The sequence below is a fragment of the uncultured Bacteroides sp. genome (assembly GCF_905207245.1).
Classification (GTDB): domain Bacteria; phylum Bacteroidota; class Bacteroidia; order Bacteroidales; family Bacteroidaceae; genus Bacteroides.
Window position 1 is genome coordinate 1 of the sequence record NZ_CAJLKP010000002.1, and the last position, 115343, is coordinate 115343.

Here is a 115343-nt window from a genome sequence, read left to right on the forward strand (position 1 = left end):
GCACATAAGAAGGAGAACAAAGAAAATATCAAGGAGAGACTTTTTAGTCAGCCCCTACCCGTAGGGGGAGGTGGTAGGTAAAACAATAAAATACCTATTAATAAGAATATTAAGGAATTTCTTTCTCACCTACCACCCCGCCCTTTGGGCACCCCTCCTCCCGGGAGGAGGGGAATAGAGATAGTCCGTTTGATTCATAACCGCTACAAACACGAACGGAGCTACTTTATGAAAATATAGAACGGTGTGCATTCATCTTCTCATAAGGCAATGTGAACCAGAAAGTAGAGCCTTTACCCAACTCCGACTCCACCCCTATCTCACCTTTCAGTTCTTTGACTATATTCTGCGAGATAGCCAGTCCTAAGCCCGTTCCTTGCTTAAACGAATCGAGTTTCACGAAGCGGTTGAATATAGCTTCTATATTCTCAGGCGGTATACCCGCGCCCGTATCGGCCACGAAGAAGCGTATATAACCCTCTTTCGGCAAATCATACCCTATAGTAATGCTTCCGGCAGTGGTGAACTTCATAGCATTACTGATAAAGTTATTCATGACCTGGGTAATCCTGCGCTGGTCAGTATACAATAACAATTCGGACATCGGAGTAACAGTGACCAGCTCAACATGCTTATTGGTTAACCTAATTCGGGTCGCCTGTTCTATTTCAGACAACATCTTGTTGATGTCGATATTGGCATAAACATATTCCAATGTGCCCGCCTCAATTTTAGACAAGTCCAGAATATCATTGATGAGCTGCAATAAAAGTTCGTTATTCTGTTCAATGATACTGAGATATTCCACCCTTTCTTCTTCCGAAACATCTGTAGCCAATATACTCGAAAAACCGACTATAGCATTAAGCGGAGTCCGTATCTCATGACTCATATTGGCCAGAAAAGCAGATTTTATACGGTTCGACTCTTCAGCCTCTTCTTTTGCCAGACGCAGTTTACGTTCCATGACTTTCAAATCAGTAATCTCCCAGGCTGTATAAACAATCCACTTGCGACCGTCAGAGAAGGTGATAAGATTATTATTCTGAAAAGTGAAGCACTCTTCGTTCTTATTGGTAAAAAAGCGTCTTATGCCCGACTGGGAATTATTCGTCCTCACCAGTTCTTCATCCTCTTTCCTGATCAGCTTTGCGGCTTCGGGCATGACCTCAAAATCTGTTTTTCCGATTGCCTCCTTAGCCGGATATTCGAATAGTTCTTCCGCCTTCTTATTCCAGAAAGTATAACGCATATCGTTATCCACGTCTTTCACCTTGGCAGCAATAGGGAGGTTGTCGAGAATGTTCTCCAACAAATGCAAATGCTTTTCACGCTCTCTTTCGCTCAGAGTTTTTATGCGCCTGTTCATAAAGAAGAATAAGAAGAAAACAACTGCTCCCCCCAGAACAATCACAACATAAGTCATATTTCTCTGAATGAAGCTGGGCGGAACATCATGAAAAATAGCATCTTGTGGAATGTTTTTCAAAGAACCCCCTTTATCAAGCAACGTCTGATAATTGAGATGCGTATCGGGTGTACCGGCAATAATTGTCTTCGCCTGATAGGCACCATTATTCTTTAGCACACTCTTTATCTCGCCGACAACCGCATTTTCTATTTCAGGACTACTGATATAATGTCCGCCTACGAATAGCGAACGACTCTCTGTGTACTGATCGGACAAAGTAAAAACCGGATTTTTAGCAGCATCGGAAATATAAGAGTGCATCCTCTCGTCGGGATAGTACCGTTCTGACAAGCTTTGACTGGAGATATTTATCCAGGAACAGTAAATAATGCCGGTCTCTTTGCCATACGTACTAAGCTCATGAAGCATTTCTTCCGAATTAGTATAAGGATAGGTAATAAAGCCTAATTCCAGTTCCGGGAAGTATTGTTGATGAAGTTCCTCAAATTCCTTACGAATCAGGGAACAGACAAACCTGTCATCCGACAATAAAACAATCTTTTTCATTTCGGGAGTGATTTGCTTCATCAAGTGTACGGTCTCCCGAATATAAACCGGTTTATTTATTGCAGTGATATTATAGCGTTCCTGCATTTCAGGCGTAGTTATAATCTGGTCGGCAGTGATGTCCTTGCCACCATAATACTTATTTATATCTTCCGGCAGATATGGGGACGAATGACAAATAATGGTAGGCACCCCTTTCCAAATAGTATCAAAAAGCGGTTGGCACACATACCATCCCGGAATACCTATTATTACAACAGCTTTAGGAGGAATCGGATATTTATTCTTCAGATAACCAGTCTTCCGTTCTATCTCTTCCTGATTATGAAGATTCCAAACGGTAAGGGCTTCCGAATATACCTTGAATGAGTCTTCCTGATTGAATGTTTTTTCTACAGCCTCAAGCAAGTCATAGGTCCATTTCTCGCGGAAAGTAGAGGAACTAATAAAAATTATATAGTCCTGATTTTTTATATCGGCCATCACTCTGGGAGCAAACGAAAGACAAGCGAGAATAGTCATCGCAAGTATCCGGAATGTCAAAGGAGGATACAGAAGTATATTCTGATTTGGCATAGAGATAAAGATTTAAATATAAAACAGCAAAAGCCTCTCAACTAATTGCTGCAAAGTTAGAAAAAAATAAATGCATAAGAAGTTTCAGGTAACAAATTTGCTTTTTACGTTCATCTTTTTGCAATTTATATCCTCTTACGATGCAAAAGCTGTATTATTTATTCGTTAACCATGCGTATATTTGCACAATACATTTTCCTTTATTGCTCATTCTGCAGGGTTTACATCACCTGATTGCAATAACTCCCGCTCCTTCTTCGTCAGACTCTTGACCACAATGTCATAGGATTTTCGTACCAACTCCTTGATCCAAATATTCGGCACATCTTGATTGAAATAAACACTAATCCAATATTTCTTATTCATGTGCCAGCCTGGTTTTATGCCAACATACCTGCTTTGCAATTCACCCGATTCTTCTGGATTGCATTTGATACAACAAAAATCAAAGACTTCGATATTTACAAAACAGAACCATTTATCCAACACGTAAAAACACAAAACATCACGACTGTATCTATCAGCCACATTGGGAAATGGCATTTTTTCATGAACACCTTCAAATGAAAGGCAGTATTCTCTGAAATCCTCAATATTCATATTTCTCAAGCATTAATTCATAAAATCGAATATACCAGCAAATCCACAAATTACGAGTAATAAAAAAGAAAAGCGGAGAGAGTTTTTCAACTTTCTCCGCTTCAGTACCCAGACCCGGGGTCGAACCGGGATGGAAGTGAATCCACTGGTGTTTGAGACCAGCGCGTCTACCGATTCCGCCATCTGGGCATGCTTGATTTCTCAATTGCGGTGCAAAGATACGGCTTTTTTCTAAACCTGCAATACTTTTCCTAAAAAAAGGAGAAAAAAGTCATAAAACTCTCTACAAAGATTCCGTGTTTCCAAAATATAGTGTACTTTAGCAGAAACTTTTAAAACAAACGATATGACAACAAATAAGAATAACTTCTGCGTTATCATGGGTGGAGGTATCGGTAGCCGATTCTGGCCATTCAGCCGAAAAACGCTCCCAAAACAGTTTCTGGACTTCTTTGGTACAGGCAGATCACTGCTCCAACAAACCTTCGACCGCTTCAACAAAGTTATTCCTACAGAGAACATACTTATCGTTACAAACGACCTGTACGCTGATCTTGTAAAGGAACAGCTCCCTGAATTGAATCCTGAACAAATACTGCTGGAACCTACACGCAGAAATACTGCTCCGTGTATCGCATGGGCAGCCTACCATATCCGCGCATTGAACCCGAATGCAAATATTGTGGTAGCTCCGTCCGACCATTTGATTCTGAAAGAAGGCGAATTCCTTGATGCCATCGAAAAAGGCCTGACGTTTGTATCCCAATCGGAAAAGCTGCTCACCCTCGGAATTAAGCCCAACCGACCCGAAACAGGTTATGGTTATATACAGATAGCCGAACAAACCGGAGACAACTTCTATAAAGTGAAAACTTTTACCGAAAAACCGGAACTGGAATTAGCCAAAGTATTCGTAGAAAGCGGAGAGTTTTATTGGAACTCCGGGCTCTTTATGTGGAACGTGAACTCAGTCATCAAGGCTGTGGAAGCATTGCTTCCCGAACTAGCATCCAAATTAGCCCCGGGCAAGGATATATACGGCACATCCTCCGAAAAGGCATTCATTGATGAAAACTTCCCCGCCTGCCCCAATGTTTCCGTTGACTTCGGCATTATGGAAAAAGCAGACAATGTATATGTTTCATTGGGAGACTTTGGCTGGTCGGACTTAGGCACATGGGGTTCCTTATATGATCTGTCCCCGAAAGACGAAGGAGGAAATGTCACCTTGAAATGCCAGTCATTGCTATACGAAAGCAAAGATAATATCGTGGTACTCCCACAGAACAAACTCGCTGTCATCGACGGCCTGGAAGGTTATCTCATTGCCGAATCAGACAATGTGCTACTGATCTGCAAAAAGGACGAAGAGCACTCTATCCGCAAATACGTAAACGATGCCCAGATAAAACTGGGCGAAGATTATATTTAACTAAGAAGTGAAAATTGAAAGCACACGCTTTCAAACAACGATAAAGAAAACGGGAACTGAATCCACTTCAGTCCCCGTTCTTTTTATATAAAAGGAAGGAATATTATTATCAAAGCGCCGTCCGAATCGCTTCAGCAACCGCCTTGAATTCTTCATCAGAAAGTTTCAGCTTCGGATTAGAGAACAACATATCCGATTCTTTCTGCATAGGGATAAGATGAATGTGCGCATGAGGCACTTCCAGGCCAATCACCGCTTCACCTACTTTTTTGCAAGGAAAAGCTTTCTCAATGGCGCGCGCCACCTTCTTGGCAAAAACGTGCATTGCCGCCAAATCTTCGTCATTCAGGTCGAAGATATAATCCACTTCCTGCTTGGGAACGACCAACGTGTGACCTTTCACCAACGGATTGATGTCCAGAAATGCAAAGAACTTATCATCCTCTACCACCTTATAGCTTGGTATTTCACCTGCGATAATTCTGCTGAAAATTGTTGCCATAGCTTTTATTGTATATAAAATAAGGCAAGCCCGCACGCGGACCTGCCTTAAGATTAAATTGATATGTTCATTACTTCAAGGTGAATCATGCCCTGTGGCACTTTGATTTCTGTTACGTCGCCTACCTTCTTGCCAAGTAAACCTTGTGCAATCGGGGTGTTAACCGAAATTTTACCTTCTTTCAGGTTGGCTTCGCTTTCCGAAACAATGGTATAAGTCATCTTCATTCCATTCTTTACGTTCTTCAGTTCCACTTTATTCAATATCTGCACGGAGTCTGTTTTCAGCTTGGACTCATCAATAATCTTGGCATCTCCGATAACCATTTTCAATTTATTGATTTTCATCTCAAGCATACCCTGAGCTTCTTTGGCAGCATCATACTCTGCATTCTCCGACAAGTCACCTTTATCACGTGCTTCGGCTATTGCAGCCGAAATCTTAGGACGTTCTACCGTCTCCAATTCTTTCAGTTCGGCCATCAATTTCTTGTAGCCTTCTTCTGACATATAAGCCATACTTTTTTCCTCCTTTTTAGTTTCTAAATGGTATTATATAACAAAAAAGAATTCCAACATGGTCAGCATGCTGGAACCCTCTTCTATTTTTCTTCTGCAAAGATAGCCTTTTAATTAATGCGTGTCAAGCAAAAATTGCTGCTATGTAACATATTTAAATAAAAACTTCTAATTTATAACAAGTTACAACAGTGCTTTCACCGCAGCATCCAGGTCTTTTATAGTCTCTCCGCGAGCACTCAACTCACTATTCCGGTTAATCAGGAACAACGATGGCACTTCTTTAACGTTGTACATGGCAGCCACATTAGAGTAAATTCCATTTGCATCCCGCACACAAATCCAAGGCAAATTATCAGCCGTTGTTTTCCAGAAATGTTCGTCTGCATCCAGTGAAACCTGATAAATCACCAAGCCCTGATCCTTATATTTGGTATACAGGTCGTTCAATAAAAAATTATGAGGGGCGGAAGCTGCACTCTGATAAATGGTAAAATCCAGCAATACCACTTTACCTTTCAGTTCGCTCAACTTATGGGTATTCCCTTTCATGTCGCGAAGGTTGATGTCAATGATACCCGTTTCTGTAATCGCTTCTTCCGGCAACTCCAGTACTTTTTGCTGTGGCGTACGGGTATTTTTCATTCCTTTAATCACAATATTATAGAGATTCTTTGAGCGGTCTGCATGCGGATAGTAGTTATTCAGGCTGGTTGCCACCGCTGCAAAACATTTGATGTCTTCCTTGCTGTTCAAGGGGTCGAAAATAAGATAGTTATTCAACTTCTGGAACAGGGCAAAATAAGCTGCGGCAGTGTTGGGAGCCGCAAAAATATACTTTGTTTTCACATCATCTTTATACTCTTTCATCAAGGCAGCCAGTTGTTCTTCAAAAACATCGGCACCTATCTGATGGGACTGCATTTTCTTAATCAGTTCATTCACCTGGTTCTGCAACTGCACCTGCTTCAATGTCAGTTCCTTGATTTTAGTACTGTTTGCCGAGCCTTCCACCGTATAAGCAGTTGCAAAATCAGCATACGGGGCTTTCACCCCTACAGTTTCCGTAGAATCCACTGAGAAGTTGATAACCTTGTCGTCCACGCGCAGGCGATAAAACTCCGGAGACTCCGGGCGTGTTTGTTTGAAACTGAAAAAACCGTCAGCCTTCAATTTAACAGAATCCAAAGGCACAACACCTTCCAAAGCAGCAGCTTCCAGATACAACATCTTGCCGTCGGCACCTGAAACTTCGCCTTCAACTTTGAATTTCGGTTCAGAATTACATGCACTCAATGCCAAAGCGGCAAGCGCAACAAAACAGATCTTTTTCATATTTAGCTTCTTAATTTCTATGTTAGAACGAACGTGCAAATATAGCTCTTTTCAAGTTTAGTCAAAGCATTTTCATAGCTTCTTCCACCCGGAAACTTAAAAAAATAGTCAATTAGGAACTTTTTCATCTCATTCCCACTTGATTACATGAATTAATATGTATCTTTGCACGAATTTTGAAAGAAAAAATAGATAAAACATTTTTTATGATTAACCCAATTGTTAAGACGATCGAGCTTCCTGATGGCAGAACCATCACACTCGAAACGGGAAAGCTGGCAAAACAGGCAGACGGTTCTGTAATGCTTCGTATGGGTAACACCATGCTTCTTGCTACTGTTTGTGCCGCTAAGGACGCAGTTCCCGGAACAGATTTCATGCCGTTACAGGTAGAGTACAAAGAGAAATTTTCCGCATTCGGACGTTTCCCCGGCGGTTTCACCAAGCGTGAAGGACGTGCTTCGGACTACGAAATCCTCACCTGCCGCCTCGTGGACCGTGCTCTCCGCCCTCTATTCCCCGATAATTACCACGCAGAGGTATATGTAAATATCATCCTCTATTCTGCCGATGGCGTTGATATGCCGGACGCACTGGCAGGGCTTGCCGCTTCTGCCGCCCTCGCAGTTTCAGATATTCCTTTCAACGGACCGATTTCCGAAGTACGTGTAGCACGTATCGACGGACAATTCGTTATCAACCCTACTTTTGACCAGTTGGAAAAAGCTGACATGGACCTTATGGTTGGTGCCACTTATGAAAACATCATGATGGTGGAAGGTGAAATGGACGAAGTATCCGAATTGGACTTGCTGAACGCCATGAAAGCTGCCCACGAAGCTATCAAAGTGCAGTGTCAGGCACAGAAAGAATTGGCTGAAGCAGTTGGTTCTACCGTAAAACGCGAATATTGCCACGAAGTAAATGACGAAGAACTGCGCAAGGCAGTTCGCGAAGCTTGCTACGATAAGGCTTATGCCATCGCAGCTTCCGGCAACAACAATAAGCACCAGCGCATGGAGGCTTTCGATGCTATCCGCGAAGAATTCAAAGCACAGTTCAGCGAAGAAGAATTGGCTGAAAAAGCTGCTTTAATCGACCGCTACTACCACGATGTGGAAAAAGAAGCTATGCGTCGCAGCATTCTGGACGAAGGCAAGCGCCTCGACGGACGTAAGACTAACGAAATCCGCCCCATCTGGAGTGAAATCAGCTATCTGCCCGGACCTCATGGTTCCGCTGTCTTCACCCGTGGCGAAACCCAATCTTTGTCTACCGTAACTCTCGGTACCAAATTGGACGAAAAGATTATCGACGATGTACTGGAACATGGCAAGGTACGCTTCTTGCTGCACTATAACTTCCCTCCGTTCTCTACCGGAGAAGCTAAAGCACAACGTGGTGTAGGTCGTCGTGAAATCGGTCACGGCCACTTGGCATGGCGTGCGCTGAAAGGTCAGATTCCTGCCGACTATCCATACGTAGTACGCGTAGTATCCGATATTCTCGAATCTAACGGTTCTTCTTCTATGGCTACCGTTTGTGCCGGAACTCTGGCATTGATGGATGCAGGTGTGAAGATTAAGGAACCGGTATCAGGTATCGCTATGGGATTGATTAAGAATGCAGGTGAAGAAAAATACGCCGTATTGTCCGACATCCTCGGTGACGAAGACCACCTGGGCGATATGGACTTCAAAGTAACAGGTACAAAGAACGGTATCACTGCTACCCAGATGGACATCAAGGTAGACGGTCTTTCCTATGAAATCCTGGAACGCGCTCTGAACCAAGCCAAAGAAGGACGTATGCACATCCTCGGCAAGATTCTGGAAACCATTCAGGAACCTCGCGAAGAACTGAAACCTCATGCTCCACGCATCGAGACGATGACTATTCCTAAAGAATTTATCGGTGCCGTAATCGGCCCGGGCGGAAAAATCATCCAGGGCATGCAGGAAGAAACCGGTGCTACCATCACTATCGAAGAGGTGGACAACATCGGAAGAATCGAAATCTCCGGAACCAACAAAAAAAGCATTGACGGCGCTATGCGCTTGATTAAGGGTATCGTTGCCGTACCGGAAGTTGGCGAAGTATACAAAGGCAAGGTACGCTCAGTAATGCCTTACGGTGCTTTCGTTGAATTCCTGCCGGGTAAAGACGGTTTGCTGCACATTTCGGAAATCGACTGGAAACGTCTGGAAACAGTAGAAGAAGCCGGCATCAAGGAAGGCGACGAAATTGAAGTGAAGTTGCTCGATGTAGATCCGAAGACCGGTAAATTCAAACTTTCGCGTAAGGTATTGCTGCCAAGACCAGAAAGACAAGAAAGACCTGAAAGAAAATAAGATTTTCCTTATTCCTTATAGTATTAAGCCCGACGGAAACCCGCCGGGCTTTCTTTTTGTAAAAAAAGATAAGACTAAATCCGAAAAACTCTTTCATTATTTTGCGTATTCCGAAAAGATTATGTTACTTTACCCTATAAACCTTAAATAAGAGAGAAAATATTTAAGAATGCTTGTCTCTGAGAACCTACATACTATGGATTTATTTTCGCGTTTCTTTCGTGAGAATCAAGAAAAATTCCTTGCCTTTGCCTATTCCTATATCAGAAGTTGGGCAGAAGCGGAAGATATTCTTATGGAATCCATGATTTCTTTGTGGGAATGCCGCGACCGCTGGGAAGAAGATAAAGGTCTGCACGCCCTGCTCCTTACCATTATCAAAAATAAGGCCCTTAATTATCTGGAACGTGAGCAAACACGCTTACGCATTGAAGAAGACTTGAATTCGCACCGTCAGCGCGAACTGGATTTGCGTATCGCAACTTTAAAAGATTGCGAACCCGACAAGATTTTCAGCACAGAGATACAGCACATCGTGAACAAGGCATTGGGAAAGATGCCGTCACAAAGCCGGGAAATATTCATGCTCAGCCGCTACAACAACCTGCCGAACAAAAAAATAGCCGAACAACTGAATGTCTCCCTCAAAACAGTAGAATTTCATATCACCAAGGCATTGCGTATCCTGCGCGTTGAATTGAAGGACTATCTGGCCTCCATCCTCCTCTGACAAAACCTGTTTTTTTCTTTGAAAATATAAATAAAAGACATATGTTTGCATCATCAGTAATATTGCTGGCGATTAAACATAGCATATATGAGATATATTGTAATAATATACTACGTGCTTATCGAAGGGGATCAAGAATTTGAAACCCTCAATGTCAACAAAAATATTGAGGCAAACTCACCGGAAGAAGCCATAGGCATTGCTTACAATCTCTTCAAAGCCGAAGCCCCGGAAGAGTGTTATATTGTATCCATAATCCCCAATGCAGTGCCTTGACACATTACAGATAAAACATTTTCTTCCTTAACCGAAAAACAGAACAAAAAGGCCCGGTTCATACCTGGTCCGTATCCTCTTTGTACCCTCCTCGTATCCGCTTCGCTCTTTTCATCCCCCTATAGAAGCGAAGGAAACACAAAACTGATGCAAACCGGAAGAGTTTCCGACCAAAACCCAACTTTAAATTCAGGCTATATCCGAGTGATAAAATCGCGATAAATCCCTCTTTTTTCCCTTTTTCAAAGAAAAAACAAAAAAAGTTTCATTTTCCGTTAGGGTAGTGGCGAACTCACCTGTATTAATTACAGAAGGGGAGGAAAAACCTCTCTTATTCAACTAACAATTTGAGTACATATGAACCAAGAACTATTATATAAGTATTTTAAAGGAGCCGCAACCATTGAAGAAGAAAAGCGCATTCTCGATTGGGTGGACGCTTCGGAAGAAAATCGGGAGGCTTTCTTAAAAGAACGCATGATGTTTGACGTCGCCCTGTTCTCCAACCGGCAGGATGCAAAGAAAAAGACAGCACGCCTGACTCCGATACTCAAATGGGGAATGCGTGCAGCAGCCGTCATCATAGTAGGCATATGCGGTTACTTCATGACGAATGATTATCTATATAATAAATTGGCCCAACCGCAAACCGTGACCGTCCCTGCCGGACAACGTGCACAAATCACCCTTGCCGACGGTACACGTGTATGGTTAAACGCACAATCCACATTGACTTATACCTCCAACTTCGGACGCGATGAAAGAAACGTGAAACTGGACGGCGAAGCTTACTTTGAAGTAGCCAAAAATAAAGATATTCCGTTCTACATACATACAGAAATGAACAATGTGAGAGTAGTCGGCACCAGTTTCAACGTCTGCGCCTACAAAGGAAGCAAAGAATTTGAAACTACGCTCATAGAAGGTATCGTAGACATCTACCCTGCCAACAGCGGTAAGGTTATCACCCGCTTGCAGAAAGACGAATTCTTCGCAAACTACGATGGAAAGTATAAGAAAACCATACTCCCGTCCTACGAGTATCTGCGTTGGAAAGAAGGATTATATTGCTTTGACGATGTGCCTTTCAGTTGCATACTTGACAAGCTTGAGAAATACTATAATGTGAAAATAACAGTGGCAGACCCCGAGTTACTGAATTATGACAGTTGCACCGGGAAGTTCCGCGAACAAGATGGGATAGAGCATATTCTGCGTACAATTTCAAAAGACCATCCTTTTGAGTTTAGCATCAACGAAGACAAAGACTCCATCACCATCTACAAAAAGTAATTTGATATCAAAGATAAAACCTTAAAATTTAGTACTAACCTCTTAAACAGAAAAGCATTATGAAATAGAAGAAACAGTCAACCAATCCCCCCCTAAAAAAAGATCGGAAAGTACCCCCATACTTTCCGATCCGAAACAGTCAAAAATCGACCTTAATCAATTTATTAACTTAACACATTACAAAGATATGAGAAAAATTTCTTTGAATGGGCTTTTTTGCCCAAAAAGTTTAGTATTTAAGCAAATATTACGAACTATGAAGATCACACTATTCCTTCTCTTGTTTGTAACGTTCCAAGCGTACAGTAGTAGTAGCTACTCTCAGAATGCCAAAATCAGCATCCCCCGCTCTGAGTTGCGAGTAAGCGAAATCCTCGATAAAATCGAGGCCCAGACAGAGTATTTGTTTGTCTACAATAAGAAGAGTGTGGACGTGCGCCGCACCGTAAATGTAGATGCAGACAACCAGCCTGTGTCCGAAGTTTTGGACGAAATCTTCAATGGCACCGACATCAGATATGTAATGGAAGGCAAGAACATCGTGCTGACCAAACAATATGAAACTGCAACCGAAATCATCGCTGCCGTACAGCAGGAAAACAAACCCGTGAAAGGTATTGTGACCGACATGCAAGGTGAACCGATTATCGGCGCCAATGTGGTAGAGAAAGGTACGACAAACGGTGTCATCACCAATATTGACGGTGAATTTACACTGAATACACCTGCCGATGCTACGCTGGTTATCAGCTATATCGGGTACCAGCCGGTAAGCGTTGCCCTGAATGGTCAGGAAACAATCAATGTGCAGATGCAGGAAGAAGCGCTGTCACTGGAAACGGTGGTGGTAACGGCCATGGGTATCAAGAAAAAAGCCGCTTCACTGACTTACTCTACCCAGCAGGTAGGTGGCGACGAACTGACACGCGCCAAAGACCCGAATATGATTAATGCATTGGCCGGAAAAACCGCCGGTGTATCCATTACACGCAACTCTTCCGGTTTAGGTGGTTCTGCCAAGGTTTCTATCCGTGGTATTCGTTCTGCCAACGCTGACGGTAACAACCAGCCATTATATGTCATTGACGGTGTGCCTATGCTGAATAATACATCCGAACAAGCCTTTTCCGCCATGGGTGGCAATAATGATACTGGTAACCGCGACTCCGGTGACGGTATCTCCAACCTCAATCCGGACGACATTGAAAGCATGAGCATCCTGAAAGGTGCTTCCGCCGCCGCTCTTTACGGTTCGCAAGCCGCCAATGGTGTAATCCTTATCACAACCAAGAAAGGAAAAGCCGGTATGCAACGCATCACGTTCTCTTCCAACCTGACTGTAGACCATGCCATCAGCCTGCCCGAATTCCAAAACAGATACGGCGCCAGTGGCGAAACCAGTTGGGGCGCAGAAAATGCAAGCATGAAAGCTTATGACAATGTGGGCGACTATTTCAGTAACGGAGTGACAGCCACAAACTCCTTATCCGTCACAGCAGGAAAAGAGAAGATGCAAACTTACTTCTCTTATGCCAACACCACAGCCAGCGGCATTGTTGATGTAAATAAACTTCAGAAGCACAACATCACTTTCCGCGAAACAGCCTCCCTTTTCAACGAACGCTTGACGCTGGATGCCAACGTGAACCTGATGACCCAGAAAATCAAGAACCGCCCTACCTCCGGTGGTTACTATATGAACCCATTGGTAGGTTTATATTCCTTCCCACGTGGCGAAGACATGAGTGTTTACCGCGACAACAACGGCTTCGAAAGATATGATGCCAACAGAGCTATGCCTTTGCAAAACTGGTATACAGACATCAGTGGTTTCACTCAGAACCCTTACTGGCTAAACAATAGAGTTACCAGCAACGACAAGCGTTTCCGCACAATGGCTTCATTGAGTGCTAACCTGAAGGTAAACGACTGGTTCACCATCCAAGCACGTGGCAATGTAGATTATATCAACGATAATTACGACCAGAAGATGTACGCCGGCACAGCAGCCGATGTGGCTCACGAAAACGGACGTTATATCAAGCTGAACCGGCAGGAATTCATGATGTACGGCGACGTGATGGCAATGTTCAACAAAACCTGGAACGACTGGTCACTGAATGCAGCCCTTGGTAGCAGCATCAACACTACGAAAGTGAACTCACTAAGCCTTGATTCCGGAAAATCCGGCTTATACAAAGCAAACGTATTTACAGTTGCCAATATGAATCTGGGCGGTGCCGGTACTTCTTTCATCGACGAACTGAACGACCAAAGACGCACCATCCAATCCCTCTTTGCAACAGCACAAATCGGTTGGAAAGAAAGCCTTTACTTAGACCTGACCGCCCGTAATGACTGGTCGTCTACACTGGCCAACACGAAGAGCGAAGGTTCCGGTTTCTTCTACCCCTCAGTAGGTGTATCCTGGATTTTGAACCAGACACTCAACCTCCCGTCATGGATCAGTTTCGGTAAAGTCCGCGCATCTTGGGCACAAGTAGGTAACGACCTTCCCATCGGCATTACCAGCCCGGCACAGACTATTACAGCCGGTGGCGTAGTCAATCCCATCGACTATTACTTTGCCGAAGACCTGAAACCGGAAATCAGTACTTCTATCGAATTTGGTACCGAATGGAGATTCTTCAACAGTCGTTTGGATTTCGACTTCACGTTCTATCGCACCGATACCAAGAACCAGTTAATCCGGGTAAACACTACTGCCGAAAAGCGCCGTTTCCGTTGGATTAACGCAGGTAAGATTCGCAACACCGGTATTGAAGTCACCGTAGGAGCCACTCCGCTAATGAACGACAATTTCCGTTGGAAAACTCAGTTTAACTTCGCTACCAATAAGAATGAGATTGTATCTCTGGGTGGAACACCCAGCTTCCAGTATGCTTCCGGCAACGTAAGTATGCCTTATAAGATGATGGTTGTAGAAGGCGGTTCATTGGGCGACATCTATGGAAACGTATTTGTACGTGATGAAAGCGGTAAGATTCTTTTGGAACCGGCAACGGACAAAGATGGCAACGAGAACAAAAATGCCGGTCTGCCGCAGGTAACCACTGACAAGGCAGCCAAGATTGGTAACTTCAATCCCGACTGGACTCTCGGCTGGAGCAATACTTTGACTTACAAAGGTTTCTCACTTTACTTCCTGATTGATACCCGCATGGGTGGCGACGTTATCTCACTGACGCAAGCCGGTCTGGATTATGCAGGTGTAAGCAAAGCAACCGGTGATGCACGCGCAGCAAAGCGTTACATGCTGGAAGGTCAGGAAATCAAGAACGTACAAGGTTTCTATCAAATGGTAGGCGACCGTGGTAACGGTACTACCGAATTCTACAGATACGATGGAACTAACATCCGCTTGCGCGAGTTGTCACTTGGCTACTCCTTCCCACAGCAGATGCTCGAAAAGACAGGATTCATCAAAGGTGTTGATCTCTCACTGGTGGCGCGCAATCTGTTCTTCATCTACAAAGATGCCCCGTTCGACCCGGACGCAACGATGTCCGTAGGTAATGATAACCAAGGTTTGGATACCTATGGTATGCCTTCAACGAGAAACATTGGATTCAATATTAAACTCACTTTCTAATACCTGAACGATATGAATAAGATAAAATATACAGCCGTACTACTCTTGGGTGGACTTTTAAGTCTTTCATCCTGTACCGATAATTTCGCCGAATTCAACGATACAAAAGGAGCGTATACAGATGACTTGCAAAAATATGACAACCAGACCAACCTGGTACCCTTCTCTACCATCCAAAAAGGTATCATCTACCAGACGGGTGTAGAAGGAACGGACTGGCAATATCAAGTGATACAAAATCTGGTAGCCGATATGTATGGCGGATTCTTCCATGACATGAATGGTTCGTTTAATCAGAACAACTCTACTTATAACCTGAACAATGGTTGGACAAGCGCCATGTGGACCTATTCTTACGGCAATGTCATGCCTTCCATCGCTGATTCCGAAGAGTTGAACACAGCCGAAGAGTGGCCCTTGTATCACGCTCTTACCAAAGTGCTGAAAGTAACCCTTCTGCATCGTGTAAGCGACTATTATGGTCCTATCCTTTATGATGGTTTCGGCACTGCCGCACAAACTCCCCAGTCTCAGCAGGAAGTTTACAAACGCTTCTTCGAAGACCTGGCAACAGCCATCAATATTCTGAAGGATTATAAAGGCGGCGTATCTTTTGAAAGCGCCGACTTCATGATGCCGGAAGGCAAACGCACACCTGCACAATGGTTGAAGTTTGCCAACTCTCTCCGTTTGCGTCTGGCAATGCGTGTATCCAATGTGGACCCCGATTTAGCCAAAGAACAAGCTCAGGCCGCATTAGATGCACAGAATGGCGGTGTATTGGAAACATCTAACGAAACTGTAGGCCAATATGGAATCCGTAACCCGCTGGGTGGTGTTTCCGGTTGGGGCGAAGTATTTATGAATGCCAGTCTGGAATCTTTCCTGAAAGGATATGACGACCCGCGTTTGAAGTCTTACTTTAATGCCGCGCAAGATGGTAGAGACAATGATGGCAACATCACGCAAACTGTGGCGGGTGTGAAACAACTGACCAGCATCGAAGGCAAGTTCAAAGGTGTGCGCCAGGGAACAGGTGTAGGAGACAACCGTTACTCCACCCACTCACGTACCACCATCACCACCAGTAGCAAGATTATAGTAATGGCTGCTGCCGAAGTATGGTTCCTCCGTGCAGAAGCCGCCTTGAGAGGCTTCACCTCTGAAGATGTGGAGAGTTGCTATAAGCAAGGTGTCACTACTTCTTTTGCACAATGGGATGCCAGTGGCGTAAGCGAATATTTGGAAAGTGAAAACACTCCGGCTGATTATGTAGATACATTCGATAAGAGTTTTGATGCCAAAGCAACTACCAGTATCACTCCCAAATGGGATAATGCAGCCGATAATGAAACGAAACTGGAAAGAATAATCACCCAAAAGTGGCTGGCCATCTATCCCGAAGGCTGCGAAGCTTGGGCAGAACAACGCCGTACCGGCTATCCGAAACTCTTCAAAGTAGTAGTGAATAACAGCAGTAACACCATCAGTACAGATGAGATGATTCGCCGCGTATTCTTCAATCAGGATTATATCACGAACAACAAGCCGTTGTATGATGCATTGGTTAGCAAGTTAGGCGGTCAGGATACTGGTGGTACCCGTCTTTGGTGGGATACCGGAAAGAATAATTTCTAATCCTAATAAAAGAAAACTAAGGTATAGAATTTTGATTAGTGGTGTTTTCTCCGTATTAGTTACGAGGGAAAAAAGATTGGAAGGAGTAAAGTCATTTGGGGGACTTTACTCCTTTTCTATCAACGCATTACATTTACCAATCATTTACCGCAAAATGTAAAAGCATTTACCGCAGGATGTAACGACCTTTACCACCTATTGTAACGCTCTTTACCTCGGTATGTAACGGCCTTTACCTCGGCGTGTAAATGGAGTTACCATTTGGGGTAAACAGAATCTTCATGGAATGAAATCGTTGGGTTCGTATCTTTAATTATCACTTATAAACCTGTATCGGCAACTCCCCGCGCAATGCTCCCAAAACATTCACAGCAAGTGCCTCCAGTTCATCTTCCCCGGGATAGACATGCACCGGAGCAAGGAAAGAAACCCGTTCCTTCAAACGGGAAATAACATAATCGGAATGAGCAATCCCTCCCGTCAGCAGAATTGCATCGACTTTGCCGTAAAGCACAACGGCAGCGGCACCCACACTTTTGGCAACCTGATAAATCATAGCATTCAGCACCAGTTCTGCTTTCGTATCTCCGCCTTCTATGGACTTGATAATAGCAGGTATATCAGTAGTGCCCAGATGTGCCGCCAGACCGGCATGACCGGAAATACGCTTCTTCAATTCATCTTTCCTGAAACGATGGGAGTAACAAAGGTCAATCAACGGGCCGGCAGGCAACGTCCCCGCCCGCTCGGGAGAGAAGGGGCCTTCTCCGTCAAGGGCATTGTTCACATCGATGCAGCGACCGTGATTATGAGTGCCGACGGATATGCCGCCACCCAAATGGCAGATTATAAGATTCAGGTCTTCGTAGTGAACCGGATGGTTGGGAGAAGTGGTTGTAAGTTCGGCAGCATAGCGGCGGGCAATGGCTCGCTGATTCAGCGCATGCCAGATGGTGATGCGCGGCATCAGGGGCGAACCTGTGATGCGGGCTATCTCATCCAATTCATCCACTACACCGGGATCGGCAATGAAGGCACGGCAACCGGGAAGCAATGCCGCCAGTTCGGCAGCAATGAGACACCCCAAGTTACAGGCATGACTGCGCATGGCATGGGCTATGTCGTCCAGCATAGCATCATTCACTTCATATACTCCACCCGGAATGGGCTTCAACAATCCTCCACGCCCCACGATGGCATCAAATTCAAAGGGAATACCATTCTCCCTCAAGGCTTCTATCACCAGATTCTTGCGAAACTCAAACTGATCGATGACACGCGGAAAGTGCGAAAGCTCCTCTACCGAATGACGGATGTTACGCACCAGAAGCGGAGTTGAGTCTTCATATACCGCAATCTTCGTTGAAGTAGAACCGGGATTGATAGCGAGGATTTTCATAGTTGAAGGATTTTAAAATTAAAGTTGTTCTTTACATGTCAGGCATGCCATAGCAATACTGTAGTACTTAGACAGGCCGGAATCGCTGCGCGAAGGTAGCACCACCGGACAAACAGGACCTTGCAACAAGCCCGCCATATCGGCATGAGCAAACAGGGATACAGCCTTATAAAAGGCGTTTCCCGATTCTATATTAGGGAATATCAGCACGTCCGCTTCTCCATTGATGGGAGATGCAATGCCTTTAATGTCACCACTTGTTTTCTCGCAGGAAGTCTTCACATCCAGCGGACCGTCAATTATCACATCTCCGAATTCTCCGGCTTCCGCCAGTTCCACAATATTGACATAATCCAGCGAATGAGGAAACTTGGCACTCACCTTCTCCGTGCAATGGATAAGCGAAATGCGGGGTTGTTCAATACCAAAATGGCGGCAGGTATGTATGGCATACCAGATCATTTCTATGCGCTGTTGCAAAGTGGGACGTGGAATAACGGCGGCATCCGAGAAAAACAACAGCTTATCATACGTAGGAATCTGCATCACAGCCAGGTGGGTGAGGATTTTGCCTTTGGGCAACAAACCTTTTTCCTTGTCGAGAATAGCACGCAAGAGATTATCGGTATTGATAATTCCTTTCATCAGAATATCTGCCCCACCCTCACGGACAATGCGGACGGCTTCGCGCGCCGCCTCATCAGAATCTTCGATATGCACAGTCTTGATATATTGGGGATATTTCTTCAATGTGGGATATTTTTCCAGAATGGCGGAGTCACCAATCATCAGAAATTCGGCAATCCCCTCTTCCAAAGCGCGGGCAATGGCGTATTCCGTATTGGGGTCATTGGCACATACTACTGCAATACGTTTCCTCTTGTTCAAGGATTTCAAGTGCGAGGTCAGTTCATCAAAGCTTCGAATAGGTTCCATAACGTTAGATTTTTAGCAAATATCAGAAAAAATGTCGAGAAATGCAGCATGATACACCCGGAAATTTCAGACGACATATATCAATTTGACATTACCGACCACTTTTTCCGACTTACCGGCTCTCTCTTATTTAACATCTCTTGTGTGCGTTTTGCTCAATCTGACGTCAGAATTGAGTTATTTTGTGTACTTTTGTCCCCATACACAACATGTAGAATTATGAGCAGCCTTATTTTTCCGCCATACGTACAAAAAGGTGATCGCGTCATCATCCTTTCTCCTTCCAGTAAAATAGACAAGTCTTTCTTGAAAGGAGCCAAAAAGCGTTTAAAGTCCTGGGGACTGGATGCTGTGATGGCGAAACATGCCGGAAGTTCAAACGGGACTTACGCAGGCAGCATCAGGCAACGCGTGGAAGACTTGCAGGATGCTTTGGACGATGAAAAAGCGAAAGTGATTTTGTGTAGCCGTGGCGGATATGGAGCAGTACACTTGTTGGGAAAGCTGGATTTTACGCGTTTTCGTGAACATCCCAAGTGGTTGATTGGTTTCAGTGACATCACTGCGTTGCACAACGTGCTTCAACAGAATGGTTTCGCATCTCTTCATGCCCCGATGGCCCGCCATTTGACGGTGGAAACGGAAGATGACTTCTGTACATCGGCACTTAAGGATATCCTGTTCGGACATTTCAATTCTGAGACGGCGGAAGCAGTACTGACTTCAGAGAACGGTTTCAGTTACATCTGTCCGGGACATAAGCTAAACCACAAGGGAGTTGGCAACGGCATTCTGCGGGGCGGCAACCTGTCCGTGTTTTATGGGCTGAGAGGCACACCGTATGATATTCCTGCTGAAGGAACCATCCTTTTTATAGAAGATGTAGGCGAACGTCCGCACGCGGTGGAACGTATGATTTATAATCTGAAACTGGGCGGTGTATTAGAAAAGCTCTCCGGCCTTATCATCGGACAGTTCACAGAATATGAAGAAACCAAATCTTTAGGTAAGGATTTATACGGAGCTATTGCCGACCTGGTGAAAGAATACGACTATCCTGTCTGCTTTAACTTCCCGGTGGGGCATGTCACGATGAACCTGCCCATGATAAACGGAGCAGCAGTAACCCTGGAAACCGGAAAAAAAGAAGTGAAACTAAGTTTTAATTTAGATAAAGAATGAAACAGAATTATACTCTCATCCCTTTATGCCTGGCACTGCTTGCATTCATAGCATGCAGCAACAACGCCAAGAAGGCAAGCGACGACACTGAAGCAACTACAAAAGAAGTTGTCAATGTTCCTCAGTTCAATGCGGACAGTGCTTATCAGTATGTGAAAGCACAGGTGGACTTCGGTCCCCGTGTTCCCAATACAAAAGCACACGTAGATTGTGGAAATTACCTGGCAGACAAGTTAACGGAGTTCGGTGCTAAAGTTACCAGCCAATATGTGGATTTACCTGCCTACACCGGTACGTTGCTGAAAGCACGCAACATCATCGGTTCTTACAAGCCGGACACGAAGAAGCGTATCGCTCTATTTTCCCATTGGGACAGTCGTCCGTGGGCAGATGCCGATCCGAATCCTAAAAATCATAATACTCCAATCTTAGGTGCTAATGACGGTGCCAGTGGTGTAGGTGTATTGCTGGAAATAGCACGCCACTTGCAAAAGCAGTTGCCCGAACTGGGTATTGATATTATTTTCGTAGATGCTGAGGATTATGGAGCACACCGTGCTTACAATGGTCCGCATAAAGAGGAATATTGGGCGCTTGGTTCGCAATATTGGGCACGCAATCCGCATGTACAGGGATATAACGCACGCTTTGGCATATTGCTGGACATGGTGGGCGGCAAAGGTGCAGAATTCCGTTATGAAGGCTTGTCGCATGAAGTGGCTCCCAATGTGAATGAAAAGGTTTGGAAAACAGCCAATGCTTTAGGTTTCGGGCGCTACTTTGTACAGAAAGGAGGCGGCACAGTTACCGATGACCACACGTTCATCAACGAATATGCCAAAGTCCCGACTATCGATATCATTCCTTATAATCCCGAAGGTGATTTCTTTGAGCATTGGCATACCGTGAAAGATGATATGGATGCTATCGATAAAGCTACCCTGCAGGCAGTGGGGCAAACTGTAATGCAAGTAATCTATAGTGAGAAATAAATCTAAATTATAAATCATAAATCTGCAACATGAGTATCAACGAATTGCAAGACGAAGTAATAGCCGAATTCAGCGACTTTGACGACTGGATGGACCGCTATCAACTCCTCATAGACTTAGGAAACGAGCAGGAACCGCTCGATGAGAAATATAAAACGGAACAGAATCTTATTGAAGGCTGCCAAAGCCGTGTGTGGTTGCAAGTTGACGAAGAAGCTGGAAAGGTAATCTTCAAAGCAGAAAGCGATGCTTTGATTGTGAAAGGTATTATCTCATTGCTGATAAAAGTACTCTCCGGTCATACGCCGGACGAGATTCTGAATGCCGACCTTTATTTCATTGATAAGATAGGACTGAAAGAACATCTTTCGCCTACTCGCAGCAACGGTTTGTTGTCTATGGTGAAACAGATGCGGATGTATGCGCTTGCTTTCAAGGCTAGAAAAAGTGATTAACTGTTAGTGGTTAGTGATTAACTGCTGACAAAGCGCAGCCTGCTAATCACTAACCACTAATCACTATCTACGTATTCCAGAATATCTCCCGGTTGGCAATCCAGAATTTTACAAATAGCTTCCAATGTAGAGAAACGGATGGCTTTTGCCTTTCCCGTTTTCAGAATAGATAAATTAGCAGGTGTAATGTCCACCTTTTCGGCCAGTTCTCCCAAAGATATCTTTCGCCGAGCCATCATTATATCAAGGTTTACTATAATCATATAAATCATTTTTTATCAAGGTTAGGATTAAATAGTCAGGTCTTGCTCTTCTTTCATCTTCACGCCCACGGCAAATATCTCGGTAAAGAGAACAATGACCACCAATGATATCCAATCTTCCGACATACTGAAACCTTTTATTTCATACCCTGGCAGACTCACTTGTTTCACCACTTCAACATAATTCAGCCATTCCATCAACGCATTCAAGATGCTAAAGGCTAATAAAGAATAGGTGAATACACGCATTCTCACCACATTGTCATGAGTAAACACATTCCGCTTCGATATGGAAATTAAAACCCGTATCAGGCAATAAATTCCGGCAAGAATAGCCAAAGCAGCAAACGCACCAAAGCAAAACACAATGCTACTCCAGGTAGACGGAACAATAGCCACACTTACTTTATCTATTTTGTAGGGAAGATTCTCATTCATTTTACTATTATGCAATGAGTCCAGATTGGTTGTTTCCAAAGGTCTCACCTCCACAGGAATAGCTTCGGGGGTATATAAGCTTGGATTTTCCGCACGGGCACTTTCACATCCTGCCAAAAAACTGTCGCGTTCTTCTTGCCAGCCGGCAGTAAAAGAGATTACAAAATCTCCTACAATCACCAGCATCGCTAATATTCCCAATATTCTAAATTTTTTCATAATCGTATTGTTTTTAAATCGTCAAATCCTGTTCTTCTTTCATTCTCAATCCGATAGCAAACACTTCCGCCACAATCAAAGCAGAAAGTCCCAATACCAGCGAAGTGATATGTACCATATCTGCCATACTCAACGAATAGCCTGTTACAGAAAATACTTTTTCCACATTATGGAAACTCAGAAACGCAGTAAAAAAAGTGCATGCAAAACTAATAATAAGCAATACCCCTAAACGCCTGAGCCGCCGGACATTCTTCCAATTGAATATATCGGATTTATTAATCGATACAATAAGACGGATAAAGAGTACCACAGCCCAAACAATAGCAACATAGTCTGCAATAAGAACCAGAAAAGAGATAATTCTGGACAAAACACTCGGCTGGGCATTCACACTGACAATCATTTGCCCGTAAGCAGCAGGTACATATTCGCCGGATTTCTCATTGTAAATGGAATCAATCAGAATATCTCCACCCAAATCTTTCGGCACTAACTGTACGACTTGCAAATTACTCATCTCTTCCTTTTCCTTCACGTCAATCTTGGAATCAAAACCTTTCTCAATACCGGTTTTAATTCCCATACCTACATAATAGGTGGTTTCCAAAACCGAATAACCCAGCACAAGTAATACGATCACGCAAAGAATATTCAATCTCCTTTTCATACTTTAGTAGTTGTATTAGATAATTTATAAGTGTTCATCATTCTCCAGGAAAGCATAAACAATAGTACAGAAAGTACCAGGCTAATCATGTATGCCGGCTCTCCGATTAAATCGGAAGTATAGTCCACATCCGGAAACTTTAAACTAAGATAAACAGAAAGACAGTTATTCATGATGTGAATCAGGATACAAGGTATCAAACTGTGTGTCTTATAATAAATCCATGCAAGGACAAAGCCAATCAATGTAGCTCCTACAATCTGCGCCGGATTCATATGGAAAATACCAAATAGCAGGCCGGATATTAAAATAGCTACCACCGGATTGTATTTCTTCAACAGGACTTTAGTAACTGCTCCCCTGAACAATAATTCTTCAAGAATGGGCCCCAGTATTCCCACACAGAGAATACCCAGCCAACCGGACTGCAAAACATCAAAAGTGTCACTCAAGAAGTCCGGGAGGAACGTGAGATGGGACATCAGGAAATCAATCATAAAAATCATGGAAATGCCCATTATGGCGCTCCAGAATAAATAGGATACAGATACAGGTGAATACAATTGTTTGTCACCGGTCAGATAACCTTGCCTCCACAAATAAATCACCATAAATACAAATCCTGCCAATAAGGCGGGAGCCAAAACAAAATCATTCGCCCTTTCTATGCTACCATATTTTATATGCGCATAAATCATAGCGAATGGCCCCACAGCCAATCCACCGAGAATCTGCATCGCCAAGTAAATAAGAACCAGTTTTATTGCCGTTTTCATCGTTGTCTTTTTCTAAAAAGTCTGCAAAGATACTATTTTCTCTATCAAATCGTCAAGCAGCAGCTCCTACACCACAAAGAACAGCCATCAACATGGAGAGGGAAATCACTAACAAAGAAATACTCATAAATGCCTTTTTCATAATCGTCAACCTTTATATGTTTTGTTATTCAATAATAATTTATCGTTTTTCGATATGCAAATAAAGAGGTATTTTTTGATATAACAAAGAAAAACAGAAAATATTTATCGAAAAACAATAAAATAAGTATGTTTTTCGATAATAATGCAAGAAATATAGAGGTAAAAGACTATTCTTTACGGATATTAAAGATAGCGGGAAGCATTCTCAGCATCCTTATGGAGCTGAGCAATAAGTTCGTCTATGGAATCGAATTTCAATTCGGGACGCAGGTAGCGGACAAAAGAAAGGCGAATGTGCTGTTCGTAAATGTCCGAATGGAAATTAAAGATATTCACTTCAATGCTACGGTCGGTGCCATTAGCCATTGTAGGACGGTAGCCAATACTGAGCATACCGCCATAAATCTGCCCTGCAACAGTGACACGGACAGCATACACTCCATCGGAAGGAACCAATTTATCAGGATTGTCCACCCGAAGGTTAGCAGTGGGAAAACCTATTTTACGTCCGACGCGATAACCGCTTACCACCGGGCCATTCAAAAAGTAATCATAACCCAGACAATCGGCCGCTTCCGAAACATTACCTTCCAATAACAGTTGGCGGATGACAGAGGAACTTACTGCAGTCTCCTTATTCATATATGCACGGGCAAGAATAACTTTTATCCCCAATTCCCCTCCATAGCGCACATAGTCATCAAACCCTTCGCTACGGTTGTGTCCGAAACGATGGTCGTAGCCTATGACAAGAGCACGTATGTTATAATGATTACGAAGGAAAAGCATAAACTCCCGTGCCGACAATATAGCAATTTCGGGAGTAAAATCAAGCATCATGCAGTAATCCAAGCCGGTTTCAGAAAGTAAGGAAACCTTTTCTTCATATGTAGTCAGTAGTTCGGGGCGATACTCCGGCTGCACAACTTTGCGCGGATGCACCGGAAAAGTCACCACCCCCGAAGCAAAACCGCATGCAGAAGCTGCTTCGCGCACCTGTTCTATCAGGTAGCGATGCCCAAGATGTACTCCATCAAAAAAACCGATGGTGGCAACACAAGGCTGGGGGAGCACTTCCGGTATGTTACGAAGCAACTGCATTTCAACTTTCAATCAACTAAACAAATGACTCCAATCTTCGCACGCTTGGGGCGTATAGGTAGAAATACCCAAAGTTTCTGCAACACGGCAGTTCTCAGCAGAATCATCTATAAAGAAAGTCTCTTTAGGGTCTATGCCCGTTTCATCCAGCAATCTCTGGAAAATAGCTACATCAGGCTTTGCCATTTTCATTTCATAAGAAAGGAAGATTCTCTCAAAGTAGTCTTCCACCCGAAATGCCTTATAATGGAAAGCGTGTTTGCACGACCACTTCCAGTGAATGTCGTTGGTGTTGCTCAACAAATAAACTACATACTTCTCACGCAGTTTCAGCAGCAAATCCAACTTATAAGTAGGAATACCTCCCAAAAAACTATTCCATGCAGCATCTATACGGGCATCGGTCACTATCTTCCCTATTTGTTCACGAATCGCATTCCGGAACTCTGCACTGGTAATCAGCCCTTTTTCATGTTGCAAGAAAAAACCTTGCTGATGACAGACATCAAGCATGGCCTCCACATTGGGCAAGCCTAACTTTGCGAAATTCTCAATACAACGCTGGCGGTCCAGGTCAATCAATACGCCGCCAAAATCAATAATAAGGTTTTTAATTCCTTTTTCTTTCATTTCTATTTCTGTGTTAAACGCCGGATGAAACGCATCGCCTCACCTACCCAAAGCACCAGTGAAGAAGAAGCGATAATAATCACCCATGTGATTAAATCAAGCGGTTCGGTACGGAATACAGCACCACCAAACTGTACAATAAGGAATTGTCCCACCAGAATGGCAAGCACAATCAGTTCCATACCATACGATTTGGAAATCCCTTTGAAAGCCGAGTCTGTAGTACCAAACACGCGGGCATTGAAAAGGTTCCAGAATTGAAGCATTACGAAGAATGTGAAGAATATGGTCAGACGTTGCACAGTCATACCGCCCTCGGCATGGTTAAACCAGTACAACATACCCATAAGTATAACCAGGAAAACTACTCCCGTACCTAAAATAGATGAACGCATTGCTTTGGATATAATAAAGTCGCTGCTGCTGCGCGGTTTCTCTTTCATCACACTCTCACTGGGAGGAATGGATGCCAGTGCCAGAGCAGCAAACGTATCCATAATAAGATTTACCCAAAGCATTTGAGTCACCGTAAGCGGTAATTCCGTACCAATCAGCGAGCCAAGCAGCACAATGAGCAAAGCTACAAAATTAATGGTCAGTTGGAAGACGATGAAGCGCTGGATATTCTTATACAGCGAACGTCCCCACATCACCGCAGTACCGATACTGTTGAAGGAGTCGTCCAACAGGGTTATGTCACTGGCCTCTTTGGCAACGGAAGTTCCCGTACCCATAGAAAGGCCTACCTGCGCATGATTCAGCGCGGGAGCATCATTCGTTCCATCTCCCGTCACCGCTACAACTGCCCCTTTCTGCTGCAATAATTGCACCAGGCGTTGCTTATCCGTAGGACGTGCACGAGACATAATCTTTAAATCCATTACACGGTCGAGCGCCTCCTCATCCGTCAGTTCGGCAAAGGCAGCACCTGTAATACGATTACGTTCCGTATCTTCCGGTTGCCACAAACCTATCTGGCGTGCTATTTCAGTAGCCGTACCCGGTGTGTCTCCCGTCACAATCTTGATATTGATGCCGGCTGACTGACATTTTGCAACAGCCGCAGGCACATCCTGGCGAATAGGGTCGCTGATGGCAACTACGCCAAGGAATGACAAATCATGGTCGGCAACCAACTCTACACAATCTCTCGTATCTGTATCTTCCACTATCTTGAAGGCAAAACCGAGGGTACGCATAGCCATATTCTGATAACCCAGCAATTGTTTTTCCACTGTAGAACGATATTCCACAGCGTCCACCCGTCTGCCATCCAGAATGACATCCTTACATTTGCCAAGAACTATTTCGGGAGCACCTTTCACATATAGTACCTTCTTGCCTATTAAAGGAGATTTTACTAACGTAGCCATGAACTTGCGTTCGGTAGAGAAAGTCAACTGGTCTACAACCGAAGCATTCTCACGCAATTCCAAATAATCGCGGTTCCGGCTATTCAACCACAAGAGCAAAGCTACCTCCGTAGGATTTCCCACTCCTTTTGGCTTTTCACCTTCCGCCATCTCTTCCAGAAAAGCTGTAGAATTAGTGCTGATACCTTCTACTACTAATTTACTGATATCATCGTCACCAACTTCTCCACCATCTTTCAGACCATAGAAACTCGGTTCGTAAACCTGCATCAGATTCTGGGTTAGTGTACCCGTCTTATCCGTACAAATCACGGTGATAGCACCCATCGTCTCACAGGCATGCATCTTACGCACCAGGTTATTGGTAGAAAGCATGCGGCGCATATTCAAGGCAAGGCTCAGCGTCACGCTCATCGGCAACCCTTCGGGGACAGCCACTACAATCAGCGTCACCGCCATCATGAAATATTGCAGAGTGGACTTCAATGCCGGAAGCCAGTCGTCGAAAGTCTGGAAAGAAGAGAAATCATAGTGTAACAGTACGTCCTTGATAAAAAAGATGGCAAATGCCAATCCGGCTACAGAGAAGCCGATTTTACCAATCAGATTGGCAAGTTTGGTGAGTTGTATATTCAGAGGAGTAGGTTCCGTGCTCTGTTCTGTACTCTGGCGCGCCACTTTACCGATTTCCGTATCATCACCCACACAAAGCACACGCATGGTTCCGTGTCCGTCTACTACTGTCGTGCCGCGCAACACTTTGTTGGAGGCATATGTAGCCTCTTCGTCGAAATCCGCCTCTACCGTAGTTTTGTTTATTACAGGTTCACCGGTCAGATTCGACTCATTTATTTGTAAGGAGATAGCTTCCAGCAATTCGCCGTCAGCAGGAATTTCTTCTCCGGTCTCTAATACAATAATATCTCCTACCACTACATCCTTCCGGGGAATTTCCTGTACACGCCCGTTACGGATTACTTTCACCAAAGTTTCCTCATTCACCGCATTCAGCAGGTCGAACTTTTTATTGGCATCGTACTCAAAATAGAATCCGATACCCGTAGCCAGCAAAATAGCGGCAATAATACCAATGGTTTCAGCATACTCATTCTCTATAACAGAAATTATCAAAGAGAATATAGCTGCAACCAGCAACACCCTGACCACAGGGTCTTCAAACTTTTCAAGATATAGTTTCCACAGGGAGGGGCGCTTGGGAGGCGTTAACAGATTGACTCCGTATTTTTCGCGGCTTTGCCTTACCTCGTCATCAGTAAGTCCGCCATGATAAAAATCATCTTTTGTTGCAGTCATGCAATTTATTAGGTTTGATTAAGAGGTGCAAAATTACAATATTAATTTGGTAAAGCGAATGTTATTAAATCTTTTTATAAGTTTGTCTTACCCTCTATCTCTGTTCCCTGTTTTGGGGTTGCCTGTCCATTGAGCGGCAGAGTAAACCAGAAGGTAGACCCCTTGCCATATTCCGACTCTACACCAATCTTTCCACCCAGTTTGCGAACTATCATTTCACAGATAGAAAGCCCCAGTCCGGTACCTTTTTTATGCTGTTCCACTCTCACAAAACGTTCAAAGATATGGTCTACCTTATCCGCCGGAATACCGCCTCCGGTATCTTTTACATAAAAGTAGAGTCCATCAGCACATGGTTTATATCCCAATGTAATGCTACCCTCATCCGTAAACTTCACAGCATTCGTCATAAAATTGGCAATCACCTGCATCAGACGGTTTCTGTCGGTATACAACATACATTCTTCCGGCGGCGTTTCCCTGAAGACCTGAATAACGGCAGCCTTCTCTCCCAGTCTCATGCGCGACAACTGCTCCATATCGGACATCAATTGATTGACATCCACTTCCGAGAAAGTAAATTCCAAAGTGCCTGCCTCTATTTTGGAAAGGTCAAGAATATCAGCAATCAATTGCTGCAACATATCATTATTGGAGTGAACAATTTCCAGAAACTGCGTCTTCTCTTCTTCCGTTCCGGCAGAAGCCAGCAATTCGGAGAAGCCGACAATGGCGTTCAGCGGAGTACGTATCTCATGGCTCATATTAGCAAGAAAAGCCGACTTGGAGCGGTCTGCATTTTCCGCTTTCTCACGAGCCCTTAGCAATTCTCCTTCCGCCCTTTTCAAACGGGTAATGTCATGCACAGTGATTACCATGCCCTCTTTGTCATCTATCGTCATGTACTCACCGGACACATAGGTTTCACATTCAGCCACATCACCTCTTCTGTCGCGTATATCGAGCACAGCCTCCAAATCAGTAAAACTGCTTTTATTCTTAAAGGTTTCTTCTATCTTATTACGGATGGGGCAATTGCCACAAAGTTCATGCGTACCACAGCCGCCTTCGGCAGACAATGCATTATTGCAACGCAGCAAATCGCCTACGCGCGCCAATCGTCCTTCGGGCCTGTGTGCCTTGGTTATATCATAATAATTGGTCCGTGAGACAACAAAGTCACGGTTTATTAAAAGGATGAATGCATGTACATTTTGCATAATAGACCGGAAGAGTTCTTCTGAACTGCGTAAGGCTTTCTTAGCATTTCCTGCTTTGAGCAATAATCTCCTGCTCCTGCCGAGTTCAAGCACATAAAGCACCAGTACTCCTACCAGTACCAGCATACCGGTTAGAATTAGTATCGTCATAAAGAGTTCATTTACAATAAAGATGGAACAAATATATCTCTTTCAGATTAGAACAGGAAACAAAACAGGAGGAATTATTGTTATTTATAAAGAAAACCTAAAATAACAATCTTATGGACAAGTACATTTGCACCGTTTGCGAATACGTTTATGACCCTGAATTGGGCGATCCTGAAAACGGCATAGAGCCGGGAACATCGTTTGAAGACCTTCCTGATGATTGGGTTTGCCCCTTATGCGGAGTCGGAAAAGAAGAATTTGAGAAAGCGTCCTAAGACGCTTTCTTTTCTTTTACATCACTGCTTGCCTCCACTACATTCACCACATAATCGCCCAACTTTTCACATTCGGCAATGATATCCATATAGTAAACGCCCATCTGATAATCATATTCCTTGTTGTTGACATCCAGAATATTCTGATTCTTCAGTTGGTTGCGGTAATTATTTATTTCATTCTCAAGATTAAACGACTTATTCACGTCGATACTCTGATGCTCAGAGCGTTCCACTACGACAATCATCTGGGCCAGCGCATCATCCGTCAGTTTCATCATAAAGTGAATATGGTCATATTGTTTCTCCGTAAAGTCCTGATTAGTCTGGCGTTTGCGATTGATAGTACGCGCGAGGTTATAACAACTATCGCCGATACTCTCAATCTCCGTTACTTCACGAAGCATGGCACGTATCTGGAGCTTGCTCTCCGAACTCAAACGACCTTCTGATACCTGGTTCAGATAGTTGGCAATCTCCAACTCCATATTATCACTGATATTCTCATACTTCTCAATCCGGCTGAATAACTTATTATAGTCATCATCCTTCTCCGTATGAAGCAAATCCTGCACCATGTTGAACATGCGATGAGTACGTTCGGCAAACAGATGTATCTCCTTGTGCGCCTGCAAAATGGAAAGTTCCGCCGTAGAAAGCATACCGCCGGATATGAAGCGCAGACGATATTCTTCGTCGACTTCTTTCTGCGGAATAATGGCACAAACGGTACGTTCTATAAGTTTCACGAACCAAATAAGTATCAGCACGTTGCAAATATTAAAACAAGTGTGGAATGCCGACAATTTGAATGATACCGCCACAGCAGGGTCTTTTGTTCCCATTACGTTTTCTACAAACCAGGATACGGCACTCGTAAACGGAGAAAACAGGCAAAGCACCCAGATAACACCGAAAACATTGAATACCAGGTGAGCCAATGCAGCCCTCCTCGCCTGTGTGTTACCGGTCAGTGCGGCAAGATTGGCGGTGATGGTGGTACCGATATTCTCACCCAGCACCAGCGCCGCCCCCAATTCAAAACTAATCCACCCGTTGGCACACATAATCAGCGTGATAGCCATCGTTGCAGCCGATGCCTGCACAACCATAGTCAGGATGGTACCAATAAACACAAATAAAAGAATAGAGAGGTATCCCATATCCGTATAGCTCTGCACAAAAGCCAGCATTTCGGGATTTGCTTTCAAGTCCGGCGCATTAGATTGCAGCAAAGAAAGTCCCATGAAGAGGAAGGCAAAACCGAATATAAATTCGCCGATAGACTTACGATGACTTTTTTGAGAGAAGAGGAGAGGAATGCCGAAAGCGAGGAGAGGAAGTGCGAAAGCGGCGATATCAACTTTAAATCCTAACGCCGAGATAATCCATGCCGTAACGGTAGTACCGATATTGGCTCCCATAATAACCCCGATGGATTGGGATAAGGTCAGCAGACCGGCGTTTACGAAACTCACCACCATAACGGTAGGTGCAGAAGAAGATTGAATCAGTGCCGTAATCAGCACACCCGTCAGCACTCCGGTCACCCGGTTCGTAGTCATTGCCGTCAGAATTTTCCGGAGCCTGTCACCAGCGAACTTTTGAAGTCCTTCACTCATTATTTTCATTCCGTACAGGAATAATGCCAGTGAACCAAGCAGCTTTAAAAAATCATAAAAAGAATATTCCATCTTTAATTAATTAGAAGGTTTTATGCCACATCTGTTATTATATCTATATTTAACGTATTAATCACCTAAAAAGGAGACGTCATGAAACACATGTTACAAATTTGTTGCAAAAATAATAATATTTCTAAAGAATTCCCTATCGGGAGTTCACTTTTGGATATTTATTACGGTTTTAATCTTAATTTTCCCTATCAGGTAGTCAGTGCAAAAGTCAATAACCGCTCCGAAGGATTGAACTTCAGGGTATATAATAATAAAGATGTAGAATTTCTCGATATACGCGATTCCTCTGGTTTGCGAACGTACGTGCGCAGCCTCTGTTTTGTATTATATAAAGCTGTCAGCGAATTGTTTCCGGATGGAAAACTGTTTGTGGAGCATCCTGTATCCAAAGGATATTTCTGCAACCTGCGCATCGGACGCTCTATCACGCTGGAAGATGTGTCTGCCATCAAAAAACGTATGCAGGAAATTATAGACCAAAACATCACATATCGCCGCACGGAATGCCACACCTCAGAAGCTGTACGCATTTTCAATGAGCGGGGAATGACGGACAAGGTGAAATTGCTGGAAACTTCCGGCTCCATCTATACCTATTATTATTCATTGGGTGATACCATCGATTATTATTATGGTAACCTGTTGCCCAGTACCGGTTTTATCTGGCTGTTCGACATCGTGAAATATTACGATGGCCTGCTGCTACGCATCCCCAACAAGGCGAATCCCAATGTATTGGAGGAAGTTGTGAAGCAGGAAAAAATGCTCGATGTCTTCAAGGAACACCTGCGTTGGAACTATATCATGGGATTAAGCAACGTAGGCGATTTCAATCTCGCTTGCGAAGAAGGGCATGCCACCGATTTAATCAACGTAGCCGAAGCACTTCAGGAAAAAAAGATAGCCCAGATTGCCGACGACATATACAACCGGGGCGAAAACGGTAACCGGGTGAGGCTGGTTCTCATTTCCGGTCCTTCTTCTTCGGGTAAAACCACTTTCAGCAAACGCCTCTCCGTACAATTGATGACGAACGGATTGCGCCCCTACCCCATTGCACTGGATAATTACTTCGTGAACCGCGAAGATACTCCCAAAGACGCCAACGGTGATTATGATTACGAATCACTCTATGCACTCGACCTCAAAAAGTTTGAAGAAGACCTGCAAGCCTTGCTGAGAGGCGAAGAGATAGACTTGCCGAGTTTCAACTTCAGTACCGGACAACGGGAATACAAAGGTGACAAACTGAAGATTGACGAGCATACCATCCTCATTCTGGAAGGCATTCATGCGCTGAACCCTGAACTCACTCCGCAGATACCTGCCGCGAACAAATACAAAATCTATGTGTCCGCCCTGACTACCATTTCCCTGGACGACCATAACTGGATTCCCACAACGGACAACCGTTTGCTGCGCCGCATTATCCGTGACTTCAACTATCGTGGCTATTCGGCACGCGACACCATTTCACGCTGGCCCAGTGTGCGCGCCGGAGAAGACAAATGGATTTTCCCCTATCAGGAAAACGCCGATGTGATGTTCAACTCCGCATTGCTATTTGAATTTGCCGTGTTGCGCTGCCATGCCGAACCGATACTGACCAGTGTGCCACGCAACTGTCCGGAATATGCCGAAGCATACCGGTTACTGAAATTCATCAAATACTTTACCCCGGTACAGGATAAAGAAATCCCGCCAACCTCACTCCTGCGTGAGTTCCTGGGAGGAAGCAGTTTCAAATACTAATCCCGTGCATCCGCCGTACATCCGCCGTACCCGGTCCGTACTTGCTCCGTAGCTGCTCCGTACTCTATAGATACGGAGATAACACGGACTTGGTACGGAGCAGATACGGAGATAACACGGACCGGGATATAAATTCGCCCGCCACTATCACCATAAAAATGGGATAAGCAAAGATTTTTAGGCGCTTTTCTTGTACAACCTACAGAAGAATGTCTTAACTTTGTGAGCAAATAAAATGAATCAAATATGAGAAAGATAATTACCGTACTTTTTTTAGCTGCTTTCTGCATCTGTAGTCAAGCCTATTCGCAAAACCGTGCCGATGAGCAAATGAAACAAGCGCAAGAAAATCTTGCCAAAAAGGAATATATCAAGGCACGTTACTTATTTTTACAAGCTTATAACGCCTTTTCCTCTCAGGGAAAATATGACAAGGCGGTAGAGTGTGGTGTCAATGCCAGCGCCCTCTACCATCGGGAAAATTATTATAAGGAAGCCTTCGAACTGCTGCGCGGCGCCGAACTACTGGTGACCGACGGTGAACAGAAAAGCGGTAAGACCATGCCCGCCCTGCGTTTCCGCATCAATAAGGAACGCCTGCAAATGTACATCAACCTAAAGAATCCCGCCCGTGCCAAAGAGCAACTGGCTAAGTTGGAAGAGACTGCCAAAGCATCCCGCAACGATTCTTTGAATAATGACTTGCTCTATACCCAAGCCAATTACTATTACACTTTCGGCATGAACTCACAAGGTGATGCCTACATCAACCGCCTGATAGGTCAATATAAGGAACAAAAGAACTATGCCAAGGTAGACGAGTCTTATAAAACCCTTATCGACATCGCCCGCAAAGCAAACAACGCCGGACTGGTGGCACGTACTTATGATAAATACATCCTTTGGACTGATTCTGTAAAGGCCCTCACCGCTCAGGATGAACTAAATGTACTAAAACGGAAATATGAGGAAAGCCAAGCCACCATTCAGGATAAGGACGACTCACTGAGTGCCAAGCAATATATCATCATCGGGCTATGCGTATTGGCAGCTATTCTTGCCGCCGCATTGGTAGTGGCAGGCATCGTATTGCTGCGCTTTGTCCTCCTCACCCGGAAACAGAAGAAAGCCATTCAGATAGCCAACGACCACAATGAACTCAAAACCAAGTTTATCCAGAATATCTCCGCACAAATGGAGCCGACACTGAATACTCTGGATGCAACCCAACCGGGTGTACGCGCATTGAAGGATTTTTCGGAACATATCCAGGAACTCTCCGAACTGGAGAGCACGCTTTCCGAGGCTTACGAAATGCGCGAAATCAACATCAATACCTTCTGCGAAAGCGTAATGGATAAAATAAAAGCTGGTTTGAAGCCGGATATAACCACTGCAGTCAATGCTCCGAAACTTAGTGTCAAGACTAATCCGGAGCAACTTGAACGCATCCTGCTCCATCTGCTGAACAATGCTGCTGAATTCACTCCGGAAGGTGGAAAAATCTGGTTGGATTTCAAGAAACGCGGTGCGCATACCCACCAATTCATTATCAGCGACACAGGAAGCGGCATCCCTGCAGAAGAGCAGGAAAACCTGTTCAAACCTTTCACCGAAGTGAAAGACCTTACACAAGGTGACGGTTTAGGATTGCCTATTTGCTCCCTGATTGCTACCAAGATGAATGGTAGCCTGACGCTGGATAGCAGTTATACCAAGGGTTGCCGCTTCGTGTTGGAGCTGCATACCTAAATTCCACTTCCACATCTTTTACAGATTCCTTTTATTTCGGCGATACATCTCCGAAATAAAAGGAATTAATCTTCCATACGTGCATTACATTGCTTTTATCGTGAGAAAGGGGTACTTTTGCATGCTCCAACATCAAAAGATAAGGCAATGAGAGTCAACCCCTTAGCCACATTATTAATTACATCTTGCTTATTAATGGCCTGTACACGTTCCGGACCAAATTATAAACTTGTACAAGCTGACTCCCTCATGCAGCAATCTCCCGACAGTGCCCTGCGCTTTTTACAGAAAATTGAGCCGGAAGAATTAAAATCATTAGGAGACAGGGCATATTATGCGCTGTTGGTGACGCAGGCACAAGAAAAAAACTACATCTTCCAAACAGAAGATTCTCTGATATGCATAGCAGTGCAATACTACGACTCTATAAAAGATGTATCCATGCAAGCACAAGCATACTATTATTGGGGATGTATCCGGAGAGATAAAAGTGACTACCCGGAAGCTTTAAAAAAGTTTTTCACAGCCATAACTTATGCCAAAGAGACTTCTAGCTATAAATTAGCCGGATATATATACAACAATATAGCGAATTTATATTATTCACAAAAATTGAATGAACAAGCTGATTCAATCTATCAAATTACAGAAAAACTGGCAATTCAAGAAAAAGACTCTAACCTTTGGGCAGATGTATTATCACAACGAGGCATGATTGATATCAGAAAAGGGAAAGAATACTATCACAAAGCAGAGCAGAAATTACTCCAGGCTTTCGAAATATCCCACCGAACTAATCATAGAAACATGATGGCCAAAACAGCTTACTCATTAAGCCTACTGTACGGACGCATGAATATGGGCGAAAAAGCTATAGAATTTGCCAAACTCAACATTAGCAATCAGAACAATTTAAATGTAATAGATAGAGCTTATTTAGTTTTAGGCGACGCTTACTATAAAATCGCTCAATATGATTCTGCTTCAACTTATTTGCAAAAAAGCCTTTGCAGTGAAGATGATTACACAAAGGCAGGTGCCTATATGCGCTTAGCCGACATAGCCAAAAAACAAGGCAAATTAGAAATAGCACTTGAAATGGAAAGAAAGTATTCTGCTTATCTGGACAGTGCCCAACAGAGACAACAAAGTAGTGCAATTGTTACCACCGAAAAGAACATATTAATACAGCGCAAACAATTAGAATATAAAACAAACTTAAATCAATCGTGCTATTATATGATTATAGGAGTGGTATTCTTCCTTTCACTATTCTTTATATTATGGAAAATGCATAAGAAAGAAGTAATCAACTTCAAGCGAAAAGAAATAGAATTGAATGAAAAATTAGAGAATCTACTCCTACAGAAAAATGAGCAAATCAACCGCCTGCAAAAAGAAATAGAATTGTATAACCATAGCCAAGTAGAAAAGCAGACATTAAAAGAGGAATTGAGTGTCTTAAAAACAGAACGGCAAGCATTACTTAATGAATCTTACGAACATTCGAAAGTATATGTGAAGATGAAACGCATCATCCAATCATATAAAAAAACAGATAAGTCGAGTGAACACTTCGATGAAGAAGACTGGAGGCAATTAATTGCCGAAACCGATATACGTTGGGATAATATAACCTTGCGTCTGGCAACAAAGTACCCTTTATCTCAAGATGAAATACATCTTTGCTGCCTATATCTGACAGATATACCGACCAGTCATTTCAGGTATATAATGGAATGTAGCAGAGATGCCATCTATAAAAAGACCAAGAGAATATTGGAACAGAAAATGGAATGTTCTGAAAAATCGACTACTCTTCGTGATATATTGGAGAAATTCCAATAAAAACAAGAGAAAATCAGCCGATAATAAAGTCTTTCCCTACTTTTCTACACTTTTTATACACTTTTATTGGATAAATTCTCTCTAAATTTGCCACCGTCATAACAAATTAAAAGTATATCTTATGAAAAAGTTATTATTTGTATTTTTTGTGTTAGCAGTAGTATTGGGCAATGCTCCTTTGCAAGCCCAGCATTTTTCAATGGTCGGCGATGACGAGAGAGAGATTCCTCTGGATCCGGCAGGTCCTAAAGAAGGAGGTCCGGTAGCGCGGAGTATCATCATCCAGCCTGCCAAAGCTTACATCTGTGATGATGTGATAAGCGTGGCTTTCAATAAAGAAATGCCTGCTGTCAGTGTTTCAATTACGGATGCCTCTACAGGGGTAACTGTTCATTCCGAAACTTATTTCAGCCCCACGCTTGTCACCATAGACTTAAGCGCCAAAGAACCGGGAGAATATTGCCTGGAAATTGTATCTGGAGAAGTCCGGTTAAGCGGATACTTCACACTCTAAACAGAACAAAACCCAACCTAAACTTTAACTTTTTAAATCAAGACTATGCTGGGAGTTGATAATGCCACCAGTGAAGTAGTCCATCACTTTTTACGGTCGCTGACCGTAAAAGTGAGCAAGACTACCGTATGCCGTTTGCTCAACCATCCGTTGGGCAACACAATGCAAGGTATCAGCGATGCCTTAGATGTACTTCATGTAAAGAACGCAGTTTGCCAACTTCAACCCAACTATCTGGAGAAGTTGCGCCCCCCGTTCATCACTCAATTGGAAACAAGCCATTCCACATTCTGCCTTGTCGAAAGGATAGAAAAGGACCATCTCATCATCACCACACCCGAAGCCAGCCACATGTCAATGAGCAAAAGCCTCTTCAGGTATCAATGGACGGGGGCTGTCCTGCTGGGTGAAACTACGAAGGATACGGTTCGTGAGTCCCACTGCCTGCTCAGGAACATGGATTACATATGCAGGCAGCACAAAATCCTGATTGCCGGAATCATCTGCCTGATTTTGGTCTTCTCCTCCGTCTGGAGCAAGCACTATCCGGCAGGATTGCCACTTTATCTTTTCTCACTGAGCTGCGGCATGCTTATTTCCACTGCCATCCTATATAAGGAAGTGGTAGACAACCATTTCTTACATCGGTTCTGCCACATAGGCAAAGCTGTGAATTGCAATGAAGTGCTCAGTTCCAAAGGTGCGCAGATAGCAGGAATAGGTATTGGAGAATTGTCTTGGATGTACTTCACGACCATGTTTTTCTTCACAGCCGTTTGTCCTGAAGAGTTCCATTGTCTGGCGGCTATTTTGGGTTTCGTGGCAATTGCATTTACGGTATATTCCATCATATACCAAGTATTCTTTATTCACAGGATCTGCCTGTTCTGCATCCTCACCACTTTCACGGTCTGGATGACCGCCATATCACTTTATACCATAAGGAATAACTTTGAATGGAAGTTTTCAATCCGGATTGTCTTCTCCCTGATTGCGGTAGCTACTATCTGCCTGATATGCTGGATACAAGCCAAAGCTCTTGTTTCGTCTGATAAAGAGAAACATGTATTGAAGGCTCAGTTATCTGGTTTACTCAACCCGGCTACTTTCGGGAAACTGTTATCACTAAAGCCCAAAGTCAGAGGAATGATTCATCCGGACATAGCGTTGCACAATTCTGTCAGCAACGTCCAAAAACGACTGATGATAGTTGTCAACCCCAACTGTAAAGCATGTGCCAGGGTACACCACCATATCCGTGAAGTTCCATCTGATATAGCCATATCCTTAGTCATACTCACAAACGACCGCTTGGGCGTACATGTGGCGCAAACCATCCTGTCCGCTTATCTTTCCGAGGGTTGGGACAGGGCCACTTACTTGCTGGAAGAATGGTATGAAACCCAGGAGATACCGGGAATAGAGAGGTATGACATTACCGAACTTGCCAAACTGCTTTGGAGGCAGCAACAAGAGTATTGCCAACGGAATAACATCGGCCATACGCCGGCAGTCATCATCAACGGGCATTATATGCCAAGTGTTTATCAGTTGACGGAGCTGAAGTATGTATTAGTGTAGGTATCCTATAACATCCTCAGAATTGCCATCTTCTTGCCACCGCCTTGGCAATCTTTTGCCACCGTATTGGCAAAGTCTTGCCAAGGCGGTGGCAAAATGTTGGCAAAACTATCAAACTTTCGGGCACAGCAGAAGTCATGACAGACGAACGGAGCGTAACTGCACGTTTGCTCAGTCCGCTCCGTTATCTATGGGAGAAATATCTCTGAAATATTTTCTATTTCAACCAGGTCGCCCGTTTCCACAAGTACTCCAACGGTCCATGAGCATGCCGCTTCATCCACCAGCAACAGAAAGCAAACTGGACGAAGAAAAGAAGCACACCCACCAGGAAACTGGCAGTAATACCCAACTGAGAGTGCATGGCAAGTCCCCAATTATAGAAAATCAGCGAGCCGATGATGCTTTGGGTAATATAGTTGGTGAGACTCATCTTGCCATAAGGAGTAATCTTCATCAACCATCTGTGCAAGTTCGTCCGGTAGAAAGCAAAAATGACGCCTGACACCAGTATCAGCATAAATGAGAACTTGGAAAGTGAGGTAATGATAAGGGAGAGAGGCGCAAGAATAGATTTATTAGTAATAAAGTCCGGAAGCATATTGCCCAATCCGTACAGAGGGAAGAAAGCGATAAGGGCACCACAAAGCACCTTATTCCATACTTTCAGGTTTTCTTTCAGGAAAAGTCCCCGACGCCCTATCAGCAGACCGAACAAGAAGAGAGCAGCAGTCTGGAATACGCGTCCGTGATCCCATGCCCAGGCAAGGCTGGCAATCTGACCTTCCCACAGGTTCACACGCAGAGTTTCGAGGAATGTGCCGTGGCTCTGTACCTGAAAAGCAGCTCCCCAGTAACTGCCCGTCGGAATGGAAGGAGTCACAAAAGAGGAATCTATGCAAGCACGTATCACATAATAAAGTGGCAATGGCTGCATCAACAACACACAAGCCAGGACGAATAACCATTTATCTTTCAATCGGCAAGTAAGTGGCAAAATAAAACCTACCAAAGAGTAGAGCACCAGTACTTCGGCAGTAAAGAATGCAGCGTTTATATTACCAAAAATGAATAACAGCACTAACCGCCAGCAGAAACGCAAACGAAAATCCTTGCCGCGCATACGCTGGTTATTGTCCTGAATGAAGAAGCTGAAACCAAACAGCAAGGCAAAAACAGCATAAGCCTTCCCTCCAAACATAAAGAAAAGCCCGTCCCATATCGCCTTATCCGAAAAGTTGAGCCAAGCGCTCTGGGTAGATGTATCGGGAAACGAATAGAAATTGAAATGCTCGATAGAATGTAATACAATGATGCCCATAACGGCCAGTCCGCGCAGCACGTCGGCTACATCAATACGCGTGTGTTCTCCTAATTTTTGTACCATATTATTATAAGTTCATTAGCAATCAGCCTTTGTTAATGTTAAAATCGCAAATATAGAATTTATAATCCACTTTTGTGTTCAAATTCCCAATTTCTTCCAGAATTGCCCGCCATCTTTGCAATATAATCAGTAATAATCTGATAAAACAATGACATTAATAACTCTAAAAAACAAATAGCAATGAAACTAAAAATGTATTTCGCCCTGTTGGCTATGGGTATGATAGGCCTGCAAAGTTGCAGCAACGACGATGACGATGACCTCCCAAGTTCTAAAGTTCCCGAAGCTGTACGCAATGCGTTCGACAGCAGCTTCTCTAACACAGCTAATCTGAGTTGGGAAACCAAAACCGTTGCGAAAGGACAATACTACAAAGCGGAGTTCAACAACAAGAGTGACAACGGTTATAAAACAGAAGCCTGGTACACCGCAGACGGCGCCTGGTACATGACTGAAACGGAAATGCCGTACAATGTCATTCCGCAAGCCGTGAAAACTTCTTTCGAGAGCAGTGAATATGCTTCCTGGAAAAGAGACAATGAAGTGGATCGCATTGAGCGTAATGCTGTGAAAGAAATTATCTATATCATTGAAGTGGAATCTCCTCAGGATGTAGATATGGATTTGCATTATTCGGCAGACGGCATCCTCGTCAAAGCCGTAAATGATGATGGTGACGGCGATAATGAATCGCTACTGCCGGATGCACCGTCGGAAATGGTGACTGCTGCCACAGAATTTATACAGAAGAATTATCCCAATGCCCGCATCATCGAAATCGAAGCAGAGCACGGAATGATAGAAATCGATATTATACACGACAACCAGAGCAAAGAAGTATTGCTTAGCACAATATATGAATGGATTTCAACTTCATGGGATGTATATACGCTTCCGGCAAAGGTGACAGAAGCCATCAAAGCTTCACAATACAACGGTTATGTAGTGGACGATACCGAATATTTTGAAACTCCTGCCGGAAATTATTATCTGGTGGAACTGGAACAAGGAAAGAATGAGGTGAAAGTTAAAATCACGGAAGACGGAGAATTTATAGGATAACTATAAATAAACTAAATGATAATCAGCACCATCTGTCATCCTGAGCATAGTCGAAGGATGACAGATAGTACATAAATGCAGATAATATTATTTCAAACTATTATCTCAAAGCCTCCACCTCTTCCGGCGTCAACGGTATCTTCTTGCCTAAGCGGCGGGCACCGGTTTCAGTAATAAGATAATCCTCCTCATTACGGATACCGCCAAAGTCGCGATATTCTTCCACTTTATCGTAATTAATGAAGTCCATGAATTTCTTTTCCCCTTTCCACATATCAATCAGTTCGGGGATGAAATAAATACCCGGCTCAACAGTATGCACAAAGCCCGGTTCCAGAGGAATGGCAAGACGTTGCGACTTGCGTCCGAACTGCGTACTCTTGGGCTGACCGTCATATCCTACCCAGACTTCGCCCAGGTTCTCCATATCGTGAACATCCAGTCCCATCATATGTCCCAGACCGTGAGGATAGAACAACGCATGAGCACCTTCACGGACTGCATCATCCGCATTCCCCTTCATCAGTCCCAATCCTTTCAGACCTTCCACCATGACGCGGGCAGACAAGTCATAAACCTCCATATAAGGAATACCCGGACGAAGAGCTTTCACAGATTCCAAATGCATAGCATTCTGGATTTCATAGACAGCACGCTGTTTTGGAGTAAACGTCTTGTCGGCAGGAACGGTAGACGACATATCACCGCAATAGCCCGACGGCAGTTCAGCCCCGGCATCAATCAGGAACAAGTCACCCGGTTTAATCTTATTACCATGATAATGATTATGCAAAGTCTGGCCGTTAATCGTGGCAATCGTCGGAAAAGAGAGTTCGCAATTATTCATTTCCGCAACGCGGTTCATCTCCGCCACTACCTCATATTCGTACATACCCGGACGAATCACTTCCATGGCTTTGATGTGCATGTCGGCAGTAACGTCACATGCCTTTTCTATCTCTATTATTTCTTCGGCAGATTTATAATTACGCTGAGCCACTACCGCACGGATAAACGGCACTGAGCCTTCTTGACGTACAGGTGGAATACCCAGCCAATCCATCAGTTTCAACTTATGTTCAGAACGATAAGGTAGCAAATAGTGTACCGTTTGCCCTTTCTGTACAGCCTTGTGCAGATAGCTAACAATCTCGGCCAAAGGCTGTGTCTCTCTGATGCCTACGCGTTCGCTTTTCTCTTTCAGAGTAGGTTGCGTGCCCATCCACACGATATGGTCGATAGTCAATTCATCTCCGAAGATGATTTCTTTATCCTCGTCTACATCAATGATGGCAGAAAGTCCAGCAAAGGACAAGCCAAAATAGTAAAGGAAAGTGGAATCCTGACGATAACGGAAAGCATTATCCTCGTAATTTAATCCCTGTTCATCATTTCCCAGGAACAACAATACTCCGGAGCCGATATTTTTTTTCAGCAGGGCTCTGCGCTGCACATAAGTTTCTTTATCAAACATAACGTTGCTATTTTTTAAGTTGATATTCGCAAAGATAGTGCAAACCGAAAGCAGCACAAAATAAGCTTGCTTATTTTTAATGCCAAGGTGCAGCTTATCTTCGCTTTTAGCAAAGATAGTGCAAATTGAGCGCACAACTTTCATGCTTGCATGAAAAAGTTATGCCGAGAACATTTCGCGTTCCCGAACTATTCACTATTTTTGCAGCAAGTGCGAAGATAAGCTGCACCTCGGCATAAAAAATGAACGAGTTCATTTTATTCTGTCTCGGTTTGCATTATCTTTGTGGCGAGTAAAAGAAAAGAATTTAGTATGGCACAAGGTTCCAGACAAGTACAAACTCAGGCGCAACAGCAGGTACAGACACTATCGCCTCAACAAATTCTGGTAGTTAAACTACTGGAATTGCCTGCCGTAGAGCTGGAAGACCGTATACATGCGGAACTTCTGGAAAATCCTGCCCTGGAAGAAGGGAAAGAGGATACGGCAAGCGATGACTTTTCTGACAGTCCGGACGCAGATGGTTCTGCCGAAGACAACGGAGCCAATGAGTACGACTCATTGAGCGACTATCTGAGCGAGGACGACATCCCCGACTATAAATTGCAGGAAAACAACCGCAGCAAAGGCGAACAAGCAGAAGAGATTCCTTTCTCTGATGCCATATCCTTCTATGAAACCCTGAAAGAACAGTTGGGCGAGCGCAACCTGACCGACCATCAGCGCGAACTGGCGGAATATCTGATTGGCTCACTGGACGACGACGGTTTGCTGCGTAAATCACTGGACAGCATCTGCGACGAACTTGCCATTTATGCCGGCATCGAATGTACGCCCGAAGAACTGGATGAAGCACTGAAAATCATTCAGGACTTCGACCCTCCCGGACTGGGCGCCCGCAGCCTGCAAGAGTGCCTGCTCATCCAGATTCATCGCAAGATAGAGCAGCAGCACTTCACCCCCAACCCTCTACTTTATATAGAAGAAGCCATCATCTCCGAATGCTACGAGGAATTCACCCGTAAGCATTGGGACAAGATACAGCAGAAACTCGGTCTGGAAGAAGACGCTTTTGAACAGGCCATCAAGGAAATCTGCAAACTGAATCCTCGGCCGGGTGCATCTCTGGGTGAAGCCATCGGCCGCAATATGCAGCAGATTATCCCCGACTTCATCGTGGACACTTACGATGACGGCACCATCGGTCTGACCCTGAACAACCGCAACGTACCGGAACTGCGCATGAGCCGCGACTTCACCGAAATGGTGGAAGAGCACACCAAGAACAAGGCGAACCAATCGAAAGAATCCAAAGAAGCCATGATGTTCCTGAAACAGAAAATGGATGCGGCACAAGGTTTCATCGACGCCGTGAAACAACGCCAAAATACGCTGATGACCACCATGCAAGCCATCATCGACCTGCAACGCCCCTTCTTCCTCGAAGGAGACGAGTCATTACTCCGCCCCATGATATTGAAAGATGTTGCAGAACGTACCGGGCTGGATATTTCAACCATCTCCCGTGTCAGCAATAGCAAGTATGTGCAGACCAACTACGGCATCTATTCACTGAAATTCTTCTTTAGCGACGGCTACGTCACTGAAGACGGCGAAGAAATGTCCGTACGCGAAATCCGAAAGATTCTGAAGGAATGCATTGACAACGAAGATAAAAAGAAACCCTACACGGATGATGAACTGACGGAAATACTGAAAGAGAAAGGTTATCCGATAGCCCGCCGCACCGTGGCCAAATACAGGCAACAATTGAATATACCTGTGGCAAGGCTGAGAAGATGAGTGATTAGTGGTTAGTGATAAGGTAATAGTAATTTCAATCGTACATTAAAATGGAAGAACAACATATCGTAGCAGACAGAACCTTAATCAGGACAGCCCGGGTGATTTCGGTCATATTCACGCCGTTTTCCATCCCTTTCCTGGCATTCCTGATTTTATTCCTGTTCTCATATCTGCGCATCATGCCTATCCAGTATAAGTTGATTGTACTGGGAGTAGTGTACTGCTTCACCATCCTTATGCCTACACTCACCATCTTCCTATTCCGTAAAATCAACGGTTTCAGCCCCGAAGACCTGGGCGAACGCAAACGGCGCTTCATGCCATTCCTGCTCACCATAACCTCATATGCATTCTGCCTGGTGATGATGCACCGGCTGAATATTCCCTGGTACATGACGGGAATTATTTTGGCTGCACTAATCATGATGATTATCTGCATCATTGTCAACCTGAAATGGAAATTGAGCGAACACATGGCAGGTATGGGAGCTATCGTAGGCGGATTAGTATCTTTCAGCGCTCTGTTCGGTTATAATCCGATATGGTGGCTGTGCCTGTTTATCCTCATTGCAGGCATCCTGGGCACGGCACGTATCATTTTACAGCATCATACTTTGGGAGAAGTGCTGACAGGCTTTGTTGTAGGATTGATTTGCTCCTTATTGGTGCTTCATCCGCTAAGCAATATCCTGTTCCGTGTCTTCCTATTTTGATATACAGTATTAACCTTTAAAAATAATGATCATGAATTTCCCGGAAAATGTAAAGTACACCAAAGAACACGAGTGGATACGCCTTGAAGGCGATGTAGCTTATGTAGGAATCACCGATTATGCTCAGTCACAACTGGGTGATATCGTATTCGTAGATATTCAGGCAGAAGGCGAAACGCTGGCTGCCGATGAGGTATTCGGAACCATCGAAGTAGTGAAAACCATTTCAGACCTTTTCCTGCCCGTAGGCGGAGAGATTCTGGAGCAAAACGAGGCCCTTGCCGACCAACCGGAACTGGTAAACAAAGATCCGTATGGCGAAGGCTGGCTCATCAAAATGGCACCGGCTGCCGACGCTGACTTCGACTCCCTGCTGGATGCTGCTGCCTATAAAGCGTTGATTAATGATTAACTATTAGTGATTAGCCGGCTGCGCAATATCAGCTTGCTAATCACTAACCACTAATAACTAAAAAATTATGTCTCCATTAGTAAGCATCATCATGGGCAGTACCTCCGACCTTCCCGTCATGGAAAAGGCGGCTCAACTGCTGAATGATTTACATGTACCGTTCGAAATGAACGCCCTCTCTGCCCACCGCACGCCGGAAGCTGTAGAAGATTTTGCCAAGAATGCCCGCGGACGCGGCGTGAAAGTGATTATCGCAGCAGCCGGCATGGCCGCCGCACTGCCCGGAGTCATCGCAGCCAACACAACACTGCCTGTCATCGGAGTTCCCGTTAAAGGTTCTGTACTGGATGGCGTAGACGCTCTCTACTCTATCATCCAGATGCCTCCCGGAATCCCCGTAGCCACAGTTGCCATCAATGGCGCCATGAACGCCGCCATTCTTGCCGTACAGATGCTGGCTTTAAGCGACGAAAATCTTGCCGAAACCTTCGCAGCCTATAAAGAAGGACTGAAAAAGAAAATCGTAAAGGCAAACGAGGAACTGAAAGGGGTGAAGTACGAGTACAAAGTTAATTAATAATGTAGAATGAAGAATGAAGAATATGACTATGCAGCATAACAGCGCAGCCCAATTCTTCATTCTTAATTCTTAATTCTTCATTTATATCGTGGATCTATTCAACTATTCCCGTCGGGAAACATCAGAAGTAAATATTGGAGCCACCCCTATGGGCGGCTCCAATCCTATACGCATACAGAGTATGACGAACACTGCTACACAGGATACGGAAGCCTGCGTGGCACAAGCAAAACGGATTGTAGATGCAGGAGGCGAGTACGTACGCCTCACGGCACAAGGCATCAAGGAAGCGGAAAATCTGATGAACATCAACGCCGCACTGCGTCAGGATGGATACATGGTTCCGCTGGTGGCCGACATCCACTTCAACCCGAAGGTGGCTGACGTAGCGGCACAGTATGTGGAAAAAGTACGTATCAACCCGGGCAACTATGTGGATGCCGCCCGCACCTTCAAGCATCTGGAATATACGGACGAGGAATACGCACAAGAGTTGCAGAAGATACATGACCGGTTCGTCCCCTTCCTCAATATCTGCAAGGAGAATCATACAGCCATCCGCATCGGTGTAAATCATGGCTCATTGTCCGACCGCATTATGTCTCGCTACGGCGATACACCGGAAGGCATGGTGGAATCGTGCATGGAGTTCCTGCGCATCTGTGTAAAAGAAGATTTTACAGATGTTGTTATCTCCATCAAAGCCTCCAATACAGTGGTAATGGTGAAAACGGTTCGCCTGCTGGCTGCTGTAATGGAAAAGGAAGGGATGCAATTCCCCCTGCACCTTGGCGTGACGGAAGCCGGGGATGGTGAGGATGGACGTATCAAGTCTGCATTGGGCATCGGCGCATTGTTGGCCGACGGTCTGGGTGATACCATCCGCGTTTCTCTCAGCGAGGCGCCCGAAGCGGAAATCCCCGTAGCCCGCAAATTGGTGGATTACATCGTTCAGCGCCACGATCATCCTTACATACCGGGAGCTGATGTACCGGAATTCAATTATCTCTCCCCTACGCGTAGGGAAACGACAGCAGTGCACAATATCGGTGGAGATCATCTGCCCGTTGCCATCGCTGCACGCATGGACGGTAATATGGAGTTTAATCCGCAGTTCATGCCTGACTACGTTTACACAGGACGTGCCGTACCCGCCCGAGGCCCCAAAGGCATGCAATACATCATTGACGCCGACGTATGGACAGGCGAAGCCAATGCCTGGCCCGCCTTCAAAGGCGACCAACTCCCCTTCCTCAGCAGTTGCAGCGCCTCACTGAAATTCCTGTTCATCACCTATATGGGACTGAATGACGAAGCCATCGCCTGCCTGAAGTATCATCCGGAAGTAGTGCTCATTTCGCAGAGTAACCACCCCAATCGCCTCGGAGAGCAGCGCGGCCTGGTGCATCAGATGATGAAAGAGGGGTTGAAGAACCCGGTTGTCTTTTTCCAGCACTATGCAGAGAATGAAGTGGAGAACCTGCAAATCAAGGCAGCTGCCGACATGGGCGCACTTATCCTCGACGGGCTGTGCGACGGTATCCTCCTGTTCAATCAGGGCAATATAAGTCCTATTACCGTCGATACCACCGCCTTCGGTATCCTGCAAGCCGGCCGCGTGCGCACCAGCAAGACGGAGTTCATCTCCTGTCCCGGTTGTGGACGCACCCTGTTCGATTTGCAAAGCACCATAGCACGAGTGAAAGCGGCTACTTCACATCTCAAGGGATTGAAAATAGGCATCATGGGATGCATCGTGAATGGGCCCGGTGAGATGGCGGATGCCGACTATGGCTACGTAGGCGCCGGACGCGGGAAGGTCAGCTTGTATAAGAAGAAGGAATGCATCGAGAAGAATATCCCCGAGGAAGAGGCGGTGGAAAAACTGATTGAGCTGATTAAGGCAAACGGGGATTATACAGAGAATGAGCTGTAATCCATAAGATAAGAGAGTTTCATCAATTTCATTTCTTCTTCTGACTGAATATCCACTCCATAAATCCGGGATAATTGAATGCCGGATTCCAACTGCCATGATTGCAACCGGGGAATTCGATGTATTCCACATCAGCACCGGCTGCTTTCAAGGCTTTATATGCCGCACGCGAACCTTCCGGAGTAACCACATTGTCGGCATCGCCGTGGAAAATACGGAATTTCACCTGTTTGGCAGCTTTCAGGCGGGCAGGATTCACCGTTCCGCAGACAGGAACTGCGGCTGCGAATATCTCAGGATAACGGATAGCCATATCAAACGTACCCATGCCGCCCATAGAAAGCCCTATTATATAAACACGGTTCTTATCCACCTGCGGCATTGCCAGGTAGGTATCCAGCAAATCTTTCACCGTCTGAAATACAGGAGTGAGAGGATTATCCAATGGCATCTCACCCGGCATGAATGAAGCAGGACGTTCCATATACGCCCAATAACCGCTCTCAGGACATTGCGGCACAAGCACGAACGCAGGATACTTCTCTCTGTTCACCGGGTTGAGAAACATCTGCCCGCCATGCGTCAATTGTCTTTCATTATCGTTGCCACGCTCTCCGGCACCGTGCAGGAAAAGCACTAAAGGGTATTTTTCTCCGGCTTTCACCGTTTCGGGACGAAGTAGGCGATAGGGCAACGTATCACCGCGGGAAGAAATAAAGGTTTCTTTCTGATAAGTCTCCTGTGCCGAAAGGGACAACAAAGAGAACAGCACACAAACTACACTGATTATTCGTTTCATCCGAATCACTATTTTACATGTTTTACTTCTGAACGTAAAGATACGCCATTTTCATTGAATGCCTCCACACAGAAATAATAATCCTGGTCGGTAGTAAGAGATTTCATCAGCAGGTCATTCTTGCCATACACCATCCAGGAACTGTAAAGTTTATCGGGAGCGATACCCCACAACACGTTGTAGCCTTGTGCCCCTTTCACGGGTTCCCAACTGATGGCGATGTCACGACGGTCGGCAAGACGGTCAAGAAGCAACTGTTTCGGTTGTTGCGGTGCCTTGCCTGTGCCCAGTCCGAATACGCGAAGCTCGGAAATTGCCAGGTTCGGAGTAGGCACGTCTATGTTCTTATAGCGGATATATCGGGCCGGTTCGGGCAGGGACAGTTCTACATAATCGTTCGGAGTATCCTTGTAGCTCTCTTTGCGATCGACCAATACTTTCCAGTTCTGTCCGTCCGACGAGCCTTCAATGACGTAACGGTGACGAAGTCCTTCATAGCGACCGTACATGTCACTCTGATAATCATGGTAGTTAATCTGAATGGCACATACATCGGCTGGCTTCTCCAAATCGATCATTACCCATTGGCGCTCATCGTTGGCTTCGGCCAACCAGAAAGTCTTGGTGAGTTCATCCGTCAGTGCAGAGGGTTGGAACTCCCCTTTTGTGGTGGAGGCTGTGACCGGCTTACCATAGGAGAGCAGCATCCAGCCCCTGAATTCACCGGCTTTACCCGGAACGGCAGGCGCATAGCGGGGATAATCTCCGAAACGGGTGTCGCAATACATAATGCCGTCTTTATCGAACCCGGCAGGGAACATACAAAGGCGTCGTTCCCAGTTCACATTGATGGAGAGGGACATCGAAGCAAAATGCCAGTACTGTCCGCCGGGACCAAGGACGGTGCTTCCATGTCCGGCACCATTCATATATCCGCCCGGTTTATAGGAAACAGGATTATGCTTCTGATAGGTATAAGGCCCCATCGGGTGATCTGCCACATAGACACCGTCGGCATAGACATTGAACTCTGTGCCCGGTGCACCGTATTGCATATAGTATTTCCCGTTGTGCTTCGTCAGCCAGGGACCTTCGATATATCCGCCCAGCACAGTGTCTGTATGGTTCTCGCCGAAACGCTCCCAGCCATGCTTAGGCATATCCAGGTTAAAGAGCTCTTTCGTCTCGCCCTTCTTCGTGAAGCGGTGGTTCTTATCCAGCTCCATACCACGGATGGGATAGACGTTGGATGAACCCCAGAACATGTAGGCTTTACCATCATCGTCAATGAACAAGTCAGGGTCCTGCAGGTTGTGCAGGATGGCGGGCGTTGCTTCCCAATCGCCCGAAGCCGGATTATCAGTATACAGGATACTCATAGAGCCGGAAGGGTCTCCGGCTACATAGAGTACGGAGTCCTTATAGTTGTGTGCCGCCGGAGCATTGCACCCCTGCGGATACCAGTTCTTTCCGGGACGCACAAACTCCCAGTTCAGTAAGTCGCGCGAACGCCAGTAGCCATGCGAACGGGTGACGAACATATAATATTCTCCCCGGAACTCCACCACTGCGGGGTCGGCACCCGAACGGTAGGAGATATCCCGGTCGGAATTATAAATCATATACGTGTAATCGATGTTCAGAGGATTACAGTAGGTATCCTGACGCATATCCTGCGCCGGAAGGGTAGTCCATGCAATCAGGCAGGCTACGGTCAGTAATAGGTATTTCATATTCTTCATCTCTGGTTTCTTATCGGGTTCGTTCATTTGCACAGTTCACCGGGAACATCATATTGCTTCTGTAAACGTTCAAGTTCAGCCATAAGTTCGGCGGTAACCTTTTCCATGCCCTTTTTCCCATACAGGTTATGCATTTCGGTCGGGTCGGTCTTTAAGTCATACAGCTCCCACTTGTCATCCACGTAGAAGTGCATCAGTTTATAACGCTCCATCTTCACGCCATAGTGTGCACGGACACTATGGAAGCCGGGAAACTCATAATAATGATAATAGAGCGATTTACGCCAATCACGCGGTGTTTTCTCCTTCTCCACCAACGGACGGAAAGACACACCCTGCATATCCCGGGGAACTTCAATGCCGCACATATCCAGGAAGGTAGGTGCAAAATCAATGTTCTGCGTCAGCCCGGTCACCCGGGTTTCCGGTTTGATGTGCCCCGGCCAGCGCATCACCATCGGCATGCCGAAGGACTCTTCGTACATAAAACGTTTGTCAAACCATCCATGCTCGCCCAGATAGAAGCCTTGGTCGGTGGTGTAGACAACTATTGTGTTCTTGTCCAGTCCGGTACGTTTCAGGTAGTCCAGAATCTCTCCCACACTTTCGTCCACGCTTGCCACAACGCCCATATAATCTTGCAGGTAACGCTGGTATTTCCACTCCGCCACTTCTTTGAAAGAACGTTGCTTAGAGTAGAACTCATTATTACGGTCGCGGTATGCATCGAGGAAGCGGCGACGCTCATCCGGCTCCATGGTTCCCAGAAAAGCGTGCGGCCAGGGGTCGAACAGCAGGCTGTCGCTGTCCATACCGGCAACCATTTTCAGGTCGTGGCCCTCGTACATGTCACAATATATATTCATCTTCTGCATCTGTGCGGCATAGCGCCCCTCGTAAGCATCGAAATAGTTATCGGGAAGCGGGAAGGTGGTGTGCTCATACAGATGATAATGTCTCTCGGCAGGCACCCAGTTGCGATGCACCGCTTTATGGTGCATCATCAGGAAGAAAGGCTTGCTCTTATCTTTCCGCCCGTCAAGCCACTCTTCCGTGTAACGGGTAATCAGGTCCGTCACATATCCCAGGTGGCGGGTGGTATCTTTCTCCGTGATGAAATGCGGATTGTAATATTCTCCCTGGTCGTTGAGAATCATCCAATGATCGAACCCGGTCGGGCGGGAAATAAGGTGCCATTTACCGATGATAGCAGTTTCGTAGCCATTTGCCTGCAATATCTTCGGCAAAGTTTGCTGCGCGCCGTCAAAACCTTTCGCCCAGTTCTTCATGAAACCGTTCTTGTGGCTATGCTTACCCGTAAGGATGGCTGCACGGCTCGGGCCGGAAATGGAGTTGCAGCAATAATTATTCTGGAAAACCGCTCCTTCGTGTCCGATACGGTCGATATTCGGAGTCGGAGCGACCTTGCCGATGGGATGCCCGTAGATGCTCATTGCCTGACGGGCATGGTCGTCGCTCATGATGAAAATGATGTTAGGGCGTTCATTCTGAGCATCCTGCTCCTGTCCCTGCATCGTTGCCGAAGGGACAAAAGGGAGCAGGACAAGCCCCAAAGAGAGTTTGTCTTTCATAGGTTCCTATATCAAATAAATGATTAATGAAGCGTCAGACCGGCAATAATGGGGGCATGGTCTGACAAATATCCGTCGTCCGGTTTATCGTCTATCACCCGGAACTTATCAGCACTCACCTGTCCGTTGACAAATACAAAATCAATCAACTGGCGGTTCTCAACCGGGATACGGCCAAAGTTATGGAAGCTCCATGCCGGACCGTAGACCGTGGAGGCAACTGAATAGGCGTTCTTCATTCCACCATCAGAAAGGATAGTGATCGGTTCCGAGTCCACCGTTCCGTTAAAGTCACCCGTCAAGATTACGGGCAGCCCCTCTGCAAGTTCGTGCATCTTCGCAAGCAGCAACTCGGCACTCTCACGACGCGCCACTTTCCCTACGTGGTCGAAGTGAGTATTGAAAACTGCCAAATTCTTGCCACAGGTCTTATCTTTCAGAATCGCCCAGGTCACGATGCGCTCGCAAGCGGCATCCCACCCCTTCACTCCAATCGTATCGGGAGTTTCGCTCAGGCCAAAGTTTCCGTTCTTTATCAGCTCAAAGCGGTCTGTCTTGTAGAAAAGAGAGCAATATTCCCCCGCTTCCTTTCCATCCGCACGCCCCACGCCCAGAGCGGTGTATTGGGGAAGACGGTTCTTTAAATCGTCCAACTGGTTCTTCAGTACTTCCTGCATGCCCACCACATCGGGAGCGTAGTAGGCAATCATCTTTGCCGCATTATCCTTGCGGTACTTCCAGTTGTTCAAACTATCTGCCACGTGGTCCAGACGAATGTTGAACGACATGACATCGACCTTAGCTTCCGGCTGCCTGCCGCACGAAGCGACAAGCAGAACGAAAGCAACTAATACACTATTAAAAAACATCTTTTTCATGGTATCTTCTATTTATTTTAAGTAAGGGGACGTAAACCCTAATTTCTTCAGTCCGTTTTGTACGTCCGGATGGCTCATAAAGAGCTTCCAAATCAGACCCGTGCGGTAGTTTTCAATCATCACCACAATAGGTCCCTGGTCGATGGCCAGATACGAAGGTGCAAACCAGTTCTCCGTCAGGTTGAAGGCATCCTTGAAACCGTATTCCCCCCAAAGCTTACCGCCCAACTCTTCATAGAAGTAGCGCATGGCCTGAAGCGAATATTCCGGCGCATAAGGGATGGAAGACAAGGCGGCTGTGGGAGTAATCACTCCACGGTCGTTGCCGGGGCAATGAGCTGAATAGCCTTTATCTCCGTCACTGGCTGTCAGTCCCCAGCATTGTGCACCATATCCTTTGTAGCCCTTCGGATTGTCGATGCAATAGGCACGGTTTATCAAAGTATGAGCCTTCATCTGCTCCTCGTAATCTGCATAACGGTCTTTCAATCCGCGTGGGTCGAGCCCCATATAGGAATAATGGGTAAAGAACAACGGACCGCCAAAATCAGTTCCCAGAGGCAATGTTATATCATAAAACTGCTTACCATTCCTGAAAACGATAGAGTTGGCCCATCCTTTATGATACACCGATTCCGCAATGGGATAGGTGGGCGAAGCAGCAGCAAGGATATAAGTGATGTGACACTCATTATGTCCCTTTATCTGATGGTTCATAGCCCAACCGTTATTAGGCGACCAGTGCCAGTAAAGCACGTCTTCGCCATTGGTGAACCAGTTCCATTCTGCCTGGCGCCACAGTCCGTTGATAAGACCACGGATGTTCCTTTCCACCGGGGTGTCTTTGTCAAAGTACTGGTGTGCAGCCAGCAAACCTTCGAACATAAAGGCAGACTCCACCAGGTCAGCTCCGTCATCTTTCCGGCTGAAAGGGATGGTCTTTCCTGTCTGCCCGTCTATCCAATGTGCCCAGATGCCGTGATAACTGTCCGTACTCTTATCACTCAGAAAGCGGACAATCTTCAACATACGTTCCGCCGCCTGCTCGCGGGTGACGAAACCACGTTCCGCACCGACGATGATAGCCATCACGCCGAAACCCGAACCACCGATAGTCACAATATCATCACTGCCATTGCTACGTTCGCGTGCCAGCCCCGAAACCGGATGACCATAATCCCAAAAGTAACGGAAAGTTTGCTTCTGCACCAGAGTCATCAATTCTTCATCGGACAATGACTTCTCTTTCTTGCCCCCCGAAGCTGCCGGAAGCAGGCTGAATGGATAGAGCAAAAGTATCAAATATATCAATATTCTCATAATAATCAATCTATTAGTTTAATGCCGGGCTCTCAAAACCCAAATTTTTCAATCCTCGCTGAATGTCCGGTATAGCCATGAACAAGTTCCAGAGCATTCCTGTCCTGTGGTTCTCTATCATACAGATAATCGGTCCCTGGTCGATGGCGATACATTGGTTATCATACCAGTTGGCTGTCAGGTTAAAAGCATCTACAAAGCCATAGTCTCTCCAGAGTTTGTCACCCATCTTATAATAGAAGAAATGCAAAGCGGATAAAGACTCCTCCGGTGTATAAGGGAAAGCTGAAAGGGCAGCCGTAGGAGCAATCACACCTTTATCGTTGGAGGGTGAATGAGCGGAATATCCACTGTCGCCATCGCTGGCCGTCAGTCCCCAGCAGGAAGTTCCATAACCGGCATAGCCTTTGGGGTTCTCTTTGCAATAGCTGTAGTTTATCAAGGTGTGGTTCCGGTTCTGTTCCCAGTAATCTGCATATTGGTCTTTCAGTCCTTTCGGGTTAATGCCGAGGAAGGAGTATTGGGACAGGAACAACGGTCCGCCCTTCTCGGCACCTAACGGGAGTTTATAACCGTAATAACTGTTGCCGTTCCTGAAGCCGCCATTCCTTGCCCATCCTGCCTCATACACAGTTTTGTCAATGGGGTGCGTAGGCGAAGAAGCAGCGAGTACATACGTAATCAGACACTCATTCCACCCTCTGATGGGCAGGTTCTTCTCAAATCCGTAGTTAGGACTCCAATGCCAATAAAGTACCGGTTCCCCGTTCTTCTGGAACCAGGTCCATTCGATGGCTTCCCACAAGCGAGTGATATCTGAACGCAACTTGCTCTCAGCATCCGAAGCTTCTTTGAAGTAAGCACGGGCTGCCAGTAGTCCCTGAAAAAGCAGGGAAGTTTCCACCAAGTCGGCACCGTCATCTTTATCACCGAAAGGCTGGGTCTTGCCCGTAGAGCCGTTAATCCAATGCGAATAGGCACCGTGATAGTTCGTACACTCTTCATCCAGGAAAGTAACAATCTTCTGTACTCTGCTGAGGGCTTCCTGACGGGTAACAAAGCCTCTTTCGGCTGCCACCAGCATAGCCATCACACCAAATCCGGTACCTCCGGTAGTTACGACATCAGCAGAAGTAGTACGTTCGCGCGCCATTCCCGAATGTTCGTGCCCGAAGTTCCAGAAATACTTGAAAGTTTGCTTCTGCACCAAGGTTAGCAATTCTTCATCGGGAATACGGTCGAACTTATCCGAATCGTCCATTCCGGTTTTAATTTCATAAACCTTGCCGTTGGAGAGTAATACTCCGGAGGTGGATTTCACCCCCGGATTGATTACCAGTTTATATGAGGAAAAACTCTTAAAGCCACCTGTTGGTGTCAAAGAGAGTTTATCGGCACCCGATAAACTGAAGTTGCATGCCACTGCCTGGTCGTTCTGTTTCAGGGCAATGTTGGCGCGGGCCGATGCCTCATCCACCGCATCCGTAAAGGTAAGCACGATACCGGCATCGGGAGCTACATTGTCGAAAGAACTCTGATTCTGCTTGTCACCGATAGAGATGCTTTTCAGTTCAAACGCACCGGGTGTTTCCGGGGCATCATCCTTACTGCAAGCCGCCAGCAACAGGCATAGCATGAAATAAATGACTCTCATATTCGCTACGTTCTTCATGTTTGTTATTCTTTACCGGAATAAAGTTGTTTTATCTCAGATGCGGATATAGCTCTGTCGTAGAAACGGAACTGGTCTAACTGTCCCGGAAAATTGGATGCCCAACTCTGTGCACCTGCCCCTTCCGTCAGGCTGGGCTTCGTGCTGAACTGAAATGCTCCGACAGCAAACGTACCCCAATCTTTGAATTTAAGCTTTCCATAACCGGGAAGCTCCTTTGTAAGAGCACTTTCACCGTTCCGGTAAACCGTCATCATCGAGTTGTCTCCGTCGTAAACGAACGCCATATGCACCCATTCAGTACCAAAGACATTGTCTATCTTCGCCTCCACCCATCTCTCGTCATTGTCCTTCACGGATGTACAGTTGTAGAGGTGCATCTTAAAGAACGCCTGGGTTTCGCTGCCCGTATTTTCCAGGTAGATATCGAAATTACCCCAGAAAGTCTTGGTGTTGGGGATGCTGAAAATACCGTAAGCTGACGTGTTTCTCGTTGTTTTCATCCAGAAAGCAACCGTACAGCTTCCCAATTCGGGTATGGTATCGTTCAGGTAAGAAGGGACACGTGCCAGCAGGTAAGAGTCTTTCGTTCCCTGATAAGCCTGTCCGTTGACTCCGTCAGTATAGGTAATTTCCCCACCGGCGCTCATCAGAAAGGTGTAGTTGCCTTTATCGCGCATATCATTCTCAAAGGGCAGGAACAATTTCATTGGTGAATACTCCTTCCCGGCGGAACTGTCCGGATAGTCGAAAATCGGATGATCCATATCCTGGAAGCAAGATTGCAGTGTGAATGCCGACAAACCGAATGCCAGCAATAAGTTTATATATCTTTTCATGGTCGTTACTATATGGATTAATAATTAGGGTTCTGAACTAATACACCGTTTGATTTGTCAATCTCATCCTGAGGCAGAGGCAACAATGCGTGTTTGTCCTGATAACCGGTTTTTCCGGCGGCATGTAGCACTTCTTTGGCAATTCCCCAGCGCACGAGGTCGTAGAAGCGGTCGAACTCCATGCCCAACTCAACCCGGCGTTCGTGACGGATAGCTTCGCGCAGTTCGTTCTGGTCATCGGTAGTCACCTCCGGCAGGATATTGCCATTCGTGCCACGGGCACGGCTACGCACCATCTCAAGATATCTTTTCGCATTAGTCTTGTCGCCCGTTTCGCAAGCTGCTTCCGCAGCCATCAATACAACGTCAGAGTAACGGATCAGACGGATGTTCACCCAATATCCACCCTTTGTGTACTGTGCGCGCAAAGCCGGGTCAGTATATGCTTTCTTGTTGAAATACTTGGCAACCACATCGGCATTGGCAATCGGCTTCTCACCATAAGGTTTGTTGGCAGGAATGGTCGACGGGTCTTCCCCTGTTCTGATGAAATACAGCAAAGTTTCGTCTTTCCGGGGGTCACCTTCTTCAAACGCGTCGGCCAATAATTGGGTGGCAGTATGTTGCCCCCAACCTAAATTCCATTCGCCTGCTCCACGGCATCCTTGTACCTGAGCATACTGGCTGCCGATATCATTGGAACCCGGAAGGGCCGTAGTGGAAGTACATTGTAGTTCCAGGACAGACTCACTACAGTTTTCTCCTTTTTCACGGAAGATGGTTTCGTAAGGTGTATTCAGGTTGTATAAACCGGAAGCAATCACATCTTCTGCCGCAGCACGCATATTATTCCAGTCATTACGCATCATGTAGGTGCGGGCATGCAAAGCGCGGGCTGCTCCCCAGCTAAGACGGCCAACGTATTGTGCCTCCCAAGTGCGCGGCAGACAAGATTCTGCATTGCTCAGGTCTTCATCGATCAAAGTATAGATCTGGGCAACAGAGGACTTGGGTATATTGGCATCTGCCACACTCTCCACCTTAAAATCAATCAGAGGCACTTCGCCAAAAGCACGCACCAGATTGAAATAGCAGAAAGCACGCATGAATAGGGCTTCCCCTTTATTTATCAGGTCGCCGCCTGTCAATGACGGATTCGACTTCATTTCCTCCAATACATCATTGGCTTTATGAATCAACGTATAGTTAGCGTTCCAGTAACTTTTTATCATGCCGTTACTTGCAGCATATTCAAAGTCATCAAACATCTTTCCTGTAGCAGCTCCGTCAGCCAGCGTACTCCCCTTTTCCGCATCTTCCGAGCGCATGCCATGAATAGCCAGTGCCGTGTTTCCCGACACGATATGATAACCACGGAGCAGAGCATACATATTAAATATCTGTGTCTCATAAGTACCTCCGGTCAGGTCATCTTCCGTCAATGATCCCTGAGGTTTTTGATCTAACAGGTCACTGCATGACATCTGGGAACATCCCAGTGCCAAAGCCATTATATAATAAAATATCTTTTTCATACTGTTCGTCTTTCTTTTATTAGATTTCATGTTTAGAATGATAAATTAAAGCCCAAGGTATACACAACCGGCATCGGGTATCCTCCACCGTCAATACCAAACGAGGTTGCACTACCACCCACTTCCGGAGTATATCCGGTGTTGCGGCTCCACGTCTTGGGGTTCTGGATGTTACCATAGATACGCAAAGCTTGCAGCTTGATGCGGCTCAGCAAACGGGGGTCGAAGGTATAGCCCAATTCTATGTTACGGATGCGGAAGAAACTGCCGTCCTCTACGAAGTAAGAAGAGGCTTCCAGGTTTACGGAACGGGACGGATCAAGAATTGGTTCCCAGTTGGATGTTCCTTCACCATGCCAGCGGTTCAGACGCTCTGTGCGATAGTTGAACTGTGCATAAGCACTGCTATCCCAATTGCGATAGACCTCATTCCCATAAACTCCCATCATATCCACACTCAAGTCAAAGTTCTTATAGCCCAAACTTACATTAAAGCCATACGTAAAATCAGGAGTAGGATTACCAATCATCGTACGGTCTTTCTCTGAAATGATACCGTCTCCATTGACATCGGCAAACTTCAAGTCACCCGGCTTCACAGAAGCTACCTGATTGGGGAATGAGGTTTCAATATCCGTCTCGTTTTGATAAACTCCTGCCACTTTGTATCCATAGAAGTAACCGATGGGATAACCTTCGGACACTCGGGAAACACCGTTAATGATAGAGTAATCCTTGCTTATCAGTGACACCACTTCGTTGTTAATGGTAGTCAGGTTGGCAGAAATGCCATAACGCCAGTCTTCACCAATCTTATCATTCCAGGATGCCGACAATTCAAAACCACGGTTACGAATCTCGCCCGTGTTCTGCAATGCGGGGACCGTACCGGAAAGCCCGGGAACAGTGGTCAGCAAATCTTTCGTTGTCTTGTTGTAATATACAGGAGACAACTGCATGCGACCACCCAGCAGATGCATATCGAAACCTACTTCCCATGAGTAGTTGCGTTCCCAGCCCAATGTCTGCGAAATCAGTTTGTCCGGTCCTTTACCTGCGATTACATTGTCACCAAAGACGGCAGAGCCCGAACTTGTGATGTTGGGATAAGCCGGATAGCGGGAACCGCCTGTATTCTGGCTTCCCAAAACTCCCCATGAACCTTTCAGCTTCAGATAATCAATCACATTTTGTTTCTTCATGAAGTTCTCTTCGCTCATTACCCAACCGGCACCGAATGAGTAGAAGTTATCCCATGTATTTCCCGTTCTCTTGAATACGGAAGAACCGTCGCGACGATAAGAGGCATTAAACAAGTAACGGTTTTTGTAGTTATACAACGCACGGAACAAATAGGACATAGTGAAACGCTTGTACTGGGATGCTCCGTTAGTTGCTGATGTAGGATCATCGATAATGGAAATCCACCACTTATCCTCGTCTTCGCCAATGGGAACACCATAACCCGGCAATTGGCTGCGACCTCCGGATAAGTCAGAGTATTCGTTATAGTTTGTTGTGAGACCGGCAGTCAGTGTCAGTCCATGATCGCCGAACTGGTTGATATAGGTCAATACATAATCAGACTGTGCAGCCATCGAGGTAGACTTGGACTGGCTGACACTCTCTTTATCCGTCAGCCTTTCTTTACCGCCTTCCACATCCGGATTGTACACATAGATGAGCGGAGAATAAGAGCGTGACTGGTTGGAAGCATAGTCCAGAGAGAAGGTAGCCTTAAAGGTCAGGTTCTTCATCAGGTCAAGTTCACCATAGATATTTCCCGCCATACGATAATTGGCAGACTTATTATGAGCACCTCTCAACACAGGCTCAATCATCGGATTCCATACCTGGGCGCGCTGGAAATCGGGAAGTGTATGCAGTAGACCGTTTTCCTGCTCATAGACAGGAGCAATCGGAGCCGCCTTCAAGGCAGATGCCACACCTTTTGCATCAGGATACAGAGCACGTACACCGTTCACTTGGAAACCAAAGCGCAGGAAATCGGTTACTTTATGTTCGCTATGCAGGTTTACTGTAAACTTGTTCAGTTTCTCACTTTGAATAGAACCTTCTTCCATTACATAGCCCAAACCCAAATAGAATTTGCTTCTTTCTCCCGAAGCCATAATACTAACCGTATTATTAGTAAGGAAACCGGTCTGGAACATCTCATCCTGCCAGTCGGTATCTGCATTCCACACGGTATAATCATACGGATCACCACCCTGATTCATACGCTGCTCATTATAGAGCATCTTGAACTGCTCCGCATTGGTCAGGCTGACATGGTCAGTAACCGTCTTCCAACCTACCGAACCGTTGATGTTGACCTGGGTCTTGCCTTCTTTAGCCTTCTTTGTAGTAATAATGATAACTCCATTGGCACCGCGTACACCGAAGATAGCCAAAGAAGAAGGGTCTTTCAGAATTTCCATGGATTCAATATCAGCCGTATTCAGATAGTTGATATTATCGGTGAACAATCCGTCGACTACATACAGCGGAGTATAACCGTTGATAGAGTTCGTACCGCGAACACGGATTTCAGGATCTTGTCCGGCACGGCCTGTATTGACTACCTGCACACCGGCAACCTTACCCTGAATAGAAGCTAAAGGATTAACAGATGGTTTGGAAGCAATTTCAGCAGCTTTCACCGTTACGATAGAGCCGGTCAAATCGCGTTTCTTGGCACTACCGTAACCCACTACAACCACTTCATCGATGAGCTGGCTGTCTTCCTCCATCGCTACGTTGACGTTGGAACGACCGTTAAGTGCCACCTCCTGCTCTTTCATACCAATATAGCTAAATACCAAAGTAGCATTGGCCGACACGCCCGAAAGCTGGTATTTTCCATCAATATCGGTAATCGTTCCCATATTCTCCTGTCCCTTTACCCGGACCGAAGCGCCTATAACAGTCTCGCCTGTCTTGTCAGTAATGACACCCGAAACTGTAATCTTGTTCTGCGCCATCGAAACGACAGCGAACAGCAACATCACACATGTAATTAATAGATTTTTCTTCATTTTGTATTGATTTAAAATTACTCCGCAAACGTAGAGTATAAATTGATTTAAGTCAAAAAACGGGCTACCACAAGAGTACCACGCTTCATCAAAGTACTACTTTATAACTACTACACTCTGTCAGAACAAACTAGTTATCAGATGTTTATTTTCAATAAAGTTTTCATATTCCCATGTCGTCCTTACCCGCTTCCGGTTTCGGAACTTTATTGGAAAACTCTTTCAGTATAACTTTACTTTGGGAATCCGTTGGCGGAATTAATGTTTCCTTCCTCGCGTCTGCAAGAATTCAAGACCGGGTTCTGTCCATACCTGACTCGTATCTGGTCCGTACCTGCTCCGTAGCAAATTCGGTTAGAGGTACCCTTAACCGAATTTGCTACGGAGCAGGTACGGACCAGATAGTTATTTGATATGTGCCTGACTCAAGCCAGGCTAACGGCTAATTCCACCAACGGGCTTTAGGATTATTAAAAGGATTTAATGAAGGGTGAACAAAGCCTTATTCACGTTGCGGCTGTCAGTACCTATCATCACTTCAAAGTCACCCGGTTCGCACACAAAATCCAGATTGTAGTTGTAGAACTTCAGCATATCGGACGTTATCTTGAAAGATACCTGTCTCGCTTCACCGGCTTTCAGGAAGATTTTTTCAAAGCCTTTCAGTTCTTTCACCGGACGGGTTACACTGCCTACAAGGTCACGGATGTAAAGCTGCACCACTTCGGCACCATCGCGCTTTCCGGTATTGGTCACCGTTACGGTGGCTGTGATTTCTCCGTTAATGTTCATGGACGATTGATCCAATGTAATGTCACTGTAAGAGAAAGTAGTGTAGCTCAAGCCATATCCGAACGGATAGAGCGGTTCATTGTCAACATCCAGATAGTTGCTGCGGAACTTCTGGAACCATTTGCCCTCCGCCAGAGGACGACCGGTATTCTTATGGTTATAAAACAAAGGAATCTGCCCCACATTTTTCGGGAAAGTCATCGTCAGTTTGCCGCTCGGGTTTACATTGCCGAACAATACATCGCCAATGGCAAGGGCGGCTTCACTACCACCAAACCATACATTCAGGATGGCAGGCACGTTTTCCTGTTCCCAGTTCAGCACCAAAGGACGGCCGGTGAACAACACCAATACTACCGGTTTACCGGTTTTCAATAATTCCTGCAAAAGCACACGTTGCGTATCCGGCATTTCAAGGTCTGTGCGGCAACTGCTTTCGCCACTCATTTCAGAAGATTCGCCCAAGGCGGCAACAATCACATCCGACTTGGCCGCCACAGCGAGAGCCTCATCCAGAAGCTCTTTGTCCGTACGGTTGTCGCGGTGCAAAGTGCGCCCAAACATGGTGGCACGCTCTTCATATTCAGCATCGCTCATCAGGTTGCTGCCTTTTGCCGTAAGAATTCTGGCTTTGCCGCCTACCACATCTTTCAGTCCTTCAACCAGCGAAGGATATTTATTCATCACGGCAGCCACGCTCCACGTACCCGGCATGTTGCTACGGCTATCCGCCAAAGGCCCTACTACGGCAATCGTTCCTTTTTTTGCCAGGGGGAGGAGGGGGGAAAGTTGACGAGTTGACGAGTTGACAAGAGAACGGGGAGCTACGTTGTCATTCTTCCTTGTTCCCTTGTCCCCTTCCCCTCTTGTCAACTGAAAAGGTGTATTCTTCAACAGTACAAAACTTTCCGAAGCTGTTTTGCGGGCAATGGCACGGTGTTCTTTGGTGAAGACTTCTTTCTTCGGACGAGTTACATCGCAATACTTATAAGGATTATCAAAAAGACCAAGTTTGTATTTAGCTTCCAGAATACGGCGACAAGCAGCATCGACAGCCTTTACCGAAACTTTACCTTCTTCCAGAGACTTCTTAAGGGTACTCGTGAAAGCATCGCTCACCATATCCATATCGACACCTGCATTCAGTGCCAGGGCGGCAACCGTCTGTGTATCACCCATACCGTGGTCCGTCATTTCGGTGATACCGGTGTAATCCGTCACAACGAATCCGCCAAAGCCCCATTGCTTGCGGAGCACATCTGTCATCAACCATTTATTTCCGGTGGCCGGCACTCCGTCCACTTCGTTGAACGAAGCCATAACACTGCCCACACCTTCTTCTACAGCCGCCTGATAAGGCAACATATATTCATTGAACATACGCTGATGGCTCATATCCACCGTGTTATAATCACGTCCGGCCTCCGGTGCACCATACAGGGCAAAGTGCTTCACACAAGCCATGATTTCATTATTACGGCTCATATCTTTTCCCTGATAACCGCGCACCATGGCGCGTGCAATTGCCGCTCCCAGGAAAGGGTCTTCACCGTTACCTTCGGAAACACGTCCCCAACGGGCATCACGAGAGACATCCACCATCGGACTGAATGTCCAGCAAATACCGTCGGCACTGGCTTCAATGGCAGCGATGCGCGCAGATTCTTCAATGGCTTTCATATCCCACGTGCAAGACAAACCCAAAGGTATAGGGAATACTGTTTCGTACCCATGAATGACATCCATACCAAACAAAAGAGGAATACCGAGCCGGCTCTCCTCAATCGCCTGTTTCTGCACATCGCGGATGCGTTCCACTCCTTTCAGATTGAAAAGACCGCCTACTTCACCGGCACGGATACGTTTGGCCACATTGCTGCTCTTGGCCTGGCCGGTAGTAATCTCGCCCGTTACCGGAAGGTTCAACTGACCTATTTTCTCTTCAAGAGTCATCTTCTTCATCAAATCGTCAATGAAGCGGTCCATGTCTAAAGGAGATTTCTGTGCTTGTACGCCAATAGATACAAACATCAATAACATTAAAAACAATTGTAACTTAAGGGATAAATGTTTCATGCTTTTCATTCTTTATTATTATTGGAGAAAAATGATTTCACTGCAAATAAAGGGAAAGCCCTTCAAACTCTTATAATCCAATGCTACAACAAAAGTACCTTTAGGGCAGATTATAAAAAAAAGGAAGTACTATTTTAGTACTTCCTTTCACTATATCAAGCTAAGGATCAATCACTTAAAGTTTATCATAAAATCTGTCAGGCTATCTTCCTGAGACAGGTTAAACTTCTTGCGCAGGCGATATCTTGCCGCATCCACTCCACGTACTGAGATGTTGAGCAGTTTCGCAATTTCCTTCGTCGGCAGGTTCAGGCGAAGCAAAGCGCAGAAGCGCAAGTCGCCCGATGTCAGATCAGGATACTGCTGTTTCAGATTTCGGAAGAAGTTCTCGTGTATCCGGTCGAAGTTGGCCTGAAACATGTTCCAGTTCTCTTCGTCCGAAACGATGTTGTTATTCACCAAAGCAAGCAGTTTATCCAGGTTCTTTCGTGTGTACTGCCCGGATAGCTTCTGCTGCTGTATCTCTTCTTTCAAGGAGTTCAGAAACTCCTGATGGGCGATATTAGTCATTACCACGCCCGACAACTCCTTGCTCTTGAAACGCAGGTCCGCTTCAAGTTGTTCTTTCTCAAGTTCGATAATCTTCTTCTCTTGTTGTTCAATCTCAGTCTGATGAGCTATGCGTTGCTGTTCAATCACGCGGTCTTTCTTCTTCTTCACGGACTGATAAACGATGTATTGCAGCAACAGTAACAGAAGCAGTCCGGCAAGCACATATCCACTGATAGCCCAATAGGACAGGTACCAAGGCCTCAATATTACAAAAGGAAGCGTTACCGACGCCAGAATCTGGTCTCCATCATATACTTCCGCTTTGAAGACATAAGAGCCAAAAGGCAAACGGGTATATTTCTTCTCCAAACTACGACCATCATCCACCCACTGGTCATTAAGACCTTCCAGTTTATATCTAACCTTATAAGTATAGTTATTATAAACCGGATAACACAAAGAGAAACACACCGTACTAAACTCCGCCTCTATCTTGTTTTCTTCCTGCACAGGCAGTTGTTTTTTCTTTCCTGTCCATTCAGCCTCCACCGTGATGCCCGAAACCCATAAAGAACGCTTGACGGAAGATTTATATAATAAGGAACTATCCGCATCAATGCGGGCAATGGCATTATTCAGGCAAAGATAAGAGCTCTTGCTACCCTTGTCATAAACCATCGCCGCCCTTTCTTCTATCGACAGCCCTTCGAACAAAGAGAACGGAATCCGATGTTCAATCTGAAAAACATTCATCTCACACTTCACCAGATAGGCCATCCGCCCACTGATAAACCAATACATATTACCGCCTGCATGGCTCACATCATTTATCCCTTTCAGTTCCGGCAATTGTTCATTCATCACCTCATAAGGGATAATCGAGTCCGCCATATCTTCATAAGTATAGAACGCCTTTCCATTTGAGAAGACTACCCGGCCGTTAATCTTAAAAAGAGAGAAATTCCCGTCCTTCACATCTCCCAACTCCATGTATACTTTAAGGTCTTCCACCCTCTTCAAATCCGGACTGATTCGTAAACGGAACAGTCCTTTCCGCAAATGCTTTACCCAGATATTTCCCCGGTGATCCATTTCTATGCCCCGCACCATATGAGTAAATCCACCCAGTGAGTTCAGAAAGCTCCAGACACCGGAAGCATTCTCCTTATACAGATTCAGAAACGTATAAGTTCCCTGCAACAGAAAAGGACGCCCTTCATGGTAGATTTCCCTCATGCACATTGCTCCCCTTACGTCCGAAATCAATGATGCCTGCAAACCTTCTATCTGAAAAGTGCCTTTATTATGCCCGCAGAGAATCTGATTTCCCCACTCTCTGACGTACCATGCCTGTTCCTCCAATCCGGGAACAAGTTCCAGTTTTCCGTTTTTCACCCGGTAGAGTCCCTGGTTGGACGCCACATAAGCCTCATCTTCCTTTACCAGTACATCATAAATCATACCAATCTTCCGGTAAGGGGGTTCATAGTAATATACCAGGGAGTTATTCAGTATATAGGCCATTCCTTCATCCAGAGCCACCCAGACATTGTTATCGGCATCGCAATACAGCCCCAGAACCGTGTTGTTCTGCAAACGGCTGTCCGTATTTTCTTTCCAGAGCAACCGCCCCTTTTTGTCTATCGCATAAACCCCGTTAGAGATGGTACCAATGATATAACAACTATCTTTCGTCATCACTGCCCGGTTAACGGTGTACTGCTCCAGTTCAGCATCACATTCCGTATGCCACTTCACTACCTTTCCATGCTGATAAATGAAGCCGCCACTATTCCGGGTCAGCAACAAAGCACCGTCATCATACGGAAGTCCTACCATAACATCACTGTCACCCAGCAACTTCCGGTCAATCAGAGGTTCAAATCCATTATTTATAAAGATAGAAAGTCCTTCATTGATTAGTTGGGAATAAAACGTATCGCCTACCTGAAACAGATTCAGTGGGAGCGATTTCGTACGGATACCTCTCACGGAATGTCCGTCGTAAATGAATAAGGAACCAAAAGATTGAAATACAATCTCGTCCTGCACAGACACAATACTCCAGATTTCATCATTCTGAAACCGGAAATCTTTCACTTCATCTTTTAATGAATGGTATACAAGACTATCTAATACATCACGTTCAAAGTAACCGAATTCTTCAAAAGAGCCTACAAATATTTTTCCGTCTTCACCAATATACACAGCACGCACAATATTCTTGGTAGGCAATTCATGCAAGTCCCACCTGCTCCCGTCAAATTCCAGCAAGCCTTTGTTGTTACCAACATACATGATTCCCCTCTCATCCTGGGCAACAGACCAATTCTGGATACCTGCGTTATAATCGGATACGGAATAACTTCTCACGATGGGAGAAAATGGAATAGAAGAACCTCGTGATAAACTACTAAATAGAGAAAAGATACAAAATAATAGCAGAGTTGTTCTCATAGACGTTGCTTTACGGTAATCTTTAAGCAAAGGTAGGGGTTTCTATCTAAAAAACGGGTAAATCCCTCGATTATCTTTAAAGAAAAGAGAAAAGATAATCGACAGATTTACCCGTTTATAGCATTATAATCAGTTCTTTGCAACCGGAGCGCTCAACATTTCCCTGTATTTCGCAGAATCACCCAGCACCTTCACGGCTTCATTCAAATCATTATCATCCTTCAACTGCTGGATGATGCCGCCACGTTGGAAATAATAACGCTTGATGATATCCTGCGCAATCATATTCTTGATATCCTTTGAGAAATAATCAAGGTCGCGGTCCAGATTGTGAGTCAGCTTCTGTTCAAGTGCCTTGAACTCATCGGAGGCATCTTTCATATATCCTTCAAATTCGGCCATTTCCTTCAGGCTCTTCAATATCTTTTCGCTCTGCTGGTCATATTTAAAGTCGGCTTTCTTCACCATCTCCTTGAATTCGGCATAATCGGCATCAGTCACCTCAAAGTTCTCGGGAGAAGCAATTGTGGGATGTTTCTGGCAATATTGCGTTGCATAATTGAATATCAGATTATCATTGACCAGATAGAACAGGATATTCGGCAGTTTTTCCTGTTCTACTGCCACATCCGGTGTCACTCCGCCACCGTCACGAACTTCACGTCCGGCAGCCGTATGGAATACGGTGGTCAGACTATCAGGGATACGTCCTACACTACCGTCAGGATTACGGTGCTTGTAGTCTATCGCTTGTACGCAACGTCCGCTGGGGATATAATATTTAGAAGTAGTCACCTTCATCGTACCGCCATAAGGCAACGTGCGAGGCACCTGCACCAGACCTTTTCCGAAAGTACGGTTACCTACAATCACCGCCCGGTCATAATCCTGCAAAGCACCTGCAAGGATTTCAGAGGCAGAAGCTGTACCGCTATTCACCAACACAGCAACAGGTATGTCCAAATCCAGAGGTTCACGCAGTGTCTTATAAGAATTGCTGGCTTGTTTAATCTTACCTTTCGTCGTTACAATCATCTTGCCACGGGGCAGGAAGAAGTTGGCTATCTCCACAGCTTCTTCCAACAGACCGCCGCCATTGTTACGCAAGTCAATTACCAACGAAGTGATGCCTTGTTTCTTCAAATCCAGAAAAGCCTTTTTGAATTCTTTGGAAGGATTGCCGGAGAAAGTACTCAGGCTGATATAGCCTACATTGTTATCCAACTTCCCATAATAAGGTATGAACGGCAACTGGATACTCTTACGAACAACCGTAAAGTCCAATGGTTTTTCCTCGCCGGGACGTTCCACTTTCAATTGAAAGCTCGTACCTACCTCACCGCGCAGCATCTTGCTCACATCCGTATTTCCAGTCAGGTCTTTCCCGTCTATCTCAAGCAATATATCTCCGGCTTTCAGACCGATTTCTGCAGCGGGCATATTCTCATAAGGTTCCACAACTACCGTACGTTTCAATTTCGGTTCATAACGGATGATAGAACCTATACCGCCATAAGAACCTTTCAACATCTGCTCCAGTTCGCTCCGGTCCTCTTCTGGATAATATTCCGTATAAGGGTCCAGTGAATAAAGCATTGCATCAATACCCTCACGTATAGTCTTGTTCGGGTCCAGTGTATCCACATAGAACATATCCAGTTCCTTCACAATGGAATTGAATACATCCAGGTTCTTTGCAATCTGGAAATTGCGGCTATCACCACTCTTGAAACTAAAAAAGACAACCGCACCTACCACCAGAACTGAGGCAGTTATCCAGCGCACTTTCAGAAATCTCTTCATATCTTACTTATTATAATTCACTGATTTTCATTTTAATATCTTCCCACCACTCGGCCGGCATCTCAGCGCCAATCACCCGGATGATGTTTCCCGATAAAATAGAACCCGTCTTACCACATTTCTCCAATGAGTATCCGCAAGTCAGTCCGTATAAGAAGCCGGCGGCAAAATAATCGCCCGCACCGGTTGTGTCTATTACCCTATCCACCGCAACAGCATCCACATGCACTTCTTCCGTACCCTTACGGATGAGTGAACCCTTGGCACCCATCTTCACAATAGCTATGCTGCACATTTTGGCAATGATGCCCAGTGCTTCCTGCGGCTCTTTACCGGTAAACGCTTTTGCCTCTTCTTCATTGGCAAACACGATATCCACATACTTGTTTATTAATAACGAGAAGAACTCATGGTCTTGCTCCACAATATTATAACTTGCCATATCCAAGCAAACCTGCAACCCTGCTTCCTTAGCCAACTCTATGGCACGGAGTATCATGTCGTGGTCCTGCACCAGATAACCTTCAATGAACAAATAAGTATATCCCTTGAACATCTCCCGCGAAAGCTCTTCGGCCTTCAATGTGGCGGCAGCACCCAGATAAGTACCGAATGTACGCTCCCCGTCAGGTGATATAAAAGTGGAAGCTACCCCCGAAGGCAATTCGGTCGAGACTAACAGATTCGCTTCTGTTCCCCGTTCCAGCAAGCTCTCCCTATAAAACTTTCCGTAAGTGTCGTTGCTGACTTTACCGATGAAACCTGTTCCTGCACCCAGACATGCCAATCCGCGTATAGCATTACCGGCAGACCCACCGGTTGCGAGCTGGGTCTCCATCTGGCTGAAACATTCATTAATTATCTGCAGTTTATTCTCATCAATCAGAGTCATGCTCCCCTTGGGCAAATCCATTTCCTTTAGAAGATGGTCATCGTTTAAAGTAGCAAGAACATCAACAAGGGCGTTGCCCATACCAATTATTTTGTCCATTTCGATATTTTTTTTGCAAAGATATTGCATATTTCAAAATATCCTATTACTTTTGCACCGCATTTGAGAAAAAACAACATTCTTCCTTAGCTCAGTCGGTTAGAGCATCTGACTGTTAATCAGAGGGTCCTTGGTTCAAGTCCAAGAGGAAGAGCGAAAGAAAATCAGATGCATATTCTTCCTTAGCTCAGTCGGTTAGAGCATCTGACTGTTAATCAGAGGGTCCTTGGTTCAAGTCCAAGAGGAAGAGCAAAAAGGTTCGTCATCGTGGCGAACCTTTTTTGTTTTCTATAAAAAACACTTCATTTATTGCTGCACTTTTTAAGGAAAGCCAGAGGGGAACAAGGACGTTTAATGTTATTTAACTATCCGCTACAGCCAAGGTCAGTATACTGATACGTATTCCGTCTACTTCGCAGAAAACATCGGCGCAGGCAGTAGTCGTGGAACCGGTAGTCAGCACATCGTCTATTATCAATACATGCTTTCCCGTGAAGTACTCCGGATGGTGAAGCCGGAAGATACCGTCTACATTTTCCCAACGCTCATAAACCGACTTACGCGTTTGTGTATCCGTATGCTTTTCACGTACCACCGAAGAAACATCCACAGGTATTCCAACTACCTGAGATACTCCGCGGGCAATCCATTCACTCTGATTATATCCGCGAGCTCTCCGTTTACGAGGATGCAAGGGGACGGGGATGATGACGTCAATGTCCTTAAAAAAGCCCGTAGACGCCAGTTCTGCCGCCATGAAGCGTCCCATAGTTGCTCCTAATTCTTTCCGGCCACCATACTTGAATTGATGCAGAATCCTGCGGAAGTCGCTCCCCTTGCGGTAGAAGAAATAGGCAGTGGCACGCTCCAAAGGAATCTTTCCCCAGAACATACGTTCGATAAGGTTATCTTTTTCTTTATGATAGTTAGTGCGGGGCATATCCATATTGCACCGGGTGCAGATAGCTTCTTCACCTTCTGCAAGTGATGCTCCGCAAACAACGCAGCAACGTGGAAAGAAAAGATGAACGAAGGGTAATAACCAGAATTTAAGTATGTTTTCCATAATAAGAGGATAGTTCTATTTCTTAATTTTATTCAGCCACCTTCTCACATCCCCAACGGAGGTACTTCCTGTATAAGCCCCTGGAACACCGGATGCAAGTGCCCGTTTGTAGCGATAATATGGTGTCCTTCCATAAAGTTCTCATTTCCGTAGAAATCTGTTACCCTACCACCGGATTCCAGCACCAGCAAAGCAGCCGCAGAATAATCCCACTTGCCGATGAAGGCTTCTGCCCAGGCATCAAACCGTCCGGCAGCCACATAGCATATCGCCAAAGCAGCAGAACCGGTCATGCGTATACCGCCCACTTTGCCATATAAGTTATGTATCAGATGTTCACCCGTACGGGCATATTGCCGGGAATTATAAGGTAGTTCAACCACCAGAAAGGCATCTTCCAGTTGTTGCACATCGGAAACCCGCATTCGCTGGCCATCCACATAAGCACCACCGCCTTTCCAACCGTAGAAGCACTCGTCACGACAGGGGTCATAAACCACTCCCACCAATAACTCTTCTTTAGAGCGGAGACCTATACACACACAGTAAGGTGCATTATCATGAATGTAATTCGTCGTTCCGTCCAACGGGTCCACCACCCAGCAATAGGGTTCGTCCCGATACACTGCAGAACCTTCTTCCGTAATAAAACCGGCCTCAGGCAACAAAACGGAGAGTTCAGCTACTATCTGTTTTTCCGACTCCTTATCTACATAAGACACGTAGTCGTGCGCTTGTTTCTTCTCTACGCTTTCACTGCGGAACGTTTTCCTTTCTTCTTTCAAGAAACTTCCCGCATCCATAGCGATGCGGCAAACTTCCGCTGTAAGTGATGCTAAATCCATATTCGTTATTTTTTCTTCGTTATTCTATTATCTCCCGCGCAATCCAGGCACAAGCCTCAGCATCTGCCAGCGCATGGTGATGTTGTTCCAACTCATAACCAAAATAAGCGGCTACCGTATGTAATTGATAGTTCGGTAAACCTTTCACCCGCCTGCGCGCCGTACTTAACGTACAATGAAATTCATAGTCAGGATAATCCAGGCTGTAAGTCTTGAAAACCGCCTTGAGACAACTTTCATCAAAACCTTTATTGTGGGCTATGAGCGGAAGTCCTTCTATGAGCGGCGCAATCTCTTTCCACACGTCCGGGAATATCGGCGCTTCTGCCGTATCCGCCATCGTCAACCCATGCACGCGGGTATTCCAATAACTATAATATTCCGGTTCGGGACGAATCAGACTATAATAACTGTCTGCAAACTCTCCATCCCTCACTATCACCACACCCACACTGCACACACTGGTGCGTTGTTCGTTGGCAGTTTCAAAGTCTATGGCAGCAAAATCTTCCATCCTTATAATATCAAAATCTATTGGGCTTCCTCTGCCTGCTGATAAATCAGATTTCCTCTCTGGCTGATCGTCCATTTACCATTTTCCATGCGGACATTCTTTGTATCATCATCTTCTATATTCCAGGCATACCCTCCGGCAGGCAATGAACGGCGGTCCAGAATATCATTGGGACGCTCATCAGAGAAAAACAACTCCACCTGCAGGGAATCGGGCGCAAAAACAATATATGCCGACTTTTCCTTATCCGCCACATCTTCCATGCGGATTCCTTTTTCCCAAAGGCGAATGCAGTCTTTTTGCACTTCACTCCACGTATATCCGGCGGAAGCAATGCAGCCATGCTCGTCTTTATCATTACCCACAATATTACTTTCAGCCTTTTTATTTTTGGTATTACCACATGCTGTGAGTACGACACTCGCACCCATTAAGAGCAATAAACAGATGTATCCTGCTTTCATAAGAATCATTCATTAATATTTCGTACGCCAAAAGTACAAATAAAGCCGAAAACTTCTCCATCTGCTTCGCTCTTTTATTTTCCGGTCTACAACATGGCAGGTTGAACCTTACAGAAACAGAGTCATTTTCCTTTCGAACAAAGGAAACCAAGCCGTACCAACAAACAGTTAAAGTTCCACCAAGACAACATACCGAACCTAATATACTTAAATATGCACAAACTATTGGATATATCATTTCTTTTTTATAATATTACAGCCATATAATAATATCCACTGATATATTATGAAATGAACAATCAATCAGCGCATATTTAGTTTAAGCTATCATCACACAAGCACCGTTTATCAGGCAAAAGATTAAAGTTAACCCAATAATACGAAAGGACATGAGAGTTCTATTATTCCTGTCAGGCAGTATTTTTACACTGGGCCTCCATGCACAGGCGTTAAACCCTGCCTCCAATATACCCAGAAGTGGCGACCAACTCATAAAACACGTAGTCACCACTTGCGAACCTGGCAATACGGGTTCCGGACAAATCTGGGATTTCAGCAACCTAAAGCTCCAGAATGCAAGTTATGAGTTAAAATATACGACACAGGGTTCTGACAGCATTGTTGCCACAGAACATCATACAATGTATTATTACCTCCTATCCAGAGATAGTCTTTTCTGCCTGGGATATGAAAACCCTACAACTTCCATCACCTATCAAAAACCGGAACTACTTTTATCCTTCCCTATCTTACAAGACCAGATAGTCAGCGATTACTTCGATGGAGAAGGGAATTATTGCGAACACCTGCACATCCGTCAACGTGGTAAAAGCACCATCACAGCCGATGCCTCCGGTGATTTAATACTACCTGAAGGCGATACCCTACGCAAGGTTCTTCGCATCCACACACACAAGCTGATCCATCAGAGAATGACCTCAAAAGAGAATGCATCAGCCACTTTACAGCCGGACACTCTTCCTTATACCCTAAACCGTGACAGTATCGAGTATTTATTGGCTAACGACTCCATCCACCTGGAAACTGAAACATGGCGTTGGTATGCTCATGGTTACCGTTATCCAGTAGTAGAAACGGTTAAAAGTACTGTTTATCAGTACGGCAAACCACATGAGCATTTCTCCACTTCCTTTATCTATCTGCCGGAAGAACAATATTACGACTTGCCCTATGATGCCAACAATCAGAAAAGGCGTGACATAGCAACTGAAGAACAAATCGAACGTAAATGGAGAAATACAATCAAAGCCGGAAAAAAAGGAAAAAACGATGATATTATCAGCTACAACTATGAATTAGAGCGCAATGGTGACTTGCAGGTCAGCTATGAACTGAAACAACCGGAAGAAGTCACAGTTTCTCTTTTCAATTTGCAAGGGCAACAACTGACAATAATACGGTGCACAAGTCCCACATCAGGTCTATATAGCGAAACAATTCCAATGAACAACTACTCGGCAGGGAAATATCTGCTCCGGATAACAATTGGAAAAAGAGTTTATGCTGAGAAAATACTCAAGAAATAGCCAAACGAATCATAATCACCCCTATGAGAAAACAATTATCAACCCTATTAATATTAGTATTATTCCTGCCTGTCTATGCCCAGAGACAGGATAGTATACCTATTCCCAGTACCCTTCCATCAAACAGTTTAAACAACTCTCCGTACGTAGTACCCCGCACAATATCAGATGAAACAGTTCTCCCGTCTCCCGAAGCTGCCCAGATGAACCGTTACGTGGACTATCCCGTTTCACGGAATACAGGGACTGCTGATGTGCATATCCCTTTATACGATTTATCCCTAAAAGACATTCCTTTTTCGATATCCATGTCATACCATACTTCCGGGTGCAAAGTAGACGACATTCCCGGAGTGCTTGGATTGGGATGGACCTTGAATGCGGGCGGATGCATCTCCAGAGTGATTCACGGACAACCGGATGAATCGCTCCCATATCAACCGAAGACCCGCCAGCAAATAGAAAATAGTGCTGATTTAGATTATTTAAAGGACATCGTTCACTTGCAGAAAGAAGCCAATCCTGACCGGTATTATTATAATTTCGAAGGATATTCGGGAAGTTTTATATGCAATCCCAACGGAACAATCACACAATTACCACCCACTAACTTAAAAATACAAGGCATAAATAAGACCTCCAATGGCATTTATGATTTTTTGATAACAACTCCTTCAGGCTGTACCTATTATTTCACAGAGCGTGAACAGATGAGTTATGAATATTTTCCAACCATCCTGGACAACCTTTACCGTAGTCCGAATTACAGCACCGTATCGTGCTGGCATCTCTCAAAAATAGTATCTCCATACCGAACAGATAGTATTTCATTAACCTACACTACCATTCCTTCTTGGCGACGTGAAGAGTCAGCCAATAGCCTCTCTTCCTCTTTTGTAACCACGACCAACGGAGCTACCGGAACCAACAGCCAACAGTCAAATGCAATTTCGGCCACACACCGCACTACGTTTTCTAATCAACGGGTATTATCCCGGATAAAAAGCAGGACTACCACTATAAACTTTGCCTCTTCCACCATTTCGGGCACCCGCAAAAACGGAACCCCCAATATACGCATGGCAAAGATTGAAATAAAAAACACGCTTGGCAATACGGTACGTACCATTATATTCGACAATGATAAATTATTCGGAGACAAACGTCTGCGTTTAGAGAGTGTCAGTATTACATCCGGCACCGAGCTACTTGACAAGCGCACCTTTACCTACTACAATCAAGCCGGCAGTTACAATGATGATAAAAAAGACTTCTTCGGATACAGCAACTCCGGAATTACCACAACTTTAATTCACAACAGTATCCTCGACTATTCCGGAAAACTTTCCGGCAACCGGAGCTACCACTTCGCAAGTGCCCGTGCCTTTGCTTTAGAGAGTATCCAAGAACCGACAGGTGCCATCACTACATATACATATGAGGCTAATCGCTGTAACCTTTTCCGCTCTCCGGTAAATATAGGTTTACGTATCCAAAGTATATCCGTAACCGATCCGGTGACCGGGAAAAACAAAACATCCGAATTCACATACGAGAATGAGACCTGTACCATCAACTTTGACGACATCGGTACAACAGCCTTCATTTCCCTGTCCGGGGTCCGTGCCTCTTACATAGGAGCTCCTACCAGCATCAGCTCCGGAAGTGTCCGTACCACTTCTTGCCGCATCCCGGGCTATCGTGCCGAAAGCGCTATTATATATTATGGGAAAGTGACCGAAACAGTATCCGGAAGCGGTGTCCCGCAAAAAATAAAAACGGTATATGAATACGACACATCCAATTGTCTGCATCCTTTCAAGGGTGCAGGTATATCTTCCAATCCATCGCTCGACCCTGACAATGCCCGTTATTTGGGCACCAAAATATATTATCCTAATTTAAGTCCGGAAACCTACGAAGAATGCAAGCGCATTTATGGCCCGCAGTTCGTAGGCGGCTATTTTCAGGAAACCTGTTGGGAAAAGGCCCCACTCATCCACCGTACCATATATAAACATACACCTTCAGGCTATGAACCCATAGAAGAGGAAATCAACCGGTATTCCCTTGAACGTACAGGAATCGTACAAACAGGTTTTTATATAGAAAGCATTCTGCGCACCATAGATGCATCGGGAATAAGCAAAGAAGATTTTCAGAGTACATCCGATTTTAATTTTTTTGAAACAGAAACCGCTTGCGGACGTTTATTCAAGGACACCACCATCACCATCAGGCATTACCCTAACGCCATCTCACACCGTGAGGTAACTTCATATACCTACAACCGTTCCCGAGTGTATTCCACCCTAACAAATGTACTTCCCCCACCGTTAAGGATCATACTCCCCGGTTTTACGGAAGACAGTACACAATTGGCCGACCATGGCATACTTCAATCCATTAAAACAGTTTGCGGAAACCAAACATTTGAACATTATTATTGCTATTCATCCAATATAACGGGTGGTTTCCTCCAAAGAATTGCCAATGACGGAAATATCAGTCTTCCGGTTATGGAGAAATGGGTAATAAATACCAAAGACACAATCTTGCTGAACTGGCAATACGCTGATTTCGGGAGAGGGAATATACGTCCTTCCCGCAAAGTACTTTCATGGAACAGACAGGAAACGGCTTCACAGGCCTTCACCCTCTATGAAAAAGAATATCCACTAGAGACAATCCTCAACCGGCTTTCTCCTACCGCCTACATTTGGAATTTATCCTGGAATTACCCTATTGCAGTAGTACAGGGCACTTCCTATGCAGACACACGAGTACAGATTGCAAGTACGTCCGGCAAAAGCACTGACGAGTGGCTGTCGGCTGTGGAAGTATGGAAAAAGCCCGCCGGTTCCTTAACCACATGCTATGATTATGAACCACTCATTGGCTGTACTAAAGTGACAGAGCCCAACGGAGAAGAGACAAATTATCAATATTTAGGAGGTAAACTCAGTAAAATAACAGATCATTCCAAAAAGACAATCGCAGAATATACTTATACCCTGCGTGGAGAAGGTGCAACAGAGAATAGCATTACAACAAGGAACTATCTATACGGAACGGTGAATTACCTGGAACAAACCCAATATTACGATGGACTGGGACAGCCTATACAAATATTGGAGAAACAAACCACCCCTCTCCGGAATAACCTGCTCCACGTTCTTGAATATGATTGTCTGGGGCGTGAGACGCGTAACTGGTTACCTATACCAACTACAACAAATGGGCGTGCCACTAACTACGCCAATCTTTCCGCCAATTATTACGGTGACTCATACGCCTACACGGAAAATACACATGAAGCAGCGCCTATGGAGCAGTTATTAAAGAGAACTCCTCCGGGGAATGATTTCCGGACACACCCGGTTACTTACGAATATCTGGCTAACAGCCCACAGATAGCAGTCTTAAACTGTAATCGTTATGAGGCTGTAAACGATGAACAATTCCGTTGTACCGGTACTTACCCGGCGGGAGAACTGGAAGTTATATTAACAACAGATGAAGACGGTCACAAACAATACACATTCACCGACTTCCGGGGAAACACTGTCCTAATACGGCAAGTCAATAATGGAGAATTTTATGACACTTATACCGTACATGACGCCCTTGGCAATCCCCTACTGGTACTTCCGCCAATGGCTTCCGCCTCACTTGGCAGCAGTGGCACGTGGAGCATCCGAAACAACGAAATCCTGCAGAAGTACGCTTACTATTATCGTTACGATGCCCGCCGCTTATGCGTAGAGAAGAAACTTCCCGGAGCAGAACCGGTCTATTACGTATACGACAAAACAAGACGTCTCATGTTCTCACAAGATGGAAACCAGCGTACCGCCGGAGAATGGACATTCTACCTTTACGACAAATTCCAACGGCCGACGGTACAAGGCGTATGCAAAAACACCAATACCGCCTCGGCAGCTGCAGTCATCATCAATTGTGAACGTAGCAATAGCAACACAGGCTTGGAAGGTAGCGGATACAGTTCCACTTTCTCGCTGACCTCACCCGAAGTACATATAGTGAACTACTATGATGACTACGAATTCAAGACACTGCCCGGATTCAACAGCAGCAAATTTTCAACTGCATTTTCAACTGCAAACCCAAACTACGTCAAGGGATATCCGGCGGGCAGTATCACAAAGGTACCGGGAAGCAGTACCAAACTTTATTCTGTCAATATCTACGATATTAAGGGGCAGATTATCCAAAGCCTGTCCGCCAATCACCTGGATGGATACGAAGCAGTGGAGAACACTTATACTTTTACAGGAAAGCCCAAGACTGTGAAGCATATTCATACTAGTAATGAGAGTAAAGCCAATAAAAAAACTGTAGAAGAGAATTATACTTATAATTATGACCATGCCGAGCGTATCACATCGATAATTTATAAACTGGGAAATAATACTGTAACACTGGCGACAAATACCTATAATGAACTTGGAAGGTTGAAAAGTAAGTCGCATCATGGTTCTAATGCCAACATCATTACGTATGATTACAACATACGGGGATGGACTAAGAAAATAGAAAGCCCGAAATTCACCCAGAAGTTATACTATACAGATGGAAACAGCACGCCATGCTACAACGGTAATATCAGCAGTATGACATGGAAAGCAGATACCGAAGCCACAAGAGGATACAAGTTCACCTATGACCACCTGAACCGGATGATGAATGCCGGATATGGTGAAGGAGAGGATTTGTCGGCTAACGCAGGACGCTTCTCCGAGATTATCACCGGATATGACAGGAATGGAAATATTCTGGGACTGAAACGTAACGGAAAGAGTTCATCTTCCGCCTATGGGATGATTGACAACCTGACTCTGACGTATGACGGCAATCAACTGAAGAATGTTACGGATGCCGCTACTGACCCTCTCTACAACGGCGTGTTCAACTTTACAGATGAGAATAAGGGAAGCGGAACGGAATATCTCTATGACTCCAACGGAAATATGCAGCAGGATTATAACAAGAAAATTAGTAAAATCCAATATAATCTTTTAAATTTGCCTGCAACACTGCAATTTACCAATGGAAACCGGAAGGATTATACCTATAGTGCGGACGGGAAGAAACTGAAAGTCGTTCACAGGACGGCGATTGCAAATATATCTGTCCCCATGGGGCAGATAAAAGAGTTGGCGGCAAATCAGATTTCACAAACCCATACGGTGGATTATTGTGGAAATGTGATCTATGAAAACGGAAGTCTGAGCAAGGTACTCACAGAAGAAGGATATGCCACTCTGAGCGGGACAACTCCAACATTTTACTATTACTTGAAAGATCATCAGGGAAATAATCGGATGGTGGTGCGTTTGAACGGAACGTCGTGGAACACAGAACAGGTGAATCATTATTATCCTTTCGGAGGAGTATTTGAGGTAGATACTGAAACCTCGGGAAAACAGTCCTATAAGTATAACGGGAAAGAGTTGGACAGGATGCATGGGCTGGATTGGTATGATTATGAAGCGAGGATGATGGATGCGGCATTGGGAAGATGGCATGTGATGGACATGCATGCTGAAAATTATTATTCAACAAGTTCATATGCATACTGTGTAAATAATCCGATGAACTATATTGATCCGTTAGGAACAGATACAATATCTGTGAATAATATTGACTCGGAAAACTTTAACCCAAGAAAAGATGTTGTTGCATTAGATGAAATTACAGTAACAGCTCCTGCAATAGCTACAACCGGTTCTCAAGTTTATGAACCGGTTCATGGTTTTTTGGGATATTTAGGATACTATTTATTGGATATTGGAGCGAGGTATACTACACCAAATGGATTCACATTCAAGGTTGGAAGTAATGGGGGTATTACAGGGCTTGCTCCAATTACAGGAACCCCTCCCTTGCCTGGATTTACAAAAATCTCATCAATTAACACTGTTAAAAAATTATGGCAATTAACATCTCAAGGTGCATCAAAAACTATGAGACATCGAATTTGGGGTATGTTTTATAAAAGTAAATCAGATGGGTTATGGTGGGTAAAAGATCAGACACAACATGGAGGAAGCGTATACAAAGTATATAAAGAGACTAGTAAGGGCTTAGAATGGTACAAAGACGCTGACCAATACGGAAATTTTATTATAAATAAGCATAAAGGAAATAGTGGAATTTTTATTTCATGGAAGGAGTTAATAAAATGAAAGATTATATTCTAAAAATAAAGCAAGAAGAAAATTTCCCATTTAATTGGGTTAATTTAAGTCCTGAATCAGGAATTAACGCTCAAAGTCATAAAATAGAAATATACCCAAGGAACCAGAAAGCTAATGTCAGTAATATGAAAAGTTTATTTCATGACTTATTTAACACAATTATAAATGAACTATCTATTTTTAGCATATCATGGTGGGACTATTGTTTGGATACATGGGATATTCAAGAAAATACATATTGTTATAGTCCTCAATACTTATCTAAAGAGACTGCGAACTATTTAATCATGTTACAGAAGTCTGATATAGTACAAGGGTATTCCGGTAGCTGTATATGTAATGACTGGGACGCTTACCTATCTATTGCGCTGGATTGTCTCATAAAAGGGATAGCTCCATATGGACATCTTATATATGATTTCAATAAACAATTTTTCTTTTATTTCCATTATACAGGTAGTATCGGACTTTACTATAAAGAGGGTAATCCATTCATTACTAATCTTATAAAAAACAATATCAAATATGATATTGATATAGTATGACCTAGAAAGCAGATGCCGAAACCACAAGAGGATATAAGTTCATCTATAGCCACCTAAACCGGATGATGAATGCCGGATATGACAGGAATGGAAACATCCTGGGATTGAAACGTAGCGGAAAGAATTCATCTTCCGCCTATGGGATGATTGATAATCTGACTCTGACTTACGATGGAAACCAACTAAAAAATGTTACCGATGCCGCAACAGATCCTTTGTACAATGGCGTGTTCAACTTTACAGATGAGAACAAGGGAAGCGGAACGGAATATCTCTATGACTCCAACGGAAATATGCAGCAAGATTATAACAAGAAAATTAGTAAAATCCAATATAATCTTTTAAATTTGCCTGCAACACTGCAATTTACCAATGGAAACCGGAAGGATTATACCTATAGTGCGGACGGGAAGAAACTGAAAGTCGTTCACAGGACGGCGATTGCAAATATATCTGTCCCCATGGGGCAGATAAAAGAGTTGGCGGCAAATCAGATTTCACAAACCCATACGGTGGATTATTGTGGAAATGTGATCTATGAAAACGGAAGTCTGAGCAAGGTACTCACAGAAGAAGGATATGCCACTCTGAGCGGGACAACTCCAACATTTTACTATTACCTGAAAGATCATCAAGGAAATAATCGGATGGTGGTGCGTTTGAACGGAACGTCGTGGAACACTGAACAAGTGAATCATTATTATCCTTTCGGAGGAGTATTTGAAGTAAATACCGGAACTTCGGGAAAACAGTCCTATAAATACAACGGGAAAGAGTTGGACAGGATGCATGGGCTGGATTGGTATGATTATGAGGCGAGGCATTATGATGCGGCGCTGGGAAGATTTACGATTGTGGATCCGCTGGGGGAAAAGTATTATTCTTGGAGTCCGTATACATATTGTAAGAACAACCCGATTAATAGAATTGATCCGGATGGAAAAGATGATTATCTCCTAGAGCCAAGAGGCAGATTACACAACCGAACTCCTAAATCTCAAAGAGGTAAAAACAGCGTAGATAAACTCTATAGCTATTCTGGAAATAGCAGGAAACCTATGGGAAAGAACATTGAAGTAAAACCTGGCCTACTCTCTCAAATGCTAGAAATTCAAAAAGAAGAAGAAGGATATGGAACTTATGGTAGTACTCAAAATGTAGAGGATGCTGCGCAAGTTTTCAAATTTGCTGCGGATAATAGTAAAGCAGAATGGAAGTTGGATGTATATAATAATAATGGCACACTTACAGCTGTAGTAGCTACGAATCAGAAAGAGGATAATGTTCAAAATGGAGATTACGCCCAAAAAAGATTGTCTGTGAGTGGAGTAAAAATAGTTAATATTCATTCGCACCCGAACCCTAATGGCACTAAAGGAGGTTCTGAACAAGATATGATGAATGCTAAACCAAATCCAACAAAAAATGCGGTATATTTTAAAGCGAATCAAACTTTATATGAATATGATAGAATGCAATCAAAGATTAGAGCGACACCTGTTCAAAGTGGTATTGACATATTAAAACAAGTAGGAATTAGATAAATAGTAGAGATATGGATAAAAGAAAGGTTATATTAATTTGTTTGTCGTGCATTTTTGCAGGATGTATCCATAAACCGGATGATGTCTATCAGAGAGCTATTGATTATGTAATGCCTCTTGTCGATAGTGGGCTTATCGTTGATGACTACATTCATCTGTATGAATTAGCAATGAATGACTCAAATAGCATCTATGAGATTTCAGGTATGACTTCTCCATTTAGTAGACCAGAATACCCATCCAAAATAATAAAGCAAAAAGGAAAGTTCTTTTGCTTTACAAAATTGGATGAACCGGAATTATCTGCGGAACAGGTATATAAGTTAACTAATCAATGTGATGCTACTTTTGAATTCTCAAGTTGGAATCTTTGGCTTTTAGGTATCTCTAAATATAAGAGAGATTACATATTAATCAAAAAGAGTGCAGTGCGAGATAGACTTATTGAATACTCGAATCTTTGGCCTTATCTTTCAGGAGGCAAACCTAACAATGAGGATTTTTTCATGTGCCTGTCTTCTCATAATTTAATAGTATCAAAGCCGGATTCTTTAGCGTGTGATCGATTGAAGTTTAACATAAAAAATATTTCGGGAAAGATAGATATTTATAATAGGACTGATTCCACAATTGTTGTATCTCCTGATAATCAGAACAAGACCTTTGCAATAGTAAATGGACTTGATACGCTCGAATTTTTCATTCGTGAATCATATCCCTTAAAAATATCTTCCAATGATTCTCAAACGCTACACTACATGAGTAAAGAAAATACATCTTTTTTTCAGAAACTACCATCTAATTGCACATGGGGCACTTTATATAAATTATTATCCGATTCAACCTTTTGTTTTTTGAAAATAAATGGTAGAGATAACTCTTTTCGATTATTGCATAATGATTTCCGCTCTTCTAGTGAATTAATGGATGATTCGGGAGAGGTTTTACAGGAACTCTGGAATAGCGGTGTGTTTGATAAAGACGAACGTTTGCAAAGATTCTTTAACAATTAAAATATTACCTACCCGCTTGAACATGCTATCCAGGCAGCTCGTACATAGGGATTTTAAATAACAAAAATCTTTGTCTCTACAAATATTATGTCTGTGAAACAAGGATTACTTATTACCATTACCTAAAGTCGTATATCACTTCTTTTTTAGATGTGATACAACACCTCCTATATCTACAACTATAATGCAATATGAAGAAAGGTTTTAAATAAGAAATTATCAATATTCAATATAATTTTCTAAATTTGCCAAGCATGATAACGTTCGCGGACGGAAGTACGATTTCTTACATGTATAGTGCGGACGAAGCCAAACTCTGCACGATACATAAGATAGGAAGTACTACCACCAAACGGACTATTGTGGAAATGCGATCTATGAAAACGGAATACAAAAGTAAAAAAACAACGGGAACAAACATAGAAAGTCAGGCTCAGAACTAATTTTATAAAAACAAAAAAAGACCGTTTTTGCCTACATCCTACACCCGAAACATTAATGCGCTCATTAATAACATCTTGTATAGCATAAAAGATTAGCATGTGGGTGTAGGCAAACCATCTTCCTACACCGTATTTTTTTCAATATATTTACTTACCATCGATATAACATTCTATTTTTCAATATTATATGCGTTTTACACAGAACTCACCAAATTATCTTCAAACAGCACCTATCTACGAGTGAATTAAGCTCATTCAGTGCTTTTTTCTTCAAAAACCCCGCAATACCACCACAATTCTTGCGAATAGTGAAAGAATATAGTACCGAATACGCCCAAAAAACAAGGGATAACACAGTCCTGTCCAAAGATTCAAGAGTAGCAACAAAGCAGATAAATGTATATTTAGTCTAATGATTTTGTGCTTTTGAACCGGACAAAATGTTCTTTTGCCTAATTGAAAACTTCGCCCTGCAATTGTGGGCTGTCTGGTGACCAACTGCGGGCTGTCCAGCCCCCATATCGGAACCATCGGGCCCGCAATTGCAGGACAAAGTTTTCAACCAAACAAAAGTGCAAAATCAATAGGGTATAAGCAAGTTTACACTCAATCATTAGCTCTTTTCTCTTATGCATTTAGGAAGCTATGCTTTAAAGACAAACACAAAATGAAAGGCACAGGCTTCAAAATGCCACTTATCCCCCACTACCTATTGTTATACTGCCACACATTCCGTACATTTGCAGAAACATCTATAACGTAATATTGTTTTACCTATAAAAATAGAAGATTTAATAAACTCATAAAACCTCATGGAACATCCTCTTTCTCAATTCAAATACTGCCCCAAGTGTGGCTCCGTACACTTTGAAAACAACAACGAAAAGTCCAAGCGTTGTGCCGACTGCGGATTCGTCTATTACTTCAACCCGTCTGCCGCCACCGTAGCACTGATAATGAACGAACAAGATGAACTGCTGGTATGCCGCCGCGCCAAAGACCCGGCCAAAGGGACACTCGATTTGCCCGGCGGTTTCATCGACATGGCGGAAACCGGAGAAGAAGGAGTAAGCCGTGAAGTGAAGGAAGAAACCGGAATGACAGTGAAAAAAGCAGAATACCTCTTTTCACTACCTAATATATATGTATATTCCGGGTTTACTGTTCATACCCTGGATATGTTCTTCCGTTGTTCAGTAACCGATACACTGCATTATAAGGCTATGGATGACGCAGCAGATGTTTTCTTCCTGCCGCTAAAAAGCATACATACAGAAGACTTCGGGCTGGGTTCCATCCGGAAAGGATTAGAAATATTCCTGAAAGAAATGAGCGAATAATTATTCATCTGACATCTGCATATCCTAAAAAAGCCAAACAAGTGTAACAAATTCGACTTAAAACCCGTACTTTTGTAAAAACGCGTTGTATTATGAAGAATAAACTCTCCCGAATACTATGCACGGCGCTTTGCTGTGCACCCCTGCTCGCTACGGCACAGACCAGCGAGAAAATCACTTCCCCCCAACGACTTTACCAGGAAGGACACTCACTGTTTCAACAAAAAGCATATGCAGCCGCCATCCCGCCGCTGCAAGCATTCGTACGCCAGATGGATGCAGAAGGCAAACCACTGCCCGCCGCAGGCGAACGGATGGAAGCGGAATACATGCTGGTATGCGCTGCCTATGAATTAAAAGACTCCAAAAGCATAGACAAGTTGCAGGCTTATCTGGAAGAATATCCCGATACGCCCTATGCCAACCGCATTTATGCACTGATGGCTTCCGTATATTTCTTCGAAGGAAAATACGATGAGGCCATGGCTATGTTCAACGCCACCCGCCTCGACCTGCTGGCCAATGAAGAACGTGACGACATGACGTATCGCCTTGCCACCTGTTACCTGAAAACAGGAAATGTGAAGGAAGCCGCCATATGGTTTGAGACACTTCGCAGTACCAGCAAGAAGTATGCGGCAGATTGCACCTATTATATTTCTTATATCCGCTATACACAACAACGGTATGACGATGCCCTGAGCGGATTCCTGTCTTTGCAGGACAATGCGAAGTACAAAGCGCTGGCACCTTATTATATAGCAGAAATCTATCTCATCAAGAAGAATTATGATAAAGCGGAAATCGTGGCACAAAATTACCTTTCCGCTTATCCGAACAATGAATATACGGCTGAAATGTATCGTGTCCTCGGTGACGCAGACTATCACTTCGGAAAGTATCACGAAGCAATGCAGGCTTTCGAAAAATATCTGGAAAGTAACCAAGAAGAGGCTGCCCGCCGGGATGCACTCTACATGCTGGGACTTTCATACTATCACTGTGGCGTATTCTCCAAAGCCGCCGCTACCCTTGGCAAAGTAACCACCGAAAACGATGCACTTTCGCAGAACGCTTATCTCCATATGGGTTTGTCCTATCTGCAAATGTCGGATAAGAACAAGGCACGCATGGCATTTGAACAGGCTGCCGCCTCTAATGCAGATACGCAAATCAAGGAACAAGCCGCTTACAACTACGCTCTCTGCATTCACGAAACCTCCTACTCCGCCTTTGGCGAGTCTGTCACCGTTTTCGAGAAATTCCTCAACGAGTTCCCGAGTTCCCAATACGTAGATAAAGTTAGCAGCTATCTGGTAGAGGTATATATGAATACCCGCAGTTACGAAGCCGCCCTGAAATCCATTGAACGCATCGCACATCCGGGTGCAGCCATTCTTGAAGCGAAACAGAAAATCCTGTTCCATCTCGGCACACAGTCTTTTGCAAATGCTCAGTTCCAGGAGGCTATCGGCTACTTCAACCAGTCAGTGGCTTTAGGACAATACAATCTGCAAACGAAAGCTGATGCCATCTACTGGCGAGGTGAATCTTACTACCGCCTGAACCGGATGCAGGAAGCTGCCGCCAACTTCAGCGAATACCTGAACCTCACACCTGACAGAAATACAGAAACATATGCACTGGCATACTATAACCTGGCATATATCGCGTTCCACCAGAAAGATTACTCTCTTGCCCAGAACCGTTTCCTGAAATTCACACAACTGGAAAAAGGAGAAAATGCCACTGCACTTGCCGATGCTTACAACCGCATAGGCGACTGCTACCTGCACGTGCGCCGCTTCGACGAGGCAAAACAATATTATGCTAAAGCAGAAAACATGGGCACCCCTGCGGGCGATTATTCTTTCTACCAACTGGCGCTGGTGGCCGGATTGCAGAAAGACTATGACGGCAAAGTAGCTTTACTTAACCGTCTGGCAAGCAAATATCCCACTTCGCCTTATGCAGTGAATGCCCTTTACGAAAAAGGGCGCTCGTATGTGCAGACCAATAACAGCCGCCAGGCGATTGCAACATTCAAAGAATTGCTGGATAAATATCCGGAAAGCCCGGTCAGCCGTAAAGCTGCTGCCGAAATCGGTTTGCTTTACTACCAGAATGATGAGTACGACCGTGCCATAGACGCTTACAAACATGTTGTAACCCAATATCCGGGTAGTGAAGAAGCCCGCCTCGCCATGCGCGACCTGAAATCTATCTATGTAGATGCCAACCGCGTAGACGAATTTGCCGCCCTGGCTGCCCAAGTGCCGGGAGAAATCCGCTTCGATGCCAGCGAACAAGACTCACTGACTTATATCGCTGCCGAAAAGGTATATATGAAAGGAGACATCGTACCTGCCAAAGCAAGCTTCGAACGCTATCTGCAAAGCTTCCCCAACGGTGCATTCAGCCTGAACGCACATTTCTATCTTTGCACTATCGGCAAAGAGCAGAAAGATGAAGCCGCCGTACTGGAGCATGCCGGTAAGTTGTTGGAATATCCCGACAATCCTTATTCACAGGAAGCACTGATAGCACGGGCGGAAATCCTGTTCAACCGTAAGCAATTTGACCAGGCACTTGCCGACTACAAACAGTTGAAAGCCAAAGCCACTACTGCCGAACGCCGCCAACTGGCAGCAACCGGAATGTTGCGCAGCGCCGCCCTGATGCAGGATGATGTAGAAACAATCGCCGCCACCACCGACCTCCTTGCAGAAGCCAAGCTGGCACCGGAACTGCATAACGAAGCCCTCTATTTCCGTGCCAAAGCCTACCTGAACCAACGTGCCGACAAGAAGGCAATGAACGACCTACAGGCACTGGCAAAGGATACGCGCACGCTCTATGGAGCCGAAGCCAAATACCTGGTTGCCCAGCAACTGTATGATGCGAAAGAATATGCTGCCGCCGAAAAGGAAATACTCAATTTCATTGAGCAGAGCACACCGCATGCATACTGGCTGGCACGCAGCTTCATCCTCCTATCAGACGTTTATGTTGCCATGGATAAGAAACTGGATGCACGTCAATATCTGTTGAGCCTGCAACAAAACTACCAGGCTGATGATAATATCGAGCAAATGATTAATGAGAGATTGGAGAAACTGAAATAAAAGGAATAAGGACACAAGTTGACAAGAAACGAGGCCTTGTCAACTTGTCAACTAAAACCTCGTCAACTATAAATATGAAAAAGATTCAATATATATACGGAGCACTGGCACTCATAGCCTTCCCGACCTGGGTACAAGCTCAAACGCAAGCTAAAGATACTACCCTGAGCCGTACGGTTGTAGTAGAACAAGAATATAACCCGGACATCATGGATGCTTCCAAGGTGAATGTATTGCCCAAAGTGGCACCACCCACTGTCAGCAAAAAGACAGTGGAATATGATGCCACCCTTGTACCGGCAGGAAACATTCCTGCAAGCACAATGCAGGCCTACACAGGAGCAGAAAGCCAGGACAAAGCGCAACGCGGCTATGCCCGTCTGGGATATGGCAACTACGGTAACCTGGACGCCCGCGCCAATTATCTGTTCATACTGCCCAACAGTGACAAACTGAACCTGAATTTCCACATGAACGGTATGGATGGCAAACTGGATATGCCCGATTCCGATGAAAAATGGAGCGCACGTTACTATCGCACACGCGCCGGTATGGATTATGTACATGCTTTCCGAAAAGTAGATTTGAACGTAGCCGGAAACTTCGGGCTCAGCAATTTCAACTATATGCCCTACACTTCCAATAACAAACAGAAATTCCTGTCGGGCGATGTACATTTCGGAGTAAAATCAACCAGTGAAGAACTGCCTCTTCAGTTTCATGCCGAAACTAACCTGATGTTCTATGAACGCCAGCACGACTTCCAGTACGAGAATGCACAGGAAGCAATGGTACGGACCAAAGCCGGCGCAATGGGGACCATCTCCGGCGAACAATATGTGGGCGTAGAGCTGGCAATGGACAATGTGTTCTACAAGAATAATGAATTCGATGATTATACATCCGTAGAATTGAACCCCTATTACCTTTACCAGAACGATGACTGGAAAATCCGTCTCGGTGCCCACGTCGACTTCGCTTTCGGGTTTGGTAAGAAGTTCCGGGTAGCACCCGACGTAACGGCCCAATATATCTTCTCCGACAGCTACATACTCTATGCCCAGGCTACAGGCGGACGACGGACAAACGACTTCCGCAGACTGGAAATGATATCTCCATACAGCCAGACCGCAAGCCAATTGGATGCTACCTACGAACAGTTGAATGCCGCCCTTGGTTTCAGGACAAGTCCTGTCACAGGTTTGTGGTTCAACCTTTATGGCGGATACCAGGACCTAAAGAATAACCTTGCCGCTATCGGAATCACCCCCATTGCTGATAACAGTTACAGTAGTTCATACCTCCTGCCGCTCCAAGCCAACATGCATAACATATATGCAGGCGCCGAAATCAGCTACAGCTATAAAGATATTATCTCCTTCTCCGTTTCAGGAGTTTATCGCGACTGGAAAACTGCAAAGATTGAAGACTACAACAGAGAGATATTACTGGCCTACATGCCTTCTTTCGAAGCGAAGTTTAACGTAGACATTCGCCCCATTCCTTCTGTTCTGGTTAACCTCGGTTATCAGCACGCTACCCGCGAAAAAGTGGAAGACCAGCGTGTAGACCCCATCGGAAACCTGTATCTCGGTGGTAGTTACGAAGTCTTCAAAGACATCTCCATCTACGTGCGTGCAAACAATTTATTGAACAAAGACTATCAATATTATTGGGGATATCCCACAGAAGGCGTCAATTTCATGGGCGGAGTCAGTTTCCGTTTTTAACAAACAGCATGGCAAAAAGTCATTTTTGCTAAAAAAGAATATATTCTCCACATATTATAAGGTGGAAACAATTGTTTTTTTCTACTTTTGCGGGCGAATTCAGTGGCAGGAGCCACTATAAAACAGAAATTTATGCCAAAAAACCTTGTCATTGTCGAGTCACCGGCAAAAGCAAAAACAATTGAGAAGTTCCTGGGAAAAGATTATAAAGTCCTTTCCAGCTACGGTCATATACGCGATTTGAAGAAAAAAGAATTCAGTATTGATGTCGAAAAGAACTTTGAACCGGATTACGAAATTCCGGAAGATAAAAAAGCGCTGGTAAAGACATTGAAATCTGAAGCGAAAGAGGCTGACACCATTTGGTTGGCTTCCGATGAGGACCGCGAGGGAGAAGCCATTGCGTGGCACTTGTATGAAGTACTAAAGTTGGAGCCGGAAAACACCAAACGTATTGTATTCCATGAAATTACCAAAACCGCTATCCTGAAAGCCATCGAGCAACCGCGAAACATTGACATCAACCTCGTCAATGCCCAGCAGGCACGACGCATCCTTGACCGTATCGTAGGTTTCGAGTTATCACCCGTATTATGGAAGAAGGTAAAACCTGCACTCTCCGCCGGACGCGTGCAGTCGGTTGCCGTACGCCTCATCGTAGAGCGCGAACGTGAAATACATGCTTTCCAAAGTGAAGCCTCCTACAAGGTAACTGCCATTTTCCTCGTTCCCGATGCTGATGGCAAACTGGTAGAAATGAAAGCGGAACTCGCACGCCGCCTCAAGACCAAAGCGGAAGCCCAAAAGTTACTGGAAAGTTGCCAATCGGCCATATTTACCATTGAAGATATTACGACGCGCCCGGTAAAGAAAAGTCCGGCTGCACCGTTCACCACCTCTACCCTGCAACAAGAAGCTGCGCGCAAGCTCGGTTTCACCGTAGCGCAAACCATGATGGTAGCCCAGCGCTTGTATGAGTCAGGACGCATCACTTACATGCGTACCGACTCCGTGAACTTATCAGAATACGCCATCAACGGTAGCAAAGAAGCTATTGCCAGCATGATGGGTGATAAATATGTGCACTCGCGCCACTTCAGCACCAAAACCAAGGGAGCACAGGAAGCACATGAGGCCATCCGCCCCACTTACATGGAGAATGCACAGATAGAAGGCAGCGCACAAGAAAAGAAACTGTACGACCTGATATGGAAGCGTACCATCGCCTCTCAGATGGCAGATGCCGAACTGGAAAAAACCACTGCAACCATCAGTATAAGCAATGCCCCCGAAACCTTCAATGCTTCCGGAGAAGTTGTGAAATTCGATGGTTTCCTGCGCGTATACAGAGAGTCTTATGACGACGATGTAGAGCAGGAAGATGAGAGCCATCTGCTGCCACCGCTAAAGAAAGGTCAGAAGTTGGAGTACCAGAATATTACTGCTACCGAACGCTTCACACAACATCCGTCCCGCTATACAGAAGCAAGCCTGGTGCGTAAATTGGAAGAACTGGGTATTGGCCGTCCTTCTACCTATGCGCCGACAATTTCTACCATTCAGCAACGTGAGTATGTGGAAAAAGGGGACAAGACCGGTATGGAACGTTCCTATAATGTAATCACGCTGAAAAAAGATAAGATTACGGATGCTGTCCGCACTGAAATCACCGGAGCTGAAAAAGCGAAACTACTGCCTACGGATACGGGTACGGTTGTGACCGACTTCCTGATACAGTACTTCCCCAGCATCATGGATTATAACTTCACGGCAAGTGTAGAAAAGCAGTTCGACGAAATCGCTGAAGGTGATACGAAGTGGACGACTATCATGAAGACGTTCTATAAAACGTTCCATCCATCCGTAGAAAGTACTCTCGCTGCCAAGAATGCACACAAGACCGGAGAACGTTCATTGGGGAATGACCCCGTCAGCGGCAAGCCTGTTTCGGTGAAGATCGGACGTTTTGGTCCTGTGGTACAGATAGGAAGTGCTGAAGACGAAGAAAAGCCCCGTTTCTCTCCTTTAAAGAAGGGCCAATCTATTGAAACTATTTCTTTAGAAGAGGCTATGGAGCTGTTCAAACTCCCCCGTACACTTGGCGAGCACGAAGGCAAAACCGTTACGGTCAATGCAGGACGCTTCGGTCCGTATATTTATTACGGTGGAACCTATACTTCACTCCCCAAAGGTGCAGACCCGATGGAGATAGAACTGGACGAAGCCTTGGAACTGATAAAAGAGAAAGCGGAAGCGGAAGCCAAAAAGCATCTCAAAAAATTCGAAGAAGAGCCGGAACTGGAAATCATGAACGGAAGATACGGTCCTTACATTGCTTATAAGGGTAGCAACTATAAGATTCCTAAGGATATTGTTCCGGAAGACTTGAGTCTGGACGCTTGCATGGAAATCATAAAATTGCAAAGCGAAAAAGCCGCATCAGCTCCTGCGAAAGCAAAACGAGGAAAATACGCTAAGAAGAAAGCATAAGAATAACCTCTTATATATAAAGAATCAGCCCCGGAATGAAGATTTTTCATTCCGGGGCTGATTCTTTTATAGTACACTCTTACATTCTGTCTGGCACTTCAATGCCCAGCAATCCCATGCCAAGACGAACCACTTTCGCTACATTCTCCGACAAAGCAAGACGGAATACTTTCACTGCCTCATTCTCTTCACGCAGGATGCTGAAATCATGGTAGAACTGGTTATATTCCTTCACCAAGTCATACGTATAGTTGGCAATAATAGACGGACTGTAATCCGTGCCAGCCTGCTTCACAATAGCGGCGAAATCAGCCACCATCTGGATAAGACCTTCTTCCTTTTCGCTCAACTCGATGCCTACAGGTATTTCAGCCGGAATAACAATACCTGCTTCCGCCGCCTTACGCAACACAGATTGAATACGTGCATACGTATATTGGATGAACGGGCCTGTATTACCATTAAAGTCAATGGATTCCTTCGGATTGAATGTCATATTCTTACGGGCGTCCACTTTAAGAATGAAGTACTTCAAGGCACCCAATCCCACAATACGGGCGATATTGTCAGCTTCTTCCTGAGTCAACCCGTCCAGTTTGCCTAACTCGTTAGAAGTTTCTTTGGCTGTGTTCACCATTTCTTCCACCAAATCATCAGCATCTACTACCGTACCTTCACGACTTTTCATCTTGCCTTCGGGTAATTCTACCATGCCATAAGAGAAGTGAACAAGGCTCTTTCCCCATTCAAAGCCCAACTTGTCAAGCAAGATAGAGAGTACCTGAAAATGATAATTCTGTTCATTGCCCACCACATAAATCATTTTGTCAATAGGATAATCAGCAAAACGAAGTTTAGCAGTGCCAATGTCCTGAGTCATATAAACAGAAGTACCGTCAGCACGAAGCAATAATTTATGGTCCAAACCATCAGCAGTCAGGTCAGCCCATACAGAGCCATCTTCTTTTTTATAGAAAAATCCCTTTTCAAGACCTTCCATTACTTTTTCCTTACCTTCAAGATAAGTATTTGACTCGTAATATATCTTATCAAAGCTAACTCCCATCTTACGATAAGTTTCATCAAAACCTTCGTATACCCAGTTGTTCATCTTCGCCCAAAGTGCACGTACTTCCGAATCTCCGGCTTCCCATTTCACCAACATTTCGCGGGCTTCATTCATCAAAGGAGAAGCTGCTTCAGCTTCTTCTTTTGTCATACCTTTTTCCATAAGTTCGGCAACCTCGGCTTTGTAGTGTTTATCGAAAGCCACATAATAATCACCTACCAGATGATCGCCTTTCTTACCGGATGATTCCGGCGTTTCGCCGTTGCCATATTTCAGCCAAGCCAACATGGACTTGCAGATATGAATACCACGGTCGTTCACGATATTCGTCTTCACCACCTTGTTGCCATTCGCCATCACAATGTTGGCCAAAGCATTACCCAGCAGATTATTACGCACGTGTCCCAAATGGAGCGGTTTATTGGTGTTAGGTGAAGAATATTCAATCATAACCAGCGGAGAATTATCCGTGGCAGCAATGATACCGTACTCTTTATCAGCATGGATACTGTTCAACAATTCAATCCAGGCGGAAGAAGCAATAGTCAGGTTCAGGAAACCCTTGATAACATTGAATGCAGCTACCGAAGGCTCATTGGCTTTCAAGTATTCGCCAATCTCTTGTGCGGTCTGCTCCGGTCCCTTCTTCGACATGCGCAGGAAAGGAAAAACTACCAGCGTGAGGTGTCCCTCAAATTCTTTTTTGGTTTTTTGCAGTTGTACCTGTGCAGCAGGCACATCCTGTCCGTACAGTACTTTCAGTCCGTTGATGACGGACACTACCAGTTTATCTTCTATATTCATGATTTAAAAGTATTTTCAGGCCGCAAAGATACTATATTTTGGCGAATTACGCGCTGCATCCGTTACGGATAATAAAAAAGGAGACACATGACGCATCTCCTCTTCCACATTTTACTTATTACTATTCTTTATTCAATAGCCGCAGTCAATTCCATACCAGGTCTAAATTTAGCAACCTTCTTTGCCGGAATCGTGATTTTTGCTTTCGTAGAAGGATTAATGCCTGTACGCTCAGCTCTTTCGGATACGGCAAATGTACCGAAACCAACCAATGACACTTTGTCACCAGCCTTTAGAGCTTTCGTAATTGATGCCATGAAAGCATCCAATGCTTTCTTTGAATCCGCCTTCGTCAAACCGGACTCCGCTGCCATAGCGCTGATAAGTTCTGACTTGTTCATAATTCTAAAATTTAATAATTAATATGTTACACAAAAGATATCTGCAATAGTTGTTCACAAACCTCTACAAAAATAGAGCAATATTTCTGAATATCAAATAAAAACATTAAAAAAAGATTGGATTTTGGCGAAAAAAAAAGAATAGAAAGCCGTTTTTCTGTTATAGAACAGAATTTATTCGTATTTTTGCCGGATAAAGCGAAAACAGGCTGCAACTTGACACAATTAAGCGAGCTTGTTTCTGCTTTCGGTTTGCACTATTTTTGTGACTTATTGATTGAAATTGAAAATTATGAATGCCATACCAACAGTTACTAAGAACCTATTAATCATCAATGTACTGGTCTTTCTTGCGACCATTGTTGCTAAAAGTTACGGTATAGATTTAGACCGCTATTTAGCACTTCATTTCTTTCTTGCCGGCGATTTCAATGTAGCCCAACTTATTACATACATGTTTATGCATGGAGGTTTTACACATCTCTTCTTCAATATGTTTGCCTTATGGATGTTTGGCCGTATCTTAGAACAAGTGTGGGGGCCGAAACGTTTTCTGTTCTACTACCTGTTATGTGGTATCGGTGCAGGCTTTATCCAGGAAATTGTGCAATACATACATTACGAAATGGTACTCTCCGCATATGACAGCGTCAATACGGGCTACTCCGTCATTCCAATGAAAGAGTATCTCAACATGATGACTACCGTAGGAGCTTCGGGAGCCGTATATGCCATCCTGTTAGGTTTTGGAATGCTGTTCCCTAACCAGCCGTTGTTCATCTTCCCGTTGCCGTTCCCGATTAAGGCCAAGTATTTCGTAATCGGATACGCACTGATTGAGCTGTATGCAGGCTTTGCCAATAATCCGGGCGATAACGTAGCACATTTTGCACACTTGGGTGGTATGATATTTGGTTTTATACTGATAATGTACTGGAGAAAAAAAGATAGAGGAAATGGGTACTATTATAACTGACCTTAAAGAAGCTTTTCGCAGGGGAAATATTTATATCCAACTGATTTATATCAACGTAGGCGTCTTTGTCGTTACTACGCTGACAGAGGTTATCCTGCAATTATTCAACCGTAGCCTTGGCGGCGTGTTCGAATGGCTGGAACTACCGGCTTCACTGACGCAGTTCATCATACAGCCGTGGTCACTGTTCACATACATGTTTATGCATGCAGGATTTCTGCATATCCTGTTCAACATGCTATGGTTGTATTGGTTCGGGGCACTGTTTCTCATGTTCTTCTCAGCCAAGCACCTGCGGGGAGTATACATATTGGGAGGTATTTGCGGTGGATTGTTATATATGGCAGCATACAATATTTTCCCGTATTTCCGTCCGATGGTTGACTACTCATTCATGTTGGGCGCATCTGCTTCCGTACTCGCAATTGTAGCTGCTACCGCTTATCGTGAGCCCAACTATCCGATACGGTTATTCCTTTTCGGCACAATACGGCTGAAGTATCTGGCTCTTATCGTTATCGGCACAGATTTACTGTTCATCACATCCAGCAATGCAGGTGGACATATTGCGCACTTGGGTGGCGCATTGGCAGGAGTCTGGTTTGCCGCCGGAATAAGTAAAGGCAGAGATATAACTACCTGGATTAATAAAATCCTGGATGCCATCGTTTCGTTGTTCAGCTTTAAGCCTCGCAAGCCGAAAATGAAAGTACACTACGGCAATAGCCGCCAAAAAGACTATGACTATAATGCCCGCAAGAAAGCACAATCCGAAGAGATAGACCGTATCCTTGACAAACTGAAAAAGTCGGGATATGAAAGCCTGACTACGGAAGAAAAGAAAAGCTTGTTCGATGCGAGCAAACGATAGTACAAGAAAATGGGAATAGAACATATCGGCAAATTCGTCGCTTATCTGATTTTAGCGGTCAACATCGTCTTCATAAGCTTGTTGCTTCTTACCGCCTACAGCCCGCACATCAAGCCGGTTGCCCATCCTGTTGAGTCCTGTCTTGGGCTGACATTTCCTATTTTCCTGATGATAAATATTTGCTTTCTCATCTTCTGGTTGATTATTCAGAAATACAAGTTCGCATTGTTTCCGTTGGTAGCCCTTCTCTTTTGTTATTCGCAAATACGGACTTACCTTCCCGTCAACTTTCATACCAGCAAATTACCGGAAGATAGCTTCAAAGTATTATCATACAACATAATGGGCTTTGACGGAGCTGTCAAGAAAGACGGAGAAAACCTGATTCTGAATTATCTGAAGAACAGTGGGGCTGATATTCTATGTTTGCAAGAATACCAAACAGTAGAATCCCCTCATCATCTCACCCAAAAGGATGTTGATAAAGCCCTTAAGGATTATCCATATCATAAAATTCAGCTTGTGGGAAGTGGCAAAGGACACACCAACCGGATAGCCTGCTATTCCAAGTATCCCATTCTTTCGTCGCGCAAATTGGATTATGCCAGCGAATACAACGGTTCTGTGGTTTACGAACTGAAGATGGGAGAAGATACTGTAATGCTTATCAATAATCATCTGGAATCCAACAAACTGACCAAGGAAGATAAAGTAGTGTATGAAAGTATGCTCAAAGCCCCTGAAAAGGAGAAAGTGAAAAGCGGCATGCGCCTGCTTATTCGCAAATTGGCGGAAGCATCAGCCATACGCGCCCCCCAAGCCGACAGCATTGCGCAAGAAATAGCATCATCACGGCATCCCTACATTATTGCCTGTGGTGATTTTAACGATACGCCTATTTCTTATGCCCACCGGGTCATCAGCGAGAAGTTAAACGATGCTTTCACCAAATCCGGTCGCGGACTGGGCATATCCTATAATCAGAATAAATTCTATTTCCGGATTGACAATATTCTGGTAAGCAAAAATCTAAAACCCTATAATTGCACAGTGGACCGTTCGATAAAAGAGTCCGACCACTACCCCATCTGGTGTTACTTGAAGAAGTTGAGAGTTGAAAATTAATAATTAATACTTTATACCTAATACTTATGTTTAAAAAGTGTATTTTTATTTTAGCAACAAGTTGTATGATGTACTCCTGTGCCACGCAGACGGAAACCAATCCGTTCCTAACCGAGTTCCAAACCGAACATGGCGTACCGCCTTTCGATAAAATCAAACTGGAACATTACGAACCAGCCTTTCTGAAAGGTATTGAAGAACAAAACGCGAATATCGACGCTATAGTGAACAATTCCGAAGCTCCGACTTTTGATAATGTAATCGTTGCTTTTGATAATAGTTCCCCTATACTTGACCGGGTTAGTGCCATTTTCTATAATATGACGGATGCGGAAAAGACGGACGGCCTGAACGACCTATCCATAAAACTCGCCCCAACCCTATCGGAACACAGCGATAACATCTCTCTGAACCAAGAGCTTTTCAAAAAAGTAAGTGCTGTATATCAGCAAAAAGAATCCTTGGGATTAACTACCGAGCAGCAACGTTTGCTGGAAGAGACCTATAAAGACTTTGTCCGTTCCGGAGCAAACTTATCTCCCGAGAAGCAAGCACGCCTGCGCGAAATCAATAAGCAATTGTCTACATTAGGACTTACATTCAGCGATAATATCCTGAATGAAAACAATGCATTCAAGCTGTATATAGACAAAGAAGAAGACCTTGCCGGACTACCCGAATGGTTCCGCCAAAGTGCAGCCGAGAAAGCAAAAGAAGATGGTCAGGAAGGAAAATGGTTGTTTACACTGGGCAATGCCAGCCGCATCCCGTTCCTGCAATATTCTGCCAACCGCCCCCTGCGCGAACAAATGTATAAAGCCTACATCAACCGTGGCAATAACAACGATAAGAACGATAACAAGAAAATTATTACGGACATCGTCAGCCTGCGCCTTGAGAAAGCACAATTGCTGGGCTTCGACTGCTATTCCAACTTCGTATTGGACAACACAATGGCTAAGAATTCCGCTACAGTCATGGACTTCCTGAACAATCTGTGGAGCTATTCTTTACCGAAAGCAAAAGCCGAAGCTGCAGAATTGCAGAAAATCATGAATAAGGACGGCAAAGGTGAAAAGCTGGAAGCATGGGACTGGTGGTATTACACCGAAAAGCTACGCAAAGAGAAATACAATCTTGAAGAAGATGAAATCAAGCCTTATTTCAAACTTGAGAACGTGCGTGAAGGTGCCTTTGCCGTAGCCAACAAACTTTATGGCATCACGCTGACCAAATTGGAAGGTATTCCCGTATATCATCCCGACGTAGAAGTTTTCGAAGTGAAAGATGCCGACGGTTCACATCTGGGTGTGTTCTATGTAGACTATTTCCCCCGTCCGGGCAAGAGCGGCGGCGCATGGATGAGCAACTACCGCGAACAGCAAGGTGACATCCGCCCGCTGGTATGCAATGTATGCAGCTTCACCCCGCCTGTGGGCGATATGCCTTCATTGCTGACCATTGACGAAGTGGAGACCTTATTCCACGAATTCGGCCATGCCCTGCACGGACTACTGACCAAATGTAACTACAAAGGTATTTCCGGAACAAACGTAGTGCGCGATTTTGTAGAGTTACCCTCTCAAATCAATGAGCACTGGGCCACTGAACCAGAAGTACTGAAAATGTATGCCAAGCATTACCAAACCGGCGAAACCATCCCCGACAGCCTCATCGAAAAGATTCTGAACCAGAAAACCTTCAACCAAGGTTTCATGACAACCGAGCTGCTGGCCGCCGCCATTCTGGACATGAACCTGCATAACCTGACAGACACCAAAGATTTGGATGTATTGGCCTACGAAAAAGAAGCAATGGACCAACTGGGACTCATCCCTGAGATTGCTCCGCGCTATCGTACCACCTACTTCAACCACATCATCGGCGGTTACGCCGCAGGTTATTACAGCTACTTGTGGGCAAACGTGCTGGACAACGATGCTTTCGAAGCGTTCAAGGAACATGGCATCTTCGACAAAAAGACAGCCGACCTCTTCCGCTACAACGTTCTGGAAAAAGGCAACAGTGAAGACCCGATGACACTTTACAAGAACTTCCGCGGTACAGAACCACAACTGGAACCGATGTTAAAAAATCGTGGAATGAAGTAAAAACAATGTCATACTAAGGTGGCAAATTCTTTGCAAAGTGCAAATATTTGAGTTCCTTTTACTTCTGAATGTGAAAAAAAAACTATATTTGCAGCCTTGTACGCAATAGAAATTAATTAAAAAAGTAATCATAATAAACTAAAAGTAACATGCAAAACAAAGGATTCGTAAGGATTTTTGCAGTATTGCTCACACTGGTGTGTGTGTTCTACCTTTCCTTCTCTTTTGTGACTCGCCATTATAACAATAAGGCAAAAGAGTACGCTAAAGGAGATTTGAAGTTGGAACAAGACTACCTGGATTCTCTGTCAAACGAGAAGGTGTGGTTCGGCAATTGGACACTGAAACAGTGTCGTGAGATGGAAATAAGTTTAGGTTTGGACTTAAAGGGTGGTATGAACGTCATCCTCGAGGTTTCCGTACCCGATGTAATCAAAGCATTGGCGGATAACAAGTCCGACGAAGCATTCAACCAAGCATTGGCAAATGCCGCCAAACAGGCTATTACCAGCCAGGATGACGTCATCACTTTGTTTGTGAGAGAGTATCATAAGATTGCTCCGGGTGCCCGCCTTTCCGAACTTTTCGCCACTCAGCAATTAAAAGACAAAGTTAACCAGAAATCTTCTGATGCAGAAGTTGAAAAAGTATTGCGTTCGGAAATAAAAGCTGCTGTTGATAACTCATACAATGTACTCCGTACCCGTATCGACCGTTTTGGTGTGGTTCAGCCCAATATCCAGAGTCTGGAAGACAAGATGGGACGTATCATGGTGGAACTTCCGGGTATCAAAGAGCCGGAGCGTGTAAGAAAGTTACTGCAAGGTTCTGCCAATCTGGAGTTCTGGGAAACATACAATGCAAAGGATGTCGCACCTTATCTGCAAGCTGCCGATAACAAATTGCGCAGTCTTTTAGCAAACGAAGTGCAAAATGACAGTGTAGCTGTTGACAACACTGCGGCTCCGGTTGCAGCACAAGCCACCAGCACAGCCGATAGCCTTGCTGCAGCACTGAAAGGTGAAAGCAAAGCACAAGCTGCCGACCTTGCACAAATAAAGAAAGAGCATCCGTTGCTGGCCGTTTTACAAGTTAACCCAAGCGGACAAGGTCCTGTTGTAGCTTATGCTAATTATAAGGATACGGCTGACATCAACAAATATCTGTCCATGAAAGAAATTCAAGCTGAACTTCCGAAAGACCTTCGTCTGAAATGGGGTGTTTCTGCTTATGAATATGATCCGAAAGGACAGACTTTCGAACTTTACGCTATCCGTTCTACCGAACGCAACGGACGTGCTCCGCTGGAAGGTGACGTAGTTGTTAGTGCAAAAGACGAATATGACCAATTTGGCAAACCTGCCGTAAGTATGTCTATGAACACAGATGGTTCACGCCGCTGGGCTCAGTTGACTAAACAGAACATCGGTAAGAGCATCGCCATCGTATTGGACGGCTATGTATATTCTGCACCGAATGTAAATACGGAAATTACCGGCGGTAACTCACAAATCACCGGTCACTTCACTCCCGAACAAGCAAAAGACTTAGCGAATGTATTGAAATCCGGTAAGATGCCGGCTCCCGCACGTATCGTTCAGGAAGACATCGTAGGTCCGTCTTTGGGACAGGCTTCTATCAACGCCGGTGTATTCTCATTCGTTGTGGCATTGATATTGTTGATGTTCTACATGTGCATCATGTACGGCTTCATTCCGGGTATGGTTGCCAACGGCGCATTGGTGCTGAATATGTTCTTTACGCTGGGTATCCTTTCGTCCTTCCAAGCGGCACTGACAATGTCCGGTATTGCCGGTATGGTGTTGGCGCTGGGTATGGCAGTGGATGCGAACGTATTGATTTACGAACGTACAAAAGAAGAGTTGCGCGCAGGTAAAGGTGTGAAGAAAGCCCTCGCAGACGGTTACTCTAATGCGTTCTCTGCAATCTTCGACTCCAACTTAACTTCTATCATCACAGGTATCATCCTGTTCAACTTCGGTACAGGTCCTATCCGCGGTTTCGCCACAACCTTGATTATCGGTATCTTGATTTCGTTCTTTACTGCTGTGTTCATGACACGTCTGTTCTACGAGCACTTCATGGGTAAAGACAAACTGTTGAACCTGACATTCTCTTCAAAGGTTTCTAAAAACTTGATGGCGAATGTACATTTTGACTTCATGGGTGGAAACAAAAAGTGGTTGACCATCACCGGCGTTATCCTCGTAATCTGTATCGGTTCGCTCTTTGTACGCGGTTTGAGCCAGAGTATCGACTTTACTGGCGGACGTAACTTCAAGGTACAGTTTGAAAATCCTGTAGAACCGGAACAAGTACGCGAATTGATCGCCAGCAAGTTTGGTGATGCCAACGTCAGTGTAATTGCTATCGGTACCGACAAGAAGACAGTACGTATCAGTACCAACTACCGTATCGAAGAAGACGGTAACAACGTTGACTCTGAAATCGAAGCATATTTGTACGAGACTCTGAAACCAGTATTGACACAAAACATCACACTGGAAACATTCATCGACCGTGAAAACCACACAGGTGGTAGTATCGTCAGCTCACAGAAAGTAGGTCCGAGTATCGCTGATGATATCAAAACTTCTGCAATGTGGTCCGTTATTCTCGCCTTGATTGCTATCGGGCTGTATATCTTGATCCGTTTCCGTAACATCGCATATAGTGTGGGTTCGGTAGTTGCACTGACCAGTGACACATTGATGATTCTCGGTGCATACTCATTATGCTGGGGATGGATGCCGTTCTCTCTGGAAATCGACCAGACATTTATCGGTGCTATCCTGACGGCTATCGGTTACTCTATCAATGACAAGGTGGTAATCTTCGACCGTGTACGTGAGTTCTTCGGTCTGTATCCGAAACGTGACAGAAAGCAGTTGTTCAATGATTCATTGAATACCACTCTGGCGCGTACCATCAATACTTCATTGAGTACATTAATCGTGTTGCTGTGTATCTTCATCCTCGGTGGTGACTCTATCCGCAGCTTCGCATTTGCAATGATTCTTGGTGTTGTAATTGGTACACTTTCTTCTCTGTTCGTTGCATCTCCTATCGCATACATGATGCTGAAGAACAAAAAGATTGCCGAACCGGTTGCTGAAGTAGCAAAATAAGGAAACATACAATCTTAATAAAAAAGGGGAAGCTGACGATTAATCAGCTTCCCCTTTTTGCTTTTCCAAACTTTCAGTAGTCCCGAGGGGAATCGAACCCCTATCTAAAGTTTAGGAAACTTCTATTCTATCCGTTGAACTACAGGACCAAAAACATTTGCGGTTGCAAAGATAAAGCATTCTCCCGATTTAACAAGGAGGAACGAGCCTTTTATCAAGAAGATTATGCATACCCAAACAAAACTACAGACAAACAGATTACTCAAAACCCAAAAGTTAAGGAAAAGCATATTCTGCAAGATTTTATCAAAATGTAAAGTCACATTAGTATCTAACAGTAATATACCAGTTCCAAGTAGCTACATTTTGTCAATACGCATACTCCCAAAATCAAATGATAATATGCAACTTTTATTTCCCCAAGCCGTACACATAGTTAGAGTTTTGTTCACTCCAAATATCAAAAAACACTCATTTGGCAATTCTTTTAATACACAATCACAGATTACATCCAAAAGATTTTGCCAAGTCGCATAACTTTACGACATTTGCAAATGCATCTCTAAAAGTGCAACTTAAAACGATCCTATAAATTAATCATAGTAATACGAAATTATGGCAAACGACATGATGGTAAAAGAACTGGATCAAGTGGTAGTCCGCTTCTCCGGAGACTCCGGCGATGGTATGCAACTCGCCGGCAACATCTTTTCAACAGTATCAGCTACGGTGGGGAACGACATCAGTACTTTCCCTGACTATCCGGCAGACATCCGCGCTCCGCAAGGCTCTCTGACCGGCGTATCAGGTTTTCAGGTGCACATTGGTGCCGGCAAAGTTTTTACCCCGGGTGATAAATGCGACGTACTGGTAGCAATGAATGCTGCCGCTCTGAAAACACAGTATAAGTTTGCTAAATCCACTGCTTGTATCATTATCGACACAGACTGCTTCCAAGCCTCCGACTTACAGAAAGCTGCCTTCAAGACTGATAATCCTATCGAAGAGATGGGCATCAAGCAAGATGTGATTGCAGCACCTATCTCCCAGATGGTGAAAGATTGCTTGGCAGAAACCGGTATGGACAAGAAAGCCATGCTGAAATGCCGCAATATGTTCGCTCTCGGCTTGGTTTGCTGGTTGTTCAACCGCGACCTGAAAATTGCAGAAGACTTCCTTAAAGAGAAATTCGCCCGGAAACCGGAAGTGGCCGAAGCCAATATCAAGGTGATTCATGCCGGATACGACTACGGTCACAATACGCATGCCTCCGTGGCACATACTTATAAGATAGAGAGCAAAACAAAGACTCCCGGTGTCTATATGGACATCATGGGTAACAAGGCTACCGCTTACGGTTTCATCGCCGCTGCTGAAAAGGCAGGTCTGAAATTGTTCCTGGGTTCTTATCCCATCACTCCGGCAACAGATGTATTGCACGAGCTTTCCAAACATAAATCCTTGGGCGTCGTTACTGTTCAGTGCGAAGATGAAATCTCCGGTTGTGCCACGGCCATCGGTGCTTCATTTGCCGGCGCATTAGCTGTCACTACAACTTCCGGTCCGGGTATCTGTCTGAAGTCGGAAGCCATGAACCTGGCAGTTATTACGGAACTTCCGCTGGTGGTTCTGGACGTGCAACGCGGTGGTCCTTCCACAGGTCTGCCCACCAAATCGGAACAAACCGACTTGTTGCAGGCGCTGTTCGGCCGCAACGGTGAAAGCCCGATGCCGGTCATTGCAGCTACGTCACCAACCAACTGCTTCGATGCTGCTTACGCAGCCTGCAAAATAGCATTGGAACACATGACCCCGGTAGTTCTACTCACCGATGGTTTCGTTGCCAACGGTTCCGGTGCATGGAAACTGCCCGATCTAGATACATATCCCGAAATCAAACCGCAATATGTGACTCCCGAAATGAAGGATAACTATACTCCGTACAAACGCAACCCGGAAAACCAGGTACGTTATTGGGCTGTTCCGGGACAGGAAGGTTATACACACATCCTCGGCGGTCTGGAAAAAGACAGCAACACAGGCGCTATCTCCACCGACCCCGAAAACCACAATCTGATGTGCCACCTGCGTGCAGAAAAAGTGGCTAAGATTGCCGTACCCGATGTGGAAGTACAAGGTCACGCAGATGATGCAGACTTGCTGATTGTAGGCTTTGGCGGCACTTACGGACACTTGTATTCGGCTATGGAAGAAATGAACAAAGCCGGACATAAAGTAGCCCTGGCCCACATCTCTTACATCAATCCGCTGCCGAAGAATACGGCTGAGGTATTGAAGAAATACAAGAAGGTAGTGGTTGCCGAACAAAATCTGGGACAATTTGCCGGTTATCTCCGTATGAAAGTGGATAACTTCACCCCATATCAATTCAATGAAGTCAAGGGACAACCGTTCTTAGTGAGCGAACTGGTTGCTGCTTTCACCGAGATTTTAAATAAATAGTAACAGGCACAAGGGAACAAGTTGACAAGACACAAGGTCTCTCCTTGTCACCCCGTTAACTTGTCACCTCGTCAACTTAAAAACGAAACATCATGAGCGAATATACAGCTAAAGATTTCAAAAAAGGACAGCCCCGTTGGTGTCCGGGTTGCGGTGACCATTTCTTCTTGAATTCACTGCACAAAGCATTGGCAGAAATCGGTGTTAAACCTTGGGAAACTGCCGTTATCTCAGGTATCGGTTGCTCCAGCCGTCTGCCTTATTATATGAACACATACGCGATGCAGACCATCCACGGACGTGCAGCCGCCATCTCTACGGGATGCAAGGTTGCTAATCCGGAGTTGAGTGTTTGGCAAGTTTCCGGTGACGGTGACGGTTTGGCTATCGGTGGTAACCACTTTATTCATGCTATTCGTCGCAATGTAGATATCAACATCCTGTTGCTGAACAATCGTATTTACGGTCTGACGAAAGGACAATATTCTCCGACGTCTCCCCGTGGATTCGTCAGCAAGTCTTCTCCTTACGGTACGGTAGAAGACCCTTTCCACCCGGCTGAACTTTGTTTCGGTGCCCGCGGCCGCTTCTTTGCACGCTGCGTAGCTACGGACGGCCCCGGCACGGGAGAGGTGCTGAAAGCTGCTGCCGGTCATAAAGGTACGGCTGTCTGCGAGATTCTGCAACACTGCGTTATCTTCAATGACGGTACTTACGACTCGGTGTACAACAAAGAGGGGCGTGCTAAGAATGCCATCTATCTGGAACATGGACAACCGATGCTATTCGGCGAAAACAAGGAATTCGGATTGATGCAGGAAGGTTTCGGACTGAAAGTGGTGAAGTTGGGCGAAAATGGTATCACTGAAAAGGATATTCTCGTTCACGATGCGCACTGCATGGATAATACATTGCAACTGAAACTTGCTTTGATGGAAGGTCCCGACTTCCCGGTTGCCCTTGGTGTAATCCGCGATGTGGAAGCTCCCACTTATGACGATGCTGTCATGGAACAGATTGAAGAAGTATCGGCAAAGAAAAAGTATCATAACTTCAAGGAGTTGCTGATGACGAATGATATTTGGGAAGTAAAGTAAATTACACACTGGTATAAGCATTACTACTCCTTATATATAAAGCCCCGTTGCCACTGTTGTTTTGCAGTTTGGCAACGGGGCTTTGTTGTATTCAGATTCAAGACATGTCTTATACCAACTATTCCATCACCGGAACATTTAATTCCATTCCGGCAATTCCGGAAGAAGTGTTGAAGTAACTGGGTATTCAAAGTTTTCGGCCTTTTCCCTTTGATTATAAAAGAATTAGTGTATATTTGCAGTAGGCGTACATTAACCTTTTAACATAACTATACTATGGGCAGAAGACTACTCTTTGACCGGTTTTCGCAGCAAGCTCTCCAGACCTTGCATCGGTATCGTGCCGTTATGTTCAGTCCTACCCTTTATTCATGTTTTTAGTTCACGAGTGATATTTTAGAATCATTTACTAAACATGAATATATTATGGATAACAGACCTTCCATAGCCGAAGTACAAGAATGGGTACTGAAGCTATACAACACGTGTGAGCAAATCATTACGGACGAAGAACGCAAAGAACAGCATAAATACGCCGTCATGGTGCAACGCCCGCAGGACAAGAAGTTCCTGGTGAAAATGCTCGATGAGTCCTCGCAGATACGCGACCGCAGAAAACTTGCCGCCCGCATCAAAACCCTGATAGACCGATACGGTGTGCCCAAATTCCTGAACCAACGGGATGCCTTTCTCTTCAAAATGTACCAGACTTTCGGACATCATTTCGACTTTATCGCCATACCTATTATAAAGAAACGCCTGCGCATGGATACGTCCAAAGTCATCCTCGATGAAGCGCGCCCCAAACTGACCAGACATCTCGCCACCCGCTCGCAACAGAAAATAGGACAAAACGTAAACTTATTGGGCGAAGTTGTTCTGGGCAATGGAGAAGCCGATCACCGCTACCATCATTATCTGGAAGCGCTGGAAGCCCCGGACATCAACTATATTTCCGTCAAAATATCCGGCATCTATGCCCAGACGCATGCGCTGAACTATGAAGAAAGTTTCCCCGAACTGGTGAAACGCATGTCCGCCCTGTATCAGAAAGCGATAGACTTCCCCTATACCGACGAAAAGGGCGCAAAGCATGCAAAGTTCGTCAACCTCGATATGGAAGAATATAAGGATACGCACTTCACCCTGCAACTGTTCAAGACGGTACTGAGCAAGCCTGAATTTAAGAATTATTCGGCAGGAATCGTGGTGCAGGCCTATCTTCCCGATGCTTACAATTTCCAGACAGAACTACTGGAGTTTGCCAAAACACGCATGGCGGATGGTGGTGCGCCACTCAAAATGCGCCTTGTAAAAGGGTGCAATCTGGAAATGGAAACCGTGATTTCTTCCCTGCGCGGCTGGCCCAACCCGATACTTCCGAGCAAAACGGAAGTGGATGCCAATTATCTGCATATACTGGAACGCGCACTGCTGCCCGAAAATGCCAAGGCGCTTCATATTGGCGTGGCATCGCACAATCTGTTCACTATTGCATATGCATACCTGCTAAGCCAGAAGTCCGGCAGTGCGGAATACATGACATTCGAAATGCTGGAAGGCATGGCAGACCACGTGTGGCGCGCACAATCCCAATTGGGAAATCACGTCATCCTCTACGCACCGGTGGTAAAGGACGAACATTTCCTGAATGCCGTTTCCTACCTGGTGCGCCGCATGGATGAGAATACAGCTCCCGATAATTTCCTGACACACTCGTTCAACCTGAAACCGGGAACCGACACCTGGGACTTCCTGCAAAAGCAGTTCGAAGAGGCCTATCGTAGGAAAGATAACGTCTCGCACGCACCTACCCGCACCCAAAACAGGCTACTCCCTTACTCCCCCGTTCCACCAACCGATGTAATAAAGAACGAACCGGATACAGATTTTGACCTTCCACAGAACCAGAAGTGGGTACGGAATATCTTTGCCAAATGGAAGAAGTCTCCGGGTGATACTCCGGAAATCATTCCTTTGCAAATTGGTACTGAAACAGTCGTTTGCGAGAAACGACACAAGTATATGGACCGTTGCCAGGATGATGAAGTATGCATATGCGAAATGTCGCAAGCCGATACGGAACAGGTACGTCAAACCATCGGCATTGCTGATAAAGATCCGGCAGGCTGGCGGAAGACTACGCTGGAAGAACGCCACAAAATCATGTTCGAAGCCGCCAACCGTCTGGGCGATATGCGTGGCGACCTGATAGGCTGCATGTGTGCCGTGACAGGGAAAACAGTAGTGGAAGGTGATGTGGAAGTATCCGAAGGTATCGACTACGCCCGCTTCTACACCACCACCATGAAGAAATTCGCCGCACTGCCCGACGTGGATATTGCTCCGAAAGGAACCGTCCTCGTCATTTCCCCGTGGAACTTCCCGTGCGCCATCCCCATCGGCGGTATCGTGGCCGGACTGGCAGGTGGAAATACGGTTATTCTGAAACCTGCAACCGTAGCGGCACCCGTAGCATGGCTGTTTGCCAAAGCCTTCTGGGATGCAGGTGTGCCGAAAGAAGCGCTCCAAGTCATTATTACCGACCGCCCCGCCCTGAAAGAACTGACCACTGCTCCCGCCATCCGGCATATTATCCTAACAGGCGGCACAGACACCGCCCAAAACATTGCATGCAGCAATCCGGCTACCCCGCTTTCGGCCGAGACAGGTGGCAAAAACACTATCATCCTTACCGCTTCGGGCGACCGCGACCATGCCATTATGAATATCGTGGCTTCCGCCTTTGGCAATGCCGGACAGAAATGCTCCGCTTGTTCCTTATTGCTCGTGGAGCGTTCAGTCTATGAAGACAAGAACTTCCAGGATAAACTGAAAGATGCCGCCACCAGCATGAAGGTGGGCAGCGTATGGGAAGCCGGAAATATAGTGGGACCGATGATTACGAACCAGAACGACAAGCTGCTTCAAGCCCTGACACTGGAACCGGAAGAGTCGTGGTTGGTTCCACCCCGGTTCATAGATAAGAAGAAATACATCCTCGCACCCACCGTGAAGTGGGGAGTAAAGCCGGGTAATTACTCGTTCCGCACCGAGTTGTTCGGTCCGCTGCTGAGCGTAGCTTGTATTGAGAATCTACAGGAAGGAATAGAGTTGGTGAACAGCCTGGACTACGGTTTGACTTCCGGCCTGCAAAGTCTTGATGAGAACGAACAGAAAATGTGGAAAGATTCCATCATGGCAGGTAATCTGTATATCAACCGAGGCATTACGGGGGCCATTGTCAACCGCCAGCCTTTCGGTGGAATGAAACTGTCTGCTTTTGGTGGTGGTGTAAAAGCGGGCGGGCCGAACTATTGCGCCTGCTTCGTGAAGTTCACCGACAAAGCGAAGAGCACCACGAATTATAAGCAAAGCTATGCTCATGCCTATGAAGAAGAATTTGCCCATGCCCGCGACATCAACCATCTGTATGGCGAACAGAATACGTTCCGCTATCTGCCGTTGAAGAATATGGTGCTCCGCCTTTTCCCGGGAGACAGTAACGAAGAAGCGGAAATGATTGCACTTGCAGCCATACTCTGTCATACTCCGTTGACAATCAGTTTCGGTCCGGATGATGATCGCACAGCAGCATTATCTTCCGTCGGCTGTACATTGAAGAAGGAGACACTGGAAGATTTTCTGAAAACAATGAAAGATTATGAGCGCATCCGTACTTGCGGTGCCAATATTCCGATGGAGATGTACGTGGAAGCTGCCCGCACGGATAAATATATCGCTACAGCAAGGCCGGTAAAGGACGGACGGGTGGAACTCATTCATTATATTAAGGAACAGAGCATTTCATTCGAATATCATCGTTATGGCAGTATATTGGATGTGCCGCCTGTAGAATAACAACTAAAAAACGTGCTCCGGCTTGTCTGCCGGGAAACAGACAGGTCGGAGCACGCTCATATATGGACAAGAGAATATTACCCCTCCGAATTGGCCTCCCCGTTTTCCTCCGATAACGGCAAAGAAACAGTAAATTCGCTATATTTTCCTTCTATACTCTCCACACTGACATATCCTCCATGTTCCCGGGCTACATTCATCACATAATTCAGCCCCAAGCCGAAGCCGGATACTTTCTTCTTCCCGCCATCATTCCGGGCAATTACGCGTTCAAACTTATCAAATACAATCCTTTGAGCGGCAAGCGGAATACCAATCCCATTATCCCGCACCTTGAGCTGGGTATATTGCCCGGAAAGACAAGAAGTAATTTTTATATCTACCGTATCCTTAGAGTATTTTACAGCATTGTCTATCAGGTTACTTAACGCCTCTTTCAGATACTCTTCATCGGCATAAACTCCCTCTGCCTGCAAGTCAACCTGAAATGTAATAGGCTTTTCGGCCTTAGCAGTGAACGTGTGTACCAATTCATCCACCATAGGACGGAGTTGAACCCAATTCTTATCAAGCAATAATTGGCCGTGTTCCAATTTTGAGATAGTCAGCACTTTATTGGCAAGTGCAAGCAAATGCCGGGCTTCTGCTTCCAGTATATCAAAGTGTTTTTCTTTTTTCCCGGGCTTATCATCCACCTTTCCACTACGAAGCACTTTAAGACCAATCAGGATGGAACTAATCGGATTCTTCATGTCGTGAATCATAGCATATGAAAAGTCTTCACGCATTCGTGCCAACTCATCCTGTCTACGGATTATGTCCACCTGCTTACGTATGGCAAATAATAGAAGTCCTAAAGCCAATACCGTACCAAAAAACATATAAAGCAGCTTGCCGATAAATCCTGCACGAAGATTTTGGATGTAAGCATGTACCCCTTGAGTATCATTCACAGGACACACGAAGGTATAATGCTGCTCCAATAACTTCCGATAATCGGAAAAGTACTGTAAATCCTGTTTAAAGACGATAGAATCACTGTTTAAAGATACCGTATCCAAGCGGAACTTGATCCGCCTCAGATTCACTTCATCCAGTTCATTACGGAAAAAGGCAGCCAGGTCCTTAGTTTGCCCGGCTTCAAATGCGTCCGTCGCACGACTGTAAGCTTCATGAATATTACGTACCACTTGCTGGCGGTTTAGTCCGAAACTTCGCCCTACCCAGTTGCCAAGCAAGTACAACACGGCAGCAGTTGCAGTTACTGTAAGGAGTATATAATATGATTTCTTCATGACTAATTCTGTATTTCAGGCAAATATAGGTAAACTTTTCTTTTCATCTTAACATAAAGATAACATTCTGATAACCTTAATTAATTTCATTCTCTTGCTATCTTTGCAGCATAGAAATCAGTAAATAGGAGTTTATGGAAAAGAAAGAAAGAAATAGGGATGCATTTAACCGTCCGGATGGAGTGGAAGTAAAGCTCACCGCAAAGTCTATCAATATAAAAGGACTTCTGTTCTTTTTCATTCTGTTCATGGCAGGCAGTTATCTGTTTGTTTATGTATGGGATGAATCTTCATCCTATAGCGCCGGTCTCTTATTAGGTACTACTATAAAAGGAATCAGCAGCCCTAAAATAATGCTTTGCATATTGTTGCTTATCGCATTTTACACATTGCTCCAAGCAGGAATTCTTTATTGGTTTAGCGGAAAAGATAAAAAAATCCTGCACTGGCATTCAGATTGGACAAGTGTAGGATTTACGCCAACCCGTCCAATCGCACTGAAGTTCTATCGGGTATCTTTGTTGCTGCCGGGCATCTTGCTGGGATTGCTGCCTGCAATTCATGGATTCTGTACAGGAGAGGCCAATATTTTCTTTCTGGGGTTATTCGGCATTTTGGGTGGTACGGGAGATTTTCTTTTTTGGTACAGTCTCCGCGCTTTTGATGATGAAGACCTACTTCTAGTCGGCAAAAAGGCTTTTCAAGGTACTATCATAAAACGTAACTATGGGAAGAACGACTAAAATTCTCCTCCCCTACGTATAACAAAAAAGTTCCCTCATACCCCCAAAGGGGCTGAGAGAACTTTTAATCGTTGGAAAGAAAGACTTATCCAACCTCCATTTCAATCTATTAACATTCTTATTTAAGGACTTTAATCATTTGTTCTCCACTGGCAAGAACAGCTCGTACAACATATACTCCAGCCGGCAATTCTGACATATCCACAAAGTCAACATTCATAACTTGCTTTATCAGAGTACCGCTAACAGAGTAGATATAAGCAGTTCCCAGTTCCGGTAATACTATTTTCTGAAGTTGGCTGTCATAATATGCTTTCGCACTACCATCTTCTACTTTATCAATACCTGTCGGTACACCTACAATTACAGCATTAGATGCAGCCGTTTCTACACCGCCAGCTACTGCAGTTACTGTATATGAGCCATCTGCAGCATTTTCAACTGTATAGTTGGTAGCTTGAATTCCTTCTTTCAGGAGTGTACCGTCAATGTAAAGATTATAAGTTGTAGCAGATTCTTCTGCACGGGTAACAGCCTGCTTATCGGCATCCTGCAGAACGGCGGAAATTCGCCAGTTATAATCCAACTCATTCTTACTTTTCTCATTCAATGTACTCCAAGAAGAACCGGAAGAAGAAATCAAATTGCCTTTTCCTTCTACCGCCGGGCCTTTATCAACCATATTAGGTTTCACTCCGGAAGCATATTTAGAAAAATAACCTACCATTACTTCACGACCGGCAAAAATCTCCATAGGTTTATCTAATTGAATGATATTTTCACCCTTCACCAGCTTATCTACAGGTACTACCTGCTCAAATGCAATATTCTTATCATAAAATACTAACACCGATGCCGAACTTAAATCTGTATTTGCCAAGCTAAACTTAATATGGGTAATAAACTTACCTACCTTATCTTTCAGTTCATCAGCAGTATAAAGAATAGTAGCGTAGCAGGTGACCAGTTTTGATGAAGCAGTCATTCCGAGAGCCAAACTTTCTGAATTTTTGTTCTGCCAGCTCAATTCCATCGCAGCCGAAGGCGATTGCCAAGTCAAAGAAAGATTTTTGTTCTCAAGTGTTCCTGTCAATGCATATGGAGCAGGAGTTTCATTCACAAATGGTTTCTCATATTCGAACTCAAAAGGAGTACAAGGAGCCGATTCCCAACCATTACTATAAACAGCACTTACTGTAAATGCATAATAACCATATGACAATTGCTCTGAAACATAAGAGGTTTCTTCGGTTTCTTTCACTAGTTCACCATTACAATAAACTTTATAGCTCTTGACTACAGGTTTATCACCTTCTGCGGCTCTAGTAGTTGCATACACATAATCTGCACTGGCAGAGACCATATTTTCCTCAACATTCTTCAGATTTTCAACTTTGATAGTCATCTTCTGCAAAGATGGAGTTGCAGAACCCTTCATCAACATCTTAGTAGTAGTCTTATCTTTAGCAGACTCAACCACTGCACCAATTACTACATTATTGTTGTTTACTG

At 44.8% G+C, this 115343-nt stretch carries 80 protein-coding genes and 4 tRNA genes (1 of these 84 running past the window's edge); 43 read left to right on the top strand and 41 right to left on the bottom strand.

All coding sequences use genetic code 11. The annotated features are described in order from the left end of the window. Window positions 1–226 precede the first annotated feature (226 nt). From QZ135_RS00915 to QZ135_RS00925, 3 genes are all read right to left on the bottom strand, one after another. Window positions 227–2554 (bottom strand): ATP-binding protein, encoded by a 2328-nt coding sequence (locus QZ135_RS00915; protein ID WP_294605008.1) that lies wholly within the window; start codon window positions 2552–2554, stop codon window positions 227–229. A 207-nt stretch (window positions 2555–2761) separates the two neighbouring features. Further along, on the bottom strand, window positions 2762–3154 hold the full coding sequence (locus QZ135_RS00920) for an MmcQ/YjbR family DNA-binding protein (protein ID WP_294605011.1): 393 nt from the start codon (window positions 3152–3154) through the stop codon (window positions 2762–2764). A 105-nt stretch (window positions 3155–3259) separates the two neighbouring features. Further along, window positions 3260–3343: transfer RNA gene (locus QZ135_RS00925), tRNA-Leu, on the bottom strand. 157 nt (window positions 3344–3500) lie between these two features. Between QZ135_RS00925 and QZ135_RS00930 the strand changes: the two genes are divergently transcribed. Then, complete coding sequence (locus tag QZ135_RS00930) at window positions 3501–4586, top strand: mannose-1-phosphate guanylyltransferase (RefSeq protein ID WP_294605013.1); 1086 nt, start codon at window positions 3501–3503, stop codon at window positions 4584–4586. A 109-nt stretch (window positions 4587–4695) separates the two neighbouring features. Here QZ135_RS00930 and QZ135_RS00935 read toward each other — a convergent pair whose 3' ends face one another. The 3 genes from QZ135_RS00935 to QZ135_RS00945 form a co-directional block, all read right to left on the bottom strand. Continuing rightward, complete coding sequence (locus QZ135_RS00935; RefSeq protein ID WP_294605017.1) at window positions 4696–5088, bottom strand: HIT family protein; 393 nt, start codon at window positions 5086–5088, stop codon at window positions 4696–4698. A 53-nt stretch (window positions 5089–5141) separates the two neighbouring features. Next, window positions 5142–5606: a transcription elongation factor GreA gene (gene greA / locus QZ135_RS00940; protein ID WP_044138693.1), complete on the bottom strand. Its 465-nt coding sequence runs from the start codon at window positions 5604–5606 to the stop codon at window positions 5142–5144. Between the two features lie 183 nt (window positions 5607–5789). Next, complete coding sequence (locus QZ135_RS00945) at window positions 5790–6941, bottom strand: TlpA disulfide reductase family protein (protein ID WP_294605021.1); 1152 nt, start codon at window positions 6939–6941, stop codon at window positions 5790–5792. A gap of 206 nt (window positions 6942–7147) precedes the next feature. On the opposite strand from QZ135_RS00945, the gene pnp reads away from it, so the two are divergent. From pnp to QZ135_RS00975, 6 genes are all read left to right on the top strand, one after another. Next, on the top strand, window positions 7148–9292 hold the full coding sequence (pnp, locus tag QZ135_RS00950) for a polyribonucleotide nucleotidyltransferase (RefSeq protein ID WP_294605023.1): 2145 nt from the start codon (window positions 7148–7150) through the stop codon (window positions 9290–9292). Window positions 9293–9461: 169 nt separating this feature from the next. Further along, entirely contained in the window at window positions 9462–10022 is a 561-nt protein-coding gene (locus tag QZ135_RS00955; protein ID WP_294605026.1) for an RNA polymerase sigma-70 factor, read from the top strand. Window positions 10023–10109: 87 nt separating this feature from the next. Next, the gene (locus tag QZ135_RS00960) at window positions 10110–10298 is read left to right on the top strand and encodes a hypothetical protein (RefSeq protein ID WP_294605028.1); all 189 of its coding nucleotides are present in this window, start codon (window positions 10110–10112) and stop codon (window positions 10296–10298) included. Between the two features lie 357 nt (window positions 10299–10655). Next, on the top strand, window positions 10656–11591 hold the full coding sequence (locus QZ135_RS00965; protein ID WP_294605029.1) for a FecR family protein: 936 nt from the start codon (window positions 10656–10658) through the stop codon (window positions 11589–11591). 187 nt (window positions 11592–11778) lie between these two features. After that, window positions 11779–15204, top strand: coding sequence for a TonB-dependent receptor (locus QZ135_RS00970; protein ID WP_294605030.1), 3426 nt, complete (start codon window positions 11779–11781; stop codon window positions 15202–15204). Window positions 15205–15216: 12 nt separating this feature from the next. Beyond that, window positions 15217–16842 (top strand): SusD/RagB family nutrient-binding outer membrane lipoprotein, encoded by a 1626-nt coding sequence (locus QZ135_RS00975; RefSeq protein ID WP_294605032.1) that lies wholly within the window; start codon window positions 15217–15219, stop codon window positions 16840–16842. A gap of 316 nt (window positions 16843–17158) precedes the next feature. Here the strand turns inward: QZ135_RS00975 and buk are convergent, their stop codons facing one another. Beyond that, window positions 17159–18241, bottom strand: a complete 1083-nt coding sequence (buk, locus tag QZ135_RS00980) for a butyrate kinase (RefSeq protein WP_294605034.1) — start codon at window positions 18239–18241, stop codon at window positions 17159–17161. Window positions 18242–18259: 18 nt separating this feature from the next. After that, window positions 18260–19177 (bottom strand): phosphate acyltransferase, encoded by a 918-nt coding sequence (locus QZ135_RS00985; protein WP_294605036.1) that lies wholly within the window; start codon window positions 19175–19177, stop codon window positions 18260–18262. Window positions 19178–19396: 219 nt separating this feature from the next. Between QZ135_RS00985 and QZ135_RS00990 the strand changes: the two genes are divergently transcribed. The 3 genes from QZ135_RS00990 to QZ135_RS01000 are packed head-to-tail and all read left to right on the top strand — an operon-like array spanning window position 19397 to window position 21806. Continuing rightward, window positions 19397–20359 (top strand): LD-carboxypeptidase, encoded by a 963-nt coding sequence (locus tag QZ135_RS00990; RefSeq protein ID WP_294605038.1) that lies wholly within the window; start codon window positions 19397–19399, stop codon window positions 20357–20359. After that, complete coding sequence (locus QZ135_RS00995; protein WP_294605041.1) at window positions 20356–21351, top strand: M28 family peptidase; 996 nt, start codon at window positions 20356–20358, stop codon at window positions 21349–21351. The genes QZ135_RS00990 and QZ135_RS00995 overlap by 4 nt, the downstream gene beginning before the upstream one ends. Before the next feature lie 29 nt (window positions 21352–21380). After that, a complete protein-coding gene (locus QZ135_RS01000; protein ID WP_294605045.1) occupies window positions 21381–21806 on the top strand; it encodes a SufE family protein in 426 nt (141 codons plus the stop codon). Window positions 21807–21862: 56 nt separating this feature from the next. Here QZ135_RS01000 and QZ135_RS01005 read toward each other — a convergent pair whose 3' ends face one another. The 8 genes from QZ135_RS01005 to QZ135_RS01040 form a co-directional block, all read right to left on the bottom strand. Then, the gene (locus QZ135_RS01005; protein ID WP_009132520.1) at window positions 21863–22069 is read right to left on the bottom strand and encodes a helix-turn-helix transcriptional regulator; all 207 of its coding nucleotides are present in this window, start codon (window positions 22067–22069) and stop codon (window positions 21863–21865) included. 27 nt (window positions 22070–22096) lie between these two features. Next, window positions 22097–22726 carry a DUF2975 domain-containing protein gene (locus tag QZ135_RS01010; RefSeq protein ID WP_294605051.1) on the bottom strand — a complete coding sequence of 210 codons (630 nt, stop codon included), beginning with the start codon at window positions 22724–22726 and terminating at the stop codon, window positions 22097–22099. A gap of 13 nt (window positions 22727–22739) precedes the next feature. Next, complete coding sequence (locus QZ135_RS01015; protein ID WP_294605053.1) at window positions 22740–23396, bottom strand: DUF2975 domain-containing protein; 657 nt, start codon at window positions 23394–23396, stop codon at window positions 22740–22742. Further along, the gene (locus QZ135_RS01020; protein WP_294605055.1) at window positions 23393–24172 is read right to left on the bottom strand and encodes a type II CAAX endopeptidase family protein; all 780 of its coding nucleotides are present in this window, start codon (window positions 24170–24172) and stop codon (window positions 23393–23395) included. The genes QZ135_RS01015 and QZ135_RS01020 overlap by 4 nt, the downstream gene beginning before the upstream one ends. Before the next feature lie 327 nt (window positions 24173–24499). Continuing rightward, on the bottom strand, window positions 24500–25417 hold the full coding sequence (locus tag QZ135_RS01025) for a bifunctional riboflavin kinase/FAD synthetase (protein ID WP_294605316.1): 918 nt from the start codon (window positions 25415–25417) through the stop codon (window positions 24500–24502). A 12-nt stretch (window positions 25418–25429) separates the two neighbouring features. Beyond that, window positions 25430–26047 (bottom strand): HAD family phosphatase, encoded by a 618-nt coding sequence (locus QZ135_RS01030; protein ID WP_294605059.1) that lies wholly within the window; start codon window positions 26045–26047, stop codon window positions 25430–25432. Between the two features lie 2 nt (window positions 26048–26049). Further along, window positions 26050–28734, bottom strand: coding sequence for a calcium-translocating P-type ATPase, PMCA-type (locus QZ135_RS01035; RefSeq protein ID WP_294605062.1), 2685 nt, complete (start codon window positions 28732–28734; stop codon window positions 26050–26052). A gap of 74 nt (window positions 28735–28808) precedes the next feature. Next, window positions 28809–30104: a HAMP domain-containing sensor histidine kinase gene (locus QZ135_RS01040; protein WP_294605065.1), complete on the bottom strand. Its 1296-nt coding sequence runs from the start codon at window positions 30102–30104 to the stop codon at window positions 28809–28811. A 113-nt stretch (window positions 30105–30217) separates the two neighbouring features. Here QZ135_RS01040 and rd point away from each other — a divergent pair, with 113 nt between their 5' ends. Then, window positions 30218–30379, top strand: coding sequence for a rubredoxin (gene rd, locus QZ135_RS01045; RefSeq protein ID WP_009132511.1), 162 nt, complete (start codon window positions 30218–30220; stop codon window positions 30377–30379). On the opposite strand, the gene QZ135_RS01050 is transcribed toward rd, so the two are convergent. Continuing rightward, complete coding sequence (locus tag QZ135_RS01050) at window positions 30376–32073, bottom strand: Na/Pi cotransporter family protein (RefSeq protein WP_294605067.1); 1698 nt, start codon at window positions 32071–32073, stop codon at window positions 30376–30378. The two genes, rd and QZ135_RS01050, sit on opposite strands and share 4 nt — an antisense overlap. 81 nt (window positions 32074–32154) lie before the next feature. Here QZ135_RS01050 and QZ135_RS01055 point away from each other — a divergent pair, with 81 nt between their 5' ends. The 5 genes from QZ135_RS01055 (at window position 32155) to QZ135_RS01075 (ending at window position 39523) form a co-directional block, all read left to right on the top strand. After that, window positions 32155–33828, top strand: a complete 1674-nt coding sequence (locus QZ135_RS01055; protein ID WP_294605069.1) for a nucleoside kinase — start codon at window positions 32155–32157, stop codon at window positions 33826–33828. 246 nt (window positions 33829–34074) lie between these two features. Further along, a complete protein-coding gene (locus tag QZ135_RS01060) occupies window positions 34075–35580 on the top strand; it encodes a sensor histidine kinase (RefSeq protein ID WP_294605072.1) in 1506 nt (501 codons plus the stop codon). Window positions 35581–35727: 147 nt separating this feature from the next. Then, on the top strand, window positions 35728–37428 hold the full coding sequence (locus QZ135_RS01065) for a hypothetical protein (RefSeq protein ID WP_294605074.1): 1701 nt from the start codon (window positions 35728–35730) through the stop codon (window positions 37426–37428). 121 nt (window positions 37429–37549) lie between these two features. Continuing rightward, window positions 37550–37942: a DUF3244 domain-containing protein gene (locus tag QZ135_RS01070; protein WP_294605077.1), complete on the top strand. Its 393-nt coding sequence runs from the start codon at window positions 37550–37552 to the stop codon at window positions 37940–37942. Window positions 37943–37987: 45 nt separating this feature from the next. Continuing rightward, window positions 37988–39523, top strand: a complete 1536-nt coding sequence (locus tag QZ135_RS01075; RefSeq protein WP_294605080.1) for a vitamin K epoxide reductase family protein — start codon at window positions 37988–37990, stop codon at window positions 39521–39523. A 217-nt stretch (window positions 39524–39740) separates the two neighbouring features. Here the strand turns inward: QZ135_RS01075 and QZ135_RS01080 are convergent, their stop codons facing one another. Then, the gene (locus tag QZ135_RS01080; protein ID WP_294605083.1) at window positions 39741–40910 is read right to left on the bottom strand and encodes a DUF418 domain-containing protein; all 1170 of its coding nucleotides are present in this window, start codon (window positions 40908–40910) and stop codon (window positions 39741–39743) included. Window positions 40911–41090: 180 nt separating this feature from the next. Here QZ135_RS01080 and QZ135_RS01085 point away from each other — a divergent pair, with 180 nt between their 5' ends. Next, the gene (locus QZ135_RS01085) at window positions 41091–41972 is read left to right on the top strand and encodes a PepSY-like domain-containing protein (RefSeq protein ID WP_294605086.1); all 882 of its coding nucleotides are present in this window, start codon (window positions 41091–41093) and stop codon (window positions 41970–41972) included. 100 nt (window positions 41973–42072) lie between these two features. Here the strand turns inward: QZ135_RS01085 and QZ135_RS01090 are convergent, their stop codons facing one another. Next, a complete protein-coding gene (locus QZ135_RS01090; protein ID WP_294605088.1) occupies window positions 42073–43446 on the bottom strand; it encodes an aminopeptidase P family protein in 1374 nt (457 codons plus the stop codon). Between the two features lie 312 nt (window positions 43447–43758). Between QZ135_RS01090 and rpoN the strand changes: the two genes are divergently transcribed. From rpoN to QZ135_RS01115, 5 genes are all read left to right on the top strand, one after another. Then, window positions 43759–45249 carry an RNA polymerase factor sigma-54 gene (gene rpoN / locus QZ135_RS01095; protein ID WP_294605091.1) on the top strand — a complete coding sequence of 497 codons (1491 nt, stop codon included), beginning with the start codon at window positions 43759–43761 and terminating at the stop codon, window positions 45247–45249. Between the two features lie 50 nt (window positions 45250–45299). After that, the gene (locus QZ135_RS01100; protein ID WP_294605092.1) at window positions 45300–45965 is read left to right on the top strand and encodes a hypothetical protein; all 666 of its coding nucleotides are present in this window, start codon (window positions 45300–45302) and stop codon (window positions 45963–45965) included. A gap of 31 nt (window positions 45966–45996) precedes the next feature. Next, window positions 45997–46377 (top strand): glycine cleavage system protein GcvH, encoded by a 381-nt coding sequence (gene gcvH / locus QZ135_RS01105; RefSeq protein WP_294605095.1) that lies wholly within the window; start codon window positions 45997–45999, stop codon window positions 46375–46377. A 67-nt stretch (window positions 46378–46444) separates the two neighbouring features. Further along, window positions 46445–46954, top strand: coding sequence for a 5-(carboxyamino)imidazole ribonucleotide mutase (gene purE / locus QZ135_RS01110; RefSeq protein ID WP_294605097.1), 510 nt, complete (start codon window positions 46445–46447; stop codon window positions 46952–46954). Between the two features lie 91 nt (window positions 46955–47045). Then, on the top strand, window positions 47046–48893 hold the full coding sequence (locus QZ135_RS01115; RefSeq protein WP_294605100.1) for a 4-hydroxy-3-methylbut-2-en-1-yl diphosphate synthase: 1848 nt from the start codon (window positions 47046–47048) through the stop codon (window positions 48891–48893). Window positions 48894–48921: 28 nt separating this feature from the next. Here the strand turns inward: QZ135_RS01115 and QZ135_RS01120 are convergent, their stop codons facing one another. The 13 genes from QZ135_RS01120 to QZ135_RS01180 all read right to left on the bottom strand — a co-directional run bounded on the left by QZ135_RS01120 (window position 48922) and on the right by QZ135_RS01180 (window position 70979). Then, complete coding sequence (locus tag QZ135_RS01120) at window positions 48922–49692, bottom strand: prolyl oligopeptidase family serine peptidase (protein WP_294605103.1); 771 nt, start codon at window positions 49690–49692, stop codon at window positions 48922–48924. 8 nt (window positions 49693–49700) lie between these two features. Further along, window positions 49701–51425 carry a family 43 glycosylhydrolase gene (locus QZ135_RS01125; RefSeq protein ID WP_294605106.1) on the bottom strand — a complete coding sequence of 575 codons (1725 nt, stop codon included), beginning with the start codon at window positions 51423–51425 and terminating at the stop codon, window positions 49701–49703. A 32-nt stretch (window positions 51426–51457) separates the two neighbouring features. Continuing rightward, a complete protein-coding gene (locus tag QZ135_RS01130) occupies window positions 51458–53026 on the bottom strand; it encodes a sulfatase (protein WP_294605108.1) in 1569 nt (522 codons plus the stop codon). Between the two features lie 23 nt (window positions 53027–53049). Further along, a complete protein-coding gene (locus tag QZ135_RS01135; protein WP_294605110.1) occupies window positions 53050–53904 on the bottom strand; it encodes an endonuclease/exonuclease/phosphatase family protein in 855 nt (284 codons plus the stop codon). Between the two features lie 12 nt (window positions 53905–53916). Next, window positions 53917–55224, bottom strand: coding sequence for a glucoamylase family protein (locus QZ135_RS01140; RefSeq protein ID WP_294605112.1), 1308 nt, complete (start codon window positions 55222–55224; stop codon window positions 53917–53919). Between the two features lie 13 nt (window positions 55225–55237). Further along, window positions 55238–56878 carry a glucoamylase family protein gene (locus QZ135_RS01145; protein WP_294605317.1) on the bottom strand — a complete coding sequence of 547 codons (1641 nt, stop codon included), beginning with the start codon at window positions 56876–56878 and terminating at the stop codon, window positions 55238–55240. Window positions 56879–56901: 23 nt separating this feature from the next. Further along, window positions 56902–57735 carry a LamG domain-containing protein gene (locus QZ135_RS01150; RefSeq protein ID WP_294605115.1) on the bottom strand — a complete coding sequence of 278 codons (834 nt, stop codon included), beginning with the start codon at window positions 57733–57735 and terminating at the stop codon, window positions 56902–56904. A gap of 17 nt (window positions 57736–57752) precedes the next feature. Next, on the bottom strand, window positions 57753–59270 hold the full coding sequence (locus tag QZ135_RS01155) for a RagB/SusD family nutrient uptake outer membrane protein (RefSeq protein ID WP_294605118.1): 1518 nt from the start codon (window positions 59268–59270) through the stop codon (window positions 57753–57755). Between the two features lie 32 nt (window positions 59271–59302). After that, entirely contained in the window at window positions 59303–62308 is a 3006-nt protein-coding gene (locus QZ135_RS01160; protein WP_294605120.1) for a TonB-dependent receptor, read from the bottom strand. Between the two features lie 480 nt (window positions 62309–62788). Next, the gene (locus tag QZ135_RS01165) at window positions 62789–65176 is read right to left on the bottom strand and encodes a glycoside hydrolase family 3 N-terminal domain-containing protein (RefSeq protein WP_294605123.1); all 2388 of its coding nucleotides are present in this window, start codon (window positions 65174–65176) and stop codon (window positions 62789–62791) included. 171 nt (window positions 65177–65347) lie between these two features. Next, window positions 65348–68185, bottom strand: coding sequence for a triple tyrosine motif-containing protein (locus QZ135_RS01170; protein WP_294605126.1), 2838 nt, complete (start codon window positions 68183–68185; stop codon window positions 65348–65350). A gap of 129 nt (window positions 68186–68314) precedes the next feature. Next, window positions 68315–69988: a S41 family peptidase gene (locus QZ135_RS01175; RefSeq protein ID WP_294605129.1), complete on the bottom strand. Its 1674-nt coding sequence runs from the start codon at window positions 69986–69988 to the stop codon at window positions 68315–68317. A 10-nt stretch (window positions 69989–69998) separates the two neighbouring features. Beyond that, window positions 69999–70979 carry an adenosine kinase gene (locus tag QZ135_RS01180; protein WP_294605132.1) on the bottom strand — a complete coding sequence of 327 codons (981 nt, stop codon included), beginning with the start codon at window positions 70977–70979 and terminating at the stop codon, window positions 69999–70001. Window positions 70980–71059: 80 nt separating this feature from the next. On the opposite strand from QZ135_RS01180, the gene QZ135_RS01185 reads away from it, so the two are divergent. Together QZ135_RS01185 and QZ135_RS01190 are read left to right on the top strand one after the other, a co-directional pair. Further along, a tRNA-Asn gene (locus tag QZ135_RS01185) sits at window positions 71060–71133 on the top strand. Window positions 71134–71155: 22 nt separating this feature from the next. After that, window positions 71156–71229, top strand: a tRNA-Asn gene (locus QZ135_RS01190). A gap of 111 nt (window positions 71230–71340) precedes the next feature. On the opposite strand, the gene QZ135_RS01195 is transcribed toward QZ135_RS01190, so the two are convergent. The 4 genes from QZ135_RS01195 to QZ135_RS01210 are packed head-to-tail and all read right to left on the bottom strand — an operon-like array spanning window position 71341 to window position 73868. After that, a complete protein-coding gene (locus QZ135_RS01195) occupies window positions 71341–72045 on the bottom strand; it encodes a ComF family protein (protein ID WP_294605135.1) in 705 nt (234 codons plus the stop codon). 44 nt (window positions 72046–72089) lie between these two features. Continuing rightward, window positions 72090–72890, bottom strand: a complete 801-nt coding sequence (locus QZ135_RS01200) for an inositol monophosphatase family protein (RefSeq protein WP_009132474.1) — start codon at window positions 72888–72890, stop codon at window positions 72090–72092. A gap of 19 nt (window positions 72891–72909) precedes the next feature. Next, window positions 72910–73404, bottom strand: a complete 495-nt coding sequence (locus QZ135_RS01205; protein ID WP_294605139.1) for a 3'-5' exonuclease — start codon at window positions 73402–73404, stop codon at window positions 72910–72912. A gap of 17 nt (window positions 73405–73421) precedes the next feature. Then, the gene (locus tag QZ135_RS01210) at window positions 73422–73868 is read right to left on the bottom strand and encodes a hypothetical protein (protein WP_294605143.1); all 447 of its coding nucleotides are present in this window, start codon (window positions 73866–73868) and stop codon (window positions 73422–73424) included. 389 nt (window positions 73869–74257) lie between these two features. Here QZ135_RS01210 and QZ135_RS01215 point away from each other — a divergent pair, with 389 nt between their 5' ends. From QZ135_RS01215 to topA, 10 genes are all read left to right on the top strand, one after another. After that, a complete protein-coding gene (locus tag QZ135_RS01215) occupies window positions 74258–75415 on the top strand; it encodes a T9SS type A sorting domain-containing protein (protein WP_294605146.1) in 1158 nt (385 codons plus the stop codon). A 23-nt stretch (window positions 75416–75438) separates the two neighbouring features. Then, on the top strand, window positions 75439–81624 hold the full coding sequence (locus tag QZ135_RS01220) for a DUF6443 domain-containing protein (protein ID WP_294605150.1): 6186 nt from the start codon (window positions 75439–75441) through the stop codon (window positions 81622–81624). Next, window positions 81621–82181 carry a hypothetical protein gene (locus QZ135_RS01225; RefSeq protein ID WP_294605152.1) on the top strand — a complete coding sequence of 187 codons (561 nt, stop codon included), beginning with the start codon at window positions 81621–81623 and terminating at the stop codon, window positions 82179–82181. The genes QZ135_RS01220 and QZ135_RS01225 overlap by 4 nt, the downstream gene beginning before the upstream one ends. 62 nt (window positions 82182–82243) lie before the next feature. Further along, on the top strand, window positions 82244–83725 hold the full coding sequence (locus tag QZ135_RS01230) for a JAB-like toxin 1 domain-containing protein (RefSeq protein ID WP_294605153.1): 1482 nt from the start codon (window positions 82244–82246) through the stop codon (window positions 83723–83725). An 11-nt stretch (window positions 83726–83736) separates the two neighbouring features. After that, complete coding sequence (locus tag QZ135_RS01235) at window positions 83737–84738, top strand: Imm65 family immunity protein (protein ID WP_294605154.1); 1002 nt, start codon at window positions 83737–83739, stop codon at window positions 84736–84738. A 254-nt stretch (window positions 84739–84992) separates the two neighbouring features. Beyond that, window positions 84993–85181, top strand: coding sequence for a hypothetical protein (locus QZ135_RS01240; protein WP_294605156.1), 189 nt, complete (start codon window positions 84993–84995; stop codon window positions 85179–85181). A gap of 812 nt (window positions 85182–85993) precedes the next feature. Then, entirely contained in the window at window positions 85994–86521 is a 528-nt protein-coding gene (locus tag QZ135_RS01245) for an NUDIX domain-containing protein (RefSeq protein ID WP_294605158.1), read from the top strand. A gap of 92 nt (window positions 86522–86613) precedes the next feature. Continuing rightward, complete coding sequence (locus QZ135_RS01250) at window positions 86614–89646, top strand: tetratricopeptide repeat protein (protein ID WP_294605161.1); 3033 nt, start codon at window positions 86614–86616, stop codon at window positions 89644–89646. 74 nt (window positions 89647–89720) lie between these two features. Beyond that, complete coding sequence (locus QZ135_RS01255) at window positions 89721–91376, top strand: TonB-dependent receptor (RefSeq protein WP_294605163.1); 1656 nt, start codon at window positions 89721–89723, stop codon at window positions 91374–91376. A 132-nt stretch (window positions 91377–91508) separates the two neighbouring features. Further along, window positions 91509–93866, top strand: coding sequence for a type I DNA topoisomerase (gene topA / locus QZ135_RS01260; RefSeq protein ID WP_294605164.1), 2358 nt, complete (start codon window positions 91509–91511; stop codon window positions 93864–93866). 79 nt (window positions 93867–93945) lie between these two features. On the opposite strand, the gene argS is transcribed toward topA, so the two are convergent. Next, window positions 93946–95739 carry an arginine--tRNA ligase gene (argS, locus tag QZ135_RS01265; RefSeq protein ID WP_294605166.1) on the bottom strand — a complete coding sequence of 598 codons (1794 nt, stop codon included), beginning with the start codon at window positions 95737–95739 and terminating at the stop codon, window positions 93946–93948. 128 nt (window positions 95740–95867) lie between these two features. Beyond that, a complete protein-coding gene (locus QZ135_RS01270) occupies window positions 95868–96140 on the bottom strand; it encodes an HU family DNA-binding protein (protein ID WP_009132456.1) in 273 nt (90 codons plus the stop codon). A gap of 292 nt (window positions 96141–96432) precedes the next feature. Here QZ135_RS01270 and QZ135_RS01275 point away from each other — a divergent pair, with 292 nt between their 5' ends. The 5 genes from QZ135_RS01275 to secDF all read left to right on the top strand — a co-directional run bounded on the left by QZ135_RS01275 (window position 96433) and on the right by secDF (window position 104372). Further along, a complete protein-coding gene (locus QZ135_RS01275; protein ID WP_294605169.1) occupies window positions 96433–97116 on the top strand; it encodes a rhomboid family intramembrane serine protease in 684 nt (227 codons plus the stop codon). Beyond that, on the top strand, window positions 97097–97987 hold the full coding sequence (locus QZ135_RS01280) for a rhomboid family intramembrane serine protease (RefSeq protein ID WP_294605171.1): 891 nt from the start codon (window positions 97097–97099) through the stop codon (window positions 97985–97987). Before QZ135_RS01275 ends, QZ135_RS01280 begins: the two co-directional genes overlap by 20 nt. Before the next feature lie 15 nt (window positions 97988–98002). Continuing rightward, window positions 98003–99112, top strand: a complete 1110-nt coding sequence (locus QZ135_RS01285) for an endonuclease/exonuclease/phosphatase family protein (protein ID WP_294605319.1) — start codon at window positions 98003–98005, stop codon at window positions 99110–99112. Between the two features lie 26 nt (window positions 99113–99138). Next, complete coding sequence (locus QZ135_RS01290; RefSeq protein WP_294605174.1) at window positions 99139–101223, top strand: M3 family metallopeptidase; 2085 nt, start codon at window positions 99139–99141, stop codon at window positions 101221–101223. A 149-nt stretch (window positions 101224–101372) separates the two neighbouring features. Further along, window positions 101373–104372 (top strand): protein translocase subunit SecDF, encoded by a 3000-nt coding sequence (secDF, locus tag QZ135_RS01295; protein WP_294605178.1) that lies wholly within the window; start codon window positions 101373–101375, stop codon window positions 104370–104372. A gap of 77 nt (window positions 104373–104449) precedes the next feature. Here the strand turns inward: secDF and QZ135_RS01300 are convergent. Next, window positions 104450–104521 (bottom strand) — tRNA-Arg (locus QZ135_RS01300). A gap of 466 nt (window positions 104522–104987) precedes the next feature. Here QZ135_RS01300 and QZ135_RS01305 point away from each other — a divergent pair. The 3 genes from QZ135_RS01305 (at window position 104988) to QZ135_RS01315 (ending at window position 111793) form a co-directional block, all read left to right on the top strand. Next, complete coding sequence (locus QZ135_RS01305) at window positions 104988–106835, top strand: 2-oxoacid:acceptor oxidoreductase subunit alpha (RefSeq protein ID WP_294605180.1); 1848 nt, start codon at window positions 104988–104990, stop codon at window positions 106833–106835. 92 nt (window positions 106836–106927) lie between these two features. Then, window positions 106928–107932 carry a 2-oxoacid:ferredoxin oxidoreductase subunit beta gene (locus QZ135_RS01310; RefSeq protein ID WP_294605183.1) on the top strand — a complete coding sequence of 335 codons (1005 nt, stop codon included), beginning with the start codon at window positions 106928–106930 and terminating at the stop codon, window positions 107930–107932. Between the two features lie 426 nt (window positions 107933–108358). Next, window positions 108359–111793, top strand: a complete 3435-nt coding sequence (locus QZ135_RS01315) for a bifunctional proline dehydrogenase/L-glutamate gamma-semialdehyde dehydrogenase (protein WP_294605186.1) — start codon at window positions 108359–108361, stop codon at window positions 111791–111793. A 77-nt stretch (window positions 111794–111870) separates the two neighbouring features. Here the strand turns inward: QZ135_RS01315 and QZ135_RS01320 are convergent, their stop codons facing one another. After that, a complete protein-coding gene (locus QZ135_RS01320; protein WP_294605189.1) occupies window positions 111871–113088 on the bottom strand; it encodes a HAMP domain-containing sensor histidine kinase in 1218 nt (405 codons plus the stop codon). Between the two features lie 134 nt (window positions 113089–113222). Between QZ135_RS01320 and QZ135_RS01325 the strand changes: the two genes are divergently transcribed. Then, window positions 113223–113831: a hypothetical protein gene (locus QZ135_RS01325; RefSeq protein ID WP_294605192.1), complete on the top strand. Its 609-nt coding sequence runs from the start codon at window positions 113223–113225 to the stop codon at window positions 113829–113831. 118 nt (window positions 113832–113949) lie between these two features. On the opposite strand, the gene QZ135_RS01330 is transcribed toward QZ135_RS01325, so the two are convergent. Beyond that, window positions 113950–115343, bottom strand: the end of a protein-coding gene (locus QZ135_RS01330; protein ID WP_294605194.1) for a hypothetical protein. It continues 2119 nt past the right edge of the window; 1394 of the gene's 3513 nt are visible here — the last part of the coding sequence; its start codon lies beyond the right edge, outside the window; its stop codon occupies window positions 113950–113952.

Coding starts and splice junctions, on each gene's coding strand:
- QZ135_RS01130 (WP_294605108.1), bottom strand. CDS start 53,026: ATGAAAGACAAACTCTCTTTGGGGCTTGTCCTGCTCCCTTTTGTCCCT.
- QZ135_RS00935 (WP_294605017.1), bottom strand. CDS start 5,088: ATGGCAACAATTTTCAGCAGAATTATCGCAGGTGAAATACCAAGCTAT.
- buk (WP_294605034.1), bottom strand. CDS start 18,241: ATGAAAATCCTCGCTATCAATCCCGGTTCTACTTCAACGAAGATTGCG.
- QZ135_RS01180 (WP_294605132.1), bottom strand. CDS start 70,979: ATGGACAAAATAATTGGTATGGGCAACGCCCTTGTTGATGTTCTTGCT.
- QZ135_RS01320 (WP_294605189.1), bottom strand. CDS start 113,088: ATGAAGAAATCATATTATATACTCCTTACAGTAACTGCAACTGCTGCC.
- QZ135_RS01035 (WP_294605062.1), bottom strand. CDS start 28,734: ATGACTGCAACAAAAGATGATTTTTATCATGGCGGACTTACTGATGAC.
- QZ135_RS01175 (WP_294605129.1), bottom strand. CDS start 69,988: ATGAAGAGATTTCTGAAAGTGCGCTGGATAACTGCCTCAGTTCTGGTG.
- QZ135_RS01020 (WP_294605055.1), bottom strand. CDS start 24,172: ATGAAAACGGCAATAAAACTGGTTCTTATTTACTTGGCGATGCAGATT.
- QZ135_RS01315 (WP_294605186.1), top strand. CDS start 108,359: ATGGATAACAGACCTTCCATAGCCGAAGTACAAGAATGGGTACTGAAG.
- QZ135_RS01100 (WP_294605092.1), top strand. CDS start 45,300: ATGGAAGAACAACATATCGTAGCAGACAGAACCTTAATCAGGACAGCC.
- QZ135_RS00975 (WP_294605032.1), top strand. CDS start 15,217: ATGAATAAGATAAAATATACAGCCGTACTACTCTTGGGTGGACTTTTA.
- QZ135_RS01000 (WP_294605045.1), top strand. CDS start 21,381: ATGAGTATCAACGAATTGCAAGACGAAGTAATAGCCGAATTCAGCGAC.
- QZ135_RS00920 (WP_294605011.1), bottom strand. CDS start 3,154: ATGAATATTGAGGATTTCAGAGAATACTGCCTTTCATTTGAAGGTGTT.
- QZ135_RS01205 (WP_294605139.1), bottom strand. CDS start 73,404: ATGGAAGATTTTGCTGCCATAGACTTTGAAACTGCCAACGAACAACGC.
- QZ135_RS01085 (WP_294605086.1), top strand. CDS start 41,091: ATGAAACTAAAAATGTATTTCGCCCTGTTGGCTATGGGTATGATAGGC.
- QZ135_RS01310 (WP_294605183.1), top strand. CDS start 106,928: ATGAGCGAATATACAGCTAAAGATTTCAAAAAAGGACAGCCCCGTTGG.
- QZ135_RS01230 (WP_294605153.1), top strand. CDS start 82,244: ATGATGAATGCCGGATATGACAGGAATGGAAACATCCTGGGATTGAAA.
- QZ135_RS01290 (WP_294605174.1), top strand. CDS start 99,139: ATGTTTAAAAAGTGTATTTTTATTTTAGCAACAAGTTGTATGATGTAC.
- QZ135_RS01090 (WP_294605088.1), bottom strand. CDS start 43,446: ATGTTTGATAAAGAAACTTATGTGCAGCGCAGAGCCCTGCTGAAAAAA.
- gcvH (WP_294605095.1), top strand. CDS start 45,997: ATGAATTTCCCGGAAAATGTAAAGTACACCAAAGAACACGAGTGGATA.
- pnp (WP_294605023.1), top strand. CDS start 7,148: ATGATTAACCCAATTGTTAAGACGATCGAGCTTCCTGATGGCAGAACC.
- QZ135_RS01195 (WP_294605135.1), bottom strand. CDS start 72,045: ATGGAAAACATACTTAAATTCTGGTTATTACCCTTCGTTCATCTTTTC.
- QZ135_RS01255 (WP_294605163.1), top strand. CDS start 89,721: ATGAAAAAGATTCAATATATATACGGAGCACTGGCACTCATAGCCTTC.
- rpoN (WP_294605091.1), top strand. CDS start 43,759: ATGGCACAAGGTTCCAGACAAGTACAAACTCAGGCGCAACAGCAGGTA.
- QZ135_RS00995 (WP_294605041.1), top strand. CDS start 20,356: ATGAAACAGAATTATACTCTCATCCCTTTATGCCTGGCACTGCTTGCA.
- QZ135_RS00990 (WP_294605038.1), top strand. CDS start 19,397: ATGAGCAGCCTTATTTTTCCGCCATACGTACAAAAAGGTGATCGCGTC.
- QZ135_RS01235 (WP_294605154.1), top strand. CDS start 83,737: ATGGATAAAAGAAAGGTTATATTAATTTGTTTGTCGTGCATTTTTGCA.
- QZ135_RS01240 (WP_294605156.1), top strand. CDS start 84,993: ATGATAACGTTCGCGGACGGAAGTACGATTTCTTACATGTATAGTGCG.
- QZ135_RS00955 (WP_294605026.1), top strand. CDS start 9,462: ATGCTTGTCTCTGAGAACCTACATACTATGGATTTATTTTCGCGTTTC.
- QZ135_RS00930 (WP_294605013.1), top strand. CDS start 3,501: ATGACAACAAATAAGAATAACTTCTGCGTTATCATGGGTGGAGGTATC.
- QZ135_RS01005 (WP_009132520.1), bottom strand. CDS start 22,069: ATGATTATAGTAAACCTTGATATAATGATGGCTCGGCGAAAGATATCT.
- QZ135_RS01125 (WP_294605106.1), bottom strand. CDS start 51,425: ATGAAATACCTATTACTGACCGTAGCCTGCCTGATTGCATGGACTACC.
- QZ135_RS01060 (WP_294605072.1), top strand. CDS start 34,075: ATGAGAAAGATAATTACCGTACTTTTTTTAGCTGCTTTCTGCATCTGT.
- QZ135_RS01245 (WP_294605158.1), top strand. CDS start 85,994: ATGGAACATCCTCTTTCTCAATTCAAATACTGCCCCAAGTGTGGCTCC.
- QZ135_RS01220 (WP_294605150.1), top strand. CDS start 75,439: ATGAGAAAACAATTATCAACCCTATTAATATTAGTATTATTCCTGCCT.
- QZ135_RS01225 (WP_294605152.1), top strand. CDS start 81,621: ATGAAAGATTATATTCTAAAAATAAAGCAAGAAGAAAATTTCCCATTT.
- QZ135_RS01325 (WP_294605192.1), top strand. CDS start 113,223: ATGGAAAAGAAAGAAAGAAATAGGGATGCATTTAACCGTCCGGATGGA.
- topA (WP_294605164.1), top strand. CDS start 91,509: ATGCCAAAAAACCTTGTCATTGTCGAGTCACCGGCAAAAGCAAAAACA.
- QZ135_RS01050 (WP_294605067.1), bottom strand. CDS start 32,073: ATGGAATATTCTTTTTATGATTTTTTAAAGCTGCTTGGTTCACTGGCA.
- QZ135_RS00965 (WP_294605029.1), top strand. CDS start 10,656: ATGAACCAAGAACTATTATATAAGTATTTTAAAGGAGCCGCAACCATT.
- QZ135_RS01030 (WP_294605059.1), bottom strand. CDS start 26,047: ATGAAAGAAAAAGGAATTAAAAACCTTATTATTGATTTTGGCGGCGTA.
- QZ135_RS01010 (WP_294605051.1), bottom strand. CDS start 22,726: ATGAAAAAATTTAGAATATTGGGAATATTAGCGATGCTGGTGATTGTA.
- secDF (WP_294605178.1), top strand. CDS start 101,373: ATGCAAAACAAAGGATTCGTAAGGATTTTTGCAGTATTGCTCACACTG.
- QZ135_RS01070 (WP_294605077.1), top strand. CDS start 37,550: ATGAAAAAGTTATTATTTGTATTTTTTGTGTTAGCAGTAGTATTGGGC.
- QZ135_RS01210 (WP_294605143.1), bottom strand. CDS start 73,868: ATGAAAGCAGGATACATCTGTTTATTGCTCTTAATGGGTGCGAGTGTC.
- QZ135_RS00915 (WP_294605008.1), bottom strand. CDS start 2,554: ATGCCAAATCAGAATATACTTCTGTATCCTCCTTTGACATTCCGGATA.
- QZ135_RS01025 (WP_294605316.1), bottom strand. CDS start 25,417: ATGCAGTTGCTTCGTAACATACCGGAAGTGCTCCCCCAGCCTTGTGTT.
- QZ135_RS00970 (WP_294605030.1), top strand. CDS start 11,779: ATGAGAAAAATTTCTTTGAATGGGCTTTTTTGCCCAAAAAGTTTAGTA.
- QZ135_RS00960 (WP_294605028.1), top strand. CDS start 10,110: ATGAGATATATTGTAATAATATACTACGTGCTTATCGAAGGGGATCAA.
- QZ135_RS01040 (WP_294605065.1), bottom strand. CDS start 30,104: ATGACGATACTAATTCTAACCGGTATGCTGGTACTGGTAGGAGTACTG.
- QZ135_RS01155 (WP_294605118.1), bottom strand. CDS start 59,270: ATGAAAAAGATATTTTATTATATAATGGCTTTGGCACTGGGATGTTCC.
- QZ135_RS01170 (WP_294605126.1), bottom strand. CDS start 68,185: ATGAGAACAACTCTGCTATTATTTTGTATCTTTTCTCTATTTAGTAGT.
- QZ135_RS01275 (WP_294605169.1), top strand. CDS start 96,433: ATGAATGCCATACCAACAGTTACTAAGAACCTATTAATCATCAATGTA.
- QZ135_RS01160 (WP_294605120.1), bottom strand. CDS start 62,308: ATGAAGAAAAATCTATTAATTACATGTGTGATGTTGCTGTTCGCTGTC.
- QZ135_RS01055 (WP_294605069.1), top strand. CDS start 32,155: ATGAAACACATGTTACAAATTTGTTGCAAAAATAATAATATTTCTAAA.
- QZ135_RS01270 (WP_009132456.1), bottom strand. CDS start 96,140: ATGAACAAGTCAGAACTTATCAGCGCTATGGCAGCGGAGTCCGGTTTG.
- rd (WP_009132511.1), top strand. CDS start 30,218: ATGGACAAGTACATTTGCACCGTTTGCGAATACGTTTATGACCCTGAA.
- QZ135_RS01080 (WP_294605083.1), bottom strand. CDS start 40,910: ATGGTACAAAAATTAGGAGAACACACGCGTATTGATGTAGCCGACGTG.
- purE (WP_294605097.1), top strand. CDS start 46,445: ATGTCTCCATTAGTAAGCATCATCATGGGCAGTACCTCCGACCTTCCC.
- QZ135_RS01140 (WP_294605112.1), bottom strand. CDS start 55,224: ATGAGAATATTGATATATTTGATACTTTTGCTCTATCCATTCAGCCTG.
- QZ135_RS01075 (WP_294605080.1), top strand. CDS start 37,988: ATGCTGGGAGTTGATAATGCCACCAGTGAAGTAGTCCATCACTTTTTA.
- QZ135_RS01150 (WP_294605115.1), bottom strand. CDS start 57,735: ATGAAAAGATATATAAACTTATTGCTGGCATTCGGTTTGTCGGCATTC.
- QZ135_RS01120 (WP_294605103.1), bottom strand. CDS start 49,692: ATGAAACGAATAATCAGTGTAGTTTGTGTGCTGTTCTCTTTGTTGTCC.
- greA (WP_044138693.1), bottom strand. CDS start 5,606: ATGGCTTATATGTCAGAAGAAGGCTACAAGAAATTGATGGCCGAACTG.
- QZ135_RS01065 (WP_294605074.1), top strand. CDS start 35,728: ATGAGAGTCAACCCCTTAGCCACATTATTAATTACATCTTGCTTATTA.
- QZ135_RS01305 (WP_294605180.1), top strand. CDS start 104,988: ATGGCAAACGACATGATGGTAAAAGAACTGGATCAAGTGGTAGTCCGC.
- QZ135_RS01145 (WP_294605317.1), bottom strand. CDS start 56,878: ATGAGAGTCATTTATTTCATGCTATGCCTGTTGCTGGCGGCTTGCAGT.
- QZ135_RS01280 (WP_294605171.1), top strand. CDS start 97,097: ATGGGTACTATTATAACTGACCTTAAAGAAGCTTTTCGCAGGGGAAAT.
- QZ135_RS01250 (WP_294605161.1), top strand. CDS start 86,614: ATGAAGAATAAACTCTCCCGAATACTATGCACGGCGCTTTGCTGTGCA.
- argS (WP_294605166.1), bottom strand. CDS start 95,739: ATGAATATAGAAGATAAACTGGTAGTGTCCGTCATCAACGGACTGAAA.
- QZ135_RS01200 (WP_009132474.1), bottom strand. CDS start 72,890: ATGGATTTAGCATCACTTACAGCGGAAGTTTGCCGCATCGCTATGGAT.
- QZ135_RS00985 (WP_294605036.1), bottom strand. CDS start 19,177: ATGGAACCTATTCGAAGCTTTGATGAACTGACCTCGCACTTGAAATCC.
- QZ135_RS01135 (WP_294605110.1), bottom strand. CDS start 53,904: ATGAAAAAGATGTTTTTTAATAGTGTATTAGTTGCTTTCGTTCTGCTT.
- QZ135_RS01015 (WP_294605053.1), bottom strand. CDS start 23,396: ATGAAAAGGAGATTGAATATTCTTTGCGTGATCGTATTACTTGTGCTG.
- QZ135_RS01165 (WP_294605123.1), bottom strand. CDS start 65,176: ATGAAACATTTATCCCTTAAGTTACAATTGTTTTTAATGTTATTGATG.
- QZ135_RS01215 (WP_294605146.1), top strand. CDS start 74,258: ATGAGAGTTCTATTATTCCTGTCAGGCAGTATTTTTACACTGGGCCTC.
- QZ135_RS00945 (WP_294605021.1), bottom strand. CDS start 6,941: ATGAAAAAGATCTGTTTTGTTGCGCTTGCCGCTTTGGCATTGAGTGCA.